Source organism: Nocardioides panacis (assembly GCF_019039255.1).
GTDB lineage: Bacteria > Actinomycetota > Actinomycetes > Propionibacteriales > Nocardioidaceae > Nocardioides_B > Nocardioides_B panacis.
The window spans coordinates 3,104,906-3,218,179 of record NZ_CP077062.1; the positions used below are offsets into that span (position 1 = coordinate 3,104,906).

Consider the following 113,274-nt stretch of genomic DNA (forward strand, 5'->3'; position numbering starts at 1 on the left):
CGGTGCGCCTCGGCGACGTCGGCGCCGACCGCGATGCCGCACGGGTTGGCGTGCTTGATGATCGCGACCGCGGCGCCGTCGAGCTCGTAGGCCGCCCGGCGGGCCGCGTCCGCGTCGACGTAGTTGTTGTAGGACATCTCCTTGCCGTGCAGCTGGGTGGCCTGCGCGAGACCCGGCTCCGGCGCGAACCCGCTCGTGTAGAGGGCGGCGCGCTGGTGCGGGTTCTCGCCGTAGCGCAGCACCGTCGCCTTGTCCCAGGTCGCCCCCATCCAGGCCGGGAAGCCGGTGCCGTCGGAGGTGTCGGTGAGCACGCTGCCCATCCAGGACGCCACGGCCACGTCGTACGTCGCGGTGTGCACGAACGCCTCGGCGGCCAGCCGCTTGCGCTGGGCCAGCGTCGTCCCGCCCTCACGGACGGCGGCCAGCAGCTCGTCGTACTGCCCGGGGGAGGTCACGATCGCGACGGACGGGTGGTTCTTCGCGGCGGCCCGCACCATCGACGGCCCGCCGATGTCGATCTGCTCGACGCACTCGTCGGGCGCCGCGCCGCTCGTCACCGTCTCGGTGAAGGGGTACAGGTTGGACACGACCAGGTCGAAGGGCTCGACGCCGAGCTCCTGGAGCTGGGCGCGGTGGGACTCCAGGCGGCGGTCCGCGAGGATGCCCGCGTGCACCATCGGGTGCAGCGTCTTCACCCGGCCGTCCAGGCACTCGGGGAAGCCGGTGAGCTCCTCGACCGGGGTCACCGGGACGCCGGCGTCGGCGATCCGCGCGGCGGTCGACCCGGTGGAGACCAGCGCCACCCCGGCGGCGTGCAGCGCCCGGGCGAGCTCCTCGAGGCCGGACTTGTCGTAGACGGAGACCAGGGCCCGGCGGACCGGCTGGCGGGCGTCGGGCTGGGCGGGCGTCTGCTCGGACATGGGGAGGCTCCTCATCAGGTGGTGATGAGGGCACCCAGGCGTTCGATGCTCTCGGCTTCACTCCCCGGTGGTTGCCCACCTGCGCCAGTCGTGTGTGCCCAGCCTAGCGAGCCGGGGGGCCCAGGCGCACCTTGCGGTCGGTGATGGTGAACCCCTCGCGGGCCATCCGGCCGACGGTGTCGACCAGCATCGCGCGCTCGGCGACCTTGATCCGCTCGTGCAGCGCGTCGACGTCGTCGTCGTCCTCGACCGGCACCGCGACCTGGGCCACGATCGGGCCGGTGTCGACGCCGGCGTCCACGACGAACAGCGTCGCGCCGGTCACCTTGACGCCGTACTCCAGCGCCTCGGCGGGCCCGCGCATGCCCGGGAACGACGGCGAGAGCGCCGGGTGGGTGTTCACGCAGCGGCCCCCGAACTCGGCCAGGAAGGTCGTGCCGGTCAGCTTCATGAAGCCGGCGAGGACGACCACGTCGGGCCGGTAGTCCAGACAGGTCGCGGTCAGCGCCGCGTCCCACTCCTCGCGGCTCGCGTGGTCCTTGACCCGGTGCACGAACGTGGGGACCCCGGCGTGCTCGGCCCGGGCCAGCCCCTCGATGCCGTCGCGGTCCGCCCCCACGGCGACCACCTCGGCGCCGTACGCCGGGTCGGCGCACGCGTCGAGCAGGGCCTGCAGGTTCGTCCCCGCGCCGGAGACGAGCACGACCAGGCGGGCCGGGGTGCCAGGGTTCGTCACGGCGGACAGGCTACCGACGGCGCGACCACCAGGTGGCGCCGACGCCGCCGACGAGACCGCCGACGCCCATCGCGACGGTGGCGGCCACGAAGGTGGGCACCAGGTCGGCGCCGACGTCGGCCATCCGCCCGGGCCCGACCGCACCGCCGGCGAGCATCACCAGCACGGTGAGCAGGACGCCGCCCAGCACCCCCGACCCGAGCCCGCGGACCGCGCCGACCTCGAAGCCGTAGGCTGGGAAGCGGCGGACCACCAGCACCGCGGCGAGCGCACCCACCAGCACGGGTACGGCGACCAGGGCGCTCGTGAGCGGCGACGGCGAGCCCTCGGAGGGCAGCGCCGCGAGCAGCGGGAACGCCGGGACGGGGCCGAGCACCACGGCCGACGGCGAGACCACCGTGCCGGTGCCGACGGCGAAGCCGGGGCCCAGCAGGTAGGAGCCGGAGAGCAGCGCGGCGTTCGGGGCGACGGCCGCGACGAGCACGGTGTAGAGCAGCCCGCCGGAGGTGTCCGCGTGCAGCCGGGACAGCACGTTCGCGGCCGACCCGAGGTCCAGGACGAGCGCGACGGCGAGCAGCACGGCGCCGGCCGCGACCATCGCCAGCGTCGCGGCGAGCGCCCCCTTCAGGATCGCCCGGCCGGTCTCCGGGACCCTCCCCCGCCAGTCCACGACGTGCGCGCTGCCGGCCAGGATGCCCGAGCCGCCGCCGACGAAGGCCAGCGCGAAGCCGCCCGCGAACGCGCGCAGCAGGCTGGACTCGGCGGTGGCGGTCGCCGCCAGCAGCGCGGTGACCAGCGCCACGACGCCGTACAGGCCGGACATCACGACGGTGCCGAGCAGCACGGTGCCGGCATCCTCGACCGCGGACGTGCGGGCGGCCCAGGCGCCGAGCCGGTGCGCGACGTACGCGCAGAGCACGGTGAGGCCGAGCGGGAGCGCGGTGACGGTCGCGCTGACCGCACCGGTGGTGAGGTGCAGGGTGGCGCCGTGGGCGAGCAGCCAGCCGTCCGCGCCGACCCGGATCGCGTCGCGGGTGGTGCCGTGGCCGCCCGCGTCGGAGGCGAACCAGCCGACCAGGCCGAGGGCCATGCACCCCATCAGCACGGCACCGGAGGCGACCACGCCGGCGAGGGCCGCGCCGAGGGCGAGCGGGCGCTGGGGGGTGCTCCCGGGCCGGTCCGAGGGGGGCGTCCGGGTGCCACGGGGGGGCGAGAAGATCAGTCATCCCGGCCCATCCTCGCCGAGCGTGATCTCGATCTCGGGCTCCCACGCCGGTTAGGAACGGCGGTGCGCGGCCACTACCGTGGAGGACTTCCACGCGGGTCCGAGCGGGGTGCTGCACGCCCCGGCGGCGACCAGGACGCGCGACCGGACGACAGGAGACACGCATGGCGCGGGAGGAGAGCTTCGACTCCTTCTACCGGGCGACCCGTCGACCGGTGCTGCACCAGGCGCTCGCCCTCACCGGTGACCTGCCGGCGGCGCAGTCGGCGGTGCGCGACGCGTACGTCGGGGCGTGGCAGCACTGGCGCAAGGTGTCCCGTCTGGAGGACCCCCTCGACTGGGTCCGCCCCCGGGCCTGGCAGCTGGCCCAGCGCCGGCACACCGCCCGGATCTGGCACCGGACCAAGGGCACGACCGAGCAGCACAAGGCGGTGCTCGACGCGCTCGCCGCCCTGCCGGTCGCCCAGCGCCGGGTGCTGCTGCTCGTCGACCTCGCCGGCCTCGAGCCGGGGCACGCCGCCCGCGAGCTGGGGGTGACCCGCGAGGTGGCCGAGCACAACCTGCGCTCGGCCACCGAGGCGCTCACCGCCCGGCTCGGCGTCGACCCGGCCACCGCCCACGTCCGTGTGGTGGCGCTCGACGCGCTGCTCGAGCACGCCTCGCTCCCCCCGCGGCCCGATCGTCCGCCGGGCCGGCCGCAAGCGCCGCCAGGGGCACGCCCTGGTCGGCACCGCGGTCGCGGCCGTCGTCGCGCTCGGCTCCGGCGCCCTGGCCTACCAGCCGAACGCCAGCGACGCCGGCGAGCTCCGCCTGGTGAAGCCGGAGGTCCCGGCGACGGCGGCGGTCACCGACACGACCCCGACCGGCGCCAACCTCCTCGACCGCGACCAGATCCGCCGGCTCGGTGAGGACCGGCCCTGGCAGGTCACCCGCACCGACGACAACACCTCCGGCGACGGCATCAACACCACCTGCCAGCAGACCCGGTTCGCCGACCCCGACGGGGTCGCCGCGCTCGTGCGGACCTTCTCCACCCGGGGCGGAGCCCAGCGCTCGGCCGTGCAGACCGTCGAGGTCTCCCGCTCGGAGCGGCAGGCCCGGCTGGGCTTCCGCACCACGGTCGGCTGGTACGCCGGCTGCCGGGTGGGCCGGCTCCAGGTGCTGAGCTCCTACCGGGTCGACAACATCGGTGACGAGGCCGCCGTGCTGATGCTGCGGCTGTGGAAGAAGCCGGTCACCACCCTGTCGGTGGCGATCGCCCGCACCGGCAAGGTGACCACCTCCACCGTCGGCAGCACGGTCGGCGCGAGCCCGCCCCCGCCCTCGCAGATCACCCAGTCGCTCGCGGACTCGGTGGCGATGCTGTGCGCGCGCAGCGGCTCCGCGGACTGCGCGAAGCAGCCGACCTACCGCGTCGTACCCCCGCCGCCGTCCGGGGAGGAGCGCGGCATCCTGGCCGTCGCGGACCTGCCGCCCGTCGGCCGGATCGCCCGGCCCTGGGTGGGCACCAGGCCCGCACCCGCCCGGCGGAACCCGTCGGCGACCACCTGCGACCAGGCGGACTTCGCGAAGGCCGGTGCCACGACGACACGGACCCGGACCTACCTGATCCCCGAGGCGTCGCTGCCCGCGCGGTTCGGGCTGTCGGAGACCTACGGCCGGTTCCGCACCCCGGCCGCCGCGCGCCGGTTCCTGAGCGACGTGCGCCGCAGCGTGGCGCGCTGCGAGGACCGCGACCTGGCCACCCAGGTCAGCGGCGAGCGGCACCAGGCGGACCGGTCGCCGCAGCTCGACCTCTCCAGCTGGGACCTGCAGACCGAGATCAGCGACAAGCAGAAGGTGCGCTTCCGGCTCGGCTTCGTGCGGGTCGGCGACACCGTCGCCCAGCTCACGTTCGCGCCCGCCCCCAGCGACGACATGACGGCGACCGGCTTCCACTCCCTGCTGGTCCGGTCCGCCGACCGGCTCCGCGAGCTCGGCTGAGCCCCGGTCTAGGGTGCGGGGGTGACCCAGCACCCGACGCGCGCCGACGCGGTCGCCCTCGACCTGGCGAGCCCGCTGCGCGCCCGCCGTGAGCTCTTCGCCCTCCCCGACGGGGTCGTGTACCTCGACGGCAACTCGCTCGGCGCGCTGCCCCGCGCGGTGGCGCCGCGGCTGCAGCAGGTGGTCGCCGAGGAGTGGGGCACCGGCCTGATCTCCTCGTGGAACACCGCCGACTGGGTCGGCCTCGGCCGGCGGGTCGGGGACCGGATCGCGCCGCTGATCGGCGTCGCGCCCGGCGACGTGCACGTCGGCGACTCCACGACGGTCACGCTGTTCAAGACGTTCGTGGCCGCCAGCCGGCTGCGGCCCGGCCGCCGCGTGGTGGTGCTGGAGCCGACCACCTTCCCCACCGACGGGTACGTCGCGGCCGGCGTCGCCCGGATGCTCGACCTCGAGCTGCGCTGGTGCGACCCCGCGGACCCGGCCGCCTCCCTCGACGAGGACGTCGCGCTCCTCTCGCTGACCCACGTCGACTTCCGGTCCGGCGCGATGTACGACCTCGCCGCGCTCACCGCCGCCGCGCACGACGCCGGCGCGCTGGTCCAGTGGGACCTCTGCCACTCCACCGGCGCCGTCCCGGTCGCCCTGCTCGACGCCGACGCCGACATCGCGGTCGGCTGCACCTACAAGTACCTCAACGGCGGTCCCGGCTCCCCCGCGTTCGCGTGGGTGCACCCCCGCCACCAGGCCGCCTGGGACCAGCCGGTCACCGGGTGGTTCGGGCACTCCCGCCCGTTCGACATGGACCGCGCCTTCACGCCCGCCGACGGCATCGCCCGGATGGCCTCCGGCACGCCCCCGGTGCTCGCGCTCTCCGCGCTCGACGCCGCGCTCGACGTGTTCGACGGGGTGTCGCTCGACGTGCTCCGGGCGGCGTCGCTGTCGCTGACCGACCTGTTCCTCGAGCTCGTCAACGCCCGCCTGGGCTCCGCCTTCGAGGTGATCACGCCGCGCGAGCACGGCCGGCGCGGGAGCCAGGTGTCGCTGCGGCACGAGCAGGCGTACGGCGTGGTGCAGGCGCTCGTCGAGCGCGGGGTCGTCGGCGACTTCCGCACGCCGGACGTGGCGCGGTTCGGGTTCGCCCCGCTGTACGTCACGCACGCCGACGTCTTCGACGCCGTGGGCCACCTCGTCGCGGTGCTCGAGGGCGACGAGCACCTCCGGCCCGAGTACACGGTGCGGAACGCGGTCACGTGAGCGGGCGGAGCGCTGGGCGGGTCGGTGGGCACTGGGACGTGGGGACGCCCGTCGTACGGCGGGAGGTGCTGCACGGGCACCCGTGGGCGGCGTTCACGACGCGGGTGGTGCGCGACGACGCAGACCTGCTCGCGGTGTACCTCGCGCCCGGCTCCGAGCTGGCGTTCGCCGACTGGCCGTTCGACCGGTGGGAGCACCCCTGGCGGACCCAGGGCTTCAGCACGTGGCGGGGGCACGGCAAGCTGATGCTGCACCGGCCCGGCGACGCCTACTCCGTCGACCTGTTCTGGAACGGCCCGGCGCGGGCCTTCTCCGGCTGGTACCTCAACCTCCAGGACCCCGTCCGCCGGTACGACGGGGGCTTCGACACCCTCGACCACGAGCTCGACTACTGGCTCCCGGCCGGCGGCACGTGGCAGGTCAAGGACGCCGAGCTGTTCGAGCAGCGGGTCGCCGAGGAGCGGTACACCGCCGAGCAGGCCGACGCGATCCGCTCCACCGGCATGGCGATCGAGCAGATGCTCACCGCGGGCGACCACTGGTGGGACGAGTCCTGGGCCGGCTGGACCCCGCCGCCGGGCTGGGACGCCCTCGCCGTCCCCGCCGGCTGGCCCACCGCCTGACCCGGCCCGCAGCTCAGCCCGACCCGGGCCTCGGTCGAGGTCGACCCGGGCTCGAGCCACGTCACCGTCAACTCAGACCCGGGTCGGACCTGCTCGACACCCGGGTCGGGGTTACTCTCGGCCCGGGTCGGGGTTGCTGTCGGCCACACGCGTGAGGGCCGCCGTCACCTCTCGGTGGCGGCGGCCCTCACGGTCGAACCAGGAGCTGGGGCTCAGAGGTCCTTGAGGATCTCGCGCATCAGCTCGGCGGTCTCGGACGGCGTCTTGCCGACCTTGACGCCGACGGCCTCGAGGGCCTCCTTCTTCGCCTGCGCGGTGCCGGACGAGCCGGACACGATCGCGCCGGCGTGGCCCATCGTCTTGCCCTCGGGAGCGGTGAAGCCCGCGACGTAGCCGACGACCGGCTTCTTGACGTTGTCCTTGATGTACGCCGCCGCACGCTCCTCGGCGTCGCCGCCGATCTCGCCGATCATCACGATCGCGTCGGTGTCCGGGTCCTCCTCGAACGCCTTGAGGCAGTCGATGTGCGTCGTACCGATGATCGGGTCGCCACCGATGCCGACGGCCGAGGAGAAGCCGTAGTCACGCAGCTCGTACATCATCTGGTAGGTCAGCGTGCCGGACTTCGACACGAGGCCGACCCGGCCGGCCTTGGTGATGTTGGCCGGGATGATGCCCGCGTTGGACAGTCCGGGGCTGATCAGGCCGGGGCAGTTCGGGCCGATGATCCGCGTGGTGCCCTTGGCCTGCGCGTAGGAGAAGAAGTCCGCGGTGTCGTGCACCGGGACGCCCTCGGTGATCACCACGACGAGCGGCATCGCGGCGTCGACGGCCTCGAGGACGGCACCCTTGGTGCCGGCCGGCGGGACGAAGACGACCGAGACGTCGGCGCTGGTGGCGTCCATCGCCTCCTTGACCGAGCCGAACACCGGGACGGCGGTGCCGTCGAAGTCGATGCTCTGGCCGGCCTTCTTCGGGTTCACGCCGCCGACGATGTTCGTGCCGGAGGCGATCATCCGACGGGTGTGCTTCTGCCCCTCGGAGCCCGTCATGCCCTGCACGACGACCTTGGAGTTCTCGTTCAGAAAGATTGACATGTTCAGCCCTCTACTTCGAAGCCAGCTCGGCGGCGCGGTCAGCTGCGCCGTCCATGGTGTCCACCAGCGTCACGAGCGGGTGGTTCGCCTCGTTCAGGATGCGGCGCCCCTCCTCGACGTTGTTGCCGTCGAGGCGTACGACGAGCGGCTTGTTGGCCTCGTCGCCCAGGATCTCCAGGGCGTGCACGATGCCGTTGGCGACCGCGTCGCAGGAGGTGATGCCGCCGAAGACGTTGACGAAGACGCTCTTGACCTGGCTGTCGTTGAGGATCACGTCGAGGCCGTTGGCCATCACCTCGGCCGAGGCGCCGCCGCCGATGTCGAGGAAGTTCGCCGGCTTCACTCCGTCGTACTTCTCACCGGCGTAGGCGACCACGTCGAGCGTCGACATCACGAGGCCGGCGCCGTTGCCGATGATGCCCACGGCACCGTCGAGCTTCACGTAGTTGAGGCCCTTGGCCTTCGCCTTGGCCTCGAGCGGGTCGGCCGCCTGCTTGTCCTCGAACGCGGCGTGCTCCTCGTGGCGGAACTCCGCGTTCTCGTCGAGGGTGACCTTGCCGTCGAGCGCCTCGAGGGTGCCGTCGCCGAGCAGGCACAGCGGGTTCACCTCGACCAGCGTGGCGTCCTCCTTGATGAAGACGTCCCACAGCTTCTTGATGACGTCCTTCGCCTGGTCGGCGACCTCGGCCGGGAACCTGGTGGCCGCGACGATCTCGGCGGCCTTCGCGTCGTCGACGCCGACCTGCGGGTCGATCGACACCTTGGCGAGCGCCTCGGGGTTCTCGTGCGCGACGACCTCGATCTCGACGCCGCCCTCGACGCTGGCGATGCACAGGTAGTCCCGGTTGGCCCGGTCGACCAGGAACGAGAAGTAGTACTCGTCCTTGATGTCGGCGGCCGGTGCGATCAGCACCCGGTGGACCGTCAGGCCCTTGATGTCCATGCCGAGGATGTCCTCGGCGCGGGCCACGGCGTCCTGGGGCGTCTCGGCGAGCTTGACCCCGCCGGCCTTGCCCCGGCCACCTGCCTGCACCTGGGCCTTGACGACGACGCGGCCGCCCTGCTCCTCGGCTGCGGCTGCGGCGTCCTCGGCCTTGGTCACGACGGTGCCGACGGTGACCGGCACGCCATGCTTGGCGAAGAGCTCCTTCGCTTGGTACTCCATCAGGTCCACGGTGATGACCGTCCTCTTCCGGGTTAACGGCCTCAGGGCACACTTCGGCCCCGGGCAGGTCACGGCTGACATTAGCCCCGTGAGCGCGGTCACGACCATGTCGGGTCCGTACCCTTCGTCACATGCCACCGACCCCCACGGCCAGCACCGTCCGCTCCGGAGACCTCGGCCTCGCGGTCCGCGAGCACAGTCCGGCCGGCCCTGGACGCCCGACGGTGGTGCTGGTGCACGGCTTCCCGGACCAGCAGGACGTGTGGTCCGCCCTGGTCGCCCGGCTCCCCCTCGACCGCTGGCACGTGGTGACGTACGACGTGCGCGGGGCCGGCTCCTCGGACGCGCCGGCCGGTCAGGACGGGTACCGCACCGAGCGGCTCGTCGACGACCTGGTGGCGGTGCTCGACGCCGTGCTGCCCCAGGGCACGGCGGTGCACCTGGTGGGCCACGACTGGGGATCGGCGCAGCTCTGGGACGCGGTCGCGGCCGAGGCCACCGACCCGCGGCTGCAGGGCCGGGTCGCGTCGTTCACGTCGATCAGCGCGCCGTCCCTCGACCACGCCGGCCGGCTGTTCGCGTCCCCCCGCGGCCGGCGTCCCGCCCTCCTGCGCCAGGGGCTCGCGTCCTGGTACGTCGGGCTGTTCAACGTGCCGGTGCTGCCCGACCTGCTCCTGCGGCACGGGCACCCGCTCCTCGCCAGGGCGGGTGCGTTTCGCGAGGGGCTGCCCCGCGGGCACTGGGGCCCGGAGCTCGGCCGCAACGCCGTGAACGGCCTGGGCCTCTACCGCGCCAACGTGCTCTCCCGCGTACGTCGCCCGCGACCGCTGCACACCGACGTGCCGGTGCTCGTCGTGCAGCCCGAGCGCGACAACTACGTCACCGACGTGTTCCTGCAGGACCTCGACGCCTCCTGCAGCGACCTGCGGGTCGAGCGGCTCGACGCGGGGCACTGGGCCGTCGTCACGCACGCCGACGAGGTGGCCGCGCTCGTCGTACGCCACGTCGAGGCCCACTGACGCGCCACACTGAGGGGGGTGCTCGACTCCCTGGCCCCCGCGCGCCGCCGCCTGGTGCTGCTCACCGGGGCCGGCGCGCTGGCCGCCGTCGTCGCGCTCGCGGCCGTGCTCGTCGTCCGGACCACCACCGGGGGCGTCACGCCGGCGGCGCAGGACGAGCCGGGACCGGTGCTGCTGGTCAGCGGCTACGGCGGCTCGACCCGTGCGCTGACCCCGCTGCGCGACGTGCTCGTCGCGGCCGGGCGCGACGTCGTGGTGGTGCCCGTGCTCGGCGGCGGGACCGGGGACATCGACGCGCAGGCCGCCGCCCTGGACGACCGGGCGGCGTCGGCGATGAGGCGGTTCGGCGCGACGTCGGTCGACGTGGTCGGCTACTCCGCCGGCGGCGTGGTCGCGCGCGACTGGGTCCGCGACCACGACGGCGCGAGCGCCGCGCGCCGGGTGCTCAGCATCGGCTCGCCGCAGCACGGCACGTCGCTCGCCGAGCTGGCGCTGGGGATCGGCGGCCGGTGCCCGGTCGCCTGCCGGCAGCTCGAGCCGGACAGCGACCTGCTGCGCGGGCTCAACGCCCGCGACGAGACACCGGCCGGGCCGGTGTTCGTCTCGGTCTGGTCCGCGGCCGACGAGGTCGTCGTCCCGGCCGACTCGGCCCGGCTCTCCGGGGCGCTGAACTTCACCGTGCAGTCCGTGTGCCCCGGGGCCGACACCGCGCACGGCGACCTGCCCCGGGACCCGGTGGTGCAGGCCGCGCTCGGCACCGTGCTCGGCGCCGCCGCCCCCGAGGCGCCCGCCGGCACCACCTGCTGAGCCGCGGCACCGGGGACCGCTCAGCTGGTGATGTCCTTGGTGGTGAAGTTCGCCCAGGCGACGCCCAGGAACACCAGCACGTAGACACCCTGCAGCCCGACCCCGCGGGTCAGGTCGCGCCAGTGGATCGGGTCGCGGAACAGGTCCACGAACGACAGCCAGTAGCGGGTCGGGAGGTAGGGCTGCAGCGCGGCCGCGGCGTCCAGGGTGAGCAGCAGCGTCGAGGCGATCAGGAAGGCCAGCGCCCCCAGCGCCGCGCCGATCGCGGAGTCGGTGAACGTCGACAGCATCAGCGCCATCGCTGCGACGCCCAGCATCGACAGCGACACGTAGACGACCGACATCAGCGTCCGCTCCACGAGCTGCGTCGAGGTCAGGCTGCTCCCGGACACGCCGGTGACCAGGCCGCTGGCGTCGCCGCCGCCGAGCAGCAGCCGCCCGACGACGTACCCGACGGCGGCGACCACCACGACCGCGAGCAGCACGAACGCGAGCACGCTGACCAGCTTGGCCACCAGCAGCGTCGTACGACGGACGGGGCGGGTGAGCACGTAGCGCAGCGTGCCTCCGGCCGCCTCGCCCGCGACCGCGTCACCGGCCACCACCGCCACCGCCACCGGCATGAACAGCGGCAGCACGATCGCCAGCGCCGCCAGGGGGAACAGCGTGCCGTCGGTGAGCACCGCGGACAGGAACGCCGGCCCCTCACCGGGCTGCGGGCCGATGTCGGTCACCGCGAGCAGCACGGCCACCAGCGTCGGCAACGCGTTCAGCATCAGGATGGTGATCCAGGTGCGGGGCCGCCGCAGCATCTTGACGAGCTCGACACGGATCACGAGGACACCCCTACCTGGGACGGGTCGGTGGTCGCGTCGAGCACGACCTGCTCGAGCCCTCGGCGCTCGGGACCGAGCTCGTGGACGCGCACGCCACCGTCGACCAGGAGCCGGTTGAGGGTGGCGGGGTCGTCGGCCCGGACCACCAGCCGATCGCCGTCGCGGAGCTCGACGCGGCCGTCGAGCAGGCCGACCACCCGGTCGCCGTCGGGGGTGACCACGACGGTCCGCCCGGTCGGCGCCTGCAGCGCGCGCAGGTCCTCCTGGACCACGAGCCGGCCCCGGTCGAGGACCCCGACCCGGGTGCACATCTGCTCCACCTCGGCGAGCAGGTGGCTGGACAGGAAGATCGTGGTGCCCTCGGCGTTCAGCCCGAGGAGCAGGTCGCGCATCTCCCGGATGCCCTGCGGGTCCAGGCCGTTCGTGGGCTCGTCGAGCACCAGCAGCCGCGGGGCGCGCAGCAGCGCGGCGGCCAGCCCGAGCCGCTGCCGCATGCCGAGGGAGTACCCCTTCACCCGCCGGTCCCCGGCGACCCCGAGCCCGACCCGGTCGAGCACCGTGGCGACCCGGTCCCGGCGACCGCGGCGCGACGACCCCATCGCGTCGAACAGCTCGAGGTTCGCCCGCCCGCTCAGGTGCGGGTACGCCGCGGGGCCCTCGACCAGCGTGCCGACCTGCGGGAGCACCGTCGCGGCCGAGCGCGGCATCGGCTCGCCGAGCACCTCGGCCTCCCCGGAGGTGGCCAGCACCAGGCCGAGCAGCATCCGGACCGTCGTGGTCTTGCCGGAGCCGTTGGCGCCGAGGAAGCCGTAGACGTCGCCGGCGCGCACGTCGAGGTCGATGCCGTCGACCGCCAGCACCGGCCCGTAGCGCTTGGTGAGCCCCTGGGTGCGGATCACCGGCGCGGCGTCGGGAGGGGTCACCGGAAGCTCAGCCCCGGCCGGTGCGCGGCGAGCTCGGCGGCGGCGGCCAGCAGCGCCTTGCGGGTGACCGTGCCGGCCAGCAGCCAGGCGCTCTCGTTGGGCTCGGGGCTGCCGAGCAGCAGCCGCAGCGGCGGCGCGGCCACCAGCACCCCGGCGTCCAGCTCGCGGGTGCCGGGGGCCTTGAGCAGGTCCTCGCGCACCCGGTCGGCGCTCCGGTGCCACAGCGGGACGGCCAGCAGCACCGTGGGACCCCGTCCGTAGACCCCGACGGCCCCGGGCGCCTGCCCGACGGGAGCGGTGCGCCGCGGCAGCCCGGCCAGGGTCCTCGGCGGCACCCGGGAGGCGAACCGGTTGGCGGCGTCCGCGAGGTCCACGACGTCGTCGCTGCGCAGGTGCGCGTCGTCCGGCGGGGAGAACGACAGCGCCGCGGAGGACGGCTTGCCCACCGTCAGGTCCAGGAACCGGGAGGTGACCGACGGCGTCGCGGCCCCGCGCCCGAACATCCGCACCTGCACCGGCAGTCCGGTGGCCCGGTCGGCGTACACGTCGACGCGACCGATGCTGGCCTGCGGGTCGGCCGGACGCAGCCGCAGCCCCAGCGCGTCCCGGCCGGCGATCCGGCGGGCCGGCAGCCGGCTCAGCTCCCCGGGGCGCGCACCGGACAGCGCCCGGCGGGCCAGCTCGTTGGGCAGCAGGTCGGCGGTGGTCGGCAGCCGGACCGCGACGTCGGGCACCAGCGTGACGTTCTTGGACTCGTAGACCCAGCGCAGCGTGCGGTCCCCGGCGTGCACCAGGTCGGTCTCGCCGGTCGTCCGCAGCGTCGACACCCGCCAGGTGGACGGGTCGCGCCACCAGACCCGCACCTTGTTCGTGTCGCCGACCAGCTTGGTGAGACCGGACAGCGCGTCGTTCACGGGCAGGCCGACGGTCCCGCCGGACTCGACGTACCCGGAGAAGGCGACGTCGCGGGAGCCCTGGATGCGGTGCAGCAGCACGACCGCGCTGCTGCCGTCGTCGTGCGCGGGCAGCGCGCGCACCAGGAACGGGGTGCTGACCAGCAGCAGCACGCCGACGCCCACGAGGGCCCAGCGTCGCGCAGCGGTCATGCGTCTCACCGTACGTCGCGACCCGAGCGACCCGCCCGGAACGTAGCGATTCCGCCCCACCGTCGTTGTACCCCTCACACACCGACGAACGGACCGCCATGGCTCGCTCCCGCACCGCCACCCTCGCCGCCCTCGGCCTCGCCGCCGCCGCCGGGCTCACGCTGACCGGCGTGGCCCCGTCCGGCGCGCAGGCCGCGACCGACCCCACGCCCGGCTACTCGCTGCGGCACCTCACGGTGACCGTGAAGGTCGGGCCGGACGACCACCCCTGCCTCGTGGACGCCGACCTCTACAAGCCCGACCGCGCCTCGGCGACGAGCAAGCGGCCCGCGATCCTGACGACCAACGGGTTCGGCGGCAGCAAGGACGACAGCAACGAGTCCGCGATCGGCCGGGGCTTCGTGAAGCAGGGCTACGTCGTGCTCGCCTACACCGGGCTCGGCTTCCCCGGGTCCGGCTGCAAGATCACCCTCGACGACCCGGCGTACGACGGTCGCGCCGGCCGGCAGATGGTCAGCGTGCTGGCCGGCACCAAGTCCTACCTCGACGAGGACAAGAAGCCGCAGCGGATCCGCTACGTCGCGCAGGAGAAGAAGGGCGACCCGCGCGTGGGCATGATCGGCGGGTCCTACGGCGGCCAGATCCAGTACGCCGTCGCCATGCAGGACAAGCGGGTCGACGCGCTGATCCCGATCATCACCTGGAACGACCTGTCCTACTCGCTGGCCCCGAACAACACCAGCCTGTCGCGCGGCGTCACCTACACGACGCCGGGCGTCGGCAAGCGCGAGTGGGTGGACCTGTTCTTCTCCGTCGGCATCACCGCCGGCGCGCAGGGCGCCTCGGTCGACCCGGCCCGCGACTTCCCGCCGTGCCCGAACTTCGCCGACGCCGCCTGCGCCGCGGCCGTCCGGCTGAACACCCTGGGCTACCCGGACGCGAGCACCCTCGCCCTCGCGCGGCACGCCTCGGTGTCGACGTACGTCAAGAAGGTGACCGCACCGACCCTGGTGGTGCAGGGCCAGAAGGACACCCTGTTCAACCTCCAGGAGGCGGTCGCGACGTTCCGGAGCCTGCGCGCGCAGGGCACCCCGACCCGGATGGTGTGGCAGTCGTGGGGCCACTCGAGCAGCACCCCCGCGCCCGGAGAGCTGGACTTCGACGCGAAGTCGCTGCGGGACTCCTACCTCGGCAACCGGTTCCTGAACTGGATGAACCACTACGTCAAGGGCAGCACCAGCGCGCCGGTCGGCCCGCTGTTCTCCTACTTCCGCGACTACGTCCCCTACGACACCCGCCCCGGGTACGCCGCCCGGGCCATCCGCGCGGCGTACGTCGAGACCTCGCGGTTCTCCCAGTCCCCCACCGCGACGCTCTTCTTCTCGGGCGACGACGGGCTCACCCCGGACGCCTCGAAGGTCGCCCCCGGCTCCGCGTCGTACGGCGGACTCGGTGCCGTCGGCTCGTCGTACTCCGAGACCTCGGGGCTCGAGGGCAGCACGGTCGACAACCCGCCCAGCGACGCCCCCGGCACCTTCGCGTCGTTCACCAGCCCGCCGCTCGCCGCGCCGGCGGACCTGGTCGGCTCCTCCCGGCTGCGCCTGCACCTGTCCGCGCCGCTCGCCGCGCAGACCCAGGCCACGGACGCCGGCGGCAGGCTGGTGCTGTTCGCCAAGGTGTACGACGTCGCGCCCGACGGCACCCAGAAGCTGCAGAACCGGCTCGTCTCACCGGTGCGGGTCACCGACGTCACCGCGCCGGTCGACGTCACGCTGCCGGGCGTGGTCCAGCGCTTCGACGCCGGCCACCGGATCCGGGTCGTGGTCGCGGCCGGCGACCTCGCCTACGCGGGGAACCTCGCGCCGCAGCCGGTGACGGTCACGACGAGCCCGACGCAGCCCAGCTCGCTGCGGATGCCGCTGACGACGCCGCTGCACCTGCAGTAGCCGCCCGGCGGACGGTCAGGCGCCGACGGAGGAGTCGTCGACGACGTTGTCGCGCACCCACTCCACGATGCGGGTGGTGGGGGCGCCGGGGGTGAACACCTCGGCGACCCCCATCTCCTTGAGCAGCGGGATGTCGGCCTCGGGGATGATCCCGCCGCCGATCACCACGATGTCGCTGGCGTCGCGCTCGGCGAGCAGCCCGATGAGCTTCTTGAACAGCGTCATGTGCGCACCGGACAGGACGGACAGGCCGATCACGTCGGCGTCCTCCTGGATGGCGGTCTCGACGATCTGCTCGGGGGTCTGGTGCAGGCCGGTGTAGATGACCTCGTGGCCGGCGTCGCGCAGCGCGCGGGCGATCACCTTGGCACCGCGGTCATGACCGTCGAGCCCGGGCTTCGCCACCACGATCCGGATCGGAGCCGCCATCACACACACCTTTGCTCGAGAGGGACGCGGGACGCGTGCAGGCACCGTCCCGACCCAGGCACCCTAGCCGAGGCGCCCGGCGCCCCGACCAGACCAGCACCCCCGTGCGCGTGAGGAAGGCCACATGGGTAACACTTCGGGCTGCTCCGCGCAGGCTGCGCCCGCGACCGTCCGGTGACCCGCAACACACAGCAACCTGTACCGAACCGGACAGGAGCGTGACTGTTCCGTTACTGTGTGCTGTTGCGTGCCCCCGACGTAAGGATCGCCCTCACTCGTGTCGAACCATCGTGCAGAAAAGCGTGCCGTCTCGCGGCGCCGATCTGTCGACGTCCGGGGTACGTCCGACAGCTCCGTCCGGCCGGCCTCCGTCGAGCAGTCGGTCGTCGAGCGCTCCGTGTCCACCGCCGGCAAGCGCCGCAAGCCCGGTCGGTCCGAGCAGCGCGCGACGCCCTCGACGTCGGCCAAGGTGCGGAGTACCCACGGCGGCCTGCGCAAAACGCTCATTCCAGGAATTCCTTCCGCCCCGACCCTGATCGGCGCCACGGCCCTGCTCCTGGCCGCCGCCGGAGCGGTCACCGTCAGCGCCCCGGACAGCGGCTCCCGGCTCGCCTCCGGCAACGTGCAGCGGCTCTCCGGCCAGGCCAGCGTGCTCAGCGGGGCCAGCAGCATCAGCTCGAACAGCTCGCTGAGCGGCCGGGCCCGCGCGGTCAGCCGTGACTCGCAGCGCGAGGCGCTCCAGGACGCCGCCGACGAGGACCTGCAGGCCGCCGCCGAGAAGCAGGCCAAGGAGCGCAACGCCGCCCTGGCCGCGCTCGCCGCGAGCGCCGAGAAGCAGGCCTCGCTGATCGCCAAGAACGCCTGGCAGACGCCGGTCGCCCCGGGCGCCTACCACCTGACCTCGCGCTTCGGCGACTGCTCGACCCTCTGGTCGCACTGCCACACCGGTTTGGACTTCGCCGCCCCCAGCGGCACCCCGGTGCACGCGGTCACCGGCGGCACGGTGAGCCAGACCGGCTACGCCGGCGCCTACGGCAACCAGACGATCGTCACGCTCGAGGACGGCACCGAGATGTGGTACTGCCACCAGACCACGATCGGGGTCAGCCCCGGCCAAAAGATCCGCGCCGGCGAGGTCATCGGCACCGTCGGCTCGACCGGCAACACAACCGGCCCGCACCTGCACCTCGAGGTCCGGCCCGGCGCCGGCGACCCGGTCGACCCGTTCGCGGCGCTGGTCGCGCACGGCATCCAGCCGTAGGCCCCCCGGCACCGCTCAGGTGCCGAGCAGGATCCGGACGTCCGGCGTGCGTCAGAGCTTCTCGACGGGGGCGTAGCGCAGCAGCAGGCGCTTGACGCCCTGGGAGCCGAAGTCGATGGAGGCGACCGCCTTGTCGCCCACGCCGTCGAGCGCGACCACGCTGCCCATGCCGAACGAGTCGTGCAGCACCCGGTCGCCGGGCGCGAGGTTCGGGATCTCCCGGGTCTTGCCCTTGGCCTCGGCGTCCGCGCGCACCGCGGCCGACCCGAACCGCCGGGCCGGGGCGCCGGCGTTGCGCTGCGGCAGGGAGGGCAGCACCGGACGGTTCCACGAGGTCTGGGCGGCCTCGGTGCGCCGCCAGTCCACGAGGTCGCCCGGGAACTCCTCCAGGAACCGGGACGCCGGGTTGTGGGAGGGCGCGCCCCACGAGGAGCGGACCACGGCACGGGAGAGGTAGAGCCGCTGCTGGGCGCGGGTGACGCCGACGTAGGCGAGCCGGCGCTCCTCCTCGAGCTCGGGCTGGTCGCCCAACGAGCGCATGTGCGGGAAGACGCCGTCCTCGAGACCGGTCAGGAACACCACCGGGAACTCCAGGCCCTTGGCGGTGTGCAGCGTCATCAGCGTCACCACGCCCGCGTCGTCGTCGGGGATCTGGTCGGAGTCGGCGACCAGCGCGACCCGCTCCAGGAAGTCCGACAGCCCCGGGACCGCGGGGTCCTCGTCGGCCGGGTCGGCGGACGGGCCGGCCACCGGCTCGTCGGCGAACTCCCGGGACACCGCGACCAGCTCGGCGAGGTTCTCCACGCGGGTCTCGTCCTGCGGGTCGTCGGACTCCTCGAGCTCCTTGAGGTAGCCGCTGGCGGCGAGCACCTGCTCGAGGACCACGTCGGCGCGCTCCCCCGCCGCGACCATGGACTGGAGCTGCTCGACCATCTCCACGAAGGTGCGTACGGCGCCCAGCGACCGGGTCGCGATGCCCGGCGCCTCCTGGGCCCGCCGCAGCGCCTCGAAGAAGCTGATCCGCTCGCGCTGCGCGAGCGCGTCGACGCAGGCCTCGGCCCGGTCGCCGATGCCGCGCTTGGGCACGTTGAGGATCCGGCGCAGCGACACCTCGTCGTCGGGGTTGACCAGGATCCGCAGGTAGGCCAGCGCGTCCTTGACCTCGCGCCGCTCGTAGAACCGCACCCCGCCGACCACCTTGTAGGGCAGGCCGACCCGGATGAACACCTCCTCGAACACCCGGGACTGGGCGTTGGTGCGGTAGAACACCGCCACGTCGCCGGGCCGCGAGTCGCCGGCGTCGCTCAGCCGGTCGATCTCCTCAGAGACGAACCGCGCCTCGTCGTGCTCGTCGTCCGCGACGTACCCGACGATCTGGGCGCCGTCCCCGGCGTCGGACCAGAGGTTCTTGGCCTTGCGGCCCTTGTTGCGGCTGATCACCGAGTTCGCCGCGGTGAGGATCGTCTGGGTGGAGCGGTAGTTCTGCTCGAGCATGATCGAGCTGGCGTTCGGGAAGTCCTCCTCGAACGCCAGGATGTTGCGGATGTTGGCGCCCCGGAACGCGTAGATCGACTGGTCGGCGTCACCGACCACCATCAGCTCGGAGGGCTCGATGCCGTCGCCGTCGGGGGGTGTCCGGGTCGCTGCCCGGGCGGCCCACGTCGTGCGCGCACAGCTCGCGGACCAGGGCGTACTGCGCGTGGTTGGTGTCCTGGTACTCGTCGACCAGCACGTGCCGGAACCGGCGCCGGTACGTCTCGCGGACCTCCGGGAACGCCTGGAACAGGTGCACGGTGGTCATGATCAGGTCGTCGAAGTCCAGCGCGTTGGCGGCCCGCAGCTTCTGCTGGTAGAGCGAGTAGGCCTGGGCGTAGGTCTCCTCGAGGCGGTTCTGCGTCGACCTCGAGGCGTCCTCGTGGTCGATCAGCTCGTTCTTCTGGTTGGAGACCCAGTTGAGCACCGCGCGCGGCTGGAACCGCTTGGGGTCGAGGTCGAGCTCCTTGCACACCAGGGTCATCAGCCGCTTGGAGTCCGCGGCGTCGTAGATCGAGAACGTGGACTTGTAGCCGAAGCGGCCGATCTCCTTGCGCAGGATCCGCACGCAGGCGGAGTGGAAGGTGGAGACCCACATGATCCGGGCGCGGGGACCGACCAGCTCCTCCACGCGGGCGCGCATCTCGGCGGCGGCCTTGTTGGTGAACGTGATCGCCAGGATCGAGCCGGGGTGCGCCTTGCGCTCGGAGATCAGCCAGGCGATCCGGCGGGTGAGCACCCGGGTCTTGCCCGAGCCGGCGCCGGCGACGACCAGCAGCGGCGCGCCGGAGTGCACGACCGCGGCCCGCTGCGGCTCGTTGAGACCCTCCAGCAGCTCGTCCCGGCTGGGCCCGCGGCCCTCGCGGGGCCGGGCCTTCTGCGGGGTCGCGACGTCGAGCTCCAGCTCGGTCTGGGTCGAGGAGGGGGGCTGCGGGATCGGGAACGACGCACTCATGTCCGACCCAGCCTACGTCCCGGCGGGGACGGTCCGGCGTCCGGCTCAGCGGCCGTTCGCGGAGAAGTGCATGAGGTCCGACACCGAGGAGAAGTCTCCGCCCCAGGTCCACCCGGCGGCCGCGAACGCCCGGGTGACCACCCCGCCGCGCAGCACCATGCCCGGGCGTCGCCAGGACCGGTCGAGGTAGGCGCCCGCCAGCTCGGGCAGCACGAGGTCGCCCTTGCGGTAGGGGTTCAGGAACGGGTTCACGTCGATCGCCAGGCCGGAGGCGTGCGCGGACAGGGTGCTGCTCCCGCGGGTCGTCCGGCAGACGTACGCCGCGGTGTCGTTGCCGTCCCCGGTCGGCGGGGCGTCGAGGTCCGCGGTGGTGACCAGCCGCATCTCCTCGAGCGGGAAGCCGGCCCGCCACAGCCGGCGGAACACGCCCACCACCCCGTCGGCCACCGAGGCGTTCACGACCAGCTCCCCGGTGTGCGGGGCGCCGTCGAGGCCGTGGAAGGACAGCGTGAGGTAGCGCAGCTCGTCGAGCCGGACCGGGCAGGACGGCGACCAGGTCTCCCCCATCCGGCGGCGGACCTGCGCGGTGACCGGGCCGACGGTCCCGTGGAACCGGCCGTCCCGCGGCGGGGGCAGCCGGTCGGCGGTGGCCAGGCGACGTACCCGGAGCTCGCGGGGGGTGCGCAGCACCTGCCCGAACCCGTCGGGTCGCAGCGGCAGCGACCGGGCGCCGACGGTCCAGGTGTCCAGGCGGGCCCGCGGGGCCGTCGGGGCCGTCGGGGTGCTCTCCGGAGCAGCCGAGGCGGCCGGGGCGGCGCGGCCCGTCGGGCTCGTCGGGCTGCTCACCGGGCTGCCGGGCGCGGGCTCGGCGCCGGTCGACGCGCACCCGGTCAGCACCGCCAGCAGGAGCGTCGCCAGCAGCGGGCCGGTCCCGCGGCTCAGAGCAGCCGCCGGTCGTTCGCCCAGCGGGTCAGCTCGTGGCGCGAGGACAGCTGCAGCTTGCGCAGCACGCTGGAGACGTGGGTCTCGACGGTCTTGATCGAGATGAACAGCTCGCCGGCCACCTCCTTGTAGGCGTACCCGCGGGCGATCAGCCGCATCACCTCGCGCTCCCGCTCGGTGAGCCGGTCCAGGTCCTCGTCGACCTGGGCCACCTCGATCGAGCCGGCGAAGGCGTCCAGCACGAAGCCGGCCAGCCGCGGGGAGAACACCGCGTCGCCTCCTGCGACCCGGTCGATCGCGTCGACGAGCTCGGGGCCGGTGATCGTCTTGGTGACGTAGCCGCGCGCGCCGGCCCGGATCGTGCCGATCACGTCCTCGGCGGCGTCGGAGACCGACAGCGCCAGGAACCGGGTCTGCGGCAGCCGGGCGCCGACCCGGCGCATCACCTCGGCGCCGCCGCCGCCGGGCAGGTGCACGTCGAGCAGCACCACCTCCGGACGCAGGCGGACCACGGCCGCGACGGCCTGGTCGACGTCGGCGGCCTCGCCGAGCACCTCGACCCGGGTCGGGTGCGCGGCGAGCTCGGCCTTCACGCCGGTCCGGAACATCGCGTGGTCGTCGACGACCACGACGCTGCGCCGCAGGCCCGACCCGGCGGTCGGTCCCGGTCCGGTGGTGGCACTCATCCGGTCTCCTCCTGGCTGCTGGTCCTCTGGGTGGTCATGGTGAGCCGCACCTCGGTGCCGTCGCCCGGGGCGGTGCGGATCACGGCGGTGCCGCCGTGCCGGCGCATCCGGTCCACGATGCTGTTGCGGACCCCCAGCCGGTCGTCGGGCACGATGCTCTCGTCGAAGCCGCGCCCCCGGTCGCGGACGAACACCTCGGTGGCGTCCGGGCCGGCCTCGGCGTAGACGTCGACCTGGTCGGCGCCCGAGTGCTTCGCGGCGTTGACCATCGCCTCCCGGGCCGCCAGCACCAGCGGGCGCAGCCGCTCCGAGACGGGGGTGTCGCCGACGGTGACCACCTCGACCGGGACGCCGTGGCCGTCCTCGACCTCCGCGGCCGCCGCCTTCAGGGCACTCGCCACCGACGTGTCGGGCGCCGGCTCCTCGCCGTACAGCCAGGACCGGAGGTCCCGCTCCTGGGCGCGGGCCAGGGTGGCGACGGTCTTGGCGTCGCCGGCGTGCTTCTGGATCAGCGCGAGCGTCTGCAGCACCGAGTCGTGCAGGTGCGCGGCCATGTCGGCGCGCTCCTGGGAGCGGACCCGGGCAGCGCGCTCCTCGGACAGGTCGCCGGTCAGCCGGAACAGCCACGGCCCGACCATCAGCGCGAGACCGGCCACGCCGAGCACCCCGGCGACCACCACGTCACGGGCGACCCCGACCTGGCCGGACTGGCCGGTCTGCAGCGCGAACAGCACGAGGGCCGAGAGCAGCAGGCCGACGCCGGCGACGAGCCGCACCCAGGCGGCCGTGCCCCCGGCACCGACCACCGCCCGGACGAAGTCGATGCGCCCGGTGCTGTCCACCCACCGCTCGCGCTGCGCCTCGTCGGCCTGCCGCCAGAGCACCGCCAGCCCGATTACGCCGAGCAGCACCGGCCAGAAGACCACGGAGCCGCCGAAGACCGTCTGCGCCAGCACCACGACGCCGATGCCGACGGCGGCCAGCGCCACCAGCAGCCCGACGTCCTCGAGGCGCCGGCCGCGACCCGGGCGCTTGCCCTGCCGGGTGGCCGCCTCGAGACCGGGCGAGCGCTGCTCGAGGTGGGTGTCGGTGGGCAGCACCAGCCAGAGCGCGGCGTACACCACGACGCCGAAGCCGCCGAGCGCGGAGGAGATCAGGAACGCCGCCCGCACGTAGGTCTTGTCGACGTCCAGGTGCCTCGCGAGACCGGCGGCCACCCCGCCGAGCAGCCGCTCGTCGGTGGACCGGAACGCCCGGGGCGGGCGGGGCCGCGGTGCGGCCGGCTGGCCGGTGGGCGGGGCAGGGGCGTCGGTGCTCATCGTGGCTCAATCGTCACACAGCGCAGGGGCCGGAACCATGAGTGGCGACCCTGGCCGGACCCTGGTCCCCCGGGCCCCGCCCCAGGTGCGAACCAGGGGTCTCCCTGATGGTGCGCAGCCGCCGGGGGCACCAGGATCGGTGACATGAACCAGACACAGGGGCCGTCCACCACGGACGACGAGCAGGGCACCCGGTCCGACGAGCAGGCCACCGGCCTTCCCGGGGTGGACCGCCACAACCTCCGGCACTACGAGCAGCTGCACCGCAGCGTGACCGACCGCAAGATCGCCGGCGTCGCCGGCGGCCTGGGCCGGCACCTCAACGTCGACCCGACCATCCTGCGGGTGCTCTTCGTGGTGCTGTGCTTCTTCGGCGGCGCGGGCTTCGTGCTGTACGGCGCCGCCTGGCTGTTCGTCCCCGAGGACGGGCGCGACCAGGGCGCGGTGTCGATGAGCCCGTCGACGCGCAACGCCGTGCTGATCGCGGCCGGCGTCCTCGCCGCGCTGCTCCTGGTCGGCGACAGCTGGCACGGCATCGGCTTCCCATGGCCGGTGTTCCTGGTCGGCATCGGCGCGCTGGTCTACCTCGCGGTCCGCGACAAGGACCGGCCGGAGGGCTACACGGCCCCCGAGGCGCCGGCGCCCTCCACGGCCCCCGAGGCCACGGACCCGTCCGCCGGGGTGCCTGCCGGGTACGACGCCGGCTACGCCGGGGTGCCCGCCGGGTACGACGCCGGCTACGCCGCGCAGCCGCCCGCTCCGCCGTGGGTGCCCGTGGCCCAGCCCGCCGCGCCGTACCAGCCGCCGTCGCGCCGCAAGACCGGTCCCAAGCTGTTCGGCTTCACGCTCGCCCTGGTGGCGGCCGCGCTCGGCGCGCTCGGCCTGTACGACGTGTCCGGCGGGGACGTGCTCCCCTCGGCGTACCCCGCCCTCGCGCTGGCCGTCATCGGCCTGGTGCTGGTGCTCGGCGCGTTCGTCGGCCGGGCCGGCGGGCTGATCTTCCTCGGCCTGGTCGCGGCTGCCGCCCTCGTGGTCACCTCGGTGGTCGCCAGCATCGGCGGGGACTTCGGCGGCTCCGACCGGCTCACCGTCGCGCCGACCTCCGCGAGCCGGGTGCTCGACAACTACGCCGTGAACACCGGCCGCGCGGTCGTCGACCTCAGCAACGTGCGCGACCCCGCGGGGCTCGACGGCCGCCTGGTCAACGTGACCGGCCGGGCCGCGGAGCTGGTCGTGATCCTGCCCCCGGGCATCCGCAGCGACGTCACCGCCGGCATCGACGGCCCCGGCGAGATCGACCTCCCCGACCGGAGCGCCGGCGGCATCAGCACCGACCGGTCCGGCGTCTACGGCACGGGCACCGGCCTCGTGACCATCTCCACCCACCTGTCCGCCGGCCACATCGACGTGAGGAACCCCTGATGCTCAAGACCCACCCGCTCAACGTCAGCTACCTCGTGGTCGGCCTGGTCTTTCTGGGCGTCTCCGGCTCCTGGGCGCTCCAGGCCGGCGGTGCCGTGGACAGCGGCGACACGCACTGGATGATCCCCGCGGTGCTGCTCCTGGCCGGGGTCGTGGGCCTGGTCGCGGTCGCCGCGAAGGGCCTGAGCCGGGGCCGGTCGGCCGACGACGTGCCGGCGTACGACGCGTACCCCACGACGTACGACAGCGACCTCGGGCCGGCGTACGACGAGCCCACCGAGGCCACCACCCGCCTCGACACCGATCCCGAGAACCACACCGACTCCGAAGGAGAATCCCGATGACCGAGCAGCCCCAGATCCCCTACGCCGCACCGCGGCGGCTGACCCGCAGCCACGACGACCGCTGGCTGTCCGGCGTGTGCGGCGGCGTCGCCCGCTACACCGGCCTGGACGCCAACCTGGTCCGGCTCATCGTGGTCCTCGGCACCGTCCTCGGCTTCGGCTCGCTGCTGGTGGCCTACGTCGTCGCCTGGATCCTGATGCCCGAGGAGTGACCCCCCCGGGCTACTCGGCGGTGACGTTCGGCCGGCGCCAGCTGCGCTCGAAGGGCAGCCGCCAGGCGTGCGGGGCGATCAGCTGGTGGATCGCGTTGGGGCCCCAGCTGCCCGGGGCGTAGCCGCGCACCGGGGGCGGGTCGGCAAGCAGCTGGTGCGAGACGTCCCACAGCTGCTCGATGCCCTCGGCGGTCGTGAACAGCGTGTGGTCCCCGCGCATCGCGTCGTGGATCAGCCGCTCGTAGGCCTCGAGCACCGACTTGGAGCTGCCGGTCTCGTGGGTCGCGAACTGCATCGACAGCTTCTCCAGCTTCATCCCCGGACCGGGCCGCTTGCCGTAGAACGACAGCGACATCCGGGACTGGTCGGCCAGGTCGAAGGTCAGGTGGTCCGGTCCCGCGGCACCGACGCCGGAGCCCTGCGGGAACATCGTCCGCGGCGGCTCCTTGAACGCGATCGAGATGATCCGCGCCCCCTCGGCCATCTTCTTGCCGGTGCGCAGGAAGAACGGCACCCCGGCCCAGCGCCAGTTGTCGATCTCCACCTTCAGGGCAACGAACGTCTCGGTGTCGGAGTCGTCGGCGACCTCGTCGAGCTCCCGGTAGCCGTGGTACTGGCCCCGGACCACGTTGTGCGGCTCGAGCGGCCGCATCGACCGGAACACCTTGAGCTTCTCGTCGCTGATCGGGCCGGGGGCCAGGGACGTCGGCGGCTCCATCGCCATGAACGCCAGCACCTGCATCAGGTGGGTGACCACCATGTCGCGGAAGGCGCCGGTGGACTCGTAGAACGAGGCCCGCATCTCCAGGCCGAGCGTCTCGGGGACGTCGATCTGGACGTGGTCGATGAAGTTGCGGTTCCAGATCGGCTCGAACAGGCCGTTGGCGAACCGGAAGGCCAGGATGTTCTGCGCCGCCTCCTTGCCCAGAAAGTGGTCGATGCGGAAGATCTGGGACTCGTCGAAGACCTCGTGCAGCCGCGAGTTGAGCTTCTTCGCGGACTCCAGGTCGGTGCCGAACGGCTTCTCCATGATGATCCGGGACCGCTCGACCAGGCCGGCCTCGGCGAGCTGGCGCACGACGGGCAGGGCGGCCTTGGGCGGCACGCTCAGGTAGTGCAGCCGGCTGATCTCCTCGTCGGACTCGGTGGCGAGCTGCTTCTCGGCCTCGGCGACCGCGTCGGCCAGCGCCTGCGGGCCGTCGCTCTGCCGCACGAACGAGAGCCGGCCGGCGAAGTCGTCCCAGCAGGACTCGTCGAAGGGCCGGCTGAACTCGTCGATGCCCTCCCGCGCGAGCTTCACGAACCGTTCGGTGTCGAGGTCGTCCAGCGACGTACCGACGATCCGGCAGTCGCGGAGCAGCCCCGCCTCGAACAGGTGCAGCAGACCGGGGAGCAGCTTGCGGCGAGCCAGGTCGCCGGTGGCTCCGAACAGCACGACCACGTGCGGTTGTTCCATGCCGTGAATCGTAGGCCCGTCCGGCTGCGGTGTCGTCACCCGCGGGGTGGCCGCCGACCCGGCGACTCTGGCGGCCCCGTCCCCGCCGACCCGGCGACTCTGGCGGCGTTTCCTCCGCCAGACGCGCCGGGTCGGGGTCGTCCTCGCCGCCAGACGCGCCGGGTCGGCCTCACCCCAGGTCCACCTGCGCCTGTACGGCGTCCTCGCGGGCGTCCCCGCGCAGCTCGACGTTCCACCGCCCGCTGCCCGGCGAGCCGCACGGCCGGGGAAGCGTCGAGGTCGCGTCCACGCAGGCCAGCGACAGCACCCCGGGGCTGACCACCTGCACCCGGGTCGGCCCGCGCCGATCGCCGTACCGCACCTCCAGCGCGGTTGCCTGCACGAGGGCCCGGCCGCGCGCCGAGCTGCTGCGCTCGACGAGGCCCTCCAGCGTGTAGCGGATCGCGACCGTGGTCGCGGCGTCGGGGAGCGCGACGTGCGCACCGGGGCCGCCGACGGTCCCCGGCCCGGGCACCGGCCGGCCGTCCGCGGTCACCCGGACGTCGACGGCCCGCACCGACCGGCTCACCGTCGGGACCGCGGGCAGCCCCAGGTCGAGCCCGCGCAGGGGAGTGCCCGACCGGACCCACTGCACGACGTGGACCCGGCCGTCGGCCCCGATCCGGCTCTCGACGAAGGACCCGACGGCCGGGAGGGTCGCGGGCGGTCGGGTGCCCAGGGCGTCCTGCGGGGCCGGGCCCGCGGCTCCGTCACTCCCGAGGCCCGGGCCGGCGCGCAGCCCGACGTAGGTGAGGACGACGACCGCCAGGAGCACGGCGAGCACGGCCCACCGCCCGCCGCCGTCGCCGAGGGCGGCGGGGAGGGACGGCGGCCCGGACGGCGGCTCGGGCAACGGCTGGGGCGACGGCTGGGGCGACGGCTGGGGCAACGGCTGGGGCGACGGGTCGGGCGGTACGACCCGCTCGACCGGGCGCTGCCGGGGCTCGGGCAGCCGCGCCTCGGGCCCGGGCCGGCCGGGCGTCGGCCTGCGCGGGGCCAGCGGTCGGGGTGGCGGCTTCTTGGTCATCCGGTCCTCCGGGCGGGAGGGGCGAGCGGACGGGCGACGAGGACCGCGACCCGCTGGTAGCCGCCGCGGCTGGGGTCGTAGGGCGGCGCGCAGGTCACGAGGGTCAGCCGCGGCGGCCCGGTGGGCGCCGAGATCCACGGGTGCCGGTCGAGCGGGCCCTGGGCGACCAGGCGCAGCGACCGGACCACGAACACCTGGGTGAGGTGCCGCGTGGTGATCCGGACCCGCTGCCCGGGGCGCGCCCGCAGCAGCTCGGCGTACGGGCCGAGGCCCTGGGTGGTGGAGTCGATGTGGGCGGCCAGGAGCATCGAGCCGAACGGGTCGCCGACGCGCGAGCCGCCGCGCCACCAGCCGGCGGTCCCGACGTCCTCGGGCAGGTCGAGGGAGCCGTCCGCGGAGGTCGAGACCGCCCGCACCGGCACCACCCGCCCGCTGGGCAGCCGGGCCGCGGACGGGGCCTCCGGGACGACGACGGACCGGGCCCGCCGGGCAGCGGTCACCGGGACCGGCGCCTCGGCGGTCGACGGCCGGTCCGCCGACCCCGTGTCCCGGGTCGCCCGGGTGTCCCCGTCGGAGCGGCCGACCGCCCACGAGGCGAGGAGCACGCCCACGAACAGCACGACGGTGACGAGCGTGACCGGGCCCCGCGGCGCGCGGTGCTTCCCGGGGCCCGGCCGCGCCACGGGCTCAGCCCCCGAGCGGCAGGACGGCCGGCCCGAACGGCCGCACCGGGACGTCCGCGGCGAGCCCGGCCTCCCCCGCCGCGATCGCGTGCGGCGCCACGGTGCCGTCGGGCTGGACCTGTGCGGTGTGCGCGATGACCTTCATCGAGCCGTTGCTCGGGCGGCCCACGGCGTACACCATCGTCACCGTGGCCGGCGCGAGGTCGACGCTGATCGGGCCGAGCAGCGGGTCGGTGGTCCGGCCGGTCGCGTAGAGGGCGACCCGGTGGGTGCCGGCCGGCACGTCGGCCTCGGCGAACTCGCCGTTGGCGATGTTGGTGAAGATCGTGCGCCCGTCGACGCGTACGTCGGCCGGGGCGACGGTGGCGGTGTGCGCGACGAGCACGCGTGCCTTGCCGGGCCCGATCGACCTGCGCGGCGTCCGGTAGGAGCTCACCACGGGCAGGCCGGCCACCGCCGCCGGCCGGTGCAGCACCACGTCGACGCTGCCGCCGGCCAGCACCCGGACGCTCGTGCGCCTCGTCTCCCCGCCGCCGACGGGCGTGAACGCGACGACGTGCCGGCCGGCCCGCAGGGTGAGCGGCACGATGGTCCCCTCTGGCACCCGACCGCGCACCGCCCGACCGTCGACGTGCACCGCGACCACCTCGCCGGGGACCGCCTGGACGACCTGCACCGAGCCGGGCGCGCCGCCCGCCGCACCGGACGGGAGCGGGCCGACCACCAGGCCCGCACAGGCGAGGCCCCCCGCGACGATGACGCTGCCGATCCTCATGTCGTTCCCCCGCACCCCTCGAGACGTCCCTTTCCGACAGAAGCACACGGACGTCGCGACCTGAAGACGCGGAGTTAAAATCTGCCGGGCGAAATCCCGGCGAATGGCCGCGCTATTTCTGCTTTCCGGGGACTTGTCATCTCATGGGCGACGAGTCGGAGACGTACAGCAAACGCGACGGTCGACCCGGCCCCGCCCATGCGGACCTGCGCAGAACCTTCACGAGGTGCGCGCACCTCCTGGACCCGTCTCCTCCTAGGCTCGCCGGCATGGACAACGGGGTGAACCGGCGGGTGCTGGTGGTCGAGGACGAGCCGACGATCAACCAGGCGGTGAGCGACCGGCTGGTCGCGGAGGGGTTCGAGGTCCGCCAGGCGTACGACGGGCCGGCCGCCGTCGCGGCGGCGCTGGACTGGCCGGCCGAGCTGCTGGTCCTGGACGTCATGCTGCCCGGCCTCGACGGCCACGAGGTGTGCCGCCGGGTGCAGGCCGGACGCCCGGTCCCGGTGCTGATGCTCACCGCCCGCGACGACGAGACCGACGTGCTGGTCGGGCTCGGGGTCGGCGCCGACGACTACCTCACCAAGCCGTTCAGCATGCGCGAGCTGGTGGCCCGGGTCCGGGTGCTGCTGCGCCGGGTGGACCGGGCCGCCGAGCTCGCCCGCGGCGGCCCGGCGACGCTCACCGTCGGGCCGGTGCAGATCGACCGCTCCGGGCGCCGGGTGAGCGTCGAGGGGGTCGACGTGCACCTGACGCCGACCGAGTTCGACCTGCTCGTCTGCCTGGCCGACGCACCGGGCACCGTGCGCACCCGCGAGCACCTGCTCGCCGAGGTGTGGGACTGGCCGGACGCCGCCGGCACCCGGACCGTCGACAGCCACGTCCGGTCGCTGCGCGGCAAGCTCGGGTCCGGGCTGGTGCGGACCGTGCACGGCGTCGGCTACGCGCTGGACCAGCCGTGAGGCCCCTCGACCGGATCGGGTCGATCAAGCTCAAGCTCGGCATCCTGGTCGGGGTGAGCGTCGTCGTGGCGGTGTCGCTCACCGCGGTCTCGGGGTACCTCGGCGTCCGCACCCGGTGGACGCTCCCGGTCGTGATCGTCCTCGCCCTGCTGGTCACCCAGCTGCTCGCCCGCGGGATGACCTCGCCGCTGCGGGAGATGACGGCGGCGGCCCGGGGCATGGCCACCGGTGACTACGCCCGCCGGGTCACCGCCACCTCCAACGACGAGGTCGGCGACCTGGCCCGGGCGTTCAACACGATGGCCGCCGACCTGGCCGCGGTGGACCGGCACCGGCGCGACCTGGTCGCCAACGTCTCGCACGAGCTGCGCACGCCGGTCTCCGCGCTGCGGGCCGTGCTGGAGAACCTCGTCGACGGCGTCGGTCAGCCGGACCGGGCGACCCTGCAGGCCGCGCTCCACCAGACCGAGCGGCTCAGCGGGCTGGTCACCGACCTGCTGGACCTCTCCCGCGTCGACGCCGGCATCGCACCGCTGGTCCGGGAGACCGTCGCCCTGCAGGGGTTCCTCGACGACACGGTCGCCGAGGCACGACTGAGCCGGCGGCCCGTGACGTACGTCGTCCGCGTCGACCCCGCCGACCTGACCGTGCACGGCGACCGGTCCCGGCTGCACCAGCTGGTCGCCAACCTGCTCGACAACGCCGGCCGGCACAGCCCCGCCGGCGGCACCGTCACCGTCGTGGCGCGGCGGGCCGGCGACCGCACCGTCCTCGAGGTCACCGACGACGGCCCGGGCATCGACCCCGACGACCGGGCGCACGTGTTCGAGCGCTTCACCACCGGCGGCGCCGACGGGACCGGCGGCACCGGCCTCGGGCTGGCGATCGCCCGGTGGGTCACCCAGCTGCACGGCGGCCGCATCGAGGTCGCCGAGCCCGACCGGCCCGGACAGGGCTGCCGCATCCGCGCCACGCTCCCCGGAGGGACCACCGCATGAGCACCCCCGCACTCCCCCAGAGCACGCCCGTGCCCGCCGGGCAGTTCCTCGACGACCTGTTCGGCGGGTTCTGGCCCGAGCAGTCCCTGCCGGCGCGGCCCCGGCACGTCACCGCGGCGCTGCTCGTCGGCCTGCTGGCCGCGCTCGTCCTGCCGTTCCGCGACCCGGGCCTCGGCAGCTTCCTGGTGCTGTCGGCCGTAGGCGGGGTCGTGGCGTCCGCGGACCGCCGGCTGCGGACGCCGTACCACCTGGGCGCGGCGACGCTGTGCACCCTGCTCGTCTCGACGCTGGTGGTCCGCGACGCGGAGTGGATCGTCGCGCTGTGCCTGCTGGCCGCCGGGGCCGTCGCGGTGGCGACGCTGACCGAGGGCCGCTCGCTGCCGGCGCTGCTGGTCTCGGGGCTCGCCGTGCCGTTGGCCGCGCTGCGCGGGCTGCCGTGGCTGGGCCGGTCGGTGACCGCCTCGCGGACGTCGAGGTCCTGGGCGCCCGCCCTGCGGACGGTGGCCGTCTCGGCGCTGCTCGTGCTGGTGTTCGGGCTGTTGTTCGCGTCCGCCGACGCCGTCTTCGCGCGGTGGGCGGGCGCCGTCGTGCCGGACGTCACCGGGCCGACCCTGCTGCTCCGCACCGTCCTGACCGCGGTCGTGGCCGGCGGCACCCTCACCGGCGTGTACGTCGCCCTGAACCCGCCGCGGGTCGAGCACGTGGCGCTGCCGCCGGCGTCCCCGGTCACCCGGCCGTTCGAGTGGCTGGTGCCGGTCGGCGCCGTGGTCGTGCTGTTCGCGGTGTTCGTGGCCGCGCAGCTGACCGTGATGTTCGGCGGGCACGGCTACCTGCGGCGGACCACCGGGCTGACCTACGCGGAGTACGTCCACCAGGGCTTTGGACAGCTCACCGTCGCCACGCTGCTGACCCTGGCCGTCGTCGGCGTCGCGGCCCGCAAGGCGCCCCGGTCCAGCGCCCCGGAGCGGCTGCTGCTGCGCGCGGTGCTCGGCGCGCTGTGCCTGCTGACGCTGGTGGTCGTCGCCTCCGCGCTCTACCGGATGCACGTCTACGAGGAGGCCTACGGATTCACCCGGTTGCGGCTCCTGGTCTCGGTGTTCGAGGGCTGGCTCGGGCTCGTCGTACTGATGGTGCTCGGCGCCGGCCTGCAGCTGCGGGGGCCGTGGGTGCCCCGCGCGGTGCTGCTGTCGGGAGCCGCGGCGCTGCTCGCCCTGGCGGCGCTGAACCCGGACGGGTACGTCGCGCGGCACAACCTGGACCGCTTCGCCGGGACCGGGAAGATCGACGCCGCGTACCTGGGCGGGCTGTCGGCCGACGCCGCGCCGGCGCTGCAGCGGGCCGGCTGCGTGACGGCGCTGCCGGTCGGCGACCACGACTGGCTGGAGTGGAACCTCGGCCGGGCCCGGGCCACGTCGCCGCGCGGAGCACCGACGTCGCCGGGGTGCACGCTGCCCTGACCAGCCGGAGCACCCCCCCGTTTGGCCGGGGTGGGGACCGGGCACGTCGGGAGGACACCACCGACGACGAACGGGAGATCCACCATGAAGGGCAAGATCACGCTGCTGGTCGGCGGAGCAGTCGGCTACGTCCTCGGCTCGCGGGCCGGACGCCAGCGCTACGAGCAGATCAAGTCGCAGGCGCAGTCGTTCTGGACGAACCCGAAGGTGCAGGAGAAGGCCACCCAGGCCCAGGACTACGCCAAGGACAAGGCGCCGGTCGTCAAGGACAAGGCCGCCGGGGCCGCGGCCAGCGCCGCTTCCGCCACCAAGGAGGCCGCCGGCGCCGCGAAGGACAAGGTCTCCGGCGACTCGCAGGACACCAGCGCGGCCTACCCCACGTCGGCGAGCACCACCGGCACCGTCTGACCCACCCGCCGACCCGTCACTCGTGCAGCACAGACACGCGTGTCTGTGCTGCACGAGTGACGGGTCGGCGGTGTCAGAGGCCGGAGATGCGGGTGCCGGAGCGGATCTTGTAGCGCTTGTTGATGCTGATCAGCACCGCGGTCCAGGGCTCGAGCTGCCGGGCGATCCGCAGCCGTCCGGCGTCGACGCCGTCGCGCGAGGTCACCGCGCGGGCGAGCTCGACCGCGACCGCCTTGGCCTCCGCGTCGTCCCCGCAGACCAGCACGTCCTCGTGGTCGAGGTACTCCGCGTCGCTCCACAGCGAGGGCGCGGAGACGTGGTGGAAGGCGCCGACCACCCGGGCGGACGGCACCAGCGCGGCGGCCGTCTCGGCGGCGCTGCCGCCGGGGACGTCCAGCCCGTAGGGGCCCTGCTTGTCGAACCCGAGCGGGTTGACGCAGGAGATCACGGTCTTGCCGGCGAGCTGCCCGGCCAGCGAGGCGACCAGGTCGTCGTGGCCGTCGTACGGGACCGCGAGGACGACCACGTCGGCGCCCGCGGCCGCGTCGGCGTTGCCCAGGCCGCTCACCGAGCCGTCGGGCACCCGGGCCGCGATCTCGGCTGCCGCCTCGGCCGCCCGCTCGGCGGACCGGGAGCCGAGCACGACCCGGTGGCCGTGCCGCGCCCAGCGGTAGGCGAGGCCCCTGCCCTGCGGACCGGTGCCGCCGATGACCGCGATGTCGTAGCTCGTCACACGCACTCCCTTGAAATCGTGACAGCGATACTGTCACGGTAGTACCCGTCCGCCGAGCCCAGATCACGAGGTCGCAGATGAAGCTCTCCACCCAGCTGATGTACGCCGGCAACCCGCGGGAGGCCGCCGACCAGGTCGCCGCCCTCGAGAAGTCCGGGCTGGACACCGTCTGGGTGGCCGAGGCCTACGGCTTCGACTCCCCCACGCTGATGGGCTACCTCGCGGCGAAGACCGAGACCGTGGAGATCGGCTCGGCGATCCTCAACGTCTACTCGCGCACCCCCGGCGCCCTCGCCCAGACCGCCGCCGGCCTCGACAACGTCAGCGGCGGCCGCGCGATCCTGGGGCTCGGCGCGTCCGGCCCGCAGGTCATCGAGGGCTGGCACGGCCTGCCCTACGACAAGCCGCTGGGCCGCACCCGCGAGGTCGTCGACATCGTCCGGATGGCGCTGCGGCGCGAACGCCTCGTGCACGACGGCAAGATCTTCCACCTGCCGCTCCCCGAGGGCCAGGGCACCGGCCTCGGCAAGCCGCTGAAGATGCTCACCAAGCCGGAGCGGCCGAGCATCCCGGTGTACGTCGCGGCGCTCGGCCAGAAGAACGTCGAGGGCACCGCGGAGTACGCCGACGGCTGGCTGCCCTTCCTCTACGCACCGGAGAAGGCGCACCTGGTGTGGGGCGACGCGCTCGCCGCCGGCGCCGCCAAGCGGCCCGACGACCTCGGTCCGCTCGAGGTGGTGGCCGGCGGCATGGTCTGCGTCGGCGACGACGTCAAGGGCATGCTCGACCTGGCCCGGCCGATGTTCGCGCTCTACATCGGCGGCATGGGCGCGAAGGGCAGGAACTTCTACAACACGCTGGCCTGCGAGTACGGCTTCGAGGCCGAGGCCGCCAAGATCCAGGAGCTCTACCTCGGCGGCAACAAGCGCGACGCCGAGGCGGTCGTGCCGCTGGAGCTGCTCGAGATGGTGAACCTCGTCGGGCCCGCGTCCTACGTCCGCGAGCGGATCGCGGCGTTCCGCGAGTCCGGCGTGACGAACCTCCAGGTGATGCCGGTCCCCGCCGACGGCGGCGACCCGGCCGCCCTGGTGGCCCAGGTCAAGGAGTGGGTGGCCTGATGGCCCGCCGCGACCTGCTCGACGAGGAGCACGAGGCGTTCCGCCGTACCGTCCGGTCGTTCCTGGACAAGGAGGTCGTCCCGAACCACCCCCAGTGGGAGGCCGACGGCCAGGTCAGCCGGGAGGTGTGGACCCGCGCCGGCGCCCAGGGGCTGCTCTGCTTCGACGTCGCCGAGGAGTACGGCGGCCCGGGCGTCCGGGACTTCCGCTACAACCTGGTGCTCGCCGAGGAGATGACCAAGGCCGGGGCGAGCGGACCGGGGTTCTCGGTGCACACCGACATCATCGTGCCGTACCTCAGCAGCCTCGGGACCGACGAGCAGAAGCGTCGCTGGCTGCCCGGCTGCGTCAGCGGCGAGACGATCACCGCGATCGCGATGACCGAGCCCGGGGCCGGCAGCGACCTGCAGGGCATCCGGACCAGCGCGGTCGACAAGGGCGACCACTACGTCCTGAACGGCTCCAAGACGTTCATCAGCAACGGCGCGATGGCCGACCTGGTGATCGTGGTGGCCCGCACCGACACCACCACCGACGGCGGCCTCGGCCACAAGGGCATCTCGCTGGTCGTGGTCGAGGCCGGGATGGCGGGCTTCGAGCGCGGCCGCCGCCTCGACAAGGTCGGGCTGCACGCCCAGGACACCTCCGAGCTGTTCTTCGACGACGTCGTGGTGCCCAAGGAGAACCTGCTCGGCGAGGAGGGCAGCGGTTTCGTGTCGCTGATGAACAACCTCCCCCAGGAGCGGCTGTCCATCGCGATGATGGCCGCCGCCGCGTGCGAGGCGGTGCTCGACATGTGCCTGGCCTACGCCCAGGAGCGGGAGGCGTTCGGCCGGCCGATCGGGAAGTTCCAGAACACCCGGTTCACCATCGCCGAGATGGCCACCGAGGCACACATCGCCCGGGTGTTCGTCGACGACTGCGTCAAGCGGCACAACGCCGGCGAGCTCGACGCCAAGCTGGCGTCGATGGCGAAGTGGTGGACCACCGAGCTGCAGAAGAAGATCGTGGACGCCGGGGTGCAGGTGTTCGGCGGCTACGGCTACATGACGGAGTACCCGATCGCGAAGGCGTTCCTGGACAGCCGGGTGCAGACGATCTACGGCGGCACCACCGAGATCCAGAAAGAGATCATCGGCCGCTCCCTCGGCCTCTGACCCCTGGCGACCACCTAGACTCGGCGGATGCAGCGGGCCGGGCACCACGTCGTCCGGAGCGCCGTCCTCGCGGCGCTCTCGGCGCTGCTGCTGGTGCTCGCCGGCCCGTTCGCCGGTGCCCAGCCCCACCTCCCCGCCCGCACGGCCGGTCCCGGGGTGCACCGCACCACCGGCGTCGACCCCGGCCCGGCCACGGCCCCGCAGGCCCACCGGTCGGGCCACCTGCAGCGTCCCGACGGGTCCGCGCCGGCCCTGGTCCCGGACCGGGCAGGCTCGCCCCGTCCGACGTACGCGACCCGCGCCGGCTCCGCGCGGACCGAGCCCGTCCGGGCGACCACCCGTGCCACGGTGCACGGGCGTGCACCTCCGGCCTGACGGAACCCCCACCCGTCCGTCCGGCCCCCGTCGCCGCGCTCTCCCGAGACCCCTGCGCGGGGCCACTCCTCCTGTGGAGCCCGCATGCCCGCCTCGCCGTCCCCTGCCCGCCCCCGCTCCCGCGCGCCGCTGTGGCGCGCCGCCGCCTCGTTCGTGGTGATCGGGCTCGCCCTGCTCGCCGCCCTGTCCCTGTCCCCCCGGCTCGGCCTCGACCTCGAGGGCGGCACCCAGATCGTCCTGGAGACCCAGGACAGCGCGCGGGTCGCCGCCGACCGCGAGTCCACCGACCGGGCGCTGGAGGTGCTCCGCGGCCGGGTCGACGCGCTCGGGGTGGCCGAGCCGACCCTGGCGCGGGCCGGCGAGCGGCGGATCATCGTCGAGCTGCCCGGCGTGCAGGACCCCCGCGAGGCGGCCCGGGTGATCGGGCGCACCGCCCAGCTCGGCTTCCACGTCGTGCGCGGACCGGCCCAGCCCGGCACCGAGGCGCCTGCCGGCACCACCCGGGTCCGCGACGAGGACGGCCAGCCGATCCTGGTCGGGCCGCTGGTCCTCGACGGCAACGGCGTCAAGGACGCGAGCGCCGAGCTGCCGCAGGACGGCGTCGGCTCCTGGGTGGTCTCGGTGGCGTTCAACCGGTCCGGTACGCCGGAGTGGCGCGACCTGGTGGACCGGGCCTGCCGGACGCCGCAGGGCAACCAGCGGATCGCGATCCTGCTCGACCGGGAGGTGATCTCCTCCCCCGCGGTGCAGCCCGAGCTGTGCTCGGGCGCGGGCGCCGCCACCCAGATCACCGGCCAGTTCACCCAGCGCAGCGCCGACGACCTGGCGATCCTGATCAAGGGCGGTGCGCTGCCGGTGCCCGTCGAGGTGATCGAGCAGCGCACCGTGGGCGCCACGCTGGGTGACGCCGCGATCGACGCGTCCCTGGAGGCCGGGATCATCGGCATCGCCCTGACCGGGCTGTTCATCGTGCTCGTCTACCGGCTGATGGGGCTGATGGCGACGGTCGCGCTGGCGGCGTACGCCCTGGTCTCCTACGGGCTGCTGGTCTGGCTGGGTGCGACGCTGACGCTGCCCGGGCTGGCCGGCTTCGTGCTGGCGATCGGGCTGGCGATCGACGCGAACGTGCTGGTCTTCGAGCGGGCCCGGGAGGAGTACGCCGCGCGCCGGGGCGAGGGCCTGGCCGCGGCCGTCGACACCGGCTACCGCAAGGCCTGGTCCGCGATCCTGGACTCCAACGTGACCACGCTGCTCGCGGCCGGGCTGCTGTTCTTCTTCGCCTCGGGCCCGGTCAAGGGCTTCGGGGTGACGCTGTCCATCGGCGTGGTGGCCTCGATGGTCTCCGCGCTGGTCATCGCGCGGGTGCTCACCGACTGGGCCGTCCGGCGCTCGTTCGCCACCCCGGCACTGTCCGGGATCGGCGGCACCGGCCGGCTGCGCACCTGGCTGGTCGAGAGGGGCCCGTTCCTGATGCGCCGCGCGGGTGCGTGGATCGGGGTGGCGGTAGCCGTCGCCGTGGTGGCGGTCGGCGGCATCGTCGTACGCGGCCTGGACCTGGGCGTGGAGTTCACCGGCGGGCGACTGCTGGAGTTCTCCACCGGTCAGGACGTCGGGGTGGAGCAGGCGCGCACCGCGGTCGCGGACGCGGGCTTCCCGGGCGCCGTCGTGCAGACGTCGTCGGGGACCGGCGACGCGGACAACATCACCGTGCGCACCGGCCAGATCAGCAACGACGAGGCCGTCGGGATCGAGGAGTCGCTGGCCAGGACCGCCGGGGAGGTGACCAAGGAGCGCGACGAGCTGATCGGCCCCACCCTCGGGCAGGAGCTGCGGACCAAGGCCCTGGTCGCGTTCGCGATCGCAGTCGGCGCGCAGATGGCCTACCTCGCGTTCCGGTTCCGCTGGACGTACGCCGCGGCCGCCGTGCTCTCGATGACCCACGTGGTGCTGACCGTCGTCGGCGTCTTCGCGTGGCTCGGGAAACCGGTCGACGGGGTGTTCCTGGCGGCCGTGCTGTCGATCATCGGGCTGGCGGTCAACGACACGATCGTGGTGTTCGACCGGATCCGGGAACGCACCCGCGGCGGCGAGGGACGGCTGCGCGAGACCGTCAACGAGGCGATCCTGCAGACGATCCCGCGCACGCTGAACACCGGCCTGGGCGCGATGTTCATCCTGGCCACGCTGGCGGTCCTGGGCGGCGACTCGCTCCAGGACTTCGCGGTGGCCCTGCTGCTCGGCCTGACGGTGGGGATCTACTCCACGATCTTCACCGCGGCGCCGCTGGCGATCTGGGCGGAGGAGCGGTGGCCGCCGGTGGCCCGGTCGGCCCGGCAGCGGACGGTCGACCCCTACGCCGACATCCCGGCCGCGGGACGGGAGAGCGGGTCGCTGTAGCGGTCTCCGGGGGTCGGCTGCTGGTGGATCTGCCTGCCGTTCGCGGGGCAGCGCGCCGGGTGACCCGCGTTCGATGAGGGCCAGGTTTCGTCAACAGGCGCTGGGGATCCGGGGTTCTCCCCAGGCCGCTCGCTCGTTCGAGCGAGCACTGCTTCGGGCTCCTAGCGTGGGTGCATGACCTCGATGACCGCACCTCCGCCGCCTCCGGTCGGGCAGCCGCCCGCCGGACATGCGGTGCTGCGGTTCACCACCTCCCTGGCCGACGCGTTGGACCGGCTCGCCGAGGTGCCGACCTGGTCGATGACCCGAGCCGAGCAACGTGAGGCCCTGGTCGAGCTGCGCCGGCAGCGCAACCGGTTGAAGGAGCTGGAGCTGCGGGTGCTGGTGCAGGCCGACCGCGACGACGTCGCCGCCGACTCCGACGCCGTCGACACGGCGGCCTGGCTGGCGCACGCCACCGGGACCAGCACCGCGAGCCGGCACCGCGACCTGCACCTCGCCACCAAGCTCGATACCCGGTTCGGCGAGACAAGGCAGAGCCTGGCGGCCGGGGTGATCGACGCGGAGAAGGCGGCGATCGTCACCGACGCCGTCGAACAGCTCACCCGCGACTATGACGACCTCCCTCCCGGCACCGAGGCCCGCGCCGAGGCGCACCTGCTCGAGCAGGCCCAGGTGTTCGACGCCCGCACCCTGCGCAGGTTGGGGCACCGGCTGTTCGAGGTGGTCTGCCCCGAGGCGGCCGACGCCGCCGAGGGTGCCAGGCTGGAGAAGGGGGAGGCCCGGGCAAGGGCGCTGGCCCAGCTGACGATCCACGACCAGGGCGACGGCACCAGCAGCGGCCGGTTCCGGCTGCCCGCCCTGCACGCGGACCTGCTCAAGAAAGCCCTCGAGGCACTGACCAGCCCGCGGCGGATCGGTGACGCACGCCTCGATGCCGAGACCGGGGCGAAGCTGCCGCACGCCACCCTGCTCGGGCACGGGCTGATGGAGCTGCTCGAGCACCACCTCAGCGCGCTGCCCCAGGTGAACGGCTCCCCGTTCACCCTGGTCGTCACGATCGGCCTCGACGCCCTGGTCTCCGGTCTCGGGGTGGCGGCCCTTGACACCGGGCACCGGGTCTCGGCCGGGGAGGCCCGTCGGCTGGCCTGCCGGGCCGGGATCATCCCGATGGTGCTGGGCGGTGACTCGGTGCCGCTGGACGTGGGCCGGGAGCGGCGGCTGTTCGACCGCTACCAGAAGCACGCGATCAACCACCGCTACCAGGGCTGCGCCGCACACAGCTGCGACCGGCCACCGGCCTGGGTCGAGTACCACCACCTGCAGCCCTGGAGCCACGGCGTCCCAACGGACACCAGCAACGGCATCTCGCTGTGCCCGGCCCACCACCGGATGGCCGACCACCCCCAGAGCTACGACCTGCGACGACTCCCCGACGGCAAGGTCCGATTCCACCGGAGAACCTAGACCGCGAGCCTGGTGGTGGAGTGCCTAGCGGGCGACGTCGTTGCGCCGCGACAGCCAGAGCAGCATCGCGGCGACCACGAACGCGACCGGCAGGCACATCAGCACGGCAGCCGCCATCTGGCCGCCGAGGAACCCGAGCTCCGGCAGCTTGGACAGCAGCACCGGCAGCGTCTCGCTCCGGTCGCTGCGGTTCAGGCCGCTGGAGAACAGGAAGTCGTTCCAGCTCGCGACGAACACCAGGGCCGTCGTACCGGCGACCCCGGGACGGGCCACGGGGAGCACCACCCGCCAGACGAGCGCGACCGTGCCGGCCCCGTCGACGCGGGCGGCCTCCTCGACCTCCACCGGGACGGCACGGAAGGCGTAGGCGAGGAACCAGACGGCGAGCGGCAGCGTGTAGCTGAGCTGGGCGAGGCCGATCCCGCCGAGCCGGTCGAGCCAGCCCAGCCCGGACAGCATCTGGCTGATCGGCACCAGCACCACGATGCCGGGGAAGAACGCGAATGCGAGCATCACCGCGAGGATCTGCGCGCGGCCGGGCACCGGCAGCCGGGCCAGGGCGTACGCCGCCGGGATCGCCACGGCCAGGCTGACCAGCGTCGTCCCCGCCGAGAGCAGCAGGCTGCGCGCGAGGGTCGGGTAGAACCCGAACACCGAGGAGGCCAGGAAGCGGTAGCTGCCGAGCGAGAAGGCGTGCGGGACCAGGCCGGTGCCGGCACCGGCGGGGTCCGGGTCGAAGCTCAGCACGAGCATGTACCAGAGCGGCAGCACGGCGAACGCGACCACCCCGGTGCCGCCGGCCCACAGCAGCGCGGTCCCGAGGCGTCGTCGCATGCGCGTCACCCTAGCCGCGCCCGGCGGGCGCGTCGGGGTAGAGACGCTCCGTGCCGAACTCCGAGAACGGCCGGGTGTTGTGCGGGTTCTCGAACAGGGTTCCGGCCGGGGTGGGTCGCGACACCAGGACGCGCACGGTCACCCAGGCCGGGTGGGCCAGGCAGCCACGCGGGACGGTGAGGTCGACGCGGTCGCGGGCGGGGTCCACGGACCGGGCGAACCCGGGGCACGCGCGGCCGGCGCCGTCCGGGCCGACGAACCGGGAGGGCCGGCGGGGCACCCGGGAGCCGTCGGCGGTGAGGTCCAGGAACCAGCGGCCGCGCGGCGTGGTGAGGCCGAGGTCGACGGTCGGGCGGCCCACCGGGCGCAGGTCCGCGAACCGCAGCCGGACGCGTACGGCGTCCCGCCCGTGCACCACGCGCAGCCCGACCAGGTCGATCGACGTAGCCGGGACCGTCGTCGTGGCGGGCGGGTCGGTGGCCACCAGCGCCACGTCACCCCGCGGGTCGCGCAGCGCGGTCCGGACCGGCCGCACCGCGATGCCGAGCTCGTCGACCGGGCCGTCGTCCACCCCGGGAGCCGGGTGCAGCGAGGACGTCGGCAGCGTCAGCGTGGGCCGGGGCGTCGACGGGGTCGTGGTCGTGCAGGCGCCGAGCGCGAGGAGGAGCACCGGCAGCAGCGCGAGCCGCACAGGTGCCCTCACGCCCGGAAGAGCGCGGGTCAGCGCAGCGCGGGTTCCGGCTGGAGCCGGACCGGCAGCGCGTCCACGCCGTAGACGATGGACATCTGCCGGTAGTCCACGTGGTCGGCCGCCAGCGACAGGTCCGGGAAGCGCCGGGCGAGCGCCGGGAACGCGGTCCGCAGCTCCATCCGGGCGAGCTCGGCGCCCACGCAGCGGTGGAAGCCGTGCCCGAAGGCGAGGTGCGAGGCGACCGGCCGGGACAGGTCGAAGGCCTCCATCCGGTCCCCGAGCCGCGGGTCGCGGTTGGCCCCGGCGAGCTGGCAGATCACCACGTCGCCGGGCGAGACCTTGTGGCCGCCGACCTCGACCTCGGTCTTGGGGAACCGCGGGAAGGCGATCTGCACGACGGTCAGGTAGCGCAGCAGCTCCTCCACGGTGCGGTCCACCACGGCGGGGTCGGTGCCCACCCGGCGGAAGTCCTCGGGGTGGTCCATCAGCACCGCGGTGCCCAGCGCCAGCATGCTCGCCGACGTCTCGAGACCGCCGGTGAAGACGCCGTCGGCCAGGCCGCCGAGGTCGAAGTCGTTGATCTCGTCGCCGTGCTCGCGGATGATCTGGCCGATCAGGCCGTCGCCCGGGTTGTCGCGCTGCTTGCGGGTCGCCTCCATGAGGAACTTCCGCGAGTCCGACACGGCGCCGAACACCCCCTGGCCGCCGTACGACACGTCGAAGCGCGCGGAGCCGAGCTGCCGGAAGGTCTCACGGTCCTCGTCGGGCAGGCCGAGCAGCTCGCAGATCACCAGGAACGGGACCGGGAACGCGAAGGACGGGACCAGGTCGACGACGCCGTCGTTCGCCGCCGCCTGGCGCTCGATCTCGTCGAGCTGCTTCTCGACGATGTCGGCGATCCGCGGGCGGAGCCGCTCGAGCCGCCGCATCGTGAACTCGGGGGTCAGCAGCTTGCGCAGCCGGGTGTGCTCGGGCGGGTCGGTGAAGCCGAGGCCGCCGATGTCCCCGTCCGTGGTCGAGCCGCGCAGACCCATGAACGGCCGGATGTCCGTGCTGTAGCTGGTCGTGTCGGACAGCACCTGGCGGGCCTCGGCCTCCCCCGTGACGATCCAGACCTTCATCCCGAGGAAGGAGGTGAGCTGGGCGACCGGGGACTGCTCGCGGAGCTCGCCGAGGCGGGCGACCGGGTCGGGGCCGTCCCGGTGCAGCGGCCAGGCCAGGCTGTCGGGGACCTTGTCGAGCTGGGACAGGTCGATGCCGTTGCTGCCGACCCGCCGGAGCACGAGCCGTCGCGCCCGGCTCGTGAGGTACGTGGTGAGGCGTGACACCGGCTTGCTCCCGCTGCGATCGACTGGATGGTCCGTGCCTCAGTATGCCGTGCGGGGTCTCCCGGCGGGCCGCGGCACGGGCTGGTCAGAGCGGGTTGTCGTGCAGGATCCGCTGGTAGAGCTTGTGGTCCTGCCACGCGCCGGCGATGAACAGGAACTTCGGCGCCATCCCGTAGGGCTCGAAACCCACCCGCTCGAGCACCCGCTGCGACGCGAGGTTGTGCACCATCGTGCCGGCCTCGACCCGGTGCAGCCCGCGGCCCTGCGCCTGCGCGCACGCGAACTCCACGGCCCCGGACGCCAGGCCGCGACCGAGGTGCTCCGCGTCCACCCAGTAGCCGACGCTGGCGCTGCGCAGGACGCCCATCACGATGTTGTTCAGGTTCACCCGGCCGACCACCAGGTCGCCGTGGGTCACGACGTACGCCGCGAGCAGCCCCTGCCGCACCGACGCGAGCTGCCCGGCGACCGCGGCGGCCTGGCCGTCCTCGGTGTAGAAGCTCTCGTCGCGGCGCGGGTCCCAGGGCTCGAGGTGCGCCCGGTTGCGGGCGTACGCCGCCGCCATCGCGGGTGCGTCGTCGGCGGTCAGCTCACGGATCTGGTAGCCCTCGGGAATCACCGGACGAGGCTAGGTCATCGCCCGTCGTCCCCTCACAAGGGGACGACGGAGAGCGCCAGTCCCAGCGCGAGGAGGACGACCAGGCCGATCACGGTCCAGCGGACCCAGCGTGGCTGCATCGGGCGGCTACTCCCACTCGATGGTGCCGGGCGGCTTGCTCGTCACGTCGATGGTGACCCGGTTGACCTCGCGGACCTCGTTGGTGATCCGCGTCGAGATGGTCTCCACCACGTCGTACGGGAGCCGCGCCCAGTCCGCGGTCATCGCGTCCTCGGAGGTCACCGGGCGCAGCACGACCGGGTGGCCGTAGGTGCGGCCGTCGCCCTGCACGCCCACGGAGCGCACGTCGGCGAGCAGCACCACCGGGAACTGCCAGATGTCGCGGTCCAGGCCGGCGCGGGTCAGCTCCTCGCGGGCGATGGCGTCCGCCTCGCGGAGGATCTCCAGACGCTCGTAGGTGACCTCGCCGATGATCCGGATGGCCAGGCCGGGGCCGGGGAACGGGTGCCGCCAGACGATCTCCTGGGGCAGACCGAGCTGGTCGCCGACCAGGCGGACCTCGTCCTTGAACAGCGTGCGCAGCGGCTCGACCAGCTCGAACTCGAGGTCGTCGGGGAGGCCGCCCACGTTGTGGTGCGACTTGATGTTCGAGGTGCCGGCGCCGCCGCCGGACTCCACCACGTCGGGGTAGAGCGTGCCCTGCACGAGGAAGTCGACGCGCTCGCCGTGCTCGGCGGCGTCGCCCATGATCTCCACCTCGGCGGCCTCGAACACCCGGATGAACTCCCGGCCGATGATCTTGCGCTTCTGCTCCGGGTCGACGACCCCGGCCAGCGCGTCGAGGAAGCGCTTGGTCGCGTCCACCACGTGCAGGGAGACCCCGGTCGCGGCGACGAAGTCGCGCTCGACCTGCTCGGCCTCGCCCTTGCGCAGCAGCCCGTGGTCGACGAACACGCAGGTCAGCTGCTCGCCGATGGCGCGCTGCACGAGGGCGGCCGCGACGGCGGAGTCGACGCCGCCGGACAGCCCGCAGATGGCGCGTCGGTCGCCGATCTGGGTGCGGATCTTCTCGACCTGCTCCTCGACGATGTTCACCATCGTCCAGGTCGGCCGGCAGCCGGCGATCTCGAGCAGGAAGTGGCTGAGCACCTCCTGGCCGTGCTCGGTGTGCAGCACCTCGGGGTGCCACTGCACGCCGGCGAACCGCCGGTCGAGGTCCTCGAAGGCCGCGACGGGCGTGTCGGCGGTCGCGGCGAGCACGTCGAAGCCGGGGGGCGCCGCGACGACGGCGTCGCCGTGGCTCATCCAGACCTTGTGCTGGCGGGGCACGCCGGACAGCAGCGTCCCGCCGGCGGTGACCTCGACGGGGGTCCGGCCGTACTCCGAGCGGCCGGTCCGTCGTACCTCGCCACCGAGGTTGAGCGCCATCGCCTGGAAGCCGTAGCACATGCCGAACACCGGGACGCCGGCCGTGAAGACCTCGCCGTCGACGTTCGGGGCGCCGGGCTCGTAGACCGACGAGGGGCCGCCGGACAGGATGATCGCCTTGGGGCCGCGCGCGAGCATCTCCGCGACGGGCATGGTGTGCGGCACGATCTCGGAGTAGACCCGGGCCTCGCGCACCCGGCGCGCGATGAGCTGGGCGTACTGGGCCCCGAAGTCGACGACGAGAACCAGGTCGTGGTCGGTCACTGTTCTGGTCACGGGACCTTTCACTGAAGTGCTGGAGCATGGCCGGTGAGAGTCGGGAGTCTATCGACTGGACCAGTGGCCGCGATCCACCCGCACCAACCTGGGCGAAGGCGGACAACTCTCCTGGCCCTCGGCACATTTCAGGAGCGCCGCGTATCAACCTCGGGCACGGTGGCCTCCTCGGGACCTGCGTCAGCATCCAGGATCTCAACGAGGAGACACCCCATGACCATCGAGTTCGCCGCGGCCACCGGCCGCGCCCACTCCTTCCAGCGCCACACCACCGTCCGCGTCGAGCTGCCCGGGGACCCCGGGTACGACGCCGCGCGGATGCCGTGGAACGTCGCCGTCGACCAGCGTCCCGCCGCCGTCGCCCTCCCGGTCGACGCCGACGAGGTCAGCGACGTCGTCCGGACGGCGGCGGCGCACGGCCTCCGGGTCGCCCCGCAGGGCACCGGGCACAACGCCGGGCCGCTCGGCCCGCTCGAGGACACCGTCCTGCTGCGGACGTCGGAGATGACCGGCGTCCACGTCGATCCCGAGCGTCGGGTCGTCCGGGTCGGCGCCGGCGTGCTGTGGGAGGACGTCGTCGAGGCGGCCGCCGCGCACGGCCTGGCCGCCCTGCACGGCTCCTCCCCCGACGTCGGGGTGGTCGGCTACGCGCTCGGCGGCGGCATCGGGTGGTACGCCCGGCAGCTCGGCCTGGCCACGAACAGCGTCACCGCCGTGGAGCTCGTGCTCGCCGACGGCACCCAGGTCCGCGCCGACGACGAGCACCACCCCGACCTGTTCTGGGCGGTCCGCGGCGGCGGCGGCAGCTTCGGCGTCGTCACCGCGATGGAGCTCCGGCTCTTCGACATCGAGACCGCCTACGCCGGGATGCTGCTGTGGGACCAGGAGCACGCCGAGAAGGTGCTGCGCGCCTGGGCCGCATGGACCGTCGACGCCCCCGACTGCGTGACCACGTCGTTCCGGATGCTGAACCTCCCGCCGCTGCCCGAGCTGCCGCCGTTCCTGCGCGGACGCCGGCTCGTGGTGGTCGACGGCGCGGTGCTCGCCGACGACGACCGGGCCGGCGAGATCCTCGCCGGCCTGCGGGCGCTCGAGCCGGAGACGGACACCTTCGCCCGGGTCCCCGCCGCCGGCCTGGTCCGGCTGCACCTGGACCCCGAGGGCCCGACGCCCGCGGTCTCGGTCTGCGCGATCCTCGGCGACCTGTCGGACGCGGCCGTCGAGACGTTCCTGGCCCTGACCGGCCCGGCCTCGGGCTCGACGCTGCTGGCCGCCGAGCTCCGCCAGCTCGGTGGCGCGCTGGGCCGTCCGGCCGAGGGCGCCGGCGCGCTGCCGATGATCGACGGCGCGTTCGTGATGTTCGGCGTGGCGATCGCCGCGACACCGGAGCTCGCCGAGCGTGGACGGGCCGACGGCACCGCGCTGGTGGACGCGATGACGTGCTACGCCAACGACCGTGCGTACCTCAACTTCGCCGAGTCGCGGGTCGACGTACGCCGGTCGTTCTCGGCGCAGGACTGGACCCGGCTCAAGGGCATCCGCTCCGCGGTCGACCCCGGCGGCGTGGTGCGCGCGAACCACCCGGTGCCGCGGCTCTACGAGAACGGGCTGCCCACGCCGTAGCCGCCGGCGGAAAAGATTGTCCGGCCAGGGCGTAACCCGGCGGACCGGGCCTCGTTGAGCAGGACGGATCCGGTGGGCACGATCTCCCTCCCAGGCACCGGATCCCGCGTCCGTGCAGCTGCGTGGACCGCTCAGGGCCCGACCACCCTCCCTCCGGTCGGGCCCTGAGGCCGTTGACCGGGGGTTCGGTCAGGTGACCGAGACGATCGGCAGCCGCAGGGCGCCGGGCGCGGAGTCCGGGACGACCGGGTGGGCCGGGACCACCGGCGCGAGGCGCTGGTACGTCGACCCGAGGACCGGTCGCGGGTCGGCCTCGCCCTTGTTCGGCCAGAAGGCCATCGCCCGCTCGGCCTGGGCGGTGATCGTCAGGGACGGGTTCACCCCGAGGTTGGCCGAGATCGCCGAGCCGTCGACGACGTGCAGCCCCGGGTGGCCGTACATCCGCTGGTAGGCGTCGACCACCCCGGTCTCCGGTCCGTCGCCGATGGTGCAGCCGCCGATGAAGTGCGCCGTCAACGGCCGGTTGAACGGCTCGCCGATCGAGCCGCCGGGCTTGCCGCCGACGATCTCGGCCATCGATCGCACCACCTGGTTGGCGACCGGGATCCAGGTGGGGTTGGGGACGCCGTGCCCCTGCCGCGAGGTGAGGTGCCACCGGCCGGTGAGCCGGCTGCGCCGGGAGAACACCGTGATGGAGTTGTCGATGGTCTGCATGACCAGCGCGATCACCGTGCGCTCGGACCAGTGCCGGACGTCGTACAGGTCGCGGACGCTGCCGCGCTCCTTCCACATCTCCTTCGCCCAGGTCCGCCAGCGCGGCGCGGGGCCGTCGCCGTCGGTGAGCACCGTCTGCATCAGCGACATCGCGTTGCTGCCCTTGCCGTAGCGGCACGGCTCGATGTGCGTGTGCTCGTCGGGGTGGAAGCTCGACGTGATCGCGACGCCCTGGCTGTAGTCGACCTGCGTGTCCGGCGCGATCGCGCCGAGGATGGACTCGGAGTTGGTGCGCGAGAGGTAGCCGAGCCGCGGCGAGACGCGCGGCAGGTGGCCCTCGTCGCGCATCCGGTGCAGCAGCCGCTGGGTCCCGAGCGAGGACGCCGAGAACACCACCTGGGTGGCGGTCAGCGTCCGGGTCGCGGACCGTCGGCGCGCCTTGGCCTTGGTGAACCGCACGCGTACGTCGTACCCGCCGCCGGTCCGCGGGGAGACCCGGGTCACCGTCGTCAGCGGCAGCACCCGGGCGCCGTTCTGCTCGGCGAGGTAGAGGTAGTTCTTGACCAGGGTGTTCTTGGCGTTGTGCCGGCATCCGGACATGCACTCGCCGCAGCCGATGCAGGTCTTCCGCTCGGGTCCGGCGCCGCCGAAGTAAGGGTCGGCGACCCGCTCGCCCTGTGCCTGGCCGGGGCGTCCGAAGAACACCCCGACCGGCGTCGGGTGGAAGGTGTCGCCGACGCCCATGTCGGTGGCGACCTTCTCCATCACGTCGTCGGCCGGCGTGCGCAGCGGGTTCTCGACGACGCCGAGCATCCGCTTGGCCTGGTCGTAGAACGGCGCGAGCTCGCGCTTCCAGTCCGTGATGTGCCGCCACTGCGGGTCGTCGTAGAACGGCTGCGGGGGCTCGTAGAGGGTGTTGGCGTAGACCAGCGAGCCGCCGCCGACGCCGGCTCCGGACACGATCATGCAGTCCTTGAGGGCGTCCACGCGCTGGATGCCGTAACAGCCGACCTCGGGCCGGAAGAGGTACTTCTTGAGGTCCCACGACGTGGCCGGCAGGTCCTCGTCGGCGAACCGCGCACCGGCCTCGAGCACCCCGACGCGGTAGCCCTTCTCGGTGAGCCGCAGCGCGGTGACCGACCCGCCGAACCCGGACCCGATGACCAGGACGTCGAAGTCGGGCTCGCTCATGCCCGACCCAGCTTCTTCAGCAGCCGCAGCTGCGCGGTCATCACCTTCGCGTAGCGCTCGTCGGAGAGCCCGAGCATCGGGCCGAAGCGGAGCAGCCGCTGGGTGGCCACCGACTGGGTCTCGGTGTAGCGCAGCACGCCCTCGGCCCCCTGACGCCGTCCCAGGCCGGACTCGCGCATGCCGCCCATCGGGGCGTCGATGCTCGCGAACGTCGCCGCGAACGCCTCGTTGACGTTGACGGTGCCGCACCGGACCTGCCGGGCGACCGCGCGGCCACGGGCGCCGTCGCGCGTGTAGACGCTCGCGTTCAGGCCGTAGTCCCCCCTCGTTGGCGCGGGCGACGGCGTCGGACTCCTCGGAGAACCGGTAGACCGCGACGACCGGCCCGAACGTCTCCTCGCCGAAGCAGGCCATGTCCGGCGTGACGCCCTCGAGCACGGTGGGCTCGTAGAAGTAGGGCCCGAGGTCGGGACGGGCCCGCCCGCCGGCGAGCACCCGGGCGCCCTTGGACCGCGCGTCCTCGACGTGCGCGGCGGTCGCGTCGAGCTGGGCCTGCGAGATCAGCGAGCCCATGTCGCTGCCCCAGGCCAGGCCCGGCTGCAGCCGCATCGCCTTGACCCGGGCCACGAAGCGGGCCACGAAGCGGTCGTAGACCTGGTCGGCGACGAACATCCGCTCGGTGGAGACGCAGAGCTGGCCGGCGTTGGAGAAGCTGGCCCGGACCGCCCCCTCGGCCGCGCGGTCGAGGTCGGCGTCGCGCAGCACCAGGATCGGGTTCTTGCCGCCGAGCTCGAGCGAGCAGCCGACCAGCCGGTCGGCGCACTGCTGCGCGACGGCCTTGCCGGTGGCCGTCGACCCGGTGAAGCAGACGTAGTCCGAGCGGCCGATCAGCTCGGGCCCGATCTCGCTGCCGGGGCCGGCCACCACCTGCCACAGGTCCTTGGGGAAGCCGGCCTCCTCGAGCAGCTGCACGCCGAGCAGGGCGGTGAGCATGGTCTGGGCGTCGGGCTTGTGCACGACGGCGTTGCCCGCGAGCAGCGCCGGCAGGCCGTCGCACAGCGCCAGGGTGAACGGGTAGTTCCACGGCGAGATCACGCCGACGACCCCCTTGGGGACCCGGTTGACCTCGACCCGGGTCAGCCCCGGTACGACGCCGGCGACCCGCTTCGTGTCGAGGTGCCGGTGGCCGGTCCGGCCGTAGTAGCGGGCGGTCAGCGCGACGTGCAGCGGCTCGTCGTACGCGTCCTTGCGGGCCTTGCCGGACTCCCAGCAGATCACGTCGGCGATCTCGGACTGCCGGTCGAAGATCAGGTCGTGCAGCCGCAGCAGGACCGCCTGGCGCTCGTCGAGGCTGGTCCGCGCCCACCGCTGCTGCGCCCGGCGGGCCCGGCGGAACGCCTCGGCGACGTCGTCGGCCGAGGACTGCGGGACGGTGCCGATCGGCTGCCCGTTGAACGGGCAGTAGGTCGGCACGCTCCGGCCGGTGCTGGACACGATGCGGTCCGTCAGCGCCTGGACGAACGCCGGCTCGAGCGCGTAGCTCGCGGTGGGGTCGGTGCTGGGGTCCTTGACGGCGGGGTCCGGCTGAACGCTCATATACCGAGAGTATGTGACCACGGTCTCAGTGACTACCCCCGGGTAACCGAGGTCCGCCGGGCGGGCCTCCCCGACGAGAGGCAGATCACCCGCCTGTAGGGACCATTCTGCGGGTATGCCGTTTACAGTCGCGCTAACATTTAGTCAGCGGGGAGAGCCCTCCCCCACACCGTCTCGCAGAGAAGTAGTTGGTCAAGAATGTCTACGGGGAACGCCTCCGCCCACATGCTCTACATCGCCTCGTCCGCCATCGCGGACCGTCAGCGCGACGCGCGCGACCGCAGCCAGGTCGCCCTCGCACGACGCACCCGCGTCAGCCGCTTCTCGCGCCGCTGACCGCACCCCACCGCACGACGGCGGGCGCCGGCAGACCGAGGTCTGCCGGCGCCCGCTGCGTTCGCCCTGCCCGAGGTGGGTCGGTCAGCCGGTGGTGAGGGACACGTCGTCGACCAGGAAGCTGGTCGCCGCCGAGGAGTCCTCGACGCCGAGGAACTTCACGGTCACGGTCTTGCCGGTGTAGGCCGCGAGGTTCACCGACCGGGCGACGTACCCGGTGCCCTTGTTGAGGTTGGAGTACGTCGCGAGCGTCGTCGTCGCACCGCCGCTCGGCGTCACCTGCACCTTGAGGGTGTCGTAGGCCGTCGAGGCGGTCGTCTCGTCACTGGAGATCGACAGGTAGAACGACAGGGTCGCGGCGGACGCGGCCGGGACCGTCACCGTCTGGGCGACCGAGTCGGTGTGCGTCGTGCCGTAGCCGTCGAGCCAGGCGAAGTACGACCCGGCGTGCGGGGTGGCCCCGGTGTTGGTGATGACGCCGGAGGTCTGGGTCCAGGACGCGGCCCCCGACTCGAAGCCCGGGTTGGCGACCAGGTTGCCGCCGGTGGGCGGCGGCGTGGTGGTGCCGCAGGTCTCGGTCGGGGTGACCGCGACGCCCTTCCAGGCGTTCACCGTGGCGGTGCACTGCGTGGAGCCGGCGCCGTACAGGTCCTTGGCGGCCTTGACCTGGCCGTTGGCGGCCTGCGGGTAGGTGGTCGTGGAGGTCCAGTAGGTCGACATCGCGCGGTACCAGATCGCGGCGGCCTGGTCCCGGCCGATGCCGGCCAGCGTGGTGCTGTTGCAGGTGGTCGCGCTGTGCGCCCGGCCGCCGATCGTCTTCGAGCCGGTGCCCTCGGCGAGCAGGTAGAACAGGTGGTTGCCGACGCCGGAGGAGTAGTGCGGGTCGAGGTTGCCGACCGTCGAGGTCCAGCAGTTCTTGGAGCCGCCGTCGAGGGACGGGTTGTCCATCCGCCGCAGGTAGGTGCCGTTCTTGGCGATCTTCTCGCCGATGTAGTAGTCACCGGGGTCGTTGGCGTTGGCCGCCTCGAACTCCACCATCGTGCCGAACACGTCGGACGTGGACTCGTTGAGGCCGCCGGCGTCGCCGGAGTAGTTCAGGCCCGAGGTCGCCGCGGTGACGCCGTGCGACATCTCGTGGCCGGCCACGTCGAGCGAGGTGAGCGGGTTGAACGTCGTGCCGCCGTCGCCGTAGGTCATGCAGAAGCACGAGTCGTCCCAGAAGGCGTTCTCGTAGCTGTTGCCGAAGTGCACGCGGGAGAACGCCGCGACACCGTCGTTGCGGATGCCGGTGCGGTTGAAGTGCGCCTTGTACATGTCCCACGTCTCGGCCGCGCCGTACGCCGCGTCGACCGCGGCGGACTGCTTGCTCGAGGTGGTGCCGGTTCCCCACGCGTTGTCGGCGTCGGTGAACAGCGTGCCGGTGCGGTAGTCGGTCTCGCTGGTGATCCCGGTCGCGTCGTAGGTCTTGTGGCCGCCGCGCGTCGAGTCGGTGAGCTGGTAGGTCGAGCCGCTGAGCACGGTCTGCAGGGGGACGGTCCCGCTGTAGAGCGACGAGCCCGAACCGGTGGCGTCCATGATCTGGGGCAGCCGCGCCAGCTGCTTGCCGGTCTTGGCGTCGGTGTAGACGAGGTCGCGGACCGGGGTGCCGTCCTCCTCGGTGCCGGTGACGACCGTCTGCCAGGCGAGGACCGGTGCGTGCTGCGCGGCGTACACGACCTTGACCGGGGCGGCGGTGCCGGCCTTCAGGTCGGTGCGCCGGGCCGCGTCGGACTTCGCGGCCTTGCCGGTGACCGACGCGTCGGTGGTCGGGACCGCGATCCGGTCGCGGTTGGCGCGGGTCACGGTGAGCTTGCCGGCGTCGGTCTGCGCGACGACCAGGTCACCGCCGATGACCGGCAGCCCGTCGAAGGTCCGGTTGTAGCGGGTGTGCTCGGTTCCGTCGGCGTCCCGCAGGACGTCCTTGACGACGAGGGCCTCCCGGTCGCCGAGCCGCAGCCGGTCCGCGGTGGCGTCGCGGTCCTGCTTCGCCTCGGCGATCGCCGCACGCCGGTCGGCGGGGCCGAAGGAGGGGTCCGGCCGGCCCGCCTGCGGGGCCGCGGCGGCGGTGGCCGCGGTCGGGCTGGTGGCCTGGGCCGGGACGGTGAGGGCCAGGGGGCTGATCGCCAGGGCGGCGATGCCGACCAGTCCGATCGCCCGGGCGCTGGATCCGAGAGGTGCTCGCTTCACGCACGTGCCTTTCTCTACCTCGGACGCCGGGATCTCCGGTTCCGACGTGGTCCGGAGCAGTACAGGTTCCGGACCGAAGGCCGAGCCTGCACCCCCTGGTGCGCGCCGGGTAGCCGTCAAGTTGCGCACCTGCACAAACCTGCAAGAACCCCACCCACCCCCACAAGCCGACCCGGGCCTCAGGCAGGACCGACCCGGGCCTCCCGCAGGGCCGACCCGGGCCTCAGACGATGTCGGGGGCGGCGACCCGGGCCTCGTCGGCCTCCTGGTCGGTGAGGGCGAGCTGGCTCTGCCGCTCCGCCTCGACCCGGCGCAGGTAGTGGTCGACCTCCTCGTCGAGGCGGGCCTGGTCCCAGCCGAGCTCGCCGGCCATCAGCTCGGCGGCGGGACGGGCCGCGTGCACGCCCCTGTCGAAGGTCTCGATGGAGATCCGGGTGCGCCGGGTGAGCACGTCGTCGAGGTGCCGGGCGCCCTCGTGGCTGACGGCGTAGACGACCTCCGCGCGCAGGTAGTCCTCGGTCCCGGCGAGCGGCGCCGCCAGGTCGGGTCGTACGTCGACCAGCTCGAGCAGCTCGTCGACGAGGCCGCCGTACCGGCCGAGCAGGTGGTCGATGCGCGCGACGTGCAGGCCCGAGCGGCGGGCGAGCGACTCGCGCTGGTTGGTGCGGGTCTCGAAGCCGTCGGCCCCGACGAGCCGGACGACGTCGGTGACGCTGGGCGGCACGGTGCCGCCGAGCGAGTGCACCGCGGCGTCGACGGCGTCGCGGCCCATCACGCGGTAGGTCGTGTACTTCCCGCCGGCGATCATCACCAGCCCGGGCACCGGCGCCACGACGGTGTGCTCCCGCGAGATGCGGCTGGTCGGCTCGGACTGGCCGGACGCGAGCGGCCGGAGCCCGGCGTAGACGCCCTCGACGTCGGCGTGGGTCAGCGGCTCCTTGAGCACCTGGTTGACGTGCCCGAGCAGGTAGTCGATGTCCGCCCGGGACGCCGCCGGGTGCGCCTTGTCCAGGTCCCAGGGGGTGTCGGTGGTGCCGATGATCCAGTGCCGGCCCCACGGGATCACGAACAGCACGGACTTCTCGGTGCGCAGGATCAGCCCGGTCTCGGAGCGGATCCGGTCACGCGGTACGACGAGGTGGATCCCCTTGCTGGCTTGGACCCGGAGCGAGCCGCGGCCGCCGACGAGCTCCTGGATGTCGTTGGTCCAGACGCCGGCGGCGTTCACCACCACCCGCGCGTGCACGTCGATCTCGCGACCGGTCTCCAGGTCGACGACCCGGGCGCCGGTCACCCGCTCGCCCTCGCGCAGGAAGGCGACCACCTTGGTGCGGCTCGCGACGTGCGCGCCGTGGGTGGCGGCGGTGCGGGCCAGCATCATGGTGTGCCGGGCGTCGTCGACCTGGGCGTCGTAGTAGCGGATCGCGCCGACCAGGGCGTCGGGCCGCAGGTCCGGCGCGAGCCGCAGCGCCCCCCGGCGGCTGAGGTGCCGGTGCCGGGGCACCCCCATGTCGTACTTCCCGGCCATCGCCATCGCGTCGTAGAGCGCGAGGCCGGCGCCGACGTACGGACGCTCCCAGCCGTGGTGGGTGAGCGGGTAGAGGAAGGGCACCGGGCGGACGAGGTGCGGGGCCAGCCGGGTCAGCAGCAGGCCGCGCTCCTCGAGGGCCTCCCGGACCAGCCCGAAGTCGAGCATCTCGAGGTAGCGCAGGCCACCGTGCACCAGCTTGCTCGACCGCGACGAGGTGCCGGAGGCGAAGTCGCGCTGCTCGACCAGACCGGTCGTCAGGCCGCGGGTGACGGCGTCGAGCGCCGTGCCCGCGCCCACCACTCCCCCGCCGACGACCAGGACGTCGACCTCGAACGTGGCGAGCGCGTCCAGGGACGCCGAGCGGTGCTGCGGGTTCAGGGCGGTGCTCATCGGACCCCTCTGCGTCGTCGGAGCACCAGGCTATCGGCGCGGCCCCGCGCGCCCGGTCGCAGCCGTTCAGTCCTCCTTGCGCTGGCGCGGCAGCGAGACCTTGCGCAGCGCCATGACCTCGGACTCGAGGTAACGACGGTGCCCGCCCAGGGTCCGGATGACGGTCAGCTTGCCCATGTCTCCCCAGCTGGAGACGGTCTTCGGGTCGACGCTGAACAGGGCCGCGACTTCGGCCGGCTTCAGCAGCACCTCCGACGAATCAGGTAGATCCATGTACTTCCCCACCTCTCACTCTCGGGCGTGCCCCGTCCGCACGACCCGGTCGGCAACCTGCTGCGGGCCCCGTCCCCCGGGACCCGATGTGCACCGACCCCCACAGCCTTGACCGTGGCGACCATTGCGGCAATGGCTCCATCAGGTCAGGTGCGAACCCCTCATCTGCTCCCGGAACCCCCCAAGCGGGTGAACCCGCCGGAACGGCGTTGGTCGTGGTGAGGACGTGGGAACCGCACCTCTCGGGGCAGTTCCCCGCGCGGGAGGGGCACAAACCCCGCACCAGACCAGCTCCCCCCGAGGGACCGGGAGGCGGCCGGGAGGTGGCCGGGAGGTGCCCGGGCCGGTGGTCGGCGGGGTCAGCCGGCGAGCACGACCCGGGTCCGCGGGCCCAGCGAGTCGCGCCGGTCCGTGGCCATCGGGTGCTCGCGCTGCACGCGCGCCACCTCGTCGGCGTCGAGGTCGGCGACCACGACGCCCGGCTCGAGGCCGAGCCGCCGCACGGGTCGGCCCTCGGGGTCGTAGACCGCCGTGCCGCCGCTGAACGAGCCGGTCCCGCAGGTCCCGGTCAGCCCGGCGAACGCGACGTAGATCCCGTTGTCGAGCGCCCGCGCGGCGTAGTAGACGTCCCGACGGTGCTCGGCCCCGACGTAGTAGGCGGCGGGCACGAGGTACGCCGCGGCGCCGCCCGCGGTCGCCGCCAGGGCGTGCTCGGGGAAGCAGCCGTCGTAGCAGACCCCGAGCGCGAGCTCCCAGCCGTCGACGACGATCGTGGCTCCGTGGTCGCCCGGCGTGAAGAAGTCCCGCTCCGGGCCGGACAGGTGCTGCTTGTCGTACGGCGCGGTGACCTCGCCCTCCGGGTCGACGACCAGCACCGACAGCGTGGACGCGTGCCGTCCCGAGCCTGTCGCAGGGTCGACCGCCCGTCGTACGGCGGCCCCGACGACCACGACCACCGACCGGGACCGCGCCACCTCCGACAGCGGCTCGAGGGCGGCGTCGTCGAGGTCGAGCGACGCGTCGTGCGTCCAGGCGGCCTCGTCGTAGCCTGTGAGGAACAGCTCGGGCAGCACCACGACCCGGGCGCCCTGGTCGGCCGCGTCGCGCACCAGCGACACCGCCGTCGCGACGTTGGTCGCGAGGTCCCCGGGCACGGACACGGCCTGCCCGGCGGCCAGCCTCAGTCGGCCCGGGGCCCGGGTCACGAGACGACGACCTCGACCCGCTGGAACTCCTTGAGCTCGGTGTAGCCGGTGGTGGCCATCGCCCGGCGCAGCGCACCGACCAGGTTCATGGTCCCGTCGGCGGTCCGGGACGGGCCGAACAGGATCTCCTCGAGCGTCCCGACGGTGCCCATCTCGATGCGCTCGCCGCGCGGCAGGTGCGGGTGCCAGGCCTCGGAGCCCCAGTGGTAGCCGTGGCCCGGCGCCTCGGCGGCGCGGGCGAGCGGCGAGCCGACCATCACGGCGTCCGCGCCGCAGGCCACCGCCTTGGCGAGGTCGCCGGAGCGGCCGATCGAGCCGTCCGCGATCACGTGCACGTAGCGGCCGCCGGACTCGTCGAGATAGTCGCGGCGGGCGGCCGCGACGTCGGCGACGGCCGAGGCCATCGGCACGGAGATGCCCAGGACCGTGCGGGTGGTGTGCGCGGCGCCGCCGCCGAAGCCGACCAGCACGCCGGCCGCGCCGGTGCGCATCAGGTGCAGCGCCGCCTGGTACGTCGCACAGCCACCGACGATGACCGGGACGTCGAGCTCGTAGATGAACTCCTTGAGGTTCAGCGGCTCGGCCTGGCCGGAGACGTGCTCAGCCGACACCGTCGTCCCGCGGATCACGAACATGTCGCAGCCGGCGTCGACGACCGTCTTGGCGAACTCCTTGGTGCGCTGCGGGGACAGCGAGCCGGCCACGGTCACGCCGGACTCGCGCATCTCCTTGAGCCGGGCGGTGATCAGCTCGGGCCGGATCGGCTCGGCGTAGATCTCCTGGAGCCGGGCGGTGGCCCGCGGGCCGTCGAGCCCGGCGACCTCCGCGAGCAGGCCGCTCGGGTCGTCGTACCGGGTCCACAGGCCCTCGAGGTCGAGCACGCCGAGGCCGCCGTGCTTGCCGAACGCGACCGCGGTCTGCGGCGACATCACCGAGTCCATCGGCGCCGCCATGATCGGCAGGTCGAACCGGTAGGCGTCGATCTGCCAGGCCACCGACACCTCCTCGGGGTCCCGCGTGCGGCGCGACGGCACGATCGCGAGGTCGTCGAACGAGTACGCGCGGCGTCCGCGCTTGGCGCGACCGATCTCGATGTCCATGCCAGCGAGCCTATCGGGGCCGCCGGACCGGCCAGGAGTCAGGAGTAGACGGGCGCGTAGCGGACCAGCAGCACGCCGCTGGCCAGGGCCCGGCTCTCGGTCAGCTCCAGCGGGACGGTCCCGGTCCCCTCGAAGAGCCGCTGGCCGGTGGCGACCGCGACCGGGTGCACCAGCAGCGCGAGCTCGTCGAGCAGGCCCTGGGCGATCAGCCAGCGCACGGTCGTGGCGCTGCCCGACATCGTGACCTCGCCGTCGGCGGTCCGCTCCTTGAGCGCGCGCACCTGCTCGGCGACCGCCGCGTCGTCGACCCCGGACAGGACCGTGGTGTTCTGCCACCGGGCCTCGAACGGCTCGTGGGCCAGGACGTACTTCGGCATCGGGTTGATCACGCCGCCGAAGTCCTCGTCGCCCTGGTCCGGCCAGTACTGCGACCACTCGTCGTACAGCGTCCTGCCCATCAGGATCGCCCGGGTGCTCGCCATCCCCGAGCCGACGACCTCGCCCATCTCGTCGTCGAAGTAGCCGAAGTGCCACTGGTCGGGTCGCTCCACGACGCCGTCCATCGAGATGAAGAAGTTCGAGACGATCCTGCCCATGGTGGCCGCTCCTCGGTCGGTGGTGTCAGGAACGTAGACCGGCGGACCGGCCGGGACTCATCGCTGCGGGGCGGTTCCTCGCGTCCGGGCGGCGAGCACCACGAGCGCGCCCACCACGGAGACCGCCGCGGTCACCACGGCCGCGTGGTTCCACCCGGCGACCAGGCCGGCGGGCGTGGTGGCCCCGGCGGCGATCACCGACACGACCGTGACCCCGACCGCCGAGCCGACGTACCGCGCGGTGTTGTTGGCGCCGCTGCCGACGCTCCCGCGGCCGTCCGGGACGCTGGCCACCGCCTCGCGGCCCAGCGCGGCGTTCAGCACGCCGCTGGCCACGCCGGCGACCAGCAGGCCGGGCACGAAGCGCACCCAGGTCGAGTCCACGTCGACGCCGTGCTGCATCGCCTGGCCCACGGCGACGCCGAGCAGCCCGAGGGCCAGCTGGGTCCGCCCGGACACCCGCGCCGGGATCCGGCGGGCCAGCAGCGCGGTGACCACGCTGGAGCCGGACCACAGCAGCATCAGCAGCGAGGCGCTGAGCGCGGAGATGCCGAGGGCGCGGCCGGCGAAGCCGGGCAGGTACGACGTCAGGGCGATCACCCCGGCACCGGTGGCCAGCGCGGCGACCGTCGCGGCCACGAAGGGCGGGTGCCGGAACAGCGCGAGGTCGAGCATCGCGGCGGGGCTGCGGCGCTCAACCGCCACGAACGCGCCGAGCAGCACCACGGCCGCGACCGCGAGCACGAGGACCAGGGGGGCCGTCCAGCCCTCCCGCCCCTCGACCAGGGCGGCGAGCAGCGCGCTCATCCCGCCGGCGAGCAGCAACAAGCCAGGCAGGTCCAGGGGCCGGGGCTGCGCCGAGCGTGACTCGTGCACCACCCGGAGCGCCGCGACCGTGACCGCGGCGCCCGCCACCGCGAGCACCCAGTAGGCGTCGCGCCAGGAGGCGACCAGGTCGAGGGAGGCCGAGAGCAGCGGCCCCACGGCGATCCCGGCGCCCACGCTGGCGCCCCACACGCCGCTGGCCGCCGCGCGGGCCGGGCCGGGGGGCGTACGTCGCCGCGATGATGCCGAGGCTGGAAGCCACCACGGCCGCCCCGCCGAGGCCCTGCAGCACCCGCGCCGCCACGAACAGCAGGGTCCCGGGCGCGAGGGCGGCGAGCACCGAGCCGAGCACCAGCACGGCCATCCCGGCCGCGAAGGTGCGGCGCCGGCCGAAGTCGTCGGACAGCGTGCCGGTGGACAGCAGGGCCGCACCCAGCCCGATGCTCATCGAGCTGAGGATCCAGGTCCGCCCCGAGGTCCCCGCCCCGAGCGTGGCCGCGGTGCTGTTCAGCGTCGCGATCGGGGCGGTGAAGGCGACCAGGGTCAGCAGGGTGCCGAGGGCCGCGACCGTCAGCTGGGCACCGGGCCGGTGACCGGTCGGCGCTGCGGAGGCGGAGGCAGCCGTGGCGGGGGGTGACGCGTCGGCGCGGGACATGCCCAGCAGACTACCAGGCTTTGGTTCGTTCACCAGACCAAGTGCGCTACGGTGGTGGCATGGCACTCGGCATCGACTACGCACGGCAGGACTGCTCGCTGGCCCGCACCCTGGAGGTGGTCGGGGAGCGCTGGACGATGCTGATCCTGCGGGACTGCTTCCTCGGCGTCCGCCGGTTCTCCGACTTCGCCGCGCACCTCGACATCTCGCGGGCGGTGCTCACCCAGCGGCTGGCCGGGCTGGTGGAGGCGGGCCTGCTCGAGCGCGCCGGCACCGGCCACGCGGAGTACGTCGTGACCGAGCGGGCGCGCGGCCTGTGGCCCGCGCTGTTCGCCCTGGCCCAGTGGGGCGACGCGGAGCTCGCGCCGCGCGGCCCGCGCCGGCTGTTCGAGCACGAGGCCTGCGGCACCCGGGTGGACCGCACCGGCCGGTGCCCGGCGTGCGGCACCCTGCCCGGGCCCGAGGACCTGCTCACCCGGCCCGGTCCCGGCGCCGACCCGTCCGTCCGCGACGACCAGGTCTCGCTGGCGCTGCGCACGCCGCACCGGCTGCTCGAGCCGGTCGACGTGCGCGGGGCTCAGCGCCCCGGGTAGCTCAGCGCCCGGAGTAGTTCGGCGCCTCGACGGTCATCTGGATGTCGTGCGGGTGGCTCTCCTTGAGCCCGGCCGGCGTGATCCGGACGAACTGCCCGCGCTGCTGCAGCTCGGGGACGGTGCGCGCGCCGACGTAGAACATCGACTGGTGCAGACCACCGACGAGCTGGTGGGCCACCGCGGACAGCGGGCCGCGGTAGGCGACCTGCCCCTCGATGCCCTCGGGGACGATCTTGTCGTCGCTGGTCACGTCGGCCTGGAAGTAGCGGTCCTTGGAGAACGACTTCTTGCCGCGCGAGGCCATCGCGCCGATCGAGCCCATCCCGCGGTAGCTCTTGAACTGCTTGCCGTTGACGAAGATCAGCTCGCCGGGGCTCTCGTCGCAGCCGGCCAGCAGGGAGCCGACCATCACGGTGTCCGCGCCGGCCACCAGGGCCTTGGCGATGTCGCCGGAGTGCTGCAGGCCGCCGTCGCCGATCACCGGGACGCCGGCCGGCTGGCAGGCCAGCGACGCCTCGTAGATCGCGGTGACCTGCGGGACGCCGACCCCCGCGACCACGCGCGTCGTGCAGATGGAGCCCGGGCCGACGCCGACCTTGACGGCGTCCACACCCGCGTCGACGAGCGCCTGCGCGCCCGCGCGGGTGGCGACGTTGCCGCCGATCACCTGGACGTGCCGGGTGGCCGGGTCGCTCTTGAGCCGCTTGATCATCTCCAGCATCAGCCGGGCGTGACCGTTGGCCACGTCGGGCACCAGCACGTCGACGCCGGCCTCGACCAGGGTGGTGGCGCGCTCCCAGGCGTCCCCGAAGTAGCCGATGGCCGCACCGACGAGCAGCCGGCCGTCCGCGTCGTTGGAGGCGTAGGGGAACTGCTCGGACTTCACGAAGTCCTTGACCGTGATCAGCCCGACCAGCCGGCCGGCGTCGTCGACGATCGGCAGCCGCTCGCGCTTGTGCTGGCGCAGCAGCCGGGTCGCCTCCTCGCGCTCGATGCCCTCGTGGCCGCTGATCAGCGGCATCGGCGTCATCACGTCGCCGACCAGCCGGTCGCCCCACTCGGCGACCGGCACGAAGCGCAGGTCGCGGTTGGTGATGATGCCGAGCAGCAGGTGGTCCTCGTCGACCACGGGCAGCCCGGAGACGCGGTACTGGCCGCAGATCTCGTCGAGCTCCTCGAGCGTCGCCTTGGGGTGGATCGTGACCGGGTTGGAGATCATCCCCGTCTGGGTCCGCTTCACCAGGTCGACCTGGTAGGCCTGGTCCTCGATCGACAGGTTGCGGTGCAGCACGCCGATCCCGCCCTGGCGGGCCATCGCGATCGCCATGCGGGACTCGGTGACGGTGTCCATCGCGCTGGAGACCAGCGGGATCCGCAGGTCGATCGTGCGGGTCAGCCTGCTGGTGGTGTCGACCTCGCTGGGGACCACGTCGGTCTCGCCGGGGAGGAGCAGCACGTCGTCGTAGGTCAGGCCGATCGCGGCGAACTTGTCGGGGACGCCGGCGGAGGTGAGGTCCATGAGGCCCTTCTCGGTGCAGGGGGCGGAGCCTCCAGTCTAGGCACCCAGGTAGCGGGTCGGCACCGCCCGTTCGACGTGTCCGCCGTCACCGTCCGCCGCGACCCACCAGGCCTGTGACCCGCGCCGCACGGTGACCGCCTCGCGCAGCTCGGTGCCCACGTAGTGCAGGCCGACGCCGTCCTCGGAGGCGTACCCCGCGGCCAGCTGCCCGGTCGCGACCAGCCGCCGGTACGTCGTCCGGCGGGGCTGCGCGGCGACGTCGTCGTGCACGCCGTTGGACCAGGGCAGGAACCCGAGCCCGTCGTCGAACGGGTCGAGCGCGTCGCGGTAGGAGTCGGTCGGACCGCCGAGGTGCCAGCACAGGCTGCCGGCGCTCACCCCGGCCAGCACCACCCCGGACTGCCAGCACTCCCGGAGCACCGCGGCGAGCCCGTGCGCCCGCCACACCGCCATCAGGTTGACGACGCTGCCGCCCTCCACGAACAGCAGGTCCTGGCCGAGGAGGTGGCGGCGCACGTCGGGCACGTTCGGCTGCGGGAACAGCGTGAGCACCGAGAACCGGACGTGCGGGTGCCGCTCGGCGAAGTCGCGCCGTTTCGCGGCGATGGTCTCCGCGGCGTCCCCCATCGCGGTCGGCACGAAGCAGACCCGCGGCGAGGCCACGCCGGCCAGCGAGAGCGCGTGGTCGACGAGGTGGTGGTTGGACAGCTCGTCGTCGTCGGTGCGCCGCAGGCCCGAGCAGGCGAACACCTGGGGAGGTCTCATCCCGCCATCGTGTCAGGCGGGCGTCGACTGCTCCGCGATCGATGCCTTCCGCGCCGTTGCGGCCGGCACCATGGTGAGCGGCTTGAGGCCGTCCACCCCGACCGTGACCACGACCGTGTCCCCGTCGAGCCTGATCCGCGCCCGGAGCCCCGACGCGAACGCCAGCGACATCAGCGCCGGGTTGTGGGTGCGGCTGCGCAGCACCACGTCGGCGGCGCCGTGCCCCCGCGCCAGCCGGGCCGCGCCGGAGAGCAGCCGGGTGCCGATCCCGCGGCGCTGCCAGCCGTCCTCGACGAGCAGCGACACCTCGGCGATGGCGTTCTCGCAGGTGGAGATGGACGCGATGCCGACGACCTCGTCGCCGACCGTCGCGACCAGCGCGCCGTTGCCGGCCAGCAGGAGGCGCCGGGCGAACCGGTCGTCGATCCGGGCCAGCGGCGTGGCGTAGCGCCTGTAGACCGAGTCCGCCGAGCAGCGGGCGTGCATCCGGATCAGCGACGCCGTGTCGTCGAACGTCGCGAGCCGGACGGTCGGGGCGTCGGGCGACGCCGGCGTCGGCGCGACGGGTCCCTCCTCGTCGGACGCCGGGGAGGGGGTGAGCAGCTCGGAGGCCACCTCGGCGAAGGCCACCGCGCGGGCGTGCTCGGTGGCGGTGAACGGAGCGGTACGTCGCAGCACGACCTGGTGCGGGCCGACCGTGACGGAGAGGGTGTCCTGGACGGCGCTGAGGTCGGTCGCGTGCGGGGAGGCCGGCGTGGCGTCGAGCAGCCGGCCCAGCACCTCGGCGAGCGTGGCCGAGTCGTGCGCCAGCCTGCGCAGGCCGTGGAGGTACTGGATCGGGCCGTCGACCAGGGCGTGCTCGGTGCACGTGCCGACCGTGACCTGGCCGCCGCCGGCCTCCTCGATCAGCTCGGCGACGTCGACCATCCCCCACGAGTCGGGTGCCCGGAGCACCAGCTCGTCGGTCACCCCGGCGACGCCGGGGAAGATCTGCAGGCCGAGGATGTTGACCCCCCTGCTCGCCGCAGTGCCGGGCCAGGGTCGCCAGCGACCCGGGACGGTCGGCCATCGTCGTACGCACGCGGAACAGCACGGCTGCCTCCTCGGAAGGGTGTGATCGAGCCCCTCCAGGGTGGCCGGGGCAGGTTCCGCCCGTGCTGCGCTGGTGTTGCGGGTGTGAAAACTTCGCCGGGTCACTGGACGGCGGCGGCATCCATCCACATGACCTCCCAGGCGTGCCCGTCGAGGTCGTAGAAGCTGCGGCCGTACATGTAGCCCTCGTCCTGCGGCTCCTTGGTCGGCGAGCCGCCGAGGGCGAGCGCCTGGTCGACGAGGGTGTCGACCTCCTCGCGGCTGTCCGCGGAGACCGCGAGCACCACCTCGGTCGCGCTCGACGCGTCGGCGACGTCCTTGGTGGTGAAGGAGCCGAAGAACGGCCGGACCAGCAGCATCACGCAGGCCTGCTCGCTGACCACCATGCAGGTGGCGTTCTCGTCGGTGAACTGCTGGTTGAACGTGAAGCCGAGCTTGGTGAAGAAGTCGACGGACGCGTCGAGGTCCTGCACCGGGAGGTTCACGAAGATCATGCGCGACATCTGGTTCTCCTTGGTGGTGTGCGGTCACCAGGAGAGACCGGGGCCGCGCGGAGAACTCATCGCCGGACGCACGAACGCCGCCCGGGGACACCCGGACGGCGTTCGTCACTGCACGTGCTGTGGATCAGTGGCCGTGCCCGTGACCGTGGCCGCCGCCCGCGGGGGCGGCGTCCTCCTCCTCGGGCTTCTCGACGATCAGCGTCTCGGTCGTGAGCAGCATGCCCGCGATCGAGGAGGCGTTGACCAGCGCGGAGCGGGTCACCTTCACCGGGTCCAGGACGCCCTGGGCCACCAGGTCGCCGTACTCGCCGGTGGCGGCGTTGTAGCCCTCACCGACCTTGCCCTCGCGGACCTTGGACACGACGACGAAGCCGTTGACGCCACCGTTCTCGGCGATCCAGCGCAGCGGCTGGTCGGCGGACTTGGCGACGATGCGGACACCGGTCGCCTCGTCCCCGGTCAGCCCGAGGTCACCGGAGAGCACCGAGACGGCGTGCACCAGCGCGGAACCGCCGCCGGCGATGATGCCCTCCTCGATCGCGGCGCGCGTCGCGGAGACGGCGTCCTCGATGCGGTGCTTCTTCTCCTTGAGCTCGACCTCGGTGGCCGCGCCGACCTTGACGACGCAGACGCCGCCGGCCAGCTTCGCGAGGCGCTCCATGAGCTTCTCGCGGTCCCAGTCGGAGTCGGTGTTCTCGATCTCGGCCTTGATCTGGTTGACGCGACCCTCGACCTCGGTCTTGTCGCCCGCACCCTCGACGATCGTGGTGTTGTCCTTGGTGATCGTCACGCGGCGCGCCTGGCCGAGCACCTCGAGCCCGACCTGGTCGAGCTTGAGGCCGACCTCCGGGGAGATGACCTGGGCACCGGTGAGGGTGGCGATGTCCTGCAGCATGGCCTTGCGGCGGTCGCCGAAGGCCGGGGCCTTGACGGCCGCGGCGTTGAACGTGCCGCGGATCTTGTTCACGACCAGCGTGGACAGGGCCTCGCCCTCGACGTCCTCGGCCAGGATGAACAGCGGCTTGCCGGCGGCGATGACCTTCTCCAGCAGCGGCAGCAGGTCGGAGATCGCGCTGATCTTGCCCTGGTGGATGAGGATGTAGGGGTCGTCCAGGACGGCCTCCATCCGCTCGGCGTCGGACACGAAGTACGGCGAGATGTAGCCCTTGTCGAACTGCATGCCCTCGGTGAACTCGAGCTCGGTGCCCATGGTGTTGGACTCCTCGACGGTGATGACACCGTCCTTGCCCACCTTGTCGAAGGCCTCGGCGAGGAGCTCGCCGATCACCTTGTCGCGCGAGGAGACGGTGGCGACGGCAGCCATGTCGGCCTTGTCGTCCACGTCGCGGGCGGCGTCGCGCAGCGCGTTGCCGACGGCCTCGACGGCGAGGTCCATGCCACGCTTGAGGCTCATCGGGTTCGCACCGGCGGCGACGGCCCGCAGGCCCTCGTGCACCATCGCCTGGGCGAGGACGGTCGCGGTCGTCGTACCGTCGCCGGCGACGTCGTTGGTCTTGGTGGCGACCTCCTTGGTGAGCTGCACACCCAGGTTCTCGAACGGGTCGTCGACCTCGATCTCACGGGCGACGGTCACACCGTCGTTGGTGATCGTGGGGGCGCCCCACTTCTTGTCGAGGACGACGTAACGGCCCTTGGGGCCGAGTGTCACCTTGACGGCGTTGGCGAGTGCGTCCACGCCACGCTCGAGGGAACGGCGGGCGTTCTCGTCGAACTCCAGAATCTTCGGCATCTGTAGATGCACCTTCCTGTGGTCTTGAATGCTGCTTTAAGACATGCACCCCAGGGGCCCGAACGATTTCAGGCCGCCCGGGGCGGTGTCGGACGAAGCGGTTGAGCTCAGCCGATGACGGCGAGCACGTCGCGCGCCGAGAGGATGAGGTACTCCTGGCCGGAGTACTTGACCTCGGTGCCGCCGTACTTGCTGTAGATGACCTTGTCGCCGACGTTGACGTCGAGCGGGACCCGGTTGCCGTTGTCGTCGATGCGACCCGGACCGATGCTCAGGACCTCGCCCTCCTGGGGCTTCTCCTTGGCAGTGTCCGGGATGACCAGGCCGGAAGCCGTGGTCTGCTCGGCCTCGAGGGCCTTGACGACGATCCGGTCCTCGAGAGGCTTGATGTTGACCGACACGATGCCGACCTCCACTTTCGAAGTTGTCGAGGGGTGATGTTTCTGCAGAACGTTTGGTGCCGGCTTCGTCGCACGCCGTCGCGGGGGTCGCGCGGGTCCACCTGCACTGGCACACTCGAGGTGAGAGTGCCAACGTAAATCTAGCACTCGGTGGCCACGAGTGCCAGACGGGTCCGCGGGTCTCTTCCCGGCCCGGCCTGACAGGATGACGGCGTGGACCTCGACGCCTTCCGCTGGCTGCTGACCGAGCCCGGCCAGGCGCTGCTGGTCCGGGCCACCCAGCTGTACGTCGCCCACGCCGGCGACCCGGTGCGGACCGCCACCGCCCTGCGCCGCCACGACGTCTCGCCCGAGCACGCCGCCGCGGCGCTCACCCAGGTCGACCTGCGGGCCCGGGCGGTGGCCAAGCTCGGCGACGACGCGGCGCGGATGTACTTCACCCCCGAGGGCCTCGAGCAGGCCACCCGGTCCCGGGTCGCCACGCACCGCGCGGCGCGGGTCGCGTTCGCCGCCCCCGACTCGGTGCTCGACCTCGGCTGCGGCATCGGTGGCGACCTGGTGGCGCTGGCCCGGGCCGGGCTGACCGTCGCGGGCGTGGACCGCGACGAGCTGCGGGTGGCGGTGGCCCGGGCCAACCTCGACGCCCTCGGGCTCGGCGGGGCGGTGCAGGTGGCGTCCGCGCAGGACGTCGACGTCTCCGGGTTCGGCGTGGTCTTCGCCGACCCCGCCCGTCGTACCGACCGGGGGCGGGTGTTCGACGTGGACGGCTGGTCGCCGCCGTGGGACTTCGTCACCGCGCTGCTGGCCCGGCCCTCGTGCGTCAAGGTCGCGCCCGGCATCCCGCACTCCCTGCTGCCCGACGGCGTCGAGGCCGAGTGGGTCTCCGACGAGGGCGACGTCAAGGAGGCCGCGCTGTGGTCCCCGCAGCTGGCCACGGCGCGCCGCCGGGCCACGGTGATCAAGGGCGGCGGGCTGGTGTCCGTGACCGACGAGGACGACCCCGGCTCCCCCGGCGTCCGGGCCGTCGGCCGCTGCCTCTACGAGCCCGACGGCGCGGTGATCCGGGCCGGCCTGGTGACCGCGGTCGCGGCCGGCGTGAACGGCGGGCTGGTCGACGAGCACATCGCCTACGTGACCAGCGACGAGGCGTTCTCCACCCCGCTGGCCCGCTCCTACGAGGTGCTCGACGAGCTGCCCTACAAGGAGAAGCCGCTGCGCGCCGCGCTCCGGGCCCGCGGGGTGGGGCGGCTGACGATCAAGAAGCGCGGCGTCGACGTGGTGCCCGAGGAGCTCCGCAAGCGGCTGTCCCTGCACGGCGAGCAGGAGGCCACGATCGTGATGACCAGGGTCGCCGGCAAGGGCACCTGCCTGCTCGTCCGCCCCTTCTGACGCGACCCGTCACCCGTGCAGGGGTCCTCCCGGTGTGTCGTCGCAGGAGTGACGGGTCGATAACCCCTGGCGCCGGCCGGCCGCTGATGGGGACACTCGTCGCATGGTCTCCCCCGAGCAGCTCCTCGCCTTCGGCGTCGCCGCCCTGGTGCTGATCGCGATCCCCGGTCCGAGCGTGGTGTTCGTGATCGGCCGCGCCCTCACCTACGGCCGCGGCGTCGCGCTGTCCACGGTGCTCGGCAACAGCCTCGGCCTGCTGGTGGTGCTGGTGCTCGTCGCGCTCGGCCTCGGCGTCGTCGTGCAGGAGTCGATCGCCGTCTTCACCGTGCTCAAGCTGGTCGGGGCGGCGTACCTCGTGGTGCTGGGGGTGCAGGCCGTCCGGCACCGCCGCGGCCTCACCCTCGGCACCGGAGAGCCGGCCGCTCCCCTGTCCCGACGTACGGCGGTCCGCCAGGGGTTCGTCGTCGGCGTCTCGAACCCCAAGGCGTTCATGATCTTCGCGGCCGTGCTGCCGCAGTTCGTGGAGCGCGGCGCGGGGCACGTGCAGGCGCAGATGCTGCTGCTCGGGCTGCTGGCGTTCGGGATCGGGCTGGGGTCCGACAGCGTGTGGGCGCTGCTCGCCAGCCGGCTGCGCGCCTGGTTCGGCGCCTCCCCGCGCCGCGGCGAGGCGATGGGCGCACTGGGTGGCGTCTCGATGATCGGGCTGGGCGTCGGCCTCGCGGTCACCGGACGGCCGGAGTAGCGCTCCGCGTCAGCGGGTCGCCTCGCGGTGGTACGTCGCCGGCGGCGTGCCGACGACCGAGGTGAACGCGCGGGTCAGGTGCGCCTGGTCGGTGAAGCCCAGCTCGGTCGCGAGCGCGGACCAGTCGACCGCCCCGCCGCCGTGCGCGACCGCCGCCGCGTCGAGGATCCGGCTGCGCGAGATCACCCACTTCGGCCCGACGCCGACGTACTCGGTGAACAGCCGCTGCAGCGAGCGCAGGCTCGTCGTCGCCAGGTCGGCGAGCTGCTCGGCGCGGGTCAGGCCGCGGTCCCGCTCGACCGCCGCGACCAGGGCCCGCACCTCGGCGACGACCGGGTCCGGGCGCGGGCCGACCGCGAGGAGGTAGTCCTCCAGGGCCTCGACCATCTCCGGGACGCCGACGTCGCCGAGCACGCGCGCCGCGACCGGCCGGTCGTCGACGCCGAGCAGGTCGCCGGCCGGCTGCACGGTGCCGGCGATCCCGCCGACGCCGCGGCCCAGGAACGGCCGGAACCCGCCGGGGTGGAACGCGACGCCGATGGTGTGCCCGGTGCCGGTCAGGGTGCGGAAGAACGGCTCGCGGCTGATGCCGTGCACGAGCAGCCGGCCCTCCTCCGCGGCGAGGTGGATGCGCGGCTGCGGCACGACCTGCTGCCGGTGCGGCTCGGCGGTGCGCCACCCGACGTACCAGTGGTAGTCGACGAGCCCGGCCAGCGCCGGGCCGGCGGCCACCCGCTCGACGCTGATCGCCCGCTCCGCCGCGGCGGGACGCAGGATCGCGTCGGGTCTGCCGAGCTGCTCGTCCATGGCGCGAGGGTAGCCAGGCACGAGGCCCGGCTCGACCTGAACCCAGGCCCGGGTCGACCTGAACCCAGGCCCGGGTCAACCTGAACCCAGGCCCGGGTCGGCCTGGACCCGGGCCCGGGTGGCGTGTTTGTGCAAGACCGGCGGCCGGGGTTCTCACTACCTTCTCGGGCATGAGCTATGCACAGAAGGCGACCTGCACGTTCACCGTCTCGTCCTGGAGCGAGGAGGTGTACGCCGACATCGACGGCGAGGGGACGACGGCCGGGGAGCTGTACTTCCCGAAGCGCGGGCTGTCCCGCGCGGCCGTCGGGTACACCTACTCCGGGGACGTCGAGGGCACCTCGACGCTGGTGTACCTGATGGGCTACCGCGACGGCGACGACCTGGTGATCGGCCTGGAGCGGTTCGAGGGATCGATCGGCGGCCAGGAGGGGTCCTGCGTGCTGCGGCACGAGGCGGTGCACGACGCCACCGGCGTGCGCGGCACCGCGACGGTCGTGCCCGGCATGGGCACCGGCGGCCTGGAGCGGCTGAGCGGCGAGGCCGCGCTGGAGATCGCCGGGCACAGCGAGACCGGCTACCCGCTGGTGCTCGGCTACGACCTCGGCTGAGGGCGACCGGGCGGGGCGCTCAGGAGTGCCGCCGCCAGGCGTCCTCGACGAGCTCGGCCACCACGGCCGGGTCGCAGTCCGGCAGCGAGACGCGGACCGCCGAGAGGGTCCTGCCCCACCACTTCTCCTCGCACCACCGCGGCCACTCGGCGACGGCGGCACGGATGTCCTCCTCGCCGAGCATCACGTGCAGGTGCTCGGGATCCGGGACCGTCACGAAGATCCGCCGGGCGGTCCGGAAGGACGGGAAGCCGTGGTGGTCCCGCTCGGTGGCGCCGTCGAGCGCCAGCGCCACCCTGCGTACGTCGTCCGGGCTCATGCCCCGACCCTGCCAGAGGACCCGGGTCCGCGTCAGCAGCCGTCGCGGGGCACGCCCGCGACGTCGACGGGCAGCCGGCCCGGAGCCGTCGCCCGGCCGAGGAGCACCGCGAGCAGCGCGTCGAACGCGCCCGGGGTCTCGCCGTACGTCGCGATCCGGACCGGGGCGGTGCTGCCGCCCAGCACGTAGGGGATGTCCAGGGCGACGACCACGTCCCCGCGCGCGGGGCCGCCGGTGGAGTCCACCAGCCGGACCGTCGTGGCCCGCGGCGGTCGCTTCGCGTGCTTGCCGGTGCGCCTGGCCGGACCGACCACCCGCAGGCCGGCCGACGCGGCGGCCGCGCGGAACCGGGCCACTGCGGACGCCGGGCCGCTCACCCGCACCCGCGGGCCGACGAGCCGTCCGGAGCAGGGCCCGGACACCGAGGTGATCCCCGCCGCCGACAGCCGCCGCGACACGTCGCCGCCGGAGCCGGCCGGACGCGGCCGGTGCGCCTGGTCGCGCTGGTGCAGCAGCAGCGCCACCATCCGGATGGCCGCCTGGTCGAGCCGGGCCTGCGGCAGCCTCCCGTCGCGTACGGCGGCCACGATCCCGTCCCGGGCCGCGCGCGGGTCCGGCGGCATCAGCAGCACGTCCTCGCCGGCCCGCAGCGCGCGCACCGCGGATCCGGCGCTGCCGAACCGGTCGGCGACCGCGGCCATCTGCAGCGAGTCTGTGAACGCCACGCCGCGGAAGCCGAGCTCGTCGCGCAGCAGCCCGGCCACCACCGCGTGGGACAGGGACGAGGGGGTCCGCGGGTCCACGGCGCGGACGTCGAGGTGCCCGACCATCACCGCGGACGTGCCCGCGTCGACGGCGGCGCGGAACGGCACCAGGTCGCGGGCGCGCAGCTCGGCCAGCGACCGGTGCTGGACCGGCAGCCCGTAGTGGCTGTCGGTGGTGACCGAGCCGTGGCCCGGGAAGTGCTTGACGACCGGCACCAGCCCGGAGGACGCGAAGCCCTGGACGGCGGCGGTGACCTGCGCGGCGACCCGCTCGGGCGAGGAGCCGGCCGAGCGTGCGCCGATCGCCGGGTCGGCCGGCCCGACGGTGACGTCGGAGTCCGGCGCGAAGTCGACGGTGAAGCCGAGCCCGAGCAGCTCGGCGCCGCTGGCGGCGTACGCCTCGCGGGTCAGTCCCGGGTCGCCGGCCGCCCCGGCGGTCATGAAGGCCGGGAAGCCGGTGACCCCGGACGTCACGCGGGCCACCCGGCCGCCCTCCTGGTCGACGCCGACCAGCACCGGCCAGCGCCGGCCGTCGCGGGCCGCAGAGCGCTGCAGCGCCCGGTTGCTGCGGGCGACCTGCCCGGCGCCGGCGAGGTTCTCGCTGAACGCGACGACCCCGCCGAGGTGCAGCCGGCGGACCAGGCCGGTGGGCGCGGCGGTGCCGCCGTAGGAGGCGACGATGACCTGGCCGGCCCGCTCGCGCAGGGAGAGCCCGCCCACCAGGCTCCGGGCCCGATCGATCTCGCCCGGCGAGGGCCCCCAACCGGTCTCCACGGGCAGCGGCCGGAAGGTCCCGGTGCCGCTGCTGCCGCCTTGCTTCCAGCTGCCGCCCGAGCTCGTGGGGCGCGGGTCGGGCCCGTCCGGGCCGGCGGCGCCGCACGCGGACACGGCGAGCAGGGCTGCCGTCGCGACAGCCGCACCGGTCCGGGGCAGGAGCATCCGGCCAGTGTGCCAAGCGCGGCCCCCGCGCCGGAACCCGGTGGCCGGTGGACGTGCCGACGGCGGTCACCCGGACCGGGTGACCGCCGTCGGCGGGTGCGGCGCGCCTGCCGGTCAGGGCAGGTAGTACATCGGGTTCGGCAGCTTGAACGTCTTGTCGGCGTAGCCGCCGGACAGGTCGCTGAGCTGGTCGCCGAAGTTGGCCTTGATGTCGTAGCCCAGGGACTCGATGTACTTGCGGGTCTCGGACTTCACCTCGATCGTCGAGCAGGCGTTGTCGCCGGTCGTGTCGCACGTGGTCCAGGCGTGGTTGACGTCCTTGAGGAACACGTTGTCGGGGTTCGCGCCGACCGGGGTGCCGGTCACCGGGAAGCCGGTGTTCCTCAGGTTGGTCTCGGTGCCGGCGCGCTGCGACTCGGGGCGGCCGGTCAGGAAGAAGACCGTGTAGCCGGCCTTCTGCGCCGAGGCCACGAGGTCGGGCATGCCGAAGACGGCCGGGAACGCGGCCGCGTCCACGAACGACCCGTTGGTCGACGGGTTGTAGGTGAAGTTGCTGTAGATCTCGTAGTTGTAGGTGTTCAGCGACGTGTCGTCCACGTCGAGCAGGATCGCCTTGCTGCCGGTGCCGTGCTTCGAGCCGTGCTCGTGACCCCGCTTGAGGTAGCCGTCCGCGGACTTCTCGAGCCGGGCCATCTCGCGGGCGTAGGCGCCGGTCGGCGACGCGACGTGCAGGGCGTTGTCCTTGCCGTCCACCGAGTTCGGCACCGGGTCGGCCGTGGTGGTCAGCGTGTCGCCGTAGTACGCCTTGATCGCGGTGCGGACCTGGTCGATGTTCTGGATCTGGTCGGCGCTGGTCGGGCTGGCCGGCGGCGCGGCCACGGCGTGGAAGCCGTGGGAGACGGCGGAGGACTGGAAGCCGAGCGTGGCCAGGGTGGCCAGCGCGGCGACCGACGCGAACGCGGTCAGCGACCGCCGCGAACGGGACGGGGACATGGGTGAGACCTTCCGAGGAGGAGGGGATGCAGATTGCACTCTGCAAGCAGACAAGATGCCACGCGGCACCCCGGCTGTCACCCCTCATGTCGGCCTTTGTCAGCCTTCGGTCGGCCCGCGTTAGCCCAGCACGACCGCGCTCCGCGGGGGTACGTCGATCACCCCGGCGTGCACGGCCAGGTCCGGCTCCCAGCCCAGCAGCACCCGGCCCGGCACGTCGTGGCAGGTCCAGGGCCGGTCGCCGAGGTTGACCAGCACCAGGCAGTCACCGCGACGCGTCCGCAGCCGCCCGTCGGACCACGCGACGTCGGTGCGCCCCAGGTCGGCGTCCCGCAGCGCGGGGTGGGCCCGGCGCAGCGCGATCAGGTCGCGGTACCACCGCAGCAGCCGGGCGTGCGGCTCCTGCTCGGGCTCGGACCAGTCGAGCCGCGAGCGGCGGAACGTCTCGGGGTCCTGCGGGTCCGGGACGTCGTCCTCGTCCCAGCCGTGCGAGCCGAACTCCGCCTTGCGGCCGGCCGCGGTGGCCGCCGCGATGCCGGGGTCGGTGTGGTCGGTGAAGAACTGCCAGGGGGTGCGGGCGCCCCACTCCTCGCCCATGAACAGCATCGGCGTCCACGGCGAGGTCAGCAGGATCGCCGCCCCGCAGGCCAGCAGGCCGGGGTCGAGGCCGAGCTGGGCGCCGGACAGCCGGTCGCCCTGGGCGCGGTTGCCGATCTGGTCGTGGGTCTGCAACGACGCCACGAACCGCCAGCCGGGGACGGTGCCGGCGTCGACCGGGCGGCCGTGCGGGCGCCCGCGGAACGTGGAGAACGTGCCGTCGTGGAAGAACGGCGTGCGCAGCACCTTGGCCAGCGCGCCGGGGTCGGCGAAGTCGGCGTAGTAGCCACCTGTCTCGCCGGTCAGCGCCACGTGCAGCGCGTGGTGCACGTCGTCGGACCACTGCGCGTGCACCCCGAGCCCGGCGACCGCGTCGCCGGAGCCGCGCGGGGTGACCGTGCCGGGGTCGTTGCGGTCGGTCTCCGCGACCAGCCACAGCGTGCGGCCGGTGCGGGCGGCCAGGGCGTCGACCTCCCGGGACATCTCCTCGAGCAGCGGCACCGCGGTGGCGTCGTGCAGCTCGTGCACGGCGTCGAGCCGCAGGCCGTCGACGTGGAAGTCGCGCAGCCACAGCTGGACGTTGTCGAGCACCCAGCGCCGCACCTCGTGGCTGTCGCGGCCGTCGAGGTTGAGCGCCTGCCCCCACGGCGTCTCGTAGGCGTCGTTGAAGTAGGGCCCGATCTCGCCGAGGTAGTTCCCGTCCGGACCGAGGTGGTTGTAGACCACGTCGAGGCAGACCGCGAGGCCGTGCGCGTGCGCGGCGTCGACGAAGCGCTGCAGCGCGACGGGACCGCCGTACACCTCGTGCACGGACCAGGGCGAGATGCCGTCGTACCCCCAGTTGTGCGCGCCCGGGAAGGTCGCCAGCGGCAGCAGCTCGACCACGTCGACGCCGAGGTCGACCAGGTAGGGCAGCCGCGCGACGGCGGCGTCCAGGGTGCCCTCGGGCGTGAAGGTGCCGACGTGCGTCTCGTAGACGACCGCGCCCTCGAGCTCGACGCCGCGCCAGTCACCGTCGCCCCAGGCGTACGACGGGAGGTCGACGTGCGCGCTCGGGCCGTGCGGGCCGTCGGGGAGCCGGACGCCGCGCGGGTCGGAGCGCGGGTCGCCGCCGTCCAGGGAGAATGCGTAGCGGTCGCCGTCGGCGACCTCGACGTCCCCGTGCCACCAGCCGCCGTCGCCGCGGCGCAGCGGGTGCCGGGCGCCGTCGAGCACCAGCTCGACGGTGCCGGCGCGCGGGGCCCAGATCGCCGGGGTCACGCGCGGTGCACCCGTCGCAGCAGCGCCACGGGGTAGTCCGCGAGCACGTCGGCGCAGCTGTTCTCGGCGCCGCCGTGCAGGCTCCCGGTCAGCTCGTCGCGCCACAGCCCCTCGGGGAGCGCGAACGTCGCGCCCTCCCAGCCGCCGACGACCTCGAGCCGCTTGGCGGCGCGGGTGGCGAGCACCGCGACCTCTCCCCCGCGGACGAACCCGACGAGGTGCCGCGACGTGCCGACCAGCGGCTGGTGGTCACCCGCGTCGGCGAACGCGTCGCGCAGCTCGCGGCGCAGCGCCAGCGCCTTGTGGGTGACCAGGAGCTTCTCGTCGTCGAGGTCGCGGGGGGCGCCGCCCTCGCGCAGGTGCGCGAGCCGCGCGCGGCGGTCGTCGTAGTCGACCGGGCGGCGGTTGTCGGGGTCCACCAGTGACAGGTCCACCAGCTCGCAGCCCTGGTAGGTGTCGGGCACCCCGGGCAGCGTCAGCTGGAGGAGCTTCTGGCCGAGCACCATCGCCCGGACCGCCGTCGCGTTGTGGTCGACGGCGGTGCGGACCAGCGCCGCGAGCCGGCCGTGGCCGTTGGCGTCGGCGGCGAGCTCCAGCACGCGGGCCTCGTACTCCGGATCGGAGTCCAGCCACGACGTGCGCTGCTTGGACTCCCGCATCGCCTTGACGAGGTAGCCCTTGAGCCGCTCGCCGTCGATGTCCCCGATCCCGGCGAGCGTCTGCCAGACGAGGTGCGCGGTCGGCAGGTCGACGCCGCGCTTGCGGGCCGCGGCGGCGAACTCCTCCGAGCAGCGCTGCCAGGACTCGGCGTCCCCGGCGACCGCGACCAGGCGGGCCCGGACGTCCTCGCTGCGCTTGGTGTCGTGGGTGGACAGCGTGGTCATGCCCAGCGGCCAGTGCTGCTGCTGGTGCGCGGCCCACCGGTGCAGCAGGTCGGCGGAGGCGCTCTCGAGCAGGTCGGGGTCGCCGCCGACCTCGTTGAGGCCGACCTGGCGGTGCCAGCGGTAGAACGCGGTGTCCTCGATGCCCTTGGCCATCACCGGGCCCCAGGTCTGCTGTAGGCGGACGGCGAAGTCCCGGGCCGCCTCGCTGTCGGTGTCCCCGGTGGCGAGCCCGACGAGCTGCGCGATCTCGTCCTTCAGGTCCGGACGGGCCGCGCCCGCGGTGTCGCCGGCGTGCTGGATCCGGGTGCGGGCGAGCTCCTCGGTCGGGGTCCCGGGCCGGACGTAGGCGCGGTAGACCTCGCAGGCCACCAGCAGCTCGACGACCGCCTCCTCGAGCCGGGCGGGGTCCACCTCGGGCAGCGCGTCGGCGGCCCGCCGGACCAGCCGGCGGCGCTCGGGCACCAGGACGTCGGCGACCACCTGCCGCTTGGAGTCGGCGATCACCCGCTCCAGGGACGGGTCCCCGCCAGTCTCCTCCCAGGCGTGCTGGAGGGCCGGGGCGACGGCCGGGTCGATCAGGGCGTAGGAGACCACCTTGGCGGCGTCGTACCCGGTGGTGCCGTCGCAGGCCCACTCCGGCAGCGTCTCGTCGCCCTCGAGGATCTTCTCCACCCAGATCGCGGTGCCCGGACGCAGCGCGGCGCGCAGCCGCTCGAGGTAGCCCTCCGGGTCGGCGAGGCCGTCGGGGTGGTCGATCCGGTAGCCCTCGACGATCCCGCGCTGGTTGAGGTCGACCAGCACCCGGTGGGTGGCGTCGAAGACGTCGGGCAGCTCGACGCGCACGGCGATCAGGCTGTCCACGTCGAAGAACCGGCGGTAGTTGAGCACCTCGTCGCGCTCGCGCCAGCCGGCCAGGACGTAGTGCTGCTGCGCGAGCACCGCGGCCACCGCGGCGCCCGGGTCGCCGTCCCAGGTGCCGGCGGCGACCGGGAACACGTGGTCGTGGTAGCGCAGCACCCGGCCGCCGTTCTCCTCGCCGAGCCGCAGGTCGCCCTTGGCCAGGACGTCGGCCAGCGGCTCCCACAGCACCGGCAGGCCGATCCGGCCCTCGAGCGCGTCCCAGTCGACGTCGAACCAGTGCGCGTGCGCGGCGTCGCGGCCGTGCTCGAGGACGTCCCACAGCGGGGCGTTGCTGCTCTCCGGCGCGACCAGGGCCATGTGGTTGGGCACCACGTCGACGACGATGCCCAGGCCGTGCTGGCGGGCGGTCGCGGCCAGCGCCACCAGGCCCGCCTCGCCGCCGAGCTCCTCGCTGATCCGGTCGTGGTCCAGCACGTCGTAGCCGTGCATCGAGCCGGGGACCGCCTGCAGCACCGGGGAGAGGTAGAGGTGGCTGACGCCGAGGTCGGCGAGGTAGGGCACCACGCCCTCGGCGTCGGCGAAGGTGAAGCCGGCGTGGAGCTGGAGGCGGTAGGTGGAGGTCACGACCACTGTCTACCCGGAACCGCGAGGGGTGACACGGTCGCGGTGGGCAATTCAGGTCACATTCGCGCGCTCGGCGCCGATCGTCGTGTCGTCCCCGTGCCCGGTGTGCACCACGGTCGCGTCCGGCAGCCCGAGCAGCCGGTCGGTGATCGAGGCGACCAGCAGCTCCCGGTCGCTGTAGGAGCGTCCGGTCGCGCCGGGCCCGCCGTTGAACAGGGTGTCGCCGGTGAACACGCAGCCCAGCTCCGGGGCGTGGAAGCAGACGCCGCCGGGCGCGTGCCCCGGGGTGTGCAGCACGCGCAGGGTGGTGCCGGCGACCTGGATCTCCTGCCCGTCGGCGAGGTCGACGTCCCACAGCTCGTCGGTGTGCGTGAGCTCCCACAGCGGCCGGTCGTCGGGGTGCAGCAGGATCGGCGCGGTGACCCGCTCCCGCAGCGCCGGGGCGACGCGGACGTGGTCGTCGTGGGCGTGCGTGCAGAGGATCGCCCGGACCGTGCGGTCGCCGACGACCGCGAGGATCCCCTCGACGTCGTGGGGGGCGTCGATCACCACGCACTCGGAGTCGTCGCCGACGACCCAGACGTTGTTGTCGACGTCGAAGGTCTCCCCGTCGAGGGTGAACGTGCCCTGCAGGACGGCCTTGTCGATGCGGGCGGTCACGAGAGCACCACGACGCTGCGCAGCACGTCACCGTCGTGCATCTTGGTGAACGCCGCCTCGACGTCCTCCAGGGCGATCTCCTCGGACACGAACGCGTCCAGGTCGAGCCGTCCCTGCTGGTAGAGGTCGACGAGCATCGGGAAGTCGCGCGAGGGCAGGCAGTCGCCGTACCAGCTGGACTTGAGCGCGCCGCCCCGGCCGAACACGTCGATGAGCGGGATGTCGGGGATCACCATGTCCGGGGTGGGCACCCCGACGAGCACGACGGTGCCGGCCAGGTCGCGGGCGTAGAACGCCTGCTTCCAGGTCTCCGGACGCCCGACCGCGTCGATGACCACGTCGGCGCCGTTGCCGCCCGTGAGCGCCTGGATCGCCGCCACGACGTCGCCGGCACCGGCGTCGACGGTGTGCGTGGCACCGAGGTTCGTGGCCCACTCGAGCTTCTTGGGGTCGAGGTCGACCGCGATGATGGTGCCGGCGCCGGCCAGCCGGGCGCCGGCGACGGCCGCCGCACCCACCCCGCCGCAGCCGATCACCGCGACGCTCTTGCCGCGGCCCACGTTGCCGGTGTTGATCGCCGCACCGAGCCCGGCCATCACGCCGCAGCCGAGGAGGCCGACGGCGGCCGGCCGTGCGGACGGGTCGACCTTGGTGCACTGGCCGGCGTGCACCAGCGTCTTGTCGGCGAACGCGCCGATGCCGAGCGCCGGGGACAGCTCGGTGCCGTCCTCCAGGGTCATCTTGCGGGTGGCGTTGAAGGTGCTGAAGCAGTACCACGGCTCGCCGCGGGTGCAGGCCCGGCAGGTGCCGCAGACGGCCCGCCAGTTGAGCACCACGAAGTCGCCGGGGGCGACCGAGTCGACGCCCTCGCCGACCGACTCCACGACGCCCGCGGCCTCGTGGCCGAGCAGGAACGGGAACTCGTCGTTGATGCCGCCCTCGCGGTAGTGCAGGTCGGTGTGGCAGACCCCGCAGGCGGAGATCGCGACGACCGCCTCGCCCGGCCCGGGGTCGGGGATGTTGATCGTCTCGATCGAGACGGGCTCGCCCTTGGCCTTGGCGACCACTCCGCGGACCTGCTGCATGAATCCTCCTGCTGTCGGGACGGTGTCCTCGCAGGCTAACGGGCGAGCAGAAAACCCATCGCCCCGACGTAGGCCACGACCAGCAGCGCACCCACGGCCTTGGGCAGCCGGCCGGTGCGCAGACCGACCAGCAGCACCAGCGGGAGCACCGCGGTCACCCCGGCGGTCGTCACGACGAGGTTGTGCCGTCCCAGGCCGAGCGGGCTGACCAGGGCGGCCAGGCCGAGCGAGACGGTGGCGTTGTAGGCGACCGCGCCGACCGTGCCCGCGACGACGACCTCGGTCAGCCCGCGGCGCCGGGCCGCCCAGACCAGCGCGACCATCTCGGCGCTGGTGGCGAGCGCGAGCACGGTGAGCCCCACCACGGACTCGGTGAGCCCCAGCGCGTCGACCAGGCCCTCGGCGCCGCGGACCGCGAGGAAGCCGCCGACCACCATGCCGAGCAGCCCGAGCAGCACCATCAGCAGCGCGCGGCCGGTCGCCTCGTCCCCGGCCCCCTCGCCGACGTGCAGCCGGTCCTTCTCCTCGAGCTCGGCCATCTCGCCGATCAGCGGTGGCGTCCGCTCCCGGCGCCACACCCAGACGACCCCGGCGACGTACAGCGCCACCAGGACCGAGCCTTCGAGCCGGTCGAGCACCCCGTTGAGCATGAACAGGTAGGCCACCGCGCCGAGCACGGCCGCCGCGACGCCGTACTCCACGCTGCGCCGGGTGACCGGCAGCCGGGTGACCAGGGCGGCGAGGCCGAGGGTGAGGGTGAGGATCACCAGGTTCGCGCCGATCGCGTCCCCGGCGGCCAGGGCCGGGTGCCCCTGCCCGGAGGCCAGCATCGCGGTGACCGCCTCCTCCGGCTCGGCGCCGGCCAGCAGCAGTGCGAGCGCGAGCACGCTGACCCCCAGCCGGGACGAGGCCGCGGTGACGTTCTCGGCGAAGCCCTCGGCGCCGGCCGTGAGCAGGGCGGCACCGACGACGAGCAGCAGGAGGGCGACCAGGAGGCTGAGCACGGCCTCATCGTCCCGCGCCCGGGCGGCGCGGCGGATGCAACCCGCCGGGCCGGTTCCGCGTCTTGGTGGCAGGGATGCGGAGAGGATGGTGGGACGGGTGCAGCTGGCAGCCGAGACGGGGGTCGGGATGGCGCCGGACCGGGACGCGGACTTCGCGGCGTACATGGCCGCCCGTCAGCCGAGCCTGCTGCGGACCGCCTACCTGCTGAGCGGGGACCGGCACACCGCCGAGGACCTGGTGCAGGTGGCGTTCGCGAAGCTGTACCTGTCGTGGGACAAGGTGCAGCGCCGGGAGCTGGTCGACGGCTACGTCCGCCGGATCCTGGTCAACGAGCACACCTCGCTGTGGCGGCGGGCGTTCACGCGCCGCGAGGTGGTCTCGGGGGCCGTCCCGGAGACGCAGACGCTCGACCGCACCGACGACGGCGAGAGCGCGGCGCTGTGGGCGTTCGTGCAGACCCTGCCGCGCAAGCAGCGTGCGGTGATCGTGCTGCGCTACTACGAGGAACTCTCGGAGGCGGAGACCGCCGAGGTGCTCGGCGTCTCCGTCGGCACCGTGAAGTCACAGGCCAGTCGGGCGCTCGCCGCGATGCGGTCCCGCGTCCACGACCACCCCGGGATCGGCCGGGGAACGCCTCGGGAGGAGGAACGATGAGCACCCACGACGAGGACCGTCTCGCCCACGGCCTGCGCGAGCGGGCCGGGGACGTGCAGGGCGCACCGGTGGGCCTGGCCGACGTGCAGCGCAGCGCCCGCGGCATCCAGCGGCGCCGGCGGGCCGTCGGCGGGGTGGTCGCGGCGGTGGTGCTCGCGGTCGCCGTTCCGGTCGGGCTGAACGCCGCCACCGGCCCCCGGGCCGACCGGCCGGCGGCCCCGGCGACCACCTCGCCGTCGGTGCCGCCGGTCACGCCGTCGCCCTCGCGGCGGACCGGGGAGCCCGTGCCGCTGACCGTGTCCGGCGCCCCGACGGGCGCCCCGGCGGCACTGGCCTACCTGCGCGGCACGACGGTGCTGGTCCCCGGCGCCGACCCGGCCGAGCTCCCCGCGGCGTACGACACGGTGGCGGCGTACCGCGGCGGCTGGCTGGCCGTCCAGCGCCGGCAGGGCACGCCGTACGTCGTCCACCTCGACGCCTCGGGACAGGTCCTCGGCAGCCGGCCGGGCGGCGACCGGATCGTGGTCAGCCAGGACGGCGTCGAGGTCAGCTGGGTCGAGGGCGACCGGCTGTACCTCGACACCACCAACGGGCACAGCGAGCAGCCGCGGTCGATCGCGCTGCCCGCGGGCGCGTCGGCGAGCCCGGTCGGGTTCGTCGGGCCCGGCGCGGTCCTGGCCCGGGTGGACGGCCCGGAGGACGACTACTGGGTGACCTCGTTCGAGGACTTCCAGGTGGTCCGGGGGCTGCTCTCGGTGCGGGCCACCGACGAGTCGCACGGCGTGCTCGGGGCGCAGACGTCGTACAGCAACCAGACGGGCACCTCGTGCTGGGCGCTGCGGACCGACGCCGGCGGGGACCCGGAGCCGAAGACCTGCGACTGGACGATCGAGCGGTTCAGCGCCGACGGGGCGCACTTCGCCGGCTACCCCTCCGGCACCGACGGGCTCGGCTCGGCGGCGGTGGCGCTGCTGGACTCGGCCACCGCGACGCCGGTCGTCACCTTCCAGCGGCGGGGCGACGGCGTCACGTTCGTCGCCGACGTGGCCTGGGAGGACGGGACCCACGCCCTGGCGTCCCTGTACGAGGACGGCCGCTGGTACCTCGTCCGGCTCGGCCTCGACGGCTCGCTGGAGCGGCTCGACGAGGCACCCGGGGCCCCCGAGGAGAGCCCGTTCCACTTCGCCGCCCGGCCCTGAGCCCAAAGCGCTGGTCGAGGCGCGAGCCTCGACCAGCGGAGGGCGGTCAGGCGAGGACGGACGTCACCGGCAGCGAGGAGTCGGCGGGCAGGTCGAGCGGCGAGGCCTGCCGGCCCCGGGCCACCATCTCCGCGCCCAGCGCGGCGACCATCGCGCCGTTGTCGGTGCACAGTCCCGGCCGCGGCACCCGGACCCGGATGCCCTTCGCGGCGGCGCGCTCCTCGGCCAGCACCCGGAGCCGGGAGTTCGCCGCCACCCCGCCGCCGATCAGGATGTCCTCGATGCCCTCGCTGACCGCGGCGTCCACGGCCTTGCGGGTCAGCACGTCGACCACCGCCTCCTGGAACGAGGCGGCGACGTCGTCGACGGGCACCGGCTCGCCGGACCGCTCGCGGGCCTCGACCCAGCGCGCGACGGCGGTCTTCAGCCCGGAGAACGAGAAGTCGAACCGGTGCCGCTCCAGGTCGCGCCGCGAGGTGAGGCCGCGCGGGAAGTCGACGTACACCGAGGAGCCGGAGCGGGCAGCCCGGTCGATGTGCGGGCCGCCGGGGAACGGCAGGCCGAGCAGCCGGGCGACCTTGTCGAACGCCTCGCCGGCGGCGTCGTCGATCGTCGCGCCGAGCGGGACGACGCCCTGGTCCCCGCCGGTCACGTCGCTGACCCGCAGCAGCGAGGAGTGCCCGCCGCTGACCAGCAGCGCCACGCACGGCGAGGGCAGCGGGCCGTGCTCGAGCTGGTCGACCGCGACGTGCGCGGCGAGGTGGTTGACCCCGAAGATCGGCTTGCCCAGCCCCACGGCCAGCGCCTTGGCGGCCGCGACCCCGACCAGCAGCGCGCCGGCGAGGCCCGGGCCGTTGGTCACCGCGATCGCGTCGACGTCGAGCAGCCGGATCCCGGCGTCGGCGCAGGCCCGCTCGATCGTCGGCACCATCGCCTCGAGGTGCGCCCGGGAGGCGACCTCGGGCACCACGCCGCCGAAGCGCGCGTGCTCCTCGACGCTGGAGGCCACCGCGTCGGCGAGCAGGGTGTTCCCGCGCACGATGCCGACCCCGGTCTCGTCGCAGGAGGTCTCGATGCCGAGCACGAGGGGCTGGTCCGTCATGAGGGTCATTGTGTCGCGCGCTCCATGACGACCGCGTCCGCCCCGTCCCGGTAGTAGCGCCGGCGCCTGCCGATCTCGGTGAACCCCTCGGCCTCGTAGAACGCGCGCGCCCCCGTGTTGCGCTCGCTGACCTCGAGCAGCATCCGCCCGCCGGTGCTCACCGCGGCCAGCAGCCGGTGCGCCAGCCCGGTGCGCCGGTACGTCGCGGCCACCCCGATCCGCTGCAGGTCCACGACGTCGGAGGACAGCGTCACCGCGTAGCCCACGACGCCGGCGTCCACCGCGACGACCGCCGTCCGCCGCTCGCCGGTCAGCTCCTCGGCGACCGAGCCGGCCGGCCAGGCGTCCGGGCCGAACAGCTCGGCCTCCAGGTCGGTCACGGCCGGGACGTCGTCAGCGGTCGCCGGGCGCAGGATCACGAGACGGGCTTGGGCTTCGCGGGTGCCGCCACGTCCGGGCGCCGGAGGTAGAGCGGCTCCGGGTCGAGCAGCTCGGCGCGCTCGTCGCTCACCACGCGGGCCAGCACCCCGGCGTCCGGGTGCTCCGGGCCGACGGCGTGCGGGAACGCCTCGGGGTAGAGCAGCGCGCCCGCCCCCACGACCGGCAGCCCGGTGGCGACGTCGGCCGGCTTCGCGACGTGCGGGCCGTCGAGGCGCACGCCCTGCCCGTCGTACGACGCCCAGTAGACCTCCTTGCGGCGCGCGTCCGTCGCGACCAGGAACGGCCCGTCCACCGCGCCCTCGTCGACGGCCTGCACCGCGAGCACGTCGAGCGTGCACACGCCGTACACCGGGACCTCCAGCGCGAGCGCCAGCGTCCGCGCGGTGACCAGGCCGACCCGCAGGCCGGTGAACGGCCCGGGCCCGACGCCGACGGCGATCGCGGTGACGTCCTGGCGGGGCACCCACGCCTCGTCCAGCACCCGGGTGATGCCGGGGGCGAGCAGCTCGCCCTGGCGGCGGGCGTCGACGACGGTGTGCGAGGCGACGACCCGCTCGCCGTCGTGCAGGGCGACGGTGACGGCCGGGGTGGAGGTGTCGAAGGCGAGCAGCACGCGGACGAGGTTACGCGCCCGCGACCGGGCCGAGGTCGACGCCGTTCCAGCGCGGGCCGAGGGCGGTCAGCCTCACCGTGCGGGTCTCGCCGTCCTCGTCGGCGTGCGCGCGCAGGATCTCGACCTCCAGCCGGTCCTCGGCCAGCTCCTCGGCCACGCCGGTCCCCCACTCCACGACGGTGACCGCGTCCTCGAGCGAGGTGTCCAGGTCGAGGTCGTCGAGCTCGAGACGGTCGCCGAGCCGGTAGGCGTCGACGTGCACCAGCGCCGGGCCGCCGGACAGCGACGGGTGCACCCGGGCGATCACGAAGGTGGGCGACGTGACCGCGCCGCGGACCCCCAGTCCGGCGCCCAGGCCCTGGGTGAACGTGGTCTTGCCGGCCCCCAGGTCGCCGCTGAGGATGAGCAGGTCCCCGGAGCGCAGCAGGGTGGCCAGCCGGACCGCGAGGTCGCGGGTGTCCTCGGCGGTGTCCGCCACGACGGAGAGCGTCACGAGACCTGGCTGGTCGGGCCCGCGGCGGCGGCCGCGAGCAGCTCGTCGAGGGCGGTGTTGACCCGGTCCTTCTGCTCCAGGATCACCATGTGCCCGGCCCCGGCGCACTCGACCAGCTTCGCGCCGCCGATCCGCTGGGCCATCTTGCGGCTGTGCCCGACGGAGGTGAGCACGTCCTCGGTGCCCGAGAGGATCGTCGTCGGGACCTCCGCGAAGGCCCCCAGGGCGCCGTACTTGTCGAGCGTGTCGAAGTTCGGGAAGAACTCCGCGAGCACCTGGAAGGAGGTGGCGGCCAGCATGTTGTTCACGAACTCGACGTAGGAGGCCGGCACGTCCCCGCCGAACGCGAACTGCTCGGCGACCAGGAAGCCGATGTTCGAGCCGCGGCGGCGCAGCGAGTCCACGAGCTGGGGCGCGCGCGCCAGGCCGGCGATCACCCGGGAGCCGACCTGCCCGCCGATGGAGTCGGGGATCAGCCGGCTGACGATGTGGTGGGTCTTCAGGCCCCCGGCGGTCGTGGACATCAGCGCCACGCCGGTGACCCGCTCGTCGAACAGGTCGCGGTGCCGCTCGGCGAACGCCATGATCGACATGCCGCCCATCGAGTGGCCGACGAGCACGACCGGCCCCTCGGGGACCAGCTCCTCGATCACCTGCCGGAGGTCGTCGCCGAGCTGGTCGATGGTCGCGTGCGCCTTGTCCGACCTGCCCGACCGGCCGTGCGAGCGCTGGTCGTAGAACACCAGGCGGTGCTTGCCCCGGAAGTACGCGCGCTGGAAGTGCCAGCAGTCGAGGTTCAGCGCGTAGCCGTGCACGAAGACGACCGTCGGGTCGGGCGCCACCCGCCGGCGCGGCTTGCCGACCCGGCTCACCGGCCGGGTCTTGGCGGCCTCCTCGGAGTACGGCGCCACCTCGTCGACCTCGGCGTGCAGGCTCACGCCGTCCTCGGTGCGGACGGTGAGCGCGTCGCTGTGCAGGCTGCCGAGCTCGTCGGCGCCGGGCGCGCCCGCGCGCCGGGTGTGGTCGACCTTGCGCTCGACGAAGAAGCCGGCGGTCACCGCGGCCGCGGTCGCGCCCATCCCGGCAGCGGCGAGCCCGAGCCACCGTCGCTTGGTCATGCGTTCCTCAGTTCCTTCGAGACGTGCCGCCGGACGAACCGGCCACCGATCCTGGTGACGATCTCATAGGAGATCGTGCCGCAGGCCTCCGCCCAGTCCTGTGCGGTCGGCGCGCCGTCCCGGCCGGAGCCGAAGAGCACCACCGGGTCCCCGGCCGCGAGCTCGTCGTCGCCGAGGTCCAGCACCAGCTGGTCCATGCAGACCCGGCCCGCGACCTGCCGCTGCCGCCCGCCTGCCAGGACGTGCGCGGTCGAGGAGGCGTGCCGCGGCACCCCGTCGCCGTACCCCGCCGGCACCAGCCCCAGGAAGGTGTCCCGCGGCGCGGTCCAGCCGTGCCCGTAGGACACGCTCGCGCCGGCCGGCACGTGCTTGACCAGGGCGAGCCGGGCCCGCACGGTCATCGCCGGCACCAGGCCGAGCTCGGCGGAGGTGACCACGTCGGGTGCCGGCGAGAGGCCGTACGCCGCGATGCCGCACCGGACCAGGTCGTAGGAGGACCACGGCCGCAGCAGGGCGCCGGCGGAGTTGGACAGGTGCCGCACCTCCGGCTCGATGCCGACCGCGTCGACGACCTGCAGGGCGTGCACGAACGCCTTCTCCTGCGCGTCGTTGGCCGGGTGGTCCGGCTCGTCGCTGCAGGCGAAGTGCGACCAGATCCCGGTGACCCGCAGCGCGCCGACCTGCTCGGCGTCGGCGGCGGCCGCGACCAGGGCCGGCCAGTCCTCCGCGGTGGCCCCGCCACGGCTCAGCCCGGTGTCCACCTTGAGCTGCACCCGGGCGCGCACGCCGAGCGCGCGGGCGGCGGCGGCGATCTCGTCGACCTCGCGGACGGTGTAGGCGGTCAGGTCGACGCCGGCCTCGACGGGCCGGGTGTAGTCCTCACCGGGGACGGTCAGCCAGGTCAGGATCGGGCCGGTGTCGCCCGCGGCCCGCAGCGCGAGCGCCTCCTCGATCACGGCGGTGCCGAGCCAGTCGGCGCCGCCGGCGCGGGCGGCCCGGCCGGACTCGACCAGGCCGTGGCCGTAGCCGTCGGCCTTGACCACCGTCATCATCGCGGCGTCGCCGACCCGGGCCCTCAGGGTCGCCACGTTGTCGCGGATCGCGTCGAGGTCGACGACGATCTCGGCGCGGGCGTCGGGCGAGGCGGGTGCCCCGGTCGCGGGGAGTGCTGCGGGCTCTGGCGTGCTCATCTCCCGTCCATCCTCCCAAACCCCCGTCGACCCGGCGACTCCGGCGCCCGCCACCCCGCCGACCCGGCGACTCTGGCGACGTTTCTCCGCCAGAGTCGCCGGGTCAGCGGAGCAGGGTGCGCAGCACGGCGGGCAGGGCGCGGGCCACCTCGGGGGCGGTGACCGGGCCGTCCTGGCCGGCCACCAGCGCCGCCGTGCCGTGCAGCCACGAACCGACCGATCCGGCGTCGAACGTGCTCAGCCCGGCTGCGAGGAGCGACCCGCAGAGCCCGGCGAGCACGTCGCCCGCCCCGGCGGTGGCCAGCCAGGGCGGACCGACCGTGGTGACCCGCACCTCCCCCGTCGGCTCGGCGACCAGCGTGTGCCGGCCCTTGAGCAGCACCGTGGCGTCGTACCGTCGGGCGGCGTCGCGGGCGAAGCGCAGCTGCTCGGCCTCCACCTCCTCGCGCTCGACGCCGAGCATCCGGGCCAGCTCCCCGGCGTGCGGCGTGAGCAGGGCGGGTACGCCGAGCGGGCCGTCGACGTGGGTGAGGCCGTCGGCGTCGACCACCACCGGCACGCGGTCGGCGAGCGAGTCGGCCAGCGCCTGCTCGGCGTCCGCGCCGCCGCCGGAGCCGATCACCCAGGCCTGCACCCGGCCCGCGCCGACCACCACCTCCGGGTGCGCCGCGCGGACCAGGTCGGCGGCCCCGCCGACGTAGCGGACCATGCCGACCAGGCCGGAGCCCGCTCCGGAGACGCAGAGCACCCCGGCGCCCGGGTACTGCTCGGAGCCGGCCCGCACACCGACGACGCCGCGGGTGTACTTGTGGGCGTCCGGCGCCGGTCGCGGCAGCAGCCCCCGGACGTCGTCGTCCTGCAGCGCGGTCACCGCCGGTTCCGGCAGGTCCAGGCCGAGGTCGACGAGGTGCACGACGCCGGAGGCCATCGCCGCGGGGTCGACGAGGTGCGCGACCTTGTGGGTCCCGAACGTCACCGTCACGGTCGCCCGCACGTGCGCGCCCCCGACCTGGCCGGTGTCCACCTCGACGCCCGAGGGGGTGTCCACGGCGACCACCGGGACGCCCTCGAGGGCGGCGACCACCGCGGCCGCGTCGTCGCGCAGGCCGCCGCGGCCGCCGATGCCGACGATGCCGTCCACCACCACGTCCGGGCGGGCGGCCTCCTCCACCGAGCCGACGACCCGTCCGCCCACGCCGAGCAGCGCCGCGAGGCCCGCCTCGTGGACGTGGTCCGGGCTGAGCAGCAGGGCCTCGACCCGGACGCCGCGCCGGGCCAGCAGCACGCCGCCGTACAGCGCGTCACCGCCGTTGTTGCCGGCGCCGACCAGGAGCAGCACCCGGGCGCCGTACGCGCGGCCGAGCAGGTCGAGGACGGCGTAGCCCAGACCGGCGGCGGCCCGCTGCATCAGGGACCCCTCGGGGACCCGCGCCATCAGCGCGGCCTCGGCGGCCCGGACCTGCTCGACGGTGTGTGCGCTGCGCATGCCGGCCAACCTACCCACCCGGCCCGCCCCCGCCCCCTGCCGTACGGCGGTCCCGTCGGCGTCCCGCGGCCACCCACGGCCAGGTGATCAGCGCCCACCCGGCCAGCAGGACCGCGAGCGCGGCGAGGACGTACACCGGCCACGGCCCGAGCAGGTCGAGCAGCGACGCGGACCCGGGCTTGTGGTTGACGTAGCCGTAGTTGACGTCGAGGGCCGAGTTGAAGGCGAAGACCAGGACCGCCCACACCACGGTGACGGCGACCGTGACGCGGTACTCCCGCCACCCGGGGCCGAGGCCGAGCCCGAGGGCGAGGTAGACCGCGGCCCACACGATCAGGAAGTGCATCGCCCAGAACGCGAGGTAGCCCGGCTGCGGGAAGGTCTCGACCAGCGAGGGCGTGAGGAGGCCCTGGACGCTGAGCGTGAGGCCCCAGTAGTAGGTGAGGGCGACGGGCACCCGGCCGTGGGTCCACAGCGCCCAGACCGCCGCCATCCACGCCAGGTCGCACAGCTGGAGCGGCAGCGAGGAGCCGAGGCTGAACCGGTCCGGTGTCAGCTGGACCACCTGGCTCGGGACCGTCACGCAGGGGATCGCCACCGCGAGGACCCGGCTGGACCGCCGGGCCCGGGCCGTCCCGCGCTGCGCCCTCCCCAGCAGCACGAGCCCGACCGCGCCGGCCAGGAAGAGGCCGAGCAGCAGGAAGTGCTCGGCGCCGAACGTCGTGAAACGTCCGGCGGCCATCTCAGGACTCGAGGATCACGACGGCCGAGGAGATCCCGGCGTCGTGGGACAGCGAGACGTGCACGCTGCGGACGCCGAGCTCGTCGGCGCGGGCCTGCACCGAGCCGCGGATGTCGAAGCGCGGGTCGCCGGTCGGGGCGTTGACGATCTCGGCGTCGTGCCAGCCCATCCCGGTCGGCGCCCCGAGCGCCTTGGCGAGGGCCTCCTTGGCGGCGAACCGGGCGGCCAGCGAGGCCAGCGGCCGCTCCCGCTCGGCCGGGGTGAACAGCCGGGTCAGCAGGCCCGGGGTGCGCTCGAGGGACTCCCCGAACCGGGCGATGTCGACGACGTCGATGCCGACTCCGAGGATCACTCGACGTCCCGCATCACTCGACGGTGACGGACTTGGCCAGGTTGCGGGGCTGGTCGACGTCGTTGCCCATCTGGGTGGCCAGCTCGCACGCGAACAGCTGGAGCGGCACCACCGCGACCATCGGCTGCAGCAGCGTCGGCACCCTGGGCAGCCTGATCAGCTCGTCGGCGTACGGCGTGACCTCGTCGTCGCCCTCCTCGGCGAGCACGATCGTGCGCGCACCGCGGGCCCGGACCTCCTGGATGCCGCTGACCATCTTGTCGTGCAGGAAGTCGCGGCCCTGCGGCGGCACGACGCAGAAGACCGGCAGCCGGTCCTCGACCAGCGCGATCGGACCGTGCTTGAGCTCGCCGGCGGCGAAGCCCTCGGCGTGGATGTAGGCGAGCTCCTTGAGCTTCAGCGCCCCCTCGAGGGCGACCGGGTAGCCGGCGTGCCGGCCCAGGAACAGCACCGACTTGGCGGTGGAGAGCTCGGCGGCCAGCGCGTGGATCGCGTCGGCCTGGTCCAGGATCGTCTGGACGTGCCGCGGCATCTGCTCGAGCTCGTGCACCACCCCGGCGATCTCGTCGCCGAACTTGGTGCCGCGCACCTGGGCGAGGTACAGCCCGAGCAGGTAGCAGGCGACCAGCTGGGTCATGAACCCTTGGTCGAGGCGACCCCGATCTCGGGCCCGGCGTGGGTGTAGATCACGGCGTCGGACTCGCGCGGGATCGTCGAGCCGTTGGTGTTGCAGATCGCCAGCACCCGGGAGCGCTGCTCGCGGGCGTGCCGGATCGCCATCAGGGTGTCCGCGGTCTCCCCGGACTGGCTGATCGCGACCACCAGGGTGTCGCGGGTCAGGATCGGGTCGCGGTAGCGGAACTCGTGGGCCAGCTCGACCTCGCACGGGATCCGGGTCCAGTGCTCGATGGCGTACTTCGCGACCATGCCGGCGTAGAACGCGGTACCGCAGCCGATCAGGATGATCTTGTCGATGCCGCGCAGCTCCTCCTCGCTGATCCGCAGCTCGTCGAGCTGCAGGGCGCCCTGCTCGTCGTGCCGACCGAGCATCGAGTCGGTGATCGCGGCCGGCTGCTCGTGGATCTCCTTGCGCATGAACCAGTCGTAGCCGCCCTTCTCGGCGGCCGACAGGTCCCAGTCCACGTGGTAGGGCCGGGCCTCGGCGGGCTGCCCGGCGAAGTCGGTGACCTGCACGCCGTCCCGGGTGATCGTGACCACCTGGTCCTGGCCGAGCTCGAGGGCGTCGCGGGTGTGCTCGATGAACGCGGACACGTCGGAGGCCAGGAAGTTCTCGCCGTCCCCGATGCCGACCACCAGCGGGCTGTTGCGGCGGGCGGCGACGACCCGGTCGGGGTCCTCGCCGTCGATCGCGACCAGCGTGAACGCGCCGTGCAGCCGGCCGCAGACGTGCTGCATGGCCTCGGTCAGCGTGCCGCCCGCGACGAGCGCCTGCTCCACGAGGTGGGCGGCGATCTCGGTGTCGGTCTCGGAGGTCAGCACGTGGCCGGCCGCCTCGAGCTCGCCGCGCAGCGCGGCGAAGTTCTCGATGATGCCGTTGTGCACGAGCGCGACCCGGCCGGTGGCGCCGAGGTGCGGGTGCGCGTTGGCGTCGTTCGGGGCGCCGTGGGTGGCCCAGCGGGTGTGCCCGATGCCCGTCGACGACGGGGGCAGCGGGTGCTCGGCCAGCGCCTTGTCCAGGTTGGCCAGCTTCCCGGCGCGCTTCTCCGAGGCGATCGTGCCCTCGTGGACCAGCGCGATGCCCGCGGAGTCGTAGCCGCGGTACTCCAGCCTGCGGAGACCGTCGATCACCACGCCCTCGGCCTGCCTCGGTCCGACGTACCCGACGATTCCACACATGGCCGTCACTCTACCGGCGGTGCCGCCCCCGGCCGCACGGCACACGCCTGCCACAATCCTCGGCATGGCTTCCGGCAACGGCGACGGTGCGTCCGCCCACGGGCATCCGCGGGGCGACCGGGAGTCGGGCCCGTACGTCGAGCTCGACCGGGACGCGTGGGCGGCCCTCGGCGCGGCCACCGAGCAGCCGCTGCTGCCCGAGGAGATCGACCGGGTCCGCGGGCTCGGCGACGAGCTCGACCTCGACGAGGTGCAGCAGGTCTACCTGCCGCTGTCCCGGCTGCTGAGCATGTACGCCGAGAGCGCCGGCGCGCTGCACCGCGCGCAGGAGGCCTTCCTCGACCAGCCGCAGCCGCCGCGCACGCCGTTCGTGATCGGCCTGGCCGGCTCGGTCGCGGTCGGCAAGTCGACGACCGCCCGGGTGCTGCAGCAGATGCTCGCGCACTGGCCCGAGCACCCGTCGGTGGCGCTGGTCACGACCGACGGCTTCCTCTACCCCAACGCCGAGCTGGAGCGCCGCGGGCTGATGGCCCGCAAGGGCTTCCCCGAGTCCTACGACCGCCGGGCGCTGCTGCGCTTCGTGATGGACATCAAGTCCGGGAAGGACGAGGTGGAGGCCCCGACGTACTCCCACCTGGTCTACGACGTCGTCCCCGACGAGAAGGTCGTGGTCGCGCACCCCGACATCGTGATCATCGAGGGCCTCAACGTGCTGCAGCCGGCGCGGGCCCGCGACGACGGCCGGGTGGGCCTGGCGATCAGCGACTTCTTCGACTTCTCGGTGTACGTCGACGCCGCGACCGCCGACATCCGGCGCTGGTACGTCGACCGGTTCCTGCGGCTGCGGGAGACCGCGTTCCGCAACCCGGCGTCGTACTTCGCCCGCTACGGCGACCTGACCGAGGACGAGGCGGTCGCCGAGGCGAACCGGATCTGGGACTCGGTCAACGGCCCGAACCTCAAGCAGAACGTGCAGCCGACCCGCGGCCGGGCCACCCTGGTGCTGCGCAAGTCGGCCGACCACTCGGTCCGCTTCGTCCGGCTCCGCAAGCTGTGACCCGCGGGTCCTAGAGACGGCGGAGGAACTCCGGGACCAGCGCCACCGGCTCGAAGCCGAGCCGGGCGTTGATGCCGATCATCTGCGCGTTCACCTCGGCGTTCTGGGTGACCACCTCGGTGAGGTAAGGCCGCTCGCGCTGCAGCCGGCGCAGGTTGGCGACCTTGACCGCGGCCCCGAGCCGGTGGCCCCGGTGGTCGCGGTGCACGAGCGTGGCCCACTGGACCGCCCGGGTGCCGTGCGGGCGGACCAGCAGGTCGCTGTGCGCGACCGCTTCCCCGTCACGGACCGCGAGGCTGCGCAGCACCGTGCGGCCGACCTTGCGATCGCGGGCCGCCTCGTGCCGGAACGCCTCAGGGGTGAACGCCTCCTCCTCGAACTCCAGCTCGCCGGTCGGTGCGTCGAGGGCGAGCTGGTTGACCAGGAAGCAGTAGGACTCCAGCAGCTCGTCGGGCAGGTCGTCGACGAACGTGCGGACCTCGTACCCCGCGGCGTGCGCGGCGACCTCCGCGTCGATCTCGTCGAGCAGCGGGTCCGGGACCGGGAGCGGGAGCTGCCGCACGACCTCGAGGTTCGCGGGCGCGAAGCCGTGCGCGGCGGCGAACCGCTGGGCGCGGGAGTCCTCGCGCTCCTCGAACCGGTACGACGCCCCGCTCATCACCTCGGTCCGGCCCAGGCCGCCGACGTGCTCGACGAGCGCCTCGAGCAGCGCACCGCCGACGCCGCGGCCGCGCAGGTCGGGCTCGACGGCCGGGAAGACGAAGGCCTTGTCGAGGTTGTCGTCCAGCGAGAGCCACGCGAGGCCGCCGCCGACCATCCGGTCCCCGTCGAAGATCCCGAGCGCGTCGGAGCGCTGGCCCGGCGAGGGCTCGCGCAGCGCGACGGCCATCTCCTCGAAGGACTGGAAGGTGTTCCAGGGGCGGCCGTCCTCCATCTCGGCGCGCCAGCCGATCTCGTGGAAGCGGCGGAGCTGGGCGTCGTCGTGGACGTCGATCGCGCGGGTCTGCATGCGGCCGAACCTAGGCGGCCGGAGGGCCACCCGTCACCTGGTTTACTTCGGTCGTGCTGCACCTCCGGATGCGGGTCCCCGCTCCCCTCACCGACCAGGTCGTCGGCCTGCTGTGCGACGACGACACGGTGACGAACGTCGCGGTCCTCGACGACGCCTACGCCAAGCCGCCCGGCACGCTGGTCACCGCGGACGTGGCCCGCGAGGGCGCCAACCCGGTGGTCGCGGCGCTGCGGGCACTCGACCTGCACCACGTCGGCTCGATCATGATCTCCGAGCCGGGGACGCTGCTCTCGGACGCCGCCGACGCGGCCGAGAAGGCGGCGCCCGGCATCCCCGACGACGGGATCGTGTGGGACGTCGTGGAGAACCGGGTCCGCACCGAGAGCGTGCTGTCCTGGGCGTTCCTCAGCTTCCTGACCCTGGCCACCCTGATCGCCGGCGCCGGCCGGCTGCTCGACCAGCCCATCCTGATCATCGGCGCGATGGTCGTCGGTCCGGAGTTCTCCCCCGTCGCCGCGATCTGCCTGGCCCTGGCGCGCCCGCGCTTCGCGCTCCTGCCGCAGGCCCTCACCACGCTGTTCGGCGGCTTCCTCGTCGCCATCCTGGTCTCGGTGCCGTTCTGGGTGGTCGCCCGCGCCCTCGGGCTCGCCTCCGCGGCCGACGCGGGCACCGGCCCGCAGACCGAGTTCATCATCCAGCCGGACATCTGGTCCTTCCTCATCGCGCTGCTCGCCGGGGTCGCGGGCGTGCTGGCGCTCACCACCTCGAAGTCCGGGCCGCTGGTCGGCGTCTTCATCTCGGTCACCACCGTCCCGGCGGTCGGCACGCTCGCGCTGTGCATCGGCGTCGGCCTCTGGTCGGAGATCCCCGGCGCGCTGGCCCAGCTCGGGATCAACCTGGCCGGCATGGTCCTCTCCGGTACGGCGACCCTGCTCCTCCAACGCGTGGTCTGGGCCCGGGTGGACCGCTCGTCGCGGCTGGCCGGCACGAAGGGGTTCCCCCGGTGACGACCGCACGGGTCGTGCCGGTCACCACCGAGATGGACGGCGACGAGCTCGACGCCGAGGACGCCTGGCACCTGAGCCGCCGGATCGGCGTGCGGCGGCTGCTGCTCGACTCGTTCGTGCGGTTCCGCTACGCCGACGGGTTCAGCCACAGCCGTGCCCTGGCCCTGCAGGTCGCCCTGTCCGTCGTACCGTTCCTGCTGGCGCTGTCCGGCCTGGCCGCCGACATCGACCACGAGCGCCCGGCGCGGGTGCTGGCCCGCACCATCGAGCAGCTCTCCCCCGGCGGCGGGTCGCGCGACGCGCTGGCGTCGGCGGTGACGAGCGGGCAGACCGGCGACCGGGCCGGCGAGATCGCCCTGGTGGTCGGGCTGTTCTTCTCGCTGCTGTCGATGACGACCGCGATGGCGCAGATCGAGCGCGGCACCAACCGGATCTACGGCATCCGCCGCGACCGCCAGGCCCTGGCGAAGTACGGCCGGGCGCTCGTGCTCACCGCGGTGCTCGCGGTCCCGGTGGGCGCCGGGTTCCTGCTGCTGGTCGCCGGCGGGTCGTTCGGGGACGCGATGAGCTCGACCTACGGCTGGTCGGAGACCACCGTGCACGTCTGGAACGTCGCCCGCTGGCCGGCCGGCGTCGCGCTGATGGTGTTCGCGATCGCCGTGCTGCTCGACCACGCGCCCCGCCGCCGGCAGCCCGCGCTGTCCTGGCTCGCGCTCGGCGCCGGGCTGGCGGTGCTGCTGGCCATGGCGGCCACCGCCTTCCTGGCCGCCTACGTGCACCTGAGCGGCTCGTTCGGGGCGATCTACGGCCCCCTCGGCGGCGTGTTCGCGCTGCTGCTCTGGTCCCTGCTCAGCTCGATCGCGCTGTTCGCCGGCGCCGCGGTCTGCGCCCAGCTGGAGTTCCTGCGCGCCGGCGGCGGGCACCCCGTGCACGACGACCCGGGCCGCCCGCCGTCCCAGGTCGTGCAGGGCTGACCCGGCACCGGTCGCCGGGACGCCCTCAGCAGGTCGGCGGGCCGGCGCAGGCCGCGTGGTCCGCGGGCGGCCCGTCCGCGGTGACCCGGTCCAGCAGCCGCCGGAAGGTGGCCGCCTCGTCGGCGTCGAGGCCCGCGAGGACCGCGCTCTCCACCTCCGCGAGCCGGGCGGTCGCCTCGGCCAGGGTGGCCTCGCCGGCCGGAGTGAGCAGCACCTGGCGGGCCCGCCGGTCGACCGGGTCGGGTCGGCGCTCCACCAGGCCGGCCTTCTCCAGGTCGTCGACGAGGTAGGTCATCACGGTCCGGTCGATGCCGATGCTCGCGGCGATGCCGGCCTGGTTGGCGCAGCGGCCCGACGAGGCGGTGGCCAGCAGCTGGTAGCCGCGCGGGCCGCCGGGCAGGTCGGCGACCGCGGTGCCGGCCTGCTGCAGGTAGGCGCGCAGCAGCGTCCCCAGCGCCTGGCCGAGGTCGGCGCGCACGGACGCGCCCCTCGGGGCGACGGTCGGGGCCTCGGTCGCGGTGCTGTCGGTCACCCGCCCAGTCTAGGCGGCCCTCCCCTGCGGTCGTCCCGCATGATAATCTTTTCCACAGATCATCTTTTGACGAGACCTTCTGCCACAAGGAGCACCCGTGCACACCCTCTTCCGCCTCGACGCCAGCATCCGCCAGGACGGCTCGGTCTCCCGGGCCGTCGCCGACACGATCGAGTCCACCCTCCGCGCCGAGCTCGGGGACACCACGGTGGTCCGCCGCGACGTGGCTGCCGACCCCGTCGACCCGCACGTCTGGGGCACCGCCGCGTTCGCCGGCTACACCCCCGAGGACCAGCGCTCCCCCGCACAGCGCGGCGCACTGGCCACTGCCGCGTCGTACGCCGACGAGCTCGCGGGGGCCGACGCGCTGGTGTTCGCCGTCCCGCTCTACAACTTCGGCGTCTCGCAGCACTTCAAGACCTGGTACGACGTGGTCTGCACCGACCCCCGCTTCGCCCCCGGCACCCGGACGCTCGCCGGCCGGCCCGGCTTCCTGGTCACCACCCGCGGCGGCGGGTACGGCGAGGGCACCCCGCGCGCCGGGTGGGACCACGCGACGGGCTGGATGCGCCGCGTCCTCGAGGACGTCTGGGGTCTGGACCTCGAGGTGGTCGAGACCGAGCTGACCCTCGCCGAGGTCACGCCCGCGATGGCCGACCTGCGCGAGCTGGCCCGTCAGCAGCTCGCCGACTCGCACGACGCCGCCCGGCACGCGGCCCGCTCGGTCACCGTCCGGCTGCGGTCGGTCGCCTAGCCCGCACCGGGTCAGAGCCGCTTCTGGAACTCGCCGAGACGCTGCACGGGCCGGAAGCCCATCGCCTCGTTCACCGCGACCATGTGGGTGTTCACCTCGGCGTTGTAGGTGAACAGCAGCGACCGCCCGGACTCGGCCGCCTGGAACCGGCGGAGGTTGTGCACCTTGGTGGCCAGCCCGAGCCGGTGCCCGCGGTGCGCGGGCCGCACCAGCGTGCCCCACTGGTAGACGTGCTCCGGGTCGTACGACGGGACGGCGAGCTCGGAGTAGGCGACCAGCGCGCCGTCCGGGGCGACCGCGACCGTCGTGTACTTCGTCCGGCCGGACGCCGCGAAGACCTCCTCGTCGGCGCGGATCCGGGCGGCGTCGAACACCTCCGGCTCGAAGTCCAGGTCGCCCATCGGCGCCTCGGTGATCAGCGACCCGATCAGCGCGCCGAACTCGTCGAGCAGGTCCTCGGGGACCGGCCCGACGAAGTCGCGCAGCCGGTAGCCGGGGTGCCGGGTGGCCGCCTCGGCGGCCAGCCGCCCGAGCAGCGCCTCGTCGGCCGGCAGGTCGAGGGCCCGCTTGACGTCGCCGAGGGAGAAGGAGAACCCGTGCCGGGTCAGGAAGTCGGCGTTCGGGGTGCCCACGCCGTCCGGCCGGCCGTGCACGGACCAGGCCGCGTCGGCGTTCAGCGTGCTCCGGCCGTGCGAGACCGCGACCGCGGTGAGGTGCTCCAGCAGCGCGGACGCGTAGCCGCGGCCGCGGTGGTCCGGGTGGGTGGCCACCTCGACGCGGGCGAGGTGCCGGTTGTCCATCAGCGGGAGCTCGACGAACCCGGTGCTCACGCAGCGCCCGTCGACGTACAGGCCGAAGGGCTCCATCCGCTCGCCGGTCCGGTCGCCGAGCATCTCCGCGCGCATCTCCTCCAGCATCCAGGGCGACGGGTACTCCTGCCCGAACACGTGGGCGGCGTGGTAGCTCGCGTGCCAGGCGGCCATCGCCGCCGGGTCGGCGGCGTCCAGCGGACGGATCTGCACCGGCTCAGACGGCCTTCTGCATCTCGACGCAGCGCTCGACCTCGCGGTAGCCGAGCGCGTCGTTGACGGCGTTCATCGGCGCGTTCACGTCGGCGTTGCCGGTGAGCAGGATCCGCAGGTCGGGGTACGCCGCGCGGGCCTGCCGGTGGTTCGCGAGCTTGATCGCGAGGCCGAGCTGGTGGCCGCGGTGGTCCCGGGAGACCAGCGTTCCGCTCTGGAAGCCGCGGGTGGTGATCCGCTCGTTGACCATCAGCTCGGTGACGGCGACCATCCGGCCGTCGGGGCTGATCGCGCCCGCCGACAGCTCGCGCCGCCCGGTGCGCAGGTTGCGGGCCTCGCGCTCCTCCACCCGCTTGCGGTCCCAGCGCTCGGGCTCGATCTCCATCTCCCCGATCGGGGCCTCGTCGAAGAACGCCTCGCAGAGCGCGCAGTAGTCGTCGACGTACTCCTCCGGGACGTGGTCGCGCCAGGTGATGACCCGGTAGTCCCCGCGGCTCGCGGCGGCCTTGGCCTCCAGGGCCGCCCAGGTCGGCTCGGTCTCGATCAGGTCGACGACCTTCATGCCGTCCTCGATGCCCGCCACGTAGCCCATCGACCGCGCGAACAGCACCCCGGGCGAGTCGCCGCCGGGAGGCGCGTAGGCCTCGGTCATCAGCAGCCGGCGGCCCGCGGCCCGGGTCACCTCGACGCAGGCCGCGTCCAGCGCCCGGCCGAACCCCTGCCGCTGGCGGGCCGGGTCCACGAAGATCACCGAGGAGGCCGAGTGCAGGTTGTCGAGCAGGTTCAGGTCCGTGCGGCCGGCCCCCACCATGGTGTCCCCGTCGAAGGCACCGAGCAGCACGAAGCGGATGTCCTCACGCCCGACCTGGTAGGTCGTCCACGCGGTCTCCCACTGGGGGTAGAAGTCGTAGGGACGGCACGCCGCCTCGGCGTCCCGCCCGATCTCCCAGTGCCGGTGCACCAGGGACTCGTCGGCCTGGTCGATCTCCCTGATCTCCACGACATGGGAGCCTAGGGACGCGAGTGACGTCGCGCACCCGAATTGCGCAGTCGGTGCGGTCAGGACAGGGACAGCTGGCTGCGGACCACGTCCGCGAGCCGCTCGGCCACGGTCCGCGCGTGGTCGGCGGTGCCGGCCTCGACCATCACCCGGACCAGGGGCTCGGTGCCCGAGGGGCGCAGCAGCACCCGGCCGCCGTCGCCCAGCTCGTACTCCGCCTCGGCGACCGCCGCGGCGAGCACCGCGTCCTCGTCGGCGCGGCCCTTGTCGACGCCGGGGACGTTGACCAGCACCTGCGGGAGCCGGTTCATCACCCCGGCCAGCGAGGCGAGCGACGCGTGCTGGTCGGCCATCCGGGCCAGCACGTGCAGGGCGGTCAGGATGCCGTCCCCGGTGGTCGCGTGCCCGCTCATGATCACGTGGCCGGACTGCTCGCCGCCCAGGGTGTAGCCGAAGGCCTTCATCGCCTCGAGGACGTAGCGGTCACCGACCTTGGTCTGGCGCACCCCGACGCCCTCGGCCCGCATCGCCTGGACGAAGCCCAGGTTGCTCATCACCGTGGCCACCACGGTGTCCGACCTCAGGGTGCCCGCGTCGCGCATCGCCAGGGCGAGCACCGCGAGCAGCTGGTCGCCGTCGACGACGTTGCCCTCGTGGTCCACCGCGAGGCACCGGTCGGCGTCGCCGTCGAGCGCGAAGCCGACGTCGGCGCCGTTCTCGAGGACCGCGCGCTGGAGCACGTCGAGGTGCGTGGAGCCGCAGCCGTCGTTGATGTTGAGGCCGTCCGGCTCGGCGCAGATCGCCACCACCTCGGCCCCGGCGTCGCGCAGCACCCGCGGCCCGGCCTCGGAGGCCGCCCCGTGGGCGCAGTCGAGGACCACCTTGATGCCGGCCAGCGTGGTGCCGACGGTGGAGACGAGGTGGGCGGCGTAGTCGCTGACCGCCGCGTCGTACGTCGAGACCCGGCCGACCGCGGCGCCGGTGGGCCGGTCCCACGGCTCGCGCAGCCGCTTCTCGATCGCCATCTCGATGGTGTCGTCGAGCTTCACCCCGCCGCGGGCGAGGAACTTGATGCCGTTGTCGGGCATCGGGTTGTGGCTGGCCGAGAGCACCACGCCGAGGTCCGCGCGCAGCGACTCGGTGAGGTACGCGACCCCCGGCGTCGGGAGCACGCCGAGCAGCAGCACGTCGACGCCGGCGGAGAGCAGCCCGGCCACGACCGCGGCCTCGAGGAACTGCCCCGAGATCCGGGTGTCCCTGCCGACGACGGCCAGAGGCCGGTGTCCGGAGAAGACACCGGCCTCGCCGAGGACGTGCGCGGCGGCGACGGAGAGGTCGAGCGCGAGCTCTGCGGTGAGCTCGGTGTTCGCCCGGCCTCGTACGCCGTCCGTCCCGAAGAGCCGACCCATCAGGGCCGGATCAGCGCTTGCTGTACTGCGGAGCCTTGCGGGCCTTCTTGAGGCCGGCCTTCTTGCGCTCGATGACGCGGGCGTCACGCGTGAGCAGCCCGGCCTTCTTCAGCGACGGGCGGTTCGCCTCCTCGTCGATGGCGTTCAGCGCACGGGCCACGCCGAGGCGCAGGGCGCCGGCCTGACCGGTGATGCCGCCGCCGTGGATGCGGGCGATCACGTCGAAGCGGCCCACCAGGTCGGTGTTCACGAAGGGCTCGTTCACGACCTGCTGGTGCAGCTTGTTCGGGAAGTAGGAGTCCAGCTGGCGACCGTTGACGGTCCAGACGCCGGTGCCGGGGACGAGACGCACCCGGGCCACGGCCTCCTTGCGACGGCCGGTGGCCGCTGCGGGAGCGATGGTCGCCGGGCGCGCGGGAGCGTCGTCGGACGGCGCGCTCTCGGAGCTGTAGGCGACGCCCTGCTCGTTGGGCTCGTAGGTCTCCTCGACCTCGGTGCCCTCGGTGGTGTCAGTCACGGGTTTCCTCGCTGCTTCGTTTTCTCGTACGGGTGCCGGCCGCGCCGGATGACTCGGAGTTACTGGGAGATCTGCTTGATCTCGAACGGCTGGGCCTTCTGCGCCGCGTGCGGGTGCTCGGGGCCGGCGTACACCTTGAGCTTGCCGAGCATCTGGCGGCTGAGCTTGTTCTTGGGGAGCATGCCCCACACGGCCTTCTCGATCGCGCGGCGCGGGTCCTTCTCGAGGAGCTCGCCGAACGGGGTGGAGGACAGGCCGCCCGGGTAGCCGGAGTGGCGGTAGGCGAGCTTCTTGGTCGCCTTGTCGCCGGAGAGCGAGACCTTGCCGGCGTTCACGACGATGACGAAGTCACCTCCGTCGACGTGCGGCGCGAACGTGGGCTTGTGCTTGCCACGCAGAAGGGTCGCGACCTGGACGGCGAGACGGCCGAGCACCACGTCTGTGGCGTCGATGACGTGCCACTCGCGCTGGAGGTCAGCGGGCTTCGGGCTGTACGTACGCACGTTGCTTACTCTCTCAGGTTGCTGATCAGGAGACCGGGTTGAGCTCAGAGATGGCTCGCCGGGGCGGGCCGGGCGCCGCGAGGCGGGTCCGAGGCGGATGCCCGACCGAGGGCCGGATCGACTCAGGACCGCAGGGAGGCAGCCGCGACCGATAAGAATACCGGCGGCGCGGCGCCTGGGTCAAAACGGCCCCGGTTTCGCCCCACGCAGGTTACGGCATAGGTTGGACGGGTATCCCACAGGACCGAACGACCAACTGAACACGATCCTTCCCGACCCTCGTCCACCTGCACCCCAGGTGACCTCTGGCGGCCGGGGACCACGAGCGAGGAGCCGACGTGACCGAGAGCACGGCCACTGCTTCCACAGACAGCAACGGGACCGGGAGCGAGACGCTCACCATCCGTGACAACCGCACCGGCCAGTCCTACGACGTCCCGATCCTGGACGGCACCATCAAGGCCTCCGACATCGGCCAGATCAAGGCCGACGACGAGACTCCCGGGCTGGCGGTCTACGACCCCGGCTTCGTGAACACGGCCTCGTGCCGCAGCGCGGTCACCTTCATCGACGGCGACAAGGGCATCCTGGAGTACCGCGGGTACCCGATCGAGCAGCTCGCGGAGAAGTCGAACTTCCTCGAGGTCTCCTACCTGCTGATCCACGGCGACCTGCCGACCAAGGAGCAGTACGACGCCTGGGTGCACGAGATCACCTACCACACGTTCGTGCACGAGAACGTCCGCGACTTCATGGAGGGCTTCCGCTACGACGCCCACCCGATGGGGATGCTGCTGGCCTCGGTCGGCGCGCTCTCCACGTTCTACCCGGAGTCCCGCAACATCTCCGACTCCGACAACCGGCACATGCAGATCGTCCGGCTGATCGCGAAGATGCCGACGCTCGGCGCCTGGTCGTTCCGGCACGCGCAGGGCAAGCCCTACGTCTACCCCGACAACGACCTCAGCTACACCGAGAACTTCCTCGGCATGCTGTTCAAGATGAGCGAGCGCAAGTTCGAGGCCGACCCGCGGCTGGTGAAGGCCCTCGACGTGCTGTTCATCCTGCACGCCGACCACGAGCAGAACTGCTCCACCAACGCGGTCCGGTCCGTCGGGTCGAGCCAGGTGGACCCCTACTCCGCGACCGCCGCCGGCATCGCGGCGCTCTACGGCCCGCTGCACGGCGGCGCCAACGAGTCCGTGCTGCGGATGCTGCGCCGGATCGGCTCGGTGGACAAGATCCCCGAGTTCATCGACGGCGTGAAGAACGGCAAGGAGAAGCTGATGGGCTTCGGCCACCGGGTCTACAAGAACTTCGACCCGCGCGCCAAGATCATCAAGAAGGCCTGCGACGACGTCTTCGAGGTCACCGGGGTCAACCCGCTGCTCGAGATCGCCCAGGAGCTGGAGAAGATCGCCCTCGAGGACGAGTACTTCATCAAGCGCAAGCTCTACCCCAACGTGGACTTCTACAGCGGCCTGATCTACGAGGCCCTCCAGTTCCCGCCCGAGATGTTCACCGTGCTCTTCGCGATCGGCCGCACCCCCGGCTGGCTCGCGCAGTGGCACGAGCTCGTGCAGGACAAGGAGCAGAAGATCGCCCGCCCCAAGCAGATCTACACCGGCGAGCGGACCCGGGACTTCGTCCCGGCGTCCGAGCGCTGGGCGTGAACGACGGCCGCCCGTCGGCCTGATCAGCACTCGTCACTCCCCACGAGCAAGCCTCGTGGGGAGTGACCTCTTTTTCGGTGACCTCGCAGTGTGACGACAGGGGAAGACAGCGGTGGAGATGGCGTACGACGACCTGGCCGTCGTGTTCGACCTGGGCAACGTGCTGATCCGGTGGGACCCGCACCCGGCCGTCGCCGCCGGCGTCGGCGCCGAGGAGGCCCGCCGGTTCCTGGCGGCCGAGGACTTCGACTTCCTGGCCTGGAACCACCTGATGGACGCGGGAGCACGGTGGGCCGACGCGTCCGCGCAGGTCCGGGACAGCCACCCGCACTGGTCGCCGCACGTCGCGGCCTACGGCGACCACTTCGCACTCAGCATCGCCGACCCGATCGAGGCCAACGTCGCGGTGCTGCGCGACCTGCACGCGGCCGGCGTCCCCGTCTTCGCGCTGACCAACTGGTCCGACGAGCTGTTCCCGCAGGCGCTCGCCCGGCACGACTTCCTCGGCCTTTTCGCCGACATCGTGGTGTCCGGGGCGGAGGGTCTCGCCAAGCCGGACCCGGCCATCTTCGAGCGGCTGCGCGAGCGGATCGGCCGACCGCTGGGGACCTGCGTGTTCGTCGACGACTCGGCGGCCAACGTGGCCGCCGCCGCCGCGGCCGGGATGGACGCGATCCGGTTCACCGGGGAGGTCGAGCTCCGGCCTCAGCTGCGGCGCCGCGGGCTGCCCGTCTGAGGGGCGCTCCGGCCCGGGCGGCGACGCAGCCGCTCCCGCTCCGCGCCCGCCGCGGCCCGCTCGACCTCGAGCAGCGAGAGGCCCTCCCGCTCGGCCTCGAAGGCCTCCCTGCCCCCGCGGATCCCGAACAGCCGCTTGGTCCAGAGCAGGTAGACCACCGCGAAGACGTTGAGCACGAACGCGACGGCCCGCAGCCAGGTGACCTGCTCGGCGAGCTCGTAGACCTCGAGCGGGATGAACACCGACGTGCCGACGACCGCGACGTACTCGCCCCAGCGCTTCATCATCCAGAGCCCGACCGCCTCGACGAGCTCCAGGACCCCGTACGCCAGGACGCCGGCGGCCACCATCAGCAGGGTGGAGTGCTGGGCGTTCAGCGCCTTCTCGATCAGCCGCACCGGACCGGCGGACTCCAGGTCGATCCCGAGCCGGTCGGTGACCGGGCGGAGCAGCGGGAGGTACTCGTCGAAGACCTGGCGCAGGGAGTTCCGGGAGCCGTTGAAGGCGTAGACGCCGTAGGCGAGCAGCACCAGCAGGACGCCGCGGATCCCCCCGCTCGACGGCCAGCACCCGCAGGATCGCCGCGTCGCGCAGCGCCTTCCCGCGCAGCACCACCGGCGCCTGGTCGGCCGGGCCGTGGCCGCGGGCCTCCCCCACCACGAAGGCGCCGCAGCGCAGGCAGCGCCACGCGGGACCGGTCGCGGTGGCGACGCTGAGCCGGTCGGCGAGGCCCGCCTCGGTCGGTCGGTAGGTCGCGTGGCCGTGCCAGCCGCAGGATCGCAGCTCCCAGTCGAAGTTCCTCAGCGGTCGCTGCACGCTCGCAGCCTACGACCGGGGTCCCGCCCGGGACGGCGGACGCAGGTATCAGGACGCCCGCCCGGGGGCTCCTCCCGGGCATGACACCTCACCCGCTCGCCACCTGGGTCCAGCTCTCCGTCTCCCCCGCAGCGGCACGCCACCCGACGGCGCCGCCGCCTGCGGGCCGCGCGCCTGGTGCTCGGCGCCGCCGTCCGGCGCGAGGCCGACGGCGCCGTCGAGACCACCACCCCACCGCGGATCCCCGCGCAGCGCAGCCGTCCCGTCGGGCTCTGAGACCGGCACCGCGGCGCGCCGACCTCAGGCGACCGTGCGGCGGTAGCCCGCCGTCGCGACGGCGTAGGCGACGACCAGGAGGCCCAGGCACCAGGCCAGCGCGACCCAGATGTCGGCGCTGACCGGCTGCTGCGCCAAGAGGTCGCGGATCGTGTCGACCAGGGACGTCACCGGCTGGTGCTCGGCGAACGCACGCACCGGGCCGGGCATGGTGTCGGTGGGCACGAAGGCCGAGCTGATGAACGGCAGGAAGACGATCGGGTAGGAGAAGGCGCCCGCGCCGTCCACGGTCGTGGCGGACAGCCCGGCGATCACCGCGACCCAGGTCACCGCCAGCGTGAACAGCACGAGGATCCCCGTGACGGCGAGCCAGGCCAGCACCCCCGCCGGGGAGCGGAACCCGATCAGGAGAGCGACGAGCACCACGACCGCGAGCGAGACCAGGTTCGAGACCACCGAGGTCAGCACGTGCGCCCACAGCACGCTCGAGCGGGCGATCGGCAGCGACTGGAACCGCTCGACGATGCCGCTCTGCAGGTCGGTGAAGAGCCGGAAGGCGGTGTAGGAGATGCCCGTCGCGATCGTGATGAGCAGGATCCCGGGCAGCAGGTAGTCGACGTACCGGCCCGACCGGGTGTGGATCGCGCCGCCGAACACGTAGACGAACAGCAGCATCAACGCGATCGGCATGATCGCGACGGTGAGGACGGTGTCCAGGCTGCGCGTGACGTGCCGCACGGACCGGCCGAGCAGGACGACGGTGTCGCCGAGGGCGTGGGTGGTCATCGTGGCTCCTCGACTCTCGTGCGGCCGGCCGCGGCGACCGCGGTGCCGGTGCCGACGACCGCGAGGAAGACGTCCTCGAGGGTCGGCTGCTTCTCGACGTGCTCGACCTCGGCGGGCGGCAGCAGCCGCCTCAGGTCGGCGAGGGTGCCGTTCGCGATGATCCGTCCCTCGTGGAGGATCGCGATCCGGTCGGCGAGCTGCTCGGCCTCGTCGAGGTACTGCGTGGTGAGCAGCACCGTCGTGCCCTGCCGGGCCAGCTCCCGGACGCTGTTCCACACCTCGAGGCGGGACTGCGGGTCGAGGCCGGTGGTCGGTTCGTCCAGGAAGATCACCGGCGGGTCGCCGACCAGGCTCATCGCGATGTCCAGGCGGCGCCGCATCCCTCCGGAGTACGTCGCCACCCGTCGCCGAGCCGCGTCGGTGAGGCCGAAGCGGGCCAGCAGCGCGTCCGCGACCCGGCCGACGTCGTCCAGGTGCCGCAGCCGGGCCACCAGCACCAGGTTCTCGCGCCCGGTGAGGACGTCGTCCACCGCCGCGAACTGCCCGGTGAGGCTGATGGACTCCCGCACGTCCGCGGCTCGCGCGACGACGTCGAAGCCCTCCACGGTCGCCGACCCCGCGTCGGGTCGGAGCAGCGTGGACAGGATCCTCACCACCGTGGTCTTGCCGGCGCCGTTGGAGCCGAGCAGGGCGAAGATGCTTCCCCGCGCCACCGCGAAGTCCGTGCCGCGCAGCACGTGCAGGTCGCCGAAGGACTTCTCGAGGCCGCGCACGCGGATCGCCTCCCCCGGCCGGGTCGTCATCGGGACGCCTCCGCGTCGCCGGTGTCCTCCCGGACGGCGCGCTCGACGGCACTGGTCAGCCGCTCCCGTTCCTTGCCGGTCCAGCCCTCCGGGTAGTTCCGGAGGAACGCCGCGGCGAACTCCACCGGGTCCTCCCCGACGATCGCGCGGACCGGGGTGCCGCTCGCCGCGCTCTGCTCGAAGAGGTCGGCCAGGTCCTCGAGCATCGAGGACAGGCTGTCACCGTCGCTCGGCCCGAACACCATGAGGTACCGCTCCAGCCCGTCGACCGCCGTGCGGTAGCTCGCGGGCAGCCGCCTCGTGCGGGCCTTGTACTGCCGGTACCGCCGTTTCTCGGCGATCATCCTGGTGGGGAACATGGTCACCTGCCTCCTTCGCGGAGCTGTTCGAGCCGTTCTGCGAGGAAGCTCCAGGTCCTCCAGAACTCTTCGAGGTAGTCCTGTCCCTGCGCGTTGAGCGAGTAGACCTTGCGCGGCGGCCCCTTCTCCGAGGGGACCTTCTCCACGTCCACGAGTCCGCGCTGCTCGATCCTGATGAGCAGCGCGTAGACGGTGCCCTCGGCGATGTCGGAGAAGCCCTTCTCCCGCAGCCAGGCGGTGATCTCGTAGCCGTAGGCGGGCCGACCGGCGAGGACCGCGAGGACGATGCCCTCCAGCGTCCCCTTGAGCATCTCCGTGACCAGCTTGCCCATGGAGCACCTCCTGCGTCCCACTACTCAGTGTCAGTGACTACCGGTACATAGTAACGCTGAATAGCGAGTGCGCAAGGGGTGCGTGACGCAGGCGGCCGGGGCCTCCCGCGGGGGCTGCGGCGGCCTCAGCGGACCCGCTCGACCCGTCCCTCGTCCCAGACCGGTCCGTCGGACTCGTAGACCGAGCCGTCGGCGCCGTACACGAGGTAGCGGTCGAAGCCGCGCGCGAACCAGCGGTCGTGCGTCACCGCCAGGACCGTGCCGTCGAAGGCCTCCAGGCCCTCCTCGAGCGCCTCGGCGGACTCCACGTCCAGGTTGTCGGTGGGCTCGTCGAGCAGCAGCAGCGTGGCGCCGGACAGCTCGAGCAGCAGGATCTGGAAGCGCGCCTGCTGGCCGCCCGAGAGCGACTCGAACTTCTGCTCAGAGGCGTGCGCGAGCTCGTAGCGGTCCAGCGCCCGGGCGGCCGGCTCCCGCGGCATGCCGTCGCGGTGCGCGTCGCCGCGGTGCAGGATCTCCAGCAGCGTCCGGCCGACCAGCTCCGGGTGCTCGTGGGTCTGCACGAACCAGCCCGGCCGGACCCGGGCGCCCAGGCGGGCCTTGCCGGTGTGCTCGACCGGGACGACCGGGACCTCGCTCACCGGCCGGTGCTCGACGTCCGGGTCGGTGCCGCCGGCCGCCAGCAGCCGCAGGAAGTGCGACTTGCCCGACCCGTTGGAGCCCAGCACGGCCACCCGCTCGCCGTACCAGACCTCGAGGTCGAACGGCTTCATCAGCCCGGTCAGCTCGAGGCCCTCGCAGACCACCGCGCGCTTGCCGGTGCGGCCGCCCTTGAGGCGCATCTTGACCGACTGCTCGCGCGGGATCGCCTGCGGCGGGCCGGCCTCCTCGAACTTGCGCAGCCGGGTCTGGGCGGCCTTGTACTGCGAGGCGAGCCCGTCGTTGTACTCCGCCTTGATCTTGTAGCGCAGCACGAGGGCCTTGAGCTTGGCGTGCTCCTCGTCCCAGCGGCGGCGCATCTCCTCCAGGCGGGCGAACCGGTCGCGGCGCGCCTCGTGGTAGCTGGAGAACCCGCCCGGGTGCGTCCACACGGTGTTGCCGGCGGCGCCGAGCTCGACGGTCACCACCCGGGTGGCGGTGTTGTCCATCAGCTCGCGGTCGTGGCTGACGTAGAGGATCGTCTTCTGGGACTCGTTGATCCGCGCCTCGAGCCAGGTCTTGCCGGGCACGTCGAGGAAGTTGTCCGGCTCGTCGAGGAGCAGCACCTCGTCGGGGCCGCGGAGCAGGAACTCCAGGACCAGGCGCTTCTGCTCGCCGCCGGACAGCGTCGCGAGGTCGCGGTACTTCGCCCGCTCGTAGGGCACGCCGAGACCGGCCGTGGTGCAGACGTCCCAGACCACCTCGATGTCGTAGCCACCCGCGTCCGCCCACTCCGAGAGCGCCTCGGCGTAGCGCATCTGGGTCTTCTCGTCGTCGGTGTCCATCAGCGCCAGCTCGCAGGCCTCGACGTGGGCGGCGGCCTCCCGGACCCGCTGCGGGGAGACCGACAGCAGCAGGTCGTGGACGGTGCTGCCCTCGTTGCCGTGGGTGACCATCTGCCGCATCACGCCGAGGCCGCCGGTGCGGGTCACCGCACCCGCGTGCGGCACCAGGTCGCCGGTGATGATCCGCAGCAGCGTCGTCTTCCCAGCCCCGTTGGCGCCGACCAGCGCGACCTTGGCGCCCTCCCCGACCCGGAACGAGACGTCGTCGAGCAGCACCCGCCCGTCCGGCAGCTCGAAGCGCACTCCGGCGATGTCCACGTGTCCCACGCGGGCCAGTCTCCCCCGCGTCGTGCCCCGGGCGCGAACCGATTAGCCGCGCGCGGGACCCGGGCGCGGTCCTCCCCGTAGAGTCCGGGCATGGACAGCCGCGAGGACCGCACCAGGACGACGTACCTCCTGGTCGACGGCGAGAACATCGACGCGACGCTCGGCACGTCCATCCTGGGCCGCCGGCCGCGCCCGGAGGAGCGGCCCCGCTGGGACCGGCTGCTGCAGTTCGCCCGCGACCGCTGGGGCCAGGAGCCGGTCGGGCTGTTCTTCCTCGCCGCCAACAACGAGCTGCCGATGTCGTTCGTGCAGGCGCTGCTGTCGATGGGCTACCGGCCGGTCCCGCTGGCCGGCGCGCCCAGCGAGAAGGTCGTGGACATCGCGATCCAGCGCACGCTGGCCGCCCTGGCCGACCGGGACGACGACGTGCTGCTGGTCAGCGGCGACGGCGACTTCCTGGAGGGCGTCGAGGGCCTGCTGGACGGCAGCCGCCGGGTGGGCGTCGTCGGGTTCACCGAGTTCCGCAACCACGAGTTCAACGGGCTGGTCCCGCGCGGCCTGGAGTGCATCGACCTGGAGTACGACGTCGAGGCGTTCACCGCCCGGCTGCCGCGCGTCCGGATCATCCCGATCGACGAGTTCGACCCGCTCGAGTTCCTCTAGCCCGTCCCCGGGGGGCGTGCCTCAGGCGGAGTCCGACAGCCCGGTGCCGGAGCGGCCGGCCTCCAGCCGGGCGACCGGCACCCGGAACGGCGAGCAGGACACGTAGTCCAGCCCGACCTCGTCGAAGAAGTGGATCGAGGCCGGGTCGCCGCCGTGCTCGCCGCAGACCCCCAGGTGCAGGTCGGGGCGGGCCGCCCGGCCGCGCTCGACGGCCTGCCGCACCAGCTCACCGACGCCCTCGACGTCGAGCGACTCGAACGGCGAGACCCCGAAGACGCCCTTCTCGAGGTAGGTGCCGAAGAACGACGCCTCCACGTCGTCGCGCGAGAAGCCCCAGGTCATCTGGGTGAGGTCGTTGGTGCCGAACGAGAAGAACTCCGCGGCGCCGGCGATCTCGCCGGCGGCCATCACCGCCCGCGGCAGCTCGATCATCGTGCCCACCGAGAACGACGGGCGCACGCCGGTCGACTCCTCGATCTCGCCCGCCACCTGCTCGATGTCCGCACGCACCAGCTCGAGCTCCTGGACGGACGCCACCAGCGGGATCATGATCTCCGGGTGCGGGTCGCCGCCGGCCTTGATCCGCAGCGCCGCGGCCTCGAGGATCGCCCGCGACTGCATGGCGAACAGTCCCGGGATCACGATGCCGAGCCGGACCCCGCGCAGCCCGAGCATCGGGTTCTCCTCGTGCAGCCGCTTCACCGCCTCGAGCAGGGTGTGCTCCTTGGTGTCCCGGTGGCCGCGCTCGTCGTGCAGCGCCACCTGGACCGACAGGTCGGTGTAGTCGGGGAGGAACTCGTGCAGCGGCGGGTCGATCAGCCGGACCGTCACGGGCAGGCCGTCCATGGCCTCCAGGATCCCGAGGAAGTCGTCGCGCTGCATCGGCAGCAGCTCGGCGAGCGCCTTCTCCTGCTCGTCGGTGCTCTCGGCCAGGATCAGGTTCTCCACCAGCGCCTTCCGGTCGCCGAGGAACATGTGCTCGGTGCGGCACAGCCCGATCCCCTGGGCGCCGAACCTCCGGGCCCGCAGCGCGTCGTCGGGGGTGTCGGCGTTCGCCCGCACCGCCAGCCGGCGGGTCCGGTCGGCGTGCTCCATGATCCGCGCGACCGCGGCGACCAGCTCGTCACCGGCCGCGTCCTGGTCGCCCTCGAAGTGCCGGACCACGAGCGAGTCGACGACCGGCACCTCGCCGGAGAACACCTCGCCGGTCGTGCCGTCGATGGAGATCGGGTCGCCCTCGGTGATCTCGACGCCGTCACGGGTGCGCATCGACCGGCCCCGGACGTCGATGGTCAGCGAGTCCGCGCCGCACACGCAGGTCCGTCCCATGCCCCGCGCGACGACCGCCGCGTGCGAGGTCTTGCCGCCCCGGCTGGTCAGGATGCCGCGGGCCGCGACCATGCCCCGCAGGTCGTCGGGGTTGGTCTCGCGGCGCACCAGGATGACCTGCTCGCCCCGGCCGGCCCACTCCACGGCGGTGTCGGAGTCGAACACCGCCCGGCCGACCGCCGCACCGGGCGAGGCGTTCATGCCCTGCGCGATCAGGGTGCGCTCGGCGTCCCCGTCGAAGCGCGGGAACATCAGCTGCGCGAGCTGGGCGCCGGTGACCCGCCGCACCGCCTCGTCCATGTCGATGAGGCCCTGGTCGACGAGCTGGCAGGCGATCCGGAAGGCCGCCTCCGCGGTGCGCTTGCCGACCCGGGTCTGCAGCATCCACAGCTTGCCGCGCTCGATGGTGAACTCGATGTCGCACAGGTCCTGGTAGTGCTGCTCCAGCGTCTCCATGATGCCGAGCAGCTCGTCGTACGACGCCTGGTCGATGCCCGCGAGGTCGGCGAGCGGGACGGTGTTGCGGATGCCGGCCACCACGTCCTCGCCCTGCGCGTTCTGCAGGTAGTCGCCGTAGACGCCCTGCGCGCCCGAGGCCGGGTCCCGGGTGAACGCCACGCCGGTGCCGGAGTCCATGCCGCCGTTGCCGAACACCATCGAGCAGATGTTGACCGCCGTGCCCAGGTCGCCGGGGATCCGCTCCTGGCGGCGGTAGAGCACCGCCCGCTCGGTGTTCCAGGAGTCGAAGACCGCCCGCACCGCCAGGTCCATCTGCTCGCGCGGGTCCTGCGGGAACGGGCTGCCGGTGTGCTCCTCGATCAGCCGCTTGTACGTCGCGACCAGGGCCCGTAGGTCGTCCACGTCGAGGTCCAGGTCGCTGGTCGTCCCGCGCTCCTCCTTGAGCCGGTCGAGCTGCTCGGCGAAGACGCTCGGCTCGATGCCGAGCACGGTGCTGCCGAACATCTGCAGCAGCCGCCGGTAGGAGTCGAACGCGAACCGCTCGTCGCCGCCGGTCATCGCCGCGAGACCGGCGACCGACTCGTCGTTCAGGCCGACGTTGAGGACCGTCTCCATCATCCCGGGCATCGAGAACTTCGCGCCGGAGCGCACCGAGACCAGGAGCGGGCCGTCCGGCTGGCCGAGCCGTCGGCCCATCGCCTTCTCCAGTGCCGCGAGGTGCTCGCCGACCTCGGCGGCCAGCTCCTCGGGCTCGTCGCCGCGCTCGAGGTAGGCCCGGCACGCGTCGGTGCTGATCGTGAAGCCCGGCGGGACCGGCAGACCCAGGTTCGTCATCTCGGCGAGGTTCGCCCCCTTGCCGCCGAGCAGGTCCTTCTGGTCCTTGCCACCCTCGGAGAAGTCGTACACGTACTTCGTCATGGACCCCTCTCTACCTCACCCACGGCCTCCCGAACAGGGGCGAGCGGCCCGGGCTCCCGGGCCGGGGCTCAGTCCTGGGTCACGCCCGCCCAGAGGTTCACCCCGGCCTCGACCGCGTCCTGGTCGATCGCGGCCAGCTCGGCGTCGGTGAGCGGCGGACCGTCGAGCGCGTCGAGGTTGGTGTCGAGCTGCTCGACCGAGGAGGCCCCGATGACCGCGGAGGTGACCCGGCGGTCCCGCAGCGCCCACTGCAGCGCCAGCTGGGCGAGCTTCTGGCCGCGCCCCACGGCGATCTCGTTGAGCCGTCGGACGTGCTTGAGGGTGGCCTCGTCGAGGTGCCGGTCACCGATCGTGCTGCCCTCGCGGGCGGCACGGGAGTCCGACGGGACCCCGTCGAGGTAGCGGTCGGTCAGCAGCCCCTGGGCCAGCGCGGTGAACACGATGCAACCCATGCCCTGCTCCTCGAGCTCGTCGAGCAGGCCCTTCTCGATCCAGCGGTTGAGCATGGAGTACGACGGCTGGTGGATCAGCAGCGGCGTGCCCAGCTCGCGGGCGATCGACGCGGCCTCCTTCGTCCTGGCTGCGGAGTAGGAGGAGATGCCGGCGTACAGCGCGCGGCCGGAGCGGACCGCCGTGTCCAGCGCCTGCATGGTCTCCTCGACGGGCGTCTCGGCGTCGAAGCGGTGGCTGTAGAAGATGTCGACGTACTCCACCCCGATCCGCTTCAGCGACTGGTCGAGGGAGGACAGGACGTACTTCCGGGAGCCGCCGCCCTGGCCGTAGGGCCCCGGCCACATGTCGTATCCGGCCTTCGTGGAGATCACCAGCTCGTCGCGCAGCCCGGCGAAGTCGGTGGCCAGGAACCGGCCGAAGTTCTCCTCCGCGCGGCCGTAGGGCGGGCCGTAGTTGTTGGCCAGGTCGAAGTGCGTGACGCCCCGGTCGAACGCACGGCGCAGGATCGCCCGCTGGGTCTCCTCGGGCCGGTCGGTGCCGAAGTTCTGCCAGAGGCCGAGGGACAGCGCGGGCAGCTTGAGGCCGCTCCGTCCGGTGTAGCGGTAGTCCATCGTGTCGTAGCGGTCGTCGGCCGGCTGGTAGTCGCTCATCCGCCCATCGAACCACCCGGCCGCCGGCCGCGGGGTCAGCCGGTCTGCTCGCCCGCCTGCCGGACCGCGGCGACGACCGCATCGCGCAGCCCCGCCCGCTCGATGCCGAAGGCGCCGAGCGTGTCCAGGACGACCCGGTCCCCGCCGCGGACCAGGCCGAGCAGCAGGTGCTCGGTGCCGATGTAGTTGTGCCGCAGGGCGATCGCCTCGCGCAGCGCGAGCTCCAGCGCCTTCTTGGACCCGCGCCCGAACCGCGGCGGCCGGCTGGCCGGCAGCGCGCCGCCGAGGTTGCGGTCGATCCGCCGCACGACCTCGTCCAGGTCGATGCCGATCGCCTGCAGCGCGGCGGCGTCGTCGGCGTCCAGCCCGTCGACGTACTGCATCCGCAGCCGGTCGAGCTCGGCGCGCAGGTCGGCCGGCGCGGCGCCCAGCCCGGCCAGGACCCGCGTCGCGAGGCACTGCTCGTCGGCCAGCAGCGCGGCGAGCAGGTGCTCGGGGCGCGTCTCGGCGGCGGTGGCGTCCCGCGCGACGAGCGCCGCCTGCTCCACCACCTGGCGCGCGGGCCGGGTGAACCTCTCGAACATGTCCGTCCCCTTCTCTCAGCGCCGGCCGTGCTTCTTGTGCACGGCCTGGCGGCTCACACCGAGCACGTCGGCGATCTCCTGCCACGACCAGCCCAGCGAGCGGGCCCGGCGCACCTGGGTCTCCTCCAGGTGCTCGAGCAGCCGTCCCAGCGCCCGCACCGCCCGCAGGCCGGTGCGGGGGTCGGCGTCCGCGGCGG

Annotated in this window: 107 protein-coding genes, 4 pseudogenes and 1 riboswitch (2 of these 112 only partly in view); of the genes and pseudogenes, 35 read left to right on the plus strand and 76 right to left on the minus strand. The window is 73.5% G+C overall.

Features of this window, described 5'->3' with window-relative positions:
* The 3 genes from purH to KRR39_RS15140 all read right to left on the minus strand — a co-directional run.
* Window positions 1-920, minus strand: partial view of a bifunctional phosphoribosylaminoimidazolecarboxamide formyltransferase/IMP cyclohydrolase gene (purH, locus tag KRR39_RS15130; protein ID WP_216938141.1) — the 5' portion only. The gene continues 679 nt to the left of window position 1, outside the view; 920 of the gene's 1,599 nt are visible here — the first part of the coding sequence; its start codon is at window positions 918-920; its stop codon lies off the left edge, out of view.
* Window positions 921-945: 25 nt separating this feature from the next.
* Window positions 946-1,022, minus strand: a riboswitch (ZMP/ZTP riboswitch).
* Between the two features lies 1 nt (window position 1,023).
* On the minus strand, window positions 1,024-1,656 hold the full coding sequence (gene purN, locus KRR39_RS15135; protein WP_254185174.1) for a phosphoribosylglycinamide formyltransferase: 633 nt from the start codon (window positions 1,654-1,656) through the stop codon (window positions 1,024-1,026).
* Between the two features lie 10 nt (window positions 1,657-1,666).
* Entirely contained in the window at window positions 1,667-2,779 is a 1,113-nt protein-coding gene (locus KRR39_RS15140) for a cell division protein PerM (protein ID WP_216938143.1), read from the minus strand.
* A gap of 266 nt (window positions 2,780-3,045) precedes the next feature.
* On the opposite strand from KRR39_RS15140, the gene KRR39_RS15145 reads away from it, so the two are divergent.
* Genes KRR39_RS15145 through KRR39_RS15160 form a run of 4 tightly spaced genes read left to right on the plus strand, consistent with a single transcriptional unit; the run spans window position 3,046 to window position 6,744 of the window.
* Window positions 3,046-3,789: a SigE family RNA polymerase sigma factor gene (locus tag KRR39_RS15145; protein ID WP_216938146.1), complete on the plus strand. Its 744-nt coding sequence runs from the start codon at window positions 3,046-3,048 to the stop codon at window positions 3,787-3,789.
* On the plus strand, window positions 3,695-4,864 hold the full coding sequence (locus tag KRR39_RS15150; protein WP_216938148.1) for a hypothetical protein: 1,170 nt from the start codon (window positions 3,695-3,697) through the stop codon (window positions 4,862-4,864). Before KRR39_RS15145 ends, KRR39_RS15150 begins: the two co-directional genes overlap by 95 nt.
* 21 nt (window positions 4,865-4,885) lie before the next feature.
* Entirely contained in the window at window positions 4,886-6,121 is a 1,236-nt protein-coding gene (gene kynU / locus KRR39_RS15155) for a kynureninase (RefSeq protein ID WP_216938150.1), read from the plus strand.
* Window positions 6,118-6,744: a ribonuclease FAU-1 family protein gene (locus KRR39_RS15160; protein WP_216938152.1), complete on the plus strand. Its 627-nt coding sequence runs from the start codon at window positions 6,118-6,120 to the stop codon at window positions 6,742-6,744. Before kynU ends, KRR39_RS15160 begins: the two co-directional genes overlap by 4 nt.
* Window positions 6,745-6,956: 212 nt before the next feature.
* Here KRR39_RS15160 and sucD read toward each other — a convergent pair whose 3' ends face one another.
* A complete protein-coding gene (sucD, locus tag KRR39_RS15165; protein WP_216938154.1) occupies window positions 6,957-7,841 on the minus strand; it encodes a succinate--CoA ligase subunit alpha in 885 nt (294 codons plus the stop codon).
* A 10-nt stretch (window positions 7,842-7,851) separates the two neighbouring features.
* Complete coding sequence (gene sucC, locus KRR39_RS15170) at window positions 7,852-9,015, minus strand: ADP-forming succinate--CoA ligase subunit beta (RefSeq protein ID WP_216938156.1); 1,164 nt, start codon at window positions 9,013-9,015, stop codon at window positions 7,852-7,854.
* Window positions 9,016-9,137: 122 nt separating this feature from the next.
* On the opposite strand from sucC, the gene KRR39_RS15175 reads away from it, so the two are divergent.
* Window positions 9,138-10,025: an alpha/beta fold hydrolase gene (locus KRR39_RS15175; RefSeq protein WP_216938158.1), complete on the plus strand. Its 888-nt coding sequence runs from the start codon at window positions 9,138-9,140 to the stop codon at window positions 10,023-10,025.
* Window positions 10,026-10,043: 18 nt separating this feature from the next.
* A complete protein-coding gene (locus KRR39_RS15180; RefSeq protein ID WP_216938159.1) occupies window positions 10,044-10,832 on the plus strand; it encodes a lipase family alpha/beta hydrolase in 789 nt (262 codons plus the stop codon).
* Between the two features lie 20 nt (window positions 10,833-10,852).
* On the opposite strand, the gene KRR39_RS15185 is transcribed toward KRR39_RS15180, so the two are convergent.
* The 3 genes from KRR39_RS15185 to KRR39_RS24985 are packed head-to-tail and all read right to left on the minus strand — an operon-like array spanning window position 10,853 to window position 13,697.
* Window positions 10,853-11,668, minus strand: coding sequence for a DUF2705 family protein (locus tag KRR39_RS15185; protein WP_216938161.1), 816 nt, complete (start codon window positions 11,666-11,668; stop codon window positions 10,853-10,855).
* Window positions 11,665-12,591 (minus strand): ATP-binding cassette domain-containing protein, encoded by a 927-nt coding sequence (locus KRR39_RS24980; RefSeq protein ID WP_254185175.1) that lies wholly within the window; start codon window positions 12,589-12,591, stop codon window positions 11,665-11,667. The genes KRR39_RS15185 and KRR39_RS24980 overlap by 4 nt, the downstream gene beginning before the upstream one ends.
* Window positions 12,588-13,697 (minus strand): LolA-like protein, encoded by a 1,110-nt coding sequence (locus tag KRR39_RS24985; protein ID WP_254185176.1) that lies wholly within the window; start codon window positions 13,695-13,697, stop codon window positions 12,588-12,590. Before KRR39_RS24985 ends, KRR39_RS24980 begins: the two co-directional genes overlap by 4 nt.
* A 98-nt stretch (window positions 13,698-13,795) precedes the next feature.
* On the opposite strand from KRR39_RS24985, the gene KRR39_RS15195 reads away from it, so the two are divergent.
* Entirely contained in the window at window positions 13,796-15,643 is a 1,848-nt protein-coding gene (locus KRR39_RS15195) for a CocE/NonD family hydrolase (protein WP_216938163.1), read from the plus strand.
* A gap of 15 nt (window positions 15,644-15,658) precedes the next feature.
* Here KRR39_RS15195 and icmB read toward each other — a convergent pair whose 3' ends face one another.
* Window positions 15,659-16,072, minus strand: a complete 414-nt coding sequence (gene icmB / locus KRR39_RS15200; RefSeq protein ID WP_216938165.1) for a coenzyme B12-dependent isobutyryl CoA mutase small subunit — start codon at window positions 16,070-16,072, stop codon at window positions 15,659-15,661.
* A gap of 397 nt (window positions 16,073-16,469) precedes the next feature.
* On the opposite strand from icmB, the gene KRR39_RS15205 reads away from it, so the two are divergent.
* A complete protein-coding gene (locus KRR39_RS15205; RefSeq protein ID WP_216938167.1) occupies window positions 16,470-17,333 on the plus strand; it encodes a M23 family metallopeptidase in 864 nt (287 codons plus the stop codon).
* Between the two features lie 51 nt (window positions 17,334-17,384).
* Here the strand turns inward: KRR39_RS15205 and pcrA are convergent.
* The 4 genes and pseudogenes from pcrA to KRR39_RS15225 all read right to left on the minus strand — a co-directional run bounded on the left by pcrA (window position 17,385) and on the right by KRR39_RS15225 (window position 22,768).
* A pseudogene (gene pcrA / locus KRR39_RS26565) lies at window positions 17,385-19,821 on the minus strand (DNA helicase PcrA).
* Window positions 19,822-19,866: 45 nt separating this feature from the next.
* Complete coding sequence (locus KRR39_RS15215; RefSeq protein ID WP_216938169.1) at window positions 19,867-20,667, minus strand: M15 family metallopeptidase; 801 nt, start codon at window positions 20,665-20,667, stop codon at window positions 19,867-19,869.
* A gap of 92 nt (window positions 20,668-20,759) precedes the next feature.
* Window positions 20,760-21,449, minus strand: a complete 690-nt coding sequence (locus tag KRR39_RS15220) for a LuxR C-terminal-related transcriptional regulator (protein ID WP_216938171.1) — start codon at window positions 21,447-21,449, stop codon at window positions 20,760-20,762.
* Window positions 21,446-22,768, minus strand: a complete 1,323-nt coding sequence (locus KRR39_RS15225) for an ATP-binding protein (protein ID WP_216938173.1) — start codon at window positions 22,766-22,768, stop codon at window positions 21,446-21,448. The genes KRR39_RS15220 and KRR39_RS15225 overlap by 4 nt, the downstream gene beginning before the upstream one ends.
* Before the next feature lie 144 nt (window positions 22,769-22,912).
* Between KRR39_RS15225 and KRR39_RS15230 the strand changes: the two genes are divergently transcribed.
* Genes KRR39_RS15230 through KRR39_RS15240 form a run of 3 tightly spaced genes read left to right on the plus strand, consistent with a single transcriptional unit; the run spans window position 22,913 to window position 24,746 of the window.
* Window positions 22,913-24,190, plus strand: coding sequence for a PspC domain-containing protein (locus KRR39_RS15230; protein WP_216938175.1), 1,278 nt, complete (start codon window positions 22,913-22,915; stop codon window positions 24,188-24,190).
* Complete coding sequence (locus KRR39_RS15235; RefSeq protein ID WP_216938177.1) at window positions 24,190-24,534, plus strand: hypothetical protein; 345 nt, start codon at window positions 24,190-24,192, stop codon at window positions 24,532-24,534. Before KRR39_RS15230 ends, KRR39_RS15235 begins: the two co-directional genes overlap by 1 nt.
* Window positions 24,531-24,746, plus strand: coding sequence for a PspC domain-containing protein (locus KRR39_RS15240; protein WP_216938178.1), 216 nt, complete (start codon window positions 24,531-24,533; stop codon window positions 24,744-24,746). The genes KRR39_RS15235 and KRR39_RS15240 overlap by 4 nt, the downstream gene beginning before the upstream one ends.
* Before the next feature lie 10 nt (window positions 24,747-24,756).
* On the opposite strand, the gene zwf is transcribed toward KRR39_RS15240, so the two are convergent.
* From zwf to KRR39_RS15260, 4 genes are all read right to left on the minus strand, one after another.
* Window positions 24,757-26,202: a glucose-6-phosphate dehydrogenase gene (gene zwf / locus KRR39_RS15245; protein WP_216938180.1), complete on the minus strand. Its 1,446-nt coding sequence runs from the start codon at window positions 26,200-26,202 to the stop codon at window positions 24,757-24,759.
* A gap of 169 nt (window positions 26,203-26,371) precedes the next feature.
* Window positions 26,372-27,268 (minus strand): hypothetical protein, encoded by an 897-nt coding sequence (locus tag KRR39_RS15250; RefSeq protein WP_216938182.1) that lies wholly within the window; start codon window positions 27,266-27,268, stop codon window positions 26,372-26,374.
* Window positions 27,265-27,951 carry a class F sortase gene (locus KRR39_RS15255; protein WP_216938184.1) on the minus strand — a complete coding sequence of 229 codons (687 nt, stop codon included), beginning with the start codon at window positions 27,949-27,951 and terminating at the stop codon, window positions 27,265-27,267. Before KRR39_RS15255 ends, KRR39_RS15250 begins: the two co-directional genes overlap by 4 nt.
* Window positions 27,952-27,955: 4 nt before the next feature.
* Window positions 27,956-28,726: a DUF4397 domain-containing protein gene (locus KRR39_RS15260; protein WP_216938186.1), complete on the minus strand. Its 771-nt coding sequence runs from the start codon at window positions 28,724-28,726 to the stop codon at window positions 27,956-27,958.
* A gap of 269 nt (window positions 28,727-28,995) precedes the next feature.
* Between KRR39_RS15260 and KRR39_RS15265 the strand changes: the two genes are divergently transcribed.
* From KRR39_RS15265 to KRR39_RS15280, 4 genes are all read left to right on the plus strand, one after another.
* Window positions 28,996-29,688 carry a response regulator transcription factor gene (locus KRR39_RS15265; RefSeq protein WP_216938188.1) on the plus strand — a complete coding sequence of 231 codons (693 nt, stop codon included), beginning with the start codon at window positions 28,996-28,998 and terminating at the stop codon, window positions 29,686-29,688.
* On the plus strand, window positions 29,685-30,686 hold the full coding sequence (locus KRR39_RS15270; RefSeq protein WP_216938190.1) for a HAMP domain-containing sensor histidine kinase: 1,002 nt from the start codon (window positions 29,685-29,687) through the stop codon (window positions 30,684-30,686). Before KRR39_RS15265 ends, KRR39_RS15270 begins: the two co-directional genes overlap by 4 nt.
* Window positions 30,683-32,143 carry a DUF4153 domain-containing protein gene (locus KRR39_RS15275; RefSeq protein WP_216938192.1) on the plus strand — a complete coding sequence of 487 codons (1,461 nt, stop codon included), beginning with the start codon at window positions 30,683-30,685 and terminating at the stop codon, window positions 32,141-32,143. The genes KRR39_RS15270 and KRR39_RS15275 overlap by 4 nt, the downstream gene beginning before the upstream one ends.
* Window positions 32,144-32,227: 84 nt before the next feature.
* The gene (locus tag KRR39_RS15280) at window positions 32,228-32,551 is read left to right on the plus strand and encodes a hypothetical protein (protein ID WP_216938194.1); all 324 of its coding nucleotides are present in this window, start codon (window positions 32,228-32,230) and stop codon (window positions 32,549-32,551) included.
* A gap of 73 nt (window positions 32,552-32,624) precedes the next feature.
* On the opposite strand, the gene npdG is transcribed toward KRR39_RS15280, so the two are convergent.
* Window positions 32,625-33,284, minus strand: a complete 660-nt coding sequence (gene npdG, locus KRR39_RS15285; protein WP_216938196.1) for an NADPH-dependent F420 reductase — start codon at window positions 33,282-33,284, stop codon at window positions 32,625-32,627.
* A 77-nt stretch (window positions 33,285-33,361) separates the two neighbouring features.
* On the opposite strand from npdG, the gene KRR39_RS15290 reads away from it, so the two are divergent.
* The 5 genes from KRR39_RS15290 (at window position 33,362) to KRR39_RS15310 (ending at window position 39,798) form a co-directional block, all read left to right on the plus strand.
* Complete coding sequence (locus tag KRR39_RS15290; protein ID WP_216938198.1) at window positions 33,362-34,402, plus strand: LLM class F420-dependent oxidoreductase; 1,041 nt, start codon at window positions 33,362-33,364, stop codon at window positions 34,400-34,402.
* Window positions 34,402-35,559, plus strand: a complete 1,158-nt coding sequence (locus tag KRR39_RS15295) for an acyl-CoA dehydrogenase family protein (RefSeq protein ID WP_216938199.1) — start codon at window positions 34,402-34,404, stop codon at window positions 35,557-35,559. The genes KRR39_RS15290 and KRR39_RS15295 overlap by 1 nt, the downstream gene beginning before the upstream one ends.
* 27 nt (window positions 35,560-35,586) lie before the next feature.
* The gene (locus KRR39_RS15300; RefSeq protein WP_216938201.1) at window positions 35,587-35,934 is read left to right on the plus strand and encodes a hypothetical protein; all 348 of its coding nucleotides are present in this window, start codon (window positions 35,587-35,589) and stop codon (window positions 35,932-35,934) included.
* An 84-nt stretch (window positions 35,935-36,018) separates the two neighbouring features.
* Window positions 36,019-38,331 carry a protein translocase subunit SecD gene (gene secD, locus KRR39_RS15305; protein WP_216938203.1) on the plus strand — a complete coding sequence of 771 codons (2,313 nt, stop codon included), beginning with the start codon at window positions 36,019-36,021 and terminating at the stop codon, window positions 38,329-38,331.
* A gap of 174 nt (window positions 38,332-38,505) precedes the next feature.
* Entirely contained in the window at window positions 38,506-39,798 is a 1,293-nt protein-coding gene (locus KRR39_RS15310; RefSeq protein ID WP_216938205.1) for an HNH endonuclease signature motif containing protein, read from the plus strand.
* 24 nt (window positions 39,799-39,822) lie between these two features.
* Here KRR39_RS15310 and KRR39_RS15315 read toward each other — a convergent pair whose 3' ends face one another.
* From KRR39_RS15315 to guaA, 5 genes are all read right to left on the minus strand, one after another.
* On the minus strand, window positions 39,823-40,632 hold the full coding sequence (locus KRR39_RS15315) for a carbohydrate ABC transporter permease (RefSeq protein WP_216938207.1): 810 nt from the start codon (window positions 40,630-40,632) through the stop codon (window positions 39,823-39,825).
* A gap of 10 nt (window positions 40,633-40,642) precedes the next feature.
* Window positions 40,643-41,335 (minus strand): hypothetical protein, encoded by a 693-nt coding sequence (locus tag KRR39_RS15320; protein ID WP_216938209.1) that lies wholly within the window; start codon window positions 41,333-41,335, stop codon window positions 40,643-40,645.
* A 17-nt stretch (window positions 41,336-41,352) separates the two neighbouring features.
* Window positions 41,353-42,651 carry a cytochrome P450 gene (locus tag KRR39_RS15325; RefSeq protein WP_216938211.1) on the minus strand — a complete coding sequence of 433 codons (1,299 nt, stop codon included), beginning with the start codon at window positions 42,649-42,651 and terminating at the stop codon, window positions 41,353-41,355.
* Between the two features lie 85 nt (window positions 42,652-42,736).
* Complete coding sequence (locus KRR39_RS15330) at window positions 42,737-43,270, minus strand: GNAT family N-acetyltransferase (RefSeq protein ID WP_254185177.1); 534 nt, start codon at window positions 43,268-43,270, stop codon at window positions 42,737-42,739.
* Window positions 43,271-43,396: 126 nt separating this feature from the next.
* Window positions 43,397-44,974: a glutamine-hydrolyzing GMP synthase gene (gene guaA, locus KRR39_RS15335; protein ID WP_302053505.1), complete on the minus strand. Its 1,578-nt coding sequence runs from the start codon at window positions 44,972-44,974 to the stop codon at window positions 43,397-43,399.
* Between the two features lie 213 nt (window positions 44,975-45,187).
* Between guaA and KRR39_RS15340 the strand changes: the two genes are divergently transcribed.
* Window positions 45,188-46,597, plus strand: a complete 1,410-nt coding sequence (locus KRR39_RS15340; protein ID WP_216938213.1) for an FAD-binding oxidoreductase — start codon at window positions 45,188-45,190, stop codon at window positions 46,595-46,597.
* A gap of 189 nt (window positions 46,598-46,786) precedes the next feature.
* Here the strand turns inward: KRR39_RS15340 and KRR39_RS15345 are convergent, their stop codons facing one another.
* From KRR39_RS15345 to KRR39_RS15350, 3 genes and pseudogenes are all read right to left on the minus strand, one after another.
* Window positions 46,787-48,502: a GMC oxidoreductase gene (locus KRR39_RS15345; RefSeq protein WP_216938215.1), complete on the minus strand. Its 1,716-nt coding sequence runs from the start codon at window positions 48,500-48,502 to the stop codon at window positions 46,787-46,789.
* Complete coding sequence (locus KRR39_RS26200; RefSeq protein WP_367303747.1) at window positions 48,499-48,813, minus strand: aldehyde dehydrogenase family protein; 315 nt, start codon at window positions 48,811-48,813, stop codon at window positions 48,499-48,501. Before KRR39_RS26200 ends, KRR39_RS15345 begins: the two co-directional genes overlap by 4 nt.
* A gap of 70 nt (window positions 48,814-48,883) precedes the next feature.
* Window positions 48,884-50,098, minus strand: a pseudogene (locus KRR39_RS15350) (succinic semialdehyde dehydrogenase); the annotation flags it as partial.
* A gap of 198 nt (window positions 50,099-50,296) precedes the next feature.
* Between KRR39_RS15350 and KRR39_RS15355 the strand changes: the two are divergent.
* Window positions 50,297-50,434: a hypothetical protein gene (locus tag KRR39_RS15355; RefSeq protein ID WP_216938217.1), complete on the plus strand. Its 138-nt coding sequence runs from the start codon at window positions 50,297-50,299 to the stop codon at window positions 50,432-50,434.
* A gap of 84 nt (window positions 50,435-50,518) precedes the next feature.
* Here the strand turns inward: KRR39_RS15355 and KRR39_RS15360 are convergent, their stop codons facing one another.
* The 8 genes and pseudogenes from KRR39_RS15360 to KRR39_RS26205 form a co-directional block, all read right to left on the minus strand.
* Window positions 50,519-52,660, minus strand: coding sequence for a M4 family metallopeptidase (locus KRR39_RS15360; RefSeq protein ID WP_216938219.1), 2,142 nt, complete (start codon window positions 52,658-52,660; stop codon window positions 50,519-50,521).
* Between the two features lie 223 nt (window positions 52,661-52,883).
* Window positions 52,884-54,581, minus strand: a complete 1,698-nt coding sequence (locus KRR39_RS15365) for a glycerol-3-phosphate dehydrogenase/oxidase (protein ID WP_216938220.1) — start codon at window positions 54,579-54,581, stop codon at window positions 52,884-52,886.
* A 66-nt stretch (window positions 54,582-54,647) separates the two neighbouring features.
* A complete protein-coding gene (locus KRR39_RS15370; protein ID WP_302053506.1) occupies window positions 54,648-54,866 on the minus strand; it encodes a BldC family transcriptional regulator in 219 nt (72 codons plus the stop codon).
* 347 nt (window positions 54,867-55,213) lie between these two features.
* Complete coding sequence (locus KRR39_RS15375; protein ID WP_216938222.1) at window positions 55,214-56,059, minus strand: carbon-nitrogen hydrolase family protein; 846 nt, start codon at window positions 56,057-56,059, stop codon at window positions 55,214-55,216.
* Complete coding sequence (locus KRR39_RS15380; protein WP_216938224.1) at window positions 56,056-57,159, minus strand: GuaB3 family IMP dehydrogenase-related protein; 1,104 nt, start codon at window positions 57,157-57,159, stop codon at window positions 56,056-56,058. Before KRR39_RS15380 ends, KRR39_RS15375 begins: the two co-directional genes overlap by 4 nt.
* Window positions 57,160-57,197: 38 nt before the next feature.
* Window positions 57,198-57,755, minus strand: a complete 558-nt coding sequence (locus KRR39_RS15385; protein WP_216938226.1) for a dihydrofolate reductase family protein — start codon at window positions 57,753-57,755, stop codon at window positions 57,198-57,200.
* 57 nt (window positions 57,756-57,812) lie between these two features.
* Window positions 57,813-58,772, minus strand: a complete 960-nt coding sequence (locus KRR39_RS15390) for an MFS transporter (protein ID WP_367303676.1) — start codon at window positions 58,770-58,772, stop codon at window positions 57,813-57,815.
* Between the two features lie 88 nt (window positions 58,773-58,860).
* A pseudogene (locus tag KRR39_RS26205) lies at window positions 58,861-59,235 on the minus strand (MFS transporter); the annotation flags it as partial.
* Window positions 59,236-59,294: 59 nt separating this feature from the next.
* Here KRR39_RS26205 and KRR39_RS15395 point away from each other — a divergent pair.
* Entirely contained in the window at window positions 59,295-59,828 is a 534-nt protein-coding gene (locus tag KRR39_RS15395; RefSeq protein ID WP_216938228.1) for a winged helix-turn-helix transcriptional regulator, read from the plus strand.
* A gap of 1 nt (window position 59,829) precedes the next feature.
* Here the strand turns inward: KRR39_RS15395 and guaB are convergent, their stop codons facing one another.
* From guaB to groES, 6 genes are all read right to left on the minus strand, one after another.
* Window positions 59,830-61,347, minus strand: coding sequence for an IMP dehydrogenase (gene guaB, locus KRR39_RS15400; RefSeq protein ID WP_216938229.1), 1,518 nt, complete (start codon window positions 61,345-61,347; stop codon window positions 59,830-59,832).
* Window positions 61,348-61,383: 36 nt separating this feature from the next.
* Window positions 61,384-62,112, minus strand: a complete 729-nt coding sequence (locus KRR39_RS15405) for a Type 1 glutamine amidotransferase-like domain-containing protein (protein ID WP_216938231.1) — start codon at window positions 62,110-62,112, stop codon at window positions 61,384-61,386.
* Window positions 62,113-62,124: 12 nt separating this feature from the next.
* Complete coding sequence (locus tag KRR39_RS15410) at window positions 62,125-63,081, minus strand: GNAT family N-acetyltransferase (RefSeq protein WP_216938232.1); 957 nt, start codon at window positions 63,079-63,081, stop codon at window positions 62,125-62,127.
* A 224-nt stretch (window positions 63,082-63,305) separates the two neighbouring features.
* Window positions 63,306-63,707 (minus strand): VOC family protein, encoded by a 402-nt coding sequence (locus tag KRR39_RS15415; protein ID WP_216938234.1) that lies wholly within the window; start codon window positions 63,705-63,707, stop codon window positions 63,306-63,308.
* 124 nt (window positions 63,708-63,831) lie between these two features.
* A complete protein-coding gene (gene groL / locus KRR39_RS15420) occupies window positions 63,832-65,457 on the minus strand; it encodes a chaperonin GroEL (RefSeq protein ID WP_216938236.1) in 1,626 nt (541 codons plus the stop codon).
* Window positions 65,458-65,564: 107 nt separating this feature from the next.
* Window positions 65,565-65,858 carry a co-chaperone GroES gene (groES, locus tag KRR39_RS15425; protein ID WP_216942701.1) on the minus strand — a complete coding sequence of 98 codons (294 nt, stop codon included), beginning with the start codon at window positions 65,856-65,858 and terminating at the stop codon, window positions 65,565-65,567.
* A gap of 213 nt (window positions 65,859-66,071) precedes the next feature.
* On the opposite strand from groES, the gene KRR39_RS15430 reads away from it, so the two are divergent.
* Window positions 66,072-67,247, plus strand: coding sequence for a class I SAM-dependent methyltransferase (locus tag KRR39_RS15430; RefSeq protein WP_216938238.1), 1,176 nt, complete (start codon window positions 66,072-66,074; stop codon window positions 67,245-67,247).
* Between the two features lie 103 nt (window positions 67,248-67,350).
* A complete protein-coding gene (locus KRR39_RS15435; RefSeq protein ID WP_216938240.1) occupies window positions 67,351-67,989 on the plus strand; it encodes a LysE family translocator in 639 nt (212 codons plus the stop codon).
* Between the two features lie 9 nt (window positions 67,990-67,998).
* Here the strand turns inward: KRR39_RS15435 and KRR39_RS15440 are convergent, their stop codons facing one another.
* A complete protein-coding gene (locus KRR39_RS15440) occupies window positions 67,999-68,796 on the minus strand; it encodes a DUF6597 domain-containing transcriptional factor (RefSeq protein ID WP_216938242.1) in 798 nt (265 codons plus the stop codon).
* 170 nt (window positions 68,797-68,966) lie between these two features.
* Here KRR39_RS15440 and KRR39_RS15445 point away from each other — a divergent pair, with 170 nt between their 5' ends.
* The gene (locus KRR39_RS15445) at window positions 68,967-69,407 is read left to right on the plus strand and encodes a DUF3224 domain-containing protein (protein WP_216938244.1); all 441 of its coding nucleotides are present in this window, start codon (window positions 68,967-68,969) and stop codon (window positions 69,405-69,407) included.
* Between the two features lie 19 nt (window positions 69,408-69,426).
* Here the strand turns inward: KRR39_RS15445 and KRR39_RS15450 are convergent, their stop codons facing one another.
* The 8 genes from KRR39_RS15450 to KRR39_RS15485 all read right to left on the minus strand — a co-directional run bounded on the left by KRR39_RS15450 (window position 69,427) and on the right by KRR39_RS15485 (window position 79,397).
* Window positions 69,427-69,726 (minus strand): MmcQ/YjbR family DNA-binding protein, encoded by a 300-nt coding sequence (locus tag KRR39_RS15450; protein ID WP_216938246.1) that lies wholly within the window; start codon window positions 69,724-69,726, stop codon window positions 69,427-69,429.
* Window positions 69,727-69,758: 32 nt separating this feature from the next.
* Entirely contained in the window at window positions 69,759-71,429 is a 1,671-nt protein-coding gene (locus KRR39_RS15455; protein WP_216938248.1) for a glycoside hydrolase family 3 protein, read from the minus strand.
* A gap of 114 nt (window positions 71,430-71,543) precedes the next feature.
* Window positions 71,544-72,422, minus strand: coding sequence for an HAD family acid phosphatase (locus KRR39_RS15460; RefSeq protein ID WP_216938250.1), 879 nt, complete (start codon window positions 72,420-72,422; stop codon window positions 71,544-71,546).
* A gap of 120 nt (window positions 72,423-72,542) precedes the next feature.
* A complete protein-coding gene (gene treZ, locus KRR39_RS15465; RefSeq protein WP_216938252.1) occupies window positions 72,543-74,279 on the minus strand; it encodes a malto-oligosyltrehalose trehalohydrolase in 1,737 nt (578 codons plus the stop codon).
* Window positions 74,276-76,648, minus strand: a complete 2,373-nt coding sequence (treY, locus tag KRR39_RS15470) for a malto-oligosyltrehalose synthase (protein ID WP_254185178.1) — start codon at window positions 76,646-76,648, stop codon at window positions 74,276-74,278. Before treY ends, treZ begins: the two co-directional genes overlap by 4 nt.
* Before the next feature lie 51 nt (window positions 76,649-76,699).
* A complete protein-coding gene (locus KRR39_RS15475; protein ID WP_216938256.1) occupies window positions 76,700-77,308 on the minus strand; it encodes an MBL fold metallo-hydrolase in 609 nt (202 codons plus the stop codon).
* Window positions 77,305-78,393 (minus strand): S-(hydroxymethyl)mycothiol dehydrogenase, encoded by a 1,089-nt coding sequence (locus KRR39_RS15480; protein ID WP_216938258.1) that lies wholly within the window; start codon window positions 78,391-78,393, stop codon window positions 77,305-77,307. Before KRR39_RS15480 ends, KRR39_RS15475 begins: the two co-directional genes overlap by 4 nt.
* 35 nt (window positions 78,394-78,428) lie before the next feature.
* The gene (locus KRR39_RS15485) at window positions 78,429-79,397 is read right to left on the minus strand and encodes a sodium:calcium antiporter (protein ID WP_216938260.1); all 969 of its coding nucleotides are present in this window, start codon (window positions 79,395-79,397) and stop codon (window positions 78,429-78,431) included.
* A 97-nt stretch (window positions 79,398-79,494) separates the two neighbouring features.
* Between KRR39_RS15485 and KRR39_RS15490 the strand changes: the two genes are divergently transcribed.
* Window positions 79,495-80,052 (plus strand): SigE family RNA polymerase sigma factor, encoded by a 558-nt coding sequence (locus KRR39_RS15490; protein ID WP_254185179.1) that lies wholly within the window; start codon window positions 79,495-79,497, stop codon window positions 80,050-80,052.
* The gene (locus tag KRR39_RS15495) at window positions 80,049-81,251 is read left to right on the plus strand and encodes a hypothetical protein (protein ID WP_216938262.1); all 1,203 of its coding nucleotides are present in this window, start codon (window positions 80,049-80,051) and stop codon (window positions 81,249-81,251) included. The genes KRR39_RS15490 and KRR39_RS15495 overlap by 4 nt, the downstream gene beginning before the upstream one ends.
* Before the next feature lie 46 nt (window positions 81,252-81,297).
* Here the strand turns inward: KRR39_RS15495 and tsaD are convergent, their stop codons facing one another.
* The 10 genes and pseudogenes from tsaD to glmS form a co-directional block, all read right to left on the minus strand.
* Window positions 81,298-82,353 carry a tRNA (adenosine(37)-N6)-threonylcarbamoyltransferase complex transferase subunit TsaD gene (tsaD, locus tag KRR39_RS15500; protein WP_216938264.1) on the minus strand — a complete coding sequence of 352 codons (1,056 nt, stop codon included), beginning with the start codon at window positions 82,351-82,353 and terminating at the stop codon, window positions 81,298-81,300.
* A gap of 5 nt (window positions 82,354-82,358) precedes the next feature.
* Window positions 82,359-82,772 (minus strand): GNAT family N-acetyltransferase, encoded by a 414-nt coding sequence (locus KRR39_RS15505; RefSeq protein WP_216938266.1) that lies wholly within the window; start codon window positions 82,770-82,772, stop codon window positions 82,359-82,361.
* Window positions 82,769-83,407: a tRNA (adenosine(37)-N6)-threonylcarbamoyltransferase complex dimerization subunit type 1 TsaB gene (gene tsaB, locus KRR39_RS15510; RefSeq protein ID WP_216938268.1), complete on the minus strand. Its 639-nt coding sequence runs from the start codon at window positions 83,405-83,407 to the stop codon at window positions 82,769-82,771. The genes KRR39_RS15505 and tsaB overlap by 4 nt, the downstream gene beginning before the upstream one ends.
* 10 nt (window positions 83,408-83,417) lie before the next feature.
* Window positions 83,418-83,900, minus strand: a complete 483-nt coding sequence (gene tsaE, locus KRR39_RS15515) for a tRNA (adenosine(37)-N6)-threonylcarbamoyltransferase complex ATPase subunit type 1 TsaE (protein WP_254185180.1) — start codon at window positions 83,898-83,900, stop codon at window positions 83,418-83,420.
* Complete coding sequence (locus tag KRR39_RS15520; RefSeq protein ID WP_216938277.1) at window positions 83,897-85,018, minus strand: alpha/beta fold hydrolase; 1,122 nt, start codon at window positions 85,016-85,018, stop codon at window positions 83,897-83,899. The genes tsaE and KRR39_RS15520 overlap by 4 nt, the downstream gene beginning before the upstream one ends.
* Window positions 85,015-86,208 carry an alanine racemase gene (alr, locus tag KRR39_RS15525; RefSeq protein ID WP_216938279.1) on the minus strand — a complete coding sequence of 398 codons (1,194 nt, stop codon included), beginning with the start codon at window positions 86,206-86,208 and terminating at the stop codon, window positions 85,015-85,017. Before alr ends, KRR39_RS15520 begins: the two co-directional genes overlap by 4 nt.
* Window positions 86,209-86,311: 103 nt before the next feature.
* Window positions 86,312-87,694, minus strand: a complete 1,383-nt coding sequence (locus KRR39_RS15530) for an NAD(P)H-hydrate dehydratase (RefSeq protein WP_216938282.1) — start codon at window positions 87,692-87,694, stop codon at window positions 86,312-86,314.
* A gap of 10 nt (window positions 87,695-87,704) precedes the next feature.
* On the minus strand, window positions 87,705-88,436 hold the full coding sequence (locus tag KRR39_RS15535) for a YwaF family protein (RefSeq protein ID WP_216938283.1): 732 nt from the start codon (window positions 88,434-88,436) through the stop codon (window positions 87,705-87,707).
* Window position 88,437: 1 nt separating this feature from the next.
* Window positions 88,438-88,788, minus strand: coding sequence for a holo-ACP synthase (locus KRR39_RS15540; RefSeq protein ID WP_216938285.1), 351 nt, complete (start codon window positions 88,786-88,788; stop codon window positions 88,438-88,440).
* A 13-nt stretch (window positions 88,789-88,801) separates the two neighbouring features.
* Window positions 88,802-90,645, minus strand: a pseudogene (glmS, locus tag KRR39_RS15545) (glutamine--fructose-6-phosphate transaminase (isomerizing)).
* A 64-nt stretch (window positions 90,646-90,709) separates the two neighbouring features.
* On the opposite strand from glmS, the gene coaA reads away from it, so the two are divergent.
* Entirely contained in the window at window positions 90,710-91,702 is a 993-nt protein-coding gene (coaA, locus tag KRR39_RS15550; protein ID WP_216938287.1) for a type I pantothenate kinase, read from the plus strand.
* A 10-nt stretch (window positions 91,703-91,712) separates the two neighbouring features.
* Here the strand turns inward: coaA and KRR39_RS15555 are convergent, their stop codons facing one another.
* Window positions 91,713-92,711, minus strand: coding sequence for a GNAT family N-acetyltransferase (locus KRR39_RS15555; RefSeq protein ID WP_216938288.1), 999 nt, complete (start codon window positions 92,709-92,711; stop codon window positions 91,713-91,715).
* 53 nt (window positions 92,712-92,764) lie between these two features.
* Between KRR39_RS15555 and KRR39_RS15560 the strand changes: the two genes are divergently transcribed.
* Together KRR39_RS15560 and KRR39_RS15565 are read left to right on the plus strand one after the other, a co-directional pair.
* Window positions 92,765-93,721, plus strand: coding sequence for a DUF389 domain-containing protein (locus tag KRR39_RS15560; protein WP_216938290.1), 957 nt, complete (start codon window positions 92,765-92,767; stop codon window positions 93,719-93,721).
* Window positions 93,718-94,695 carry a YihY/virulence factor BrkB family protein gene (locus KRR39_RS15565; protein ID WP_216938293.1) on the plus strand — a complete coding sequence of 326 codons (978 nt, stop codon included), beginning with the start codon at window positions 93,718-93,720 and terminating at the stop codon, window positions 94,693-94,695. The genes KRR39_RS15560 and KRR39_RS15565 overlap by 4 nt, the downstream gene beginning before the upstream one ends.
* A gap of 25 nt (window positions 94,696-94,720) precedes the next feature.
* Here the strand turns inward: KRR39_RS15565 and KRR39_RS15570 are convergent, their stop codons facing one another.
* Window positions 94,721-95,227 (minus strand): MarR family winged helix-turn-helix transcriptional regulator, encoded by a 507-nt coding sequence (locus KRR39_RS15570; protein WP_216938295.1) that lies wholly within the window; start codon window positions 95,225-95,227, stop codon window positions 94,721-94,723.
* A gap of 97 nt (window positions 95,228-95,324) precedes the next feature.
* Between KRR39_RS15570 and KRR39_RS15575 the strand changes: the two genes are divergently transcribed.
* On the plus strand, window positions 95,325-95,981 hold the full coding sequence (locus KRR39_RS15575) for an FMN-dependent NADH-azoreductase (protein ID WP_216938297.1): 657 nt from the start codon (window positions 95,325-95,327) through the stop codon (window positions 95,979-95,981).
* 11 nt (window positions 95,982-95,992) lie between these two features.
* On the opposite strand, the gene KRR39_RS15580 is transcribed toward KRR39_RS15575, so the two are convergent.
* Genes KRR39_RS15580 through rplM form a run of 5 tightly spaced genes read right to left on the minus strand, consistent with a single transcriptional unit; the run spans window position 95,993 to window position 100,432 of the window.
* A complete protein-coding gene (locus KRR39_RS15580) occupies window positions 95,993-97,003 on the minus strand; it encodes a GNAT family N-acetyltransferase (RefSeq protein ID WP_216938303.1) in 1,011 nt (336 codons plus the stop codon).
* 4 nt (window positions 97,004-97,007) lie between these two features.
* Window positions 97,008-98,003, minus strand: a complete 996-nt coding sequence (locus tag KRR39_RS15585) for a GNAT family N-acetyltransferase (protein WP_216938305.1) — start codon at window positions 98,001-98,003, stop codon at window positions 97,008-97,010.
* Window positions 98,004-98,062: 59 nt separating this feature from the next.
* On the minus strand, window positions 98,063-99,412 hold the full coding sequence (gene glmM / locus KRR39_RS15590) for a phosphoglucosamine mutase (protein WP_216938307.1): 1,350 nt from the start codon (window positions 99,410-99,412) through the stop codon (window positions 98,063-98,065).
* A 10-nt stretch (window positions 99,413-99,422) separates the two neighbouring features.
* Window positions 99,423-99,929 (minus strand): 30S ribosomal protein S9, encoded by a 507-nt coding sequence (gene rpsI / locus KRR39_RS15595; RefSeq protein WP_216938309.1) that lies wholly within the window; start codon window positions 99,927-99,929, stop codon window positions 99,423-99,425.
* Window positions 99,930-99,988: 59 nt separating this feature from the next.
* On the minus strand, window positions 99,989-100,432 hold the full coding sequence (rplM, locus tag KRR39_RS15600) for a 50S ribosomal protein L13 (protein ID WP_216938311.1): 444 nt from the start codon (window positions 100,430-100,432) through the stop codon (window positions 99,989-99,991).
* Between the two features lie 338 nt (window positions 100,433-100,770).
* Here rplM and KRR39_RS15605 point away from each other — a divergent pair, with 338 nt between their 5' ends.
* Window positions 100,771-102,105, plus strand: coding sequence for a citrate synthase (locus KRR39_RS15605; RefSeq protein WP_254185181.1), 1,335 nt, complete (start codon window positions 100,771-100,773; stop codon window positions 102,103-102,105).
* A 118-nt stretch (window positions 102,106-102,223) separates the two neighbouring features.
* Entirely contained in the window at window positions 102,224-102,841 is a 618-nt protein-coding gene (locus KRR39_RS15610; protein WP_216938313.1) for an HAD family hydrolase, read from the plus strand.
* Here KRR39_RS15610 and KRR39_RS15615 read toward each other — a convergent pair.
* The 6 genes from KRR39_RS15615 to KRR39_RS15640 all read right to left on the minus strand — a co-directional run bounded on the left by KRR39_RS15615 (window position 102,811) and on the right by KRR39_RS15640 (window position 108,021).
* Window positions 102,811-103,389, minus strand: coding sequence for a DUF2127 domain-containing protein (locus tag KRR39_RS15615; RefSeq protein WP_302053594.1), 579 nt, complete (start codon window positions 103,387-103,389; stop codon window positions 102,811-102,813). The two genes, KRR39_RS15610 and KRR39_RS15615, sit on opposite strands and share 31 nt — an antisense overlap.
* A gap of 568 nt (window positions 103,390-103,957) precedes the next feature.
* On the minus strand, window positions 103,958-104,719 hold the full coding sequence (locus tag KRR39_RS15620; protein ID WP_216938316.1) for an ABC transporter permease: 762 nt from the start codon (window positions 104,717-104,719) through the stop codon (window positions 103,958-103,960).
* Entirely contained in the window at window positions 104,716-105,522 is an 807-nt protein-coding gene (locus KRR39_RS15625; protein WP_216938318.1) for an ABC transporter ATP-binding protein, read from the minus strand. Before KRR39_RS15625 ends, KRR39_RS15620 begins: the two co-directional genes overlap by 4 nt.
* Window positions 105,519-105,881 carry a DUF1048 domain-containing protein gene (locus tag KRR39_RS15630; RefSeq protein ID WP_216942705.1) on the minus strand — a complete coding sequence of 121 codons (363 nt, stop codon included), beginning with the start codon at window positions 105,879-105,881 and terminating at the stop codon, window positions 105,519-105,521. Before KRR39_RS15630 ends, KRR39_RS15625 begins: the two co-directional genes overlap by 4 nt.
* A gap of 2 nt (window positions 105,882-105,883) precedes the next feature.
* Window positions 105,884-106,213: a PadR family transcriptional regulator gene (locus tag KRR39_RS15635; protein WP_216938320.1), complete on the minus strand. Its 330-nt coding sequence runs from the start codon at window positions 106,211-106,213 to the stop codon at window positions 105,884-105,886.
* Window positions 106,214-106,338: 125 nt separating this feature from the next.
* Window positions 106,339-108,021, minus strand: a complete 1,683-nt coding sequence (locus KRR39_RS15640) for an ABC-F family ATP-binding cassette domain-containing protein (RefSeq protein ID WP_216938322.1) — start codon at window positions 108,019-108,021, stop codon at window positions 106,339-106,341.
* Between the two features lie 90 nt (window positions 108,022-108,111).
* Here KRR39_RS15640 and KRR39_RS15645 point away from each other — a divergent pair, with 90 nt between their 5' ends.
* Window positions 108,112-108,684 carry an NYN domain-containing protein gene (locus KRR39_RS15645; RefSeq protein ID WP_216938324.1) on the plus strand — a complete coding sequence of 191 codons (573 nt, stop codon included), beginning with the start codon at window positions 108,112-108,114 and terminating at the stop codon, window positions 108,682-108,684.
* 21 nt (window positions 108,685-108,705) lie between these two features.
* Here the strand turns inward: KRR39_RS15645 and ppdK are convergent, their stop codons facing one another.
* The 4 genes from ppdK to KRR39_RS15665 all read right to left on the minus strand — a co-directional run.
* A complete protein-coding gene (gene ppdK, locus KRR39_RS15650) occupies window positions 108,706-111,390 on the minus strand; it encodes a pyruvate, phosphate dikinase (protein WP_216938326.1) in 2,685 nt (894 codons plus the stop codon).
* Window positions 111,391-111,458: 68 nt separating this feature from the next.
* Window positions 111,459-112,493: an L-glyceraldehyde 3-phosphate reductase gene (mgrA, locus tag KRR39_RS15655; protein WP_216938328.1), complete on the minus strand. Its 1,035-nt coding sequence runs from the start codon at window positions 112,491-112,493 to the stop codon at window positions 111,459-111,461.
* A gap of 35 nt (window positions 112,494-112,528) precedes the next feature.
* Window positions 112,529-113,077 (minus strand): Clp protease N-terminal domain-containing protein, encoded by a 549-nt coding sequence (locus KRR39_RS15660; protein ID WP_216938330.1) that lies wholly within the window; start codon window positions 113,075-113,077, stop codon window positions 112,529-112,531.
* A 15-nt stretch (window positions 113,078-113,092) separates the two neighbouring features.
* Window positions 113,093-113,274, minus strand: partial view of an RNA polymerase sigma factor sigma-70 region 4 domain-containing protein gene (locus KRR39_RS15665; protein ID WP_216938332.1) — the 3' portion only. The gene runs 28 nt beyond the window's last position; only the last 182 of its 210 coding nucleotides appear in the window; its start codon lies beyond the right edge, outside the window; it ends in the stop codon at window positions 113,093-113,095.

Coding starts and splice junctions, on each gene's coding strand:
- KRR39_RS15275 (WP_216938192.1), top strand. CDS start 30,683: ATGAGCACCCCCGCACTCCCCCAGAGCACGCCCGTGCCCGCCGGGCAG.
- coaA (WP_216938287.1), top strand. CDS start 90,710: ATGGCTTCCGGCAACGGCGACGGTGCGTCCGCCCACGGGCATCCGCGG.
- KRR39_RS15495 (WP_216938262.1), top strand. CDS start 80,049: ATGAGCACCCACGACGAGGACCGTCTCGCCCACGGCCTGCGCGAGCGG.
- KRR39_RS15620 (WP_216938316.1), bottom strand. CDS start 104,719: ATGACCACCCACGCCCTCGGCGACACCGTCGTCCTGCTCGGCCGGTCC.
- KRR39_RS15480 (WP_216938258.1), bottom strand. CDS start 78,393: ATGCAGCAGGTCCGCGGAGTGGTCGCCAAGGCCAAGGGCGAGCCCGTC.
- sucD (WP_216938154.1), bottom strand. CDS start 7,841: ATGTCAATCTTTCTGAACGAGAACTCCAAGGTCGTCGTGCAGGGCATG.
- icmB (WP_216938165.1), bottom strand. CDS start 16,072: ATGGCGGCTCCGATCCGGATCGTGGTGGCGAAGCCCGGGCTCGACGGT.
- secD (WP_216938203.1), top strand. CDS start 36,019: ATGCCCGCCTCGCCGTCCCCTGCCCGCCCCCGCTCCCGCGCGCCGCTG.
- KRR39_RS15625 (WP_216938318.1), bottom strand. CDS start 105,522: ATGACGACCCGGCCGGGGGAGGCGATCCGCGTGCGCGGCCTCGAGAAG.
- KRR39_RS15235 (WP_216938177.1), top strand. CDS start 24,190: ATGCTCAAGACCCACCCGCTCAACGTCAGCTACCTCGTGGTCGGCCTG.
- KRR39_RS15535 (WP_216938283.1), bottom strand. CDS start 88,436: ATGGCCGCCGGACGTTTCACGACGTTCGGCGCCGAGCACTTCCTGCTG.
- KRR39_RS15450 (WP_216938246.1), bottom strand. CDS start 69,726: ATGAGCCCGGACGACGTACGCAGGGTGGCGCTGGCGCTCGACGGCGCC.
- KRR39_RS15405 (WP_216938231.1), bottom strand. CDS start 62,112: ATGAGACCTCCCCAGGTGTTCGCCTGCTCGGGCCTGCGGCGCACCGAC.
- KRR39_RS15630 (WP_216942705.1), bottom strand. CDS start 105,881: ATGTTCCCCACCAGGATGATCGCCGAGAAACGGCGGTACCGGCAGTAC.
- KRR39_RS15295 (WP_216938199.1), top strand. CDS start 34,402: ATGGCCCGCCGCGACCTGCTCGACGAGGAGCACGAGGCGTTCCGCCGT.
- KRR39_RS15460 (WP_216938250.1), bottom strand. CDS start 72,422: ATGTCCCCGTCCCGTTCGCGGCGGTCGCTGACCGCGTTCGCGTCGGTC.
- KRR39_RS15610 (WP_216938313.1), top strand. CDS start 102,224: ATGGCGTACGACGACCTGGCCGTCGTGTTCGACCTGGGCAACGTGCTG.
- KRR39_RS15440 (WP_216938242.1), bottom strand. CDS start 68,796: ATGGACGAGCAGCTCGGCAGACCCGACGCGATCCTGCGTCCCGCCGCG.
- KRR39_RS15340 (WP_216938213.1), top strand. CDS start 45,188: ATGACCATCGAGTTCGCCGCGGCCACCGGCCGCGCCCACTCCTTCCAG.
- KRR39_RS15435 (WP_216938240.1), top strand. CDS start 67,351: ATGGTCTCCCCCGAGCAGCTCCTCGCCTTCGGCGTCGCCGCCCTGGTG.
- KRR39_RS15195 (WP_216938163.1), top strand. CDS start 13,796: ATGGCTCGCTCCCGCACCGCCACCCTCGCCGCCCTCGGCCTCGCCGCC.
- KRR39_RS15530 (WP_216938282.1), bottom strand. CDS start 87,694: ATGCGCAGCGCACACACCGTCGAGCAGGTCCGGGCCGCCGAGGCCGCG.
- alr (WP_216938279.1), bottom strand. CDS start 86,208: ATGAGCACGCCAGAGCCCGCAGCACTCCCCGCGACCGGGGCACCCGCC.
- KRR39_RS15355 (WP_216938217.1), top strand. CDS start 50,297: ATGTCTACGGGGAACGCCTCCGCCCACATGCTCTACATCGCCTCGTCC.
- KRR39_RS15555 (WP_216938288.1), bottom strand. CDS start 92,711: ATGCAGACCCGCGCGATCGACGTCCACGACGACGCCCAGCTCCGCCGC.
- KRR39_RS15265 (WP_216938188.1), top strand. CDS start 28,996: ATGGACAACGGGGTGAACCGGCGGGTGCTGGTGGTCGAGGACGAGCCG.
- KRR39_RS15250 (WP_216938182.1), bottom strand. CDS start 27,268: ATGACCAAGAAGCCGCCACCCCGACCGCTGGCCCCGCGCAGGCCGACG.
- KRR39_RS15240 (WP_216938178.1), top strand. CDS start 24,531: ATGACCGAGCAGCCCCAGATCCCCTACGCCGCACCGCGGCGGCTGACC.
- KRR39_RS24985 (WP_254185176.1), bottom strand. CDS start 13,697: ATGACCGCTGCGCGACGCTGGGCCCTCGTGGGCGTCGGCGTGCTGCTG.
- KRR39_RS15175 (WP_216938158.1), top strand. CDS start 9,138: ATGCCACCGACCCCCACGGCCAGCACCGTCCGCTCCGGAGACCTCGGC.
- KRR39_RS15225 (WP_216938173.1), bottom strand. CDS start 22,768: ATGAGCACCGACGCCCCTGCCCCGCCCACCGGCCAGCCGGCCGCACCG.
- KRR39_RS15520 (WP_216938277.1), bottom strand. CDS start 85,018: ATGACCAAGCGACGGTGGCTCGGGCTCGCCGCTGCCGGGATGGGCGCG.
- KRR39_RS15415 (WP_216938234.1), bottom strand. CDS start 63,707: ATGTCGCGCATGATCTTCGTGAACCTCCCGGTGCAGGACCTCGACGCG.
- KRR39_RS15645 (WP_216938324.1), top strand. CDS start 108,112: ATGGACAGCCGCGAGGACCGCACCAGGACGACGTACCTCCTGGTCGAC.
- KRR39_RS15280 (WP_216938194.1), top strand. CDS start 32,228: ATGAAGGGCAAGATCACGCTGCTGGTCGGCGGAGCAGTCGGCTACGTC.
- KRR39_RS15445 (WP_216938244.1), top strand. CDS start 68,967: ATGAGCTATGCACAGAAGGCGACCTGCACGTTCACCGTCTCGTCCTGG.
- KRR39_RS15230 (WP_216938175.1), top strand. CDS start 22,913: ATGAACCAGACACAGGGGCCGTCCACCACGGACGACGAGCAGGGCACC.
- zwf (WP_216938180.1), bottom strand. CDS start 26,202: ATGGAACAACCGCACGTGGTCGTGCTGTTCGGAGCCACCGGCGACCTG.
- guaB (WP_216938229.1), bottom strand. CDS start 61,347: ATGGACCTCACCTCCGCCGGCGTCCCCGACAAGTTCGCCGCGATCGGC.
- mgrA (WP_216938328.1), bottom strand. CDS start 112,493: ATGAGCGACTACCAGCCGGCCGACGACCGCTACGACACGATGGACTAC.
- KRR39_RS15455 (WP_216938248.1), bottom strand. CDS start 71,429: ATGCTCCTGCCCCGGACCGGTGCGGCTGTCGCGACGGCAGCCCTGCTC.
- ppdK (WP_216938326.1), bottom strand. CDS start 111,390: ATGACGAAGTACGTGTACGACTTCTCCGAGGGTGGCAAGGACCAGAAG.
- KRR39_RS15310 (WP_216938205.1), top strand. CDS start 38,506: ATGACCTCGATGACCGCACCTCCGCCGCCTCCGGTCGGGCAGCCGCCC.
- tsaD (WP_216938264.1), bottom strand. CDS start 82,353: ATGACGGACCAGCCCCTCGTGCTCGGCATCGAGACCTCCTGCGACGAG.
- KRR39_RS15220 (WP_216938171.1), bottom strand. CDS start 21,449: ATGAGTGCCACCACCGGACCGGGACCGACCGCCGGGTCGGGCCTGCGG.
- KRR39_RS15635 (WP_216938320.1), bottom strand. CDS start 106,213: ATGGGCAAGCTGGTCACGGAGATGCTCAAGGGGACGCTGGAGGGCATC.
- KRR39_RS15385 (WP_216938226.1), bottom strand. CDS start 57,755: ATGGGCAGGATCGTCTCGAACTTCTTCATCTCGATGGACGGCGTCGTG.
- KRR39_RS15380 (WP_216938224.1), bottom strand. CDS start 57,159: ATGGACATCGAGATCGGTCGCGCCAAGCGCGGACGCCGCGCGTACTCG.
- KRR39_RS15395 (WP_216938228.1), top strand. CDS start 59,295: ATGGCACTCGGCATCGACTACGCACGGCAGGACTGCTCGCTGGCCCGC.
- KRR39_RS15145 (WP_216938146.1), top strand. CDS start 3,046: ATGGCGCGGGAGGAGAGCTTCGACTCCTTCTACCGGGCGACCCGTCGA.
- KRR39_RS15315 (WP_216938207.1), bottom strand. CDS start 40,632: ATGCGACGACGCCTCGGGACCGCGCTGCTGTGGGCCGGCGGCACCGGG.
- KRR39_RS15345 (WP_216938215.1), bottom strand. CDS start 48,502: ATGAGCGAGCCCGACTTCGACGTCCTGGTCATCGGGTCCGGGTTCGGC.
- KRR39_RS15260 (WP_216938186.1), bottom strand. CDS start 28,726: ATGAGGATCGGCAGCGTCATCGTCGCGGGGGGCCTCGCCTGTGCGGGC.
- KRR39_RS15290 (WP_216938198.1), top strand. CDS start 33,362: ATGAAGCTCTCCACCCAGCTGATGTACGCCGGCAACCCGCGGGAGGCC.
- KRR39_RS15300 (WP_216938201.1), top strand. CDS start 35,587: ATGCAGCGGGCCGGGCACCACGTCGTCCGGAGCGCCGTCCTCGCGGCG.
- glmM (WP_216938307.1), bottom strand. CDS start 99,412: ATGGGTCGGCTCTTCGGGACGGACGGCGTACGAGGCCGGGCGAACACC.
- KRR39_RS15660 (WP_216938330.1), bottom strand. CDS start 113,077: ATGTTCGAGAGGTTCACCCGGCCCGCGCGCCAGGTGGTGGAGCAGGCG.
- KRR39_RS15365 (WP_216938220.1), bottom strand. CDS start 54,581: ATGAGCACCGCCCTGAACCCGCAGCACCGCTCGGCGTCCCTGGACGCG.
- groL (WP_216938236.1), bottom strand. CDS start 65,457: ATGCCGAAGATTCTGGAGTTCGACGAGAACGCCCGCCGTTCCCTCGAG.